This is a genomic window from Pseudomonas sp. GW821-FHT09A09, from assembly GCF_059418405.1.
In genome coordinates, this window is sequence record NZ_JBWKPU010000001.1 from 235,763 (window position 1) to 326,290 (window position 90,528).

General features: G+C 61.3%; 80 protein-coding genes, 1 tRNA gene and 2 pseudogenes. 46 read left to right on the forward strand and 37 right to left on the reverse strand.

Translation table 11 applies throughout. From position 1 onward, the window contains the following. Positions 1-37: 37 nt before the first annotated feature. Positions 38-958: an alpha/beta hydrolase family protein gene (locus tag AC07OV_RS01050; protein WP_495091301.1), complete on the reverse strand. Its 921-nt coding sequence runs from the start codon at positions 956-958 to the stop codon at positions 38-40. Positions 959-1,130: 172 nt separating this feature from the next. Here AC07OV_RS01050 and AC07OV_RS01055 point away from each other — a divergent pair, with 172 nt between their 5' ends. Together AC07OV_RS01055 and AC07OV_RS01060 are read left to right on the forward strand one after the other, a co-directional pair. Further along, positions 1,131-2,096: an arsenic resistance protein gene (locus tag AC07OV_RS01055; RefSeq protein WP_495091302.1), complete on the forward strand. Its 966-nt coding sequence runs from the start codon at positions 1,131-1,133 to the stop codon at positions 2,094-2,096. Between the two features lie 87 nt (positions 2,097-2,183). After that, positions 2,184-3,791, forward strand: a complete 1,608-nt coding sequence (locus AC07OV_RS01060) for an ArnT family glycosyltransferase (RefSeq protein ID WP_495091303.1) — start codon at positions 2,184-2,186, stop codon at positions 3,789-3,791. Between the two features lie 108 nt (positions 3,792-3,899). Here AC07OV_RS01060 and AC07OV_RS01065 read toward each other — a convergent pair whose 3' ends face one another. From AC07OV_RS01065 to AC07OV_RS01095, 7 genes are all read right to left on the reverse strand, one after another. Further along, on the reverse strand, positions 3,900-4,220 hold the full coding sequence (locus AC07OV_RS01065; RefSeq protein ID WP_494996154.1) for a hypothetical protein: 321 nt from the start codon (positions 4,218-4,220) through the stop codon (positions 3,900-3,902). A 92-nt stretch (positions 4,221-4,312) separates the two neighbouring features. Continuing rightward, positions 4,313-4,612: a hypothetical protein gene (locus AC07OV_RS01070; RefSeq protein ID WP_494996155.1), complete on the reverse strand. Its 300-nt coding sequence runs from the start codon at positions 4,610-4,612 to the stop codon at positions 4,313-4,315. Positions 4,613-4,664: 52 nt separating this feature from the next. Further along, positions 4,665-5,126, reverse strand: a complete 462-nt coding sequence (locus AC07OV_RS01075; RefSeq protein WP_494996156.1) for a DUF4234 domain-containing protein — start codon at positions 5,124-5,126, stop codon at positions 4,665-4,667. Positions 5,127-5,456: 330 nt separating this feature from the next. After that, positions 5,457-5,532, reverse strand: a tRNA-Phe gene (locus AC07OV_RS01080). 103 nt (positions 5,533-5,635) lie between these two features. Beyond that, positions 5,636-5,908: an oxidative damage protection protein gene (locus AC07OV_RS01085; RefSeq protein ID WP_176997294.1), complete on the reverse strand. Its 273-nt coding sequence runs from the start codon at positions 5,906-5,908 to the stop codon at positions 5,636-5,638. Further along, positions 5,905-6,972, reverse strand: a complete 1,068-nt coding sequence (gene mutY / locus AC07OV_RS01090) for an A/G-specific adenine glycosylase (RefSeq protein WP_495091304.1) — start codon at positions 6,970-6,972, stop codon at positions 5,905-5,907. Before mutY ends, AC07OV_RS01085 begins: the two co-directional genes overlap by 4 nt. Continuing rightward, on the reverse strand, positions 6,969-9,179 hold the full coding sequence (locus AC07OV_RS01095; protein WP_494996158.1) for an AsmA family protein: 2,211 nt from the start codon (positions 9,177-9,179) through the stop codon (positions 6,969-6,971). The genes mutY and AC07OV_RS01095 overlap by 4 nt, the downstream gene beginning before the upstream one ends. Before the next feature lie 326 nt (positions 9,180-9,505). On the opposite strand from AC07OV_RS01095, the gene AC07OV_RS01100 reads away from it, so the two are divergent. From AC07OV_RS01100 to AC07OV_RS01130, 7 genes are all read left to right on the forward strand, one after another. Beyond that, entirely contained in the window at positions 9,506-11,167 is a 1,662-nt protein-coding gene (locus AC07OV_RS01100) for an OFA family MFS transporter (RefSeq protein ID WP_176997291.1), read from the forward strand. Between the two features lie 248 nt (positions 11,168-11,415). Next, positions 11,416-12,009: an imidazoleglycerol-phosphate dehydratase HisB gene (gene hisB, locus AC07OV_RS01105; protein WP_017849940.1), complete on the forward strand. Its 594-nt coding sequence runs from the start codon at positions 11,416-11,418 to the stop codon at positions 12,007-12,009. Beyond that, positions 12,009-12,647 (forward strand): imidazole glycerol phosphate synthase subunit HisH, encoded by a 639-nt coding sequence (gene hisH / locus AC07OV_RS01110; RefSeq protein ID WP_494996160.1) that lies wholly within the window; start codon positions 12,009-12,011, stop codon positions 12,645-12,647. Before hisB ends, hisH begins: the two co-directional genes overlap by 1 nt. Continuing rightward, the gene (locus tag AC07OV_RS01115) at positions 12,648-12,905 is read left to right on the forward strand and encodes a DUF2164 domain-containing protein (RefSeq protein ID WP_176997289.1); all 258 of its coding nucleotides are present in this window, start codon (positions 12,648-12,650) and stop codon (positions 12,903-12,905) included. Positions 12,906-12,944: 39 nt separating this feature from the next. Then, positions 12,945-13,682 (forward strand): 1-(5-phosphoribosyl)-5-[(5-phosphoribosylamino)methylideneamino]imidazole-4-carboxamide isomerase, encoded by a 738-nt coding sequence (gene hisA / locus AC07OV_RS01120; protein WP_008435688.1) that lies wholly within the window; start codon positions 12,945-12,947, stop codon positions 13,680-13,682. Positions 13,683-13,691: 9 nt separating this feature from the next. Next, positions 13,692-14,462, forward strand: a complete 771-nt coding sequence (hisF, locus tag AC07OV_RS01125; RefSeq protein WP_016972251.1) for an imidazole glycerol phosphate synthase subunit HisF — start codon at positions 13,692-13,694, stop codon at positions 14,460-14,462. A gap of 66 nt (positions 14,463-14,528) precedes the next feature. Continuing rightward, positions 14,529-15,284 carry a substrate-binding periplasmic protein gene (locus AC07OV_RS01130; RefSeq protein ID WP_494996162.1) on the forward strand — a complete coding sequence of 252 codons (756 nt, stop codon included), beginning with the start codon at positions 14,529-14,531 and terminating at the stop codon, positions 15,282-15,284. Here the strand turns inward: AC07OV_RS01130 and AC07OV_RS01135 are convergent. The 5 genes from AC07OV_RS01135 to gpmI form a co-directional block, all read right to left on the reverse strand. Further along, the gene (locus AC07OV_RS01135; RefSeq protein ID WP_494996163.1) at positions 15,237-16,529 is read right to left on the reverse strand and encodes a Vps62-related protein; all 1,293 of its coding nucleotides are present in this window, start codon (positions 16,527-16,529) and stop codon (positions 15,237-15,239) included. The genes AC07OV_RS01130 and AC07OV_RS01135 overlap by 48 nt on opposite strands. Before the next feature lie 63 nt (positions 16,530-16,592). Then, the gene (locus AC07OV_RS01140) at positions 16,593-17,378 is read right to left on the reverse strand and encodes a divergent polysaccharide deacetylase family protein (protein WP_176997286.1); all 786 of its coding nucleotides are present in this window, start codon (positions 17,376-17,378) and stop codon (positions 16,593-16,595) included. A 1-nt stretch (position 17,379) separates the two neighbouring features. Beyond that, positions 17,380-18,696: a S41 family peptidase gene (locus AC07OV_RS01145; RefSeq protein ID WP_178918546.1), complete on the reverse strand. Its 1,317-nt coding sequence runs from the start codon at positions 18,694-18,696 to the stop codon at positions 17,380-17,382. Positions 18,697-18,726: 30 nt separating this feature from the next. Continuing rightward, positions 18,727-20,022, reverse strand: a complete 1,296-nt coding sequence (locus AC07OV_RS01150) for a murein hydrolase activator EnvC family protein (RefSeq protein ID WP_495091305.1) — start codon at positions 20,020-20,022, stop codon at positions 18,727-18,729. Between the two features lie 223 nt (positions 20,023-20,245). Continuing rightward, positions 20,246-21,772, reverse strand: a complete 1,527-nt coding sequence (gpmI, locus tag AC07OV_RS01155; RefSeq protein WP_176997283.1) for a 2,3-bisphosphoglycerate-independent phosphoglycerate mutase — start codon at positions 21,770-21,772, stop codon at positions 20,246-20,248. A 151-nt stretch (positions 21,773-21,923) separates the two neighbouring features. Here gpmI and AC07OV_RS01160 point away from each other — a divergent pair, with 151 nt between their 5' ends. The 3 genes from AC07OV_RS01160 to secB are packed head-to-tail and all read left to right on the forward strand — an operon-like array spanning position 21,924 to position 23,115. Next, positions 21,924-22,337: a rhodanese-like domain-containing protein gene (locus tag AC07OV_RS01160; protein WP_176997282.1), complete on the forward strand. Its 414-nt coding sequence runs from the start codon at positions 21,924-21,926 to the stop codon at positions 22,335-22,337. A gap of 1 nt (position 22,338) precedes the next feature. Beyond that, positions 22,339-22,593 carry a glutaredoxin 3 gene (gene grxC / locus AC07OV_RS01165; protein WP_033896917.1) on the forward strand — a complete coding sequence of 85 codons (255 nt, stop codon included), beginning with the start codon at positions 22,339-22,341 and terminating at the stop codon, positions 22,591-22,593. A gap of 42 nt (positions 22,594-22,635) precedes the next feature. Continuing rightward, positions 22,636-23,115 (forward strand): protein-export chaperone SecB, encoded by a 480-nt coding sequence (gene secB, locus AC07OV_RS01170; protein WP_012721755.1) that lies wholly within the window; start codon positions 22,636-22,638, stop codon positions 23,113-23,115. Between the two features lie 144 nt (positions 23,116-23,259). On the opposite strand, the gene AC07OV_RS01175 is transcribed toward secB, so the two are convergent. Beyond that, positions 23,260-23,715 (reverse strand): tRNA (cytidine(34)-2'-O)-methyltransferase, encoded by a 456-nt coding sequence (locus AC07OV_RS01175; protein WP_176997281.1) that lies wholly within the window; start codon positions 23,713-23,715, stop codon positions 23,260-23,262. Between AC07OV_RS01175 and AC07OV_RS01180 the strand changes: the two genes are divergently transcribed. Continuing rightward, positions 23,714-24,154 carry a hypothetical protein gene (locus AC07OV_RS01180; RefSeq protein ID WP_495091306.1) on the forward strand — a complete coding sequence of 147 codons (441 nt, stop codon included), beginning with the start codon at positions 23,714-23,716 and terminating at the stop codon, positions 24,152-24,154. The two genes, AC07OV_RS01175 and AC07OV_RS01180, sit on opposite strands and share 2 nt — an antisense overlap. A 624-nt stretch (positions 24,155-24,778) precedes the next feature. On the opposite strand, the gene ntrC is transcribed toward AC07OV_RS01180, so the two are convergent. From ntrC to glnA, 4 genes are all read right to left on the reverse strand, one after another. After that, positions 24,779-26,215 (reverse strand): nitrogen regulation protein NR(I), encoded by a 1,437-nt coding sequence (gene ntrC, locus AC07OV_RS01185; protein ID WP_176997279.1) that lies wholly within the window; start codon positions 26,213-26,215, stop codon positions 24,779-24,781. Further along, the gene (glnL, locus tag AC07OV_RS01190) at positions 26,212-27,297 is read right to left on the reverse strand and encodes a nitrogen regulation protein NR(II) (RefSeq protein WP_016979130.1); all 1,086 of its coding nucleotides are present in this window, start codon (positions 27,295-27,297) and stop codon (positions 26,212-26,214) included. The genes ntrC and glnL overlap by 4 nt, the downstream gene beginning before the upstream one ends. A 426-nt stretch (positions 27,298-27,723) precedes the next feature. Next, positions 27,724-28,260, reverse strand: coding sequence for a chorismate mutase (locus AC07OV_RS01195; protein WP_494996165.1), 537 nt, complete (start codon positions 28,258-28,260; stop codon positions 27,724-27,726). A gap of 120 nt (positions 28,261-28,380) precedes the next feature. Further along, on the reverse strand, positions 28,381-29,787 hold the full coding sequence (glnA, locus tag AC07OV_RS01200; RefSeq protein ID WP_024072899.1) for a glutamate--ammonia ligase: 1,407 nt from the start codon (positions 29,785-29,787) through the stop codon (positions 28,381-28,383). A gap of 334 nt (positions 29,788-30,121) precedes the next feature. Between glnA and thiI the strand changes: the two genes are divergently transcribed. Further along, complete coding sequence (thiI, locus tag AC07OV_RS01205; RefSeq protein WP_176997277.1) at positions 30,122-31,576, forward strand: tRNA uracil 4-sulfurtransferase ThiI; 1,455 nt, start codon at positions 30,122-30,124, stop codon at positions 31,574-31,576. A 139-nt stretch (positions 31,577-31,715) separates the two neighbouring features. Further along, positions 31,716-33,536, forward strand: a complete 1,821-nt coding sequence (typA, locus tag AC07OV_RS01210) for a translational GTPase TypA (RefSeq protein WP_176997276.1) — start codon at positions 31,716-31,718, stop codon at positions 33,534-33,536. A 186-nt stretch (positions 33,537-33,722) separates the two neighbouring features. Here the strand turns inward: typA and AC07OV_RS01215 are convergent, their stop codons facing one another. After that, on the reverse strand, positions 33,723-34,157 hold the full coding sequence (locus tag AC07OV_RS01215; protein ID WP_176997275.1) for a YkgJ family cysteine cluster protein: 435 nt from the start codon (positions 34,155-34,157) through the stop codon (positions 33,723-33,725). Positions 34,158-34,392: 235 nt separating this feature from the next. On the opposite strand from AC07OV_RS01215, the gene AC07OV_RS01220 reads away from it, so the two are divergent. The 6 genes from AC07OV_RS01220 to AC07OV_RS01245 all read left to right on the forward strand — a co-directional run bounded on the left by AC07OV_RS01220 (position 34,393) and on the right by AC07OV_RS01245 (position 44,020). After that, a complete protein-coding gene (locus tag AC07OV_RS01220; RefSeq protein WP_495091307.1) occupies positions 34,393-36,843 on the forward strand; it encodes a glycogen/starch/alpha-glucan phosphorylase in 2,451 nt (816 codons plus the stop codon). Positions 36,844-36,997: 154 nt separating this feature from the next. Continuing rightward, positions 36,998-40,528 carry a DUF2339 domain-containing protein gene (locus AC07OV_RS01225; protein WP_495091308.1) on the forward strand — a complete coding sequence of 1,177 codons (3,531 nt, stop codon included), beginning with the start codon at positions 36,998-37,000 and terminating at the stop codon, positions 40,526-40,528. Then, positions 40,528-41,883 (forward strand): DUF3999 domain-containing protein, encoded by a 1,356-nt coding sequence (locus AC07OV_RS01230; RefSeq protein ID WP_495091309.1) that lies wholly within the window; start codon positions 40,528-40,530, stop codon positions 41,881-41,883. The genes AC07OV_RS01225 and AC07OV_RS01230 overlap by 1 nt, the downstream gene beginning before the upstream one ends. A gap of 95 nt (positions 41,884-41,978) precedes the next feature. Next, on the forward strand, positions 41,979-42,989 hold the full coding sequence (locus AC07OV_RS01235; RefSeq protein WP_060754592.1) for a class 1 fructose-bisphosphatase: 1,011 nt from the start codon (positions 41,979-41,981) through the stop codon (positions 42,987-42,989). A gap of 176 nt (positions 42,990-43,165) precedes the next feature. After that, a complete protein-coding gene (locus tag AC07OV_RS01240; RefSeq protein WP_176997271.1) occupies positions 43,166-43,420 on the forward strand; it encodes a hypothetical protein in 255 nt (84 codons plus the stop codon). Between the two features lie 30 nt (positions 43,421-43,450). Beyond that, a complete protein-coding gene (locus tag AC07OV_RS01245) occupies positions 43,451-44,020 on the forward strand; it encodes a lipocalin family protein (RefSeq protein WP_017734862.1) in 570 nt (189 codons plus the stop codon). A gap of 130 nt (positions 44,021-44,150) precedes the next feature. Here the strand turns inward: AC07OV_RS01245 and AC07OV_RS01250 are convergent, their stop codons facing one another. Next, on the reverse strand, positions 44,151-45,515 hold the full coding sequence (locus tag AC07OV_RS01250; protein WP_495091310.1) for a formimidoylglutamate deiminase: 1,365 nt from the start codon (positions 45,513-45,515) through the stop codon (positions 44,151-44,153). A 147-nt stretch (positions 45,516-45,662) separates the two neighbouring features. On the opposite strand from AC07OV_RS01250, the gene hutC reads away from it, so the two are divergent. The 22 genes and pseudogenes from hutC to AC07OV_RS01360 all read left to right on the forward strand — a co-directional run bounded on the left by hutC (position 45,663) and on the right by AC07OV_RS01360 (position 72,395). Next, positions 45,663-46,373, forward strand: coding sequence for a histidine utilization transcriptional repressor HutC (gene hutC, locus AC07OV_RS01255; RefSeq protein ID WP_256349867.1), 711 nt, complete (start codon positions 45,663-45,665; stop codon positions 46,371-46,373). Next, the gene (locus tag AC07OV_RS01260) at positions 46,370-46,930 is read left to right on the forward strand and encodes a HutD/Ves family protein (protein WP_176997268.1); all 561 of its coding nucleotides are present in this window, start codon (positions 46,370-46,372) and stop codon (positions 46,928-46,930) included. Before hutC ends, AC07OV_RS01260 begins: the two co-directional genes overlap by 4 nt. A gap of 386 nt (positions 46,931-47,316) precedes the next feature. Further along, positions 47,317-48,990 carry a urocanate hydratase gene (gene hutU / locus AC07OV_RS01265; protein ID WP_338573667.1) on the forward strand — a complete coding sequence of 558 codons (1,674 nt, stop codon included), beginning with the start codon at positions 47,317-47,319 and terminating at the stop codon, positions 48,988-48,990. A 151-nt stretch (positions 48,991-49,141) separates the two neighbouring features. Then, complete coding sequence (locus AC07OV_RS01270; protein WP_494996169.1) at positions 49,142-50,590, forward strand: purine-cytosine permease family protein; 1,449 nt, start codon at positions 49,142-49,144, stop codon at positions 50,588-50,590. A gap of 69 nt (positions 50,591-50,659) precedes the next feature. Beyond that, positions 50,660-51,625, forward strand: a complete 966-nt coding sequence (locus tag AC07OV_RS01275) for an ABC transporter substrate-binding protein (RefSeq protein ID WP_178918559.1) — start codon at positions 50,660-50,662, stop codon at positions 51,623-51,625. Between the two features lie 72 nt (positions 51,626-51,697). Continuing rightward, positions 51,698-52,549 carry an ABC transporter permease gene (locus tag AC07OV_RS01280; RefSeq protein WP_178918560.1) on the forward strand — a complete coding sequence of 284 codons (852 nt, stop codon included), beginning with the start codon at positions 51,698-51,700 and terminating at the stop codon, positions 52,547-52,549. After that, positions 52,546-53,370 carry a quaternary amine ABC transporter ATP-binding protein gene (locus AC07OV_RS01285; protein WP_050572407.1) on the forward strand — a complete coding sequence of 275 codons (825 nt, stop codon included), beginning with the start codon at positions 52,546-52,548 and terminating at the stop codon, positions 53,368-53,370. Before AC07OV_RS01280 ends, AC07OV_RS01285 begins: the two co-directional genes overlap by 4 nt. Before the next feature lie 116 nt (positions 53,371-53,486). Further along, the gene (gene hutH / locus AC07OV_RS01290; RefSeq protein WP_495091311.1) at positions 53,487-55,010 is read left to right on the forward strand and encodes a histidine ammonia-lyase; all 1,524 of its coding nucleotides are present in this window, start codon (positions 53,487-53,489) and stop codon (positions 55,008-55,010) included. Between the two features lie 115 nt (positions 55,011-55,125). Then, on the forward strand, positions 55,126-56,664 hold the full coding sequence (gene hutH / locus AC07OV_RS01295) for a histidine ammonia-lyase (protein ID WP_494996171.1): 1,539 nt from the start codon (positions 55,126-55,128) through the stop codon (positions 56,662-56,664). A 142-nt stretch (positions 56,665-56,806) separates the two neighbouring features. Further along, positions 56,807-58,216, forward strand: coding sequence for an amino acid permease (locus AC07OV_RS01300; RefSeq protein ID WP_495091312.1), 1,410 nt, complete (start codon positions 56,807-56,809; stop codon positions 58,214-58,216). Between the two features lie 15 nt (positions 58,217-58,231). Beyond that, complete coding sequence (gene hutI / locus AC07OV_RS01305; RefSeq protein WP_495091313.1) at positions 58,232-59,437, forward strand: imidazolonepropionase; 1,206 nt, start codon at positions 58,232-58,234, stop codon at positions 59,435-59,437. Positions 59,438-59,449: 12 nt separating this feature from the next. Further along, the gene (gene hutG / locus AC07OV_RS01310; protein ID WP_494996173.1) at positions 59,450-60,250 is read left to right on the forward strand and encodes an N-formylglutamate deformylase; all 801 of its coding nucleotides are present in this window, start codon (positions 59,450-59,452) and stop codon (positions 60,248-60,250) included. Positions 60,251-60,478: 228 nt separating this feature from the next. Further along, positions 60,479-61,414, forward strand: a complete 936-nt coding sequence (locus AC07OV_RS01315) for a choline ABC transporter substrate-binding protein (RefSeq protein ID WP_495091314.1) — start codon at positions 60,479-60,481, stop codon at positions 61,412-61,414. Positions 61,415-61,551: 137 nt separating this feature from the next. Continuing rightward, on the forward strand, positions 61,552-62,487 hold the full coding sequence (locus AC07OV_RS01320; protein WP_495091315.1) for an alpha/beta hydrolase: 936 nt from the start codon (positions 61,552-61,554) through the stop codon (positions 62,485-62,487). 103 nt (positions 62,488-62,590) lie between these two features. Next, the gene (gene pip, locus AC07OV_RS01325; protein ID WP_176997256.1) at positions 62,591-63,562 is read left to right on the forward strand and encodes a prolyl aminopeptidase; all 972 of its coding nucleotides are present in this window, start codon (positions 62,591-62,593) and stop codon (positions 63,560-63,562) included. Continuing rightward, positions 63,559-63,996, forward strand: coding sequence for a D-aminoacyl-tRNA deacylase (dtd, locus tag AC07OV_RS01330; RefSeq protein WP_078740275.1), 438 nt, complete (start codon positions 63,559-63,561; stop codon positions 63,994-63,996). Before pip ends, dtd begins: the two co-directional genes overlap by 4 nt. A gap of 324 nt (positions 63,997-64,320) precedes the next feature. After that, entirely contained in the window at positions 64,321-66,009 is a 1,689-nt protein-coding gene (locus AC07OV_RS01335) for a glucan biosynthesis protein G (protein ID WP_218172715.1), read from the forward strand. Next, positions 66,002-68,574, forward strand: a pseudogene (gene mdoH / locus AC07OV_RS01340) (glucans biosynthesis glucosyltransferase MdoH); the annotation flags it as partial. The gene AC07OV_RS01335 and the pseudogene mdoH, both read left to right, overlap by 8 nt. A gap of 184 nt (positions 68,575-68,758) precedes the next feature. After that, positions 68,759-69,559, forward strand: coding sequence for a transporter substrate-binding domain-containing protein (locus tag AC07OV_RS01345; protein WP_494996176.1), 801 nt, complete (start codon positions 68,759-68,761; stop codon positions 69,557-69,559). A 219-nt stretch (positions 69,560-69,778) separates the two neighbouring features. Next, entirely contained in the window at positions 69,779-70,576 is a 798-nt protein-coding gene (locus tag AC07OV_RS01350) for a transporter substrate-binding domain-containing protein (RefSeq protein WP_060767882.1), read from the forward strand. Positions 70,577-70,708: 132 nt separating this feature from the next. Continuing rightward, positions 70,709-71,668: an amino acid ABC transporter permease gene (locus tag AC07OV_RS01355; RefSeq protein WP_494996177.1), complete on the forward strand. Its 960-nt coding sequence runs from the start codon at positions 70,709-70,711 to the stop codon at positions 71,666-71,668. After that, positions 71,661-72,395, forward strand: a complete 735-nt coding sequence (locus AC07OV_RS01360; protein WP_038844774.1) for an amino acid ABC transporter ATP-binding protein — start codon at positions 71,661-71,663, stop codon at positions 72,393-72,395. Before AC07OV_RS01355 ends, AC07OV_RS01360 begins: the two co-directional genes overlap by 8 nt. A 3-nt stretch (positions 72,396-72,398) precedes the next feature. Here AC07OV_RS01360 and AC07OV_RS01365 read toward each other — a convergent pair whose 3' ends face one another. From AC07OV_RS01365 to ubiE, 12 genes and pseudogenes are all read right to left on the reverse strand, one after another. After that, entirely contained in the window at positions 72,399-74,306 is a 1,908-nt protein-coding gene (locus AC07OV_RS01365) for a methyl-accepting chemotaxis protein (RefSeq protein ID WP_176997250.1), read from the reverse strand. Positions 74,307-74,453: 147 nt separating this feature from the next. Continuing rightward, positions 74,454-75,326, reverse strand: a complete 873-nt coding sequence (locus AC07OV_RS01370; RefSeq protein ID WP_495091322.1) for a methyl-accepting chemotaxis protein — start codon at positions 75,324-75,326, stop codon at positions 74,454-74,456. Next, positions 75,312-76,370: pseudogene (locus AC07OV_RS01375) on the reverse strand (methyl-accepting chemotaxis protein); the annotation flags it as partial. The gene AC07OV_RS01370 and the pseudogene AC07OV_RS01375, both read right to left, overlap by 15 nt. Before the next feature lie 201 nt (positions 76,371-76,571). Further along, positions 76,572-77,279 carry a 16S rRNA (uracil(1498)-N(3))-methyltransferase gene (locus AC07OV_RS01380; protein ID WP_176997248.1) on the reverse strand — a complete coding sequence of 236 codons (708 nt, stop codon included), beginning with the start codon at positions 77,277-77,279 and terminating at the stop codon, positions 76,572-76,574. Next, positions 77,276-78,067 carry a twin-arginine translocase subunit TatC gene (gene tatC / locus AC07OV_RS01385; protein ID WP_176997247.1) on the reverse strand — a complete coding sequence of 264 codons (792 nt, stop codon included), beginning with the start codon at positions 78,065-78,067 and terminating at the stop codon, positions 77,276-77,278. Before tatC ends, AC07OV_RS01380 begins: the two co-directional genes overlap by 4 nt. Then, positions 78,064-78,495: a Sec-independent protein translocase protein TatB gene (gene tatB, locus AC07OV_RS01390; RefSeq protein WP_494996179.1), complete on the reverse strand. Its 432-nt coding sequence runs from the start codon at positions 78,493-78,495 to the stop codon at positions 78,064-78,066. Before tatB ends, tatC begins: the two co-directional genes overlap by 4 nt. Before the next feature lie 10 nt (positions 78,496-78,505). Then, positions 78,506-78,784 (reverse strand): twin-arginine translocase TatA/TatE family subunit, encoded by a 279-nt coding sequence (locus AC07OV_RS01395; RefSeq protein WP_065875744.1) that lies wholly within the window; start codon positions 78,782-78,784, stop codon positions 78,506-78,508. A 25-nt stretch (positions 78,785-78,809) separates the two neighbouring features. Continuing rightward, the gene (locus AC07OV_RS01400; protein ID WP_003209299.1) at positions 78,810-79,142 is read right to left on the reverse strand and encodes a phosphoribosyl-ATP diphosphatase; all 333 of its coding nucleotides are present in this window, start codon (positions 79,140-79,142) and stop codon (positions 78,810-78,812) included. A gap of 2 nt (positions 79,143-79,144) precedes the next feature. Further along, positions 79,145-79,537: a phosphoribosyl-AMP cyclohydrolase gene (hisI, locus tag AC07OV_RS01405; protein ID WP_494996180.1), complete on the reverse strand. Its 393-nt coding sequence runs from the start codon at positions 79,535-79,537 to the stop codon at positions 79,145-79,147. Positions 79,538-79,578: 41 nt separating this feature from the next. Beyond that, positions 79,579-81,183, reverse strand: a complete 1,605-nt coding sequence (gene ubiB / locus AC07OV_RS01410) for a ubiquinone biosynthesis regulatory protein kinase UbiB (protein WP_494996181.1) — start codon at positions 81,181-81,183, stop codon at positions 79,579-79,581. Further along, the gene (locus AC07OV_RS01415; RefSeq protein WP_494996182.1) at positions 81,180-81,803 is read right to left on the reverse strand and encodes a ubiquinone biosynthesis accessory factor UbiJ; all 624 of its coding nucleotides are present in this window, start codon (positions 81,801-81,803) and stop codon (positions 81,180-81,182) included. The genes ubiB and AC07OV_RS01415 overlap by 4 nt, the downstream gene beginning before the upstream one ends. Further along, positions 81,803-82,573: a bifunctional demethylmenaquinone methyltransferase/2-methoxy-6-polyprenyl-1,4-benzoquinol methylase UbiE gene (ubiE, locus tag AC07OV_RS01420; protein ID WP_003171186.1), complete on the reverse strand. Its 771-nt coding sequence runs from the start codon at positions 82,571-82,573 to the stop codon at positions 81,803-81,805. Before ubiE ends, AC07OV_RS01415 begins: the two co-directional genes overlap by 1 nt. A 145-nt stretch (positions 82,574-82,718) precedes the next feature. Between ubiE and AC07OV_RS01425 the strand changes: the two genes are divergently transcribed. The 3 genes from AC07OV_RS01425 to AC07OV_RS01435 all read left to right on the forward strand — a co-directional run bounded on the left by AC07OV_RS01425 (position 82,719) and on the right by AC07OV_RS01435 (position 84,524). Continuing rightward, the gene (locus AC07OV_RS01425) at positions 82,719-82,994 is read left to right on the forward strand and encodes a polyhydroxyalkanoic acid system family protein (RefSeq protein WP_495091316.1); all 276 of its coding nucleotides are present in this window, start codon (positions 82,719-82,721) and stop codon (positions 82,992-82,994) included. A 105-nt stretch (positions 82,995-83,099) separates the two neighbouring features. Continuing rightward, positions 83,100-83,522: a phasin family protein gene (locus AC07OV_RS01430; protein WP_494996183.1), complete on the forward strand. Its 423-nt coding sequence runs from the start codon at positions 83,100-83,102 to the stop codon at positions 83,520-83,522. A 12-nt stretch (positions 83,523-83,534) separates the two neighbouring features. Next, positions 83,535-84,524, forward strand: coding sequence for a phasin family protein (locus AC07OV_RS01435; RefSeq protein WP_494996184.1), 990 nt, complete (start codon positions 83,535-83,537; stop codon positions 84,522-84,524). 188 nt (positions 84,525-84,712) lie between these two features. Here the strand turns inward: AC07OV_RS01435 and AC07OV_RS01440 are convergent, their stop codons facing one another. The 5 genes from AC07OV_RS01440 to AC07OV_RS01460 all read right to left on the reverse strand — a co-directional run bounded on the left by AC07OV_RS01440 (position 84,713) and on the right by AC07OV_RS01460 (position 90,449). After that, positions 84,713-85,333 (reverse strand): TetR/AcrR family transcriptional regulator, encoded by a 621-nt coding sequence (locus tag AC07OV_RS01440; protein WP_176997239.1) that lies wholly within the window; start codon positions 85,331-85,333, stop codon positions 84,713-84,715. A gap of 27 nt (positions 85,334-85,360) precedes the next feature. Beyond that, on the reverse strand, positions 85,361-87,043 hold the full coding sequence (gene phaC / locus AC07OV_RS01445) for a class II poly(R)-hydroxyalkanoic acid synthase (protein WP_494996185.1): 1,683 nt from the start codon (positions 87,041-87,043) through the stop codon (positions 85,361-85,363). 89 nt (positions 87,044-87,132) lie between these two features. Continuing rightward, complete coding sequence (gene phaZ / locus AC07OV_RS01450) at positions 87,133-87,978, reverse strand: poly(3-hydroxyalkanoate) depolymerase (protein WP_025858688.1); 846 nt, start codon at positions 87,976-87,978, stop codon at positions 87,133-87,135. Positions 87,979-88,143: 165 nt separating this feature from the next. After that, complete coding sequence (phaC, locus tag AC07OV_RS01455) at positions 88,144-89,823, reverse strand: class II poly(R)-hydroxyalkanoic acid synthase (protein ID WP_176997237.1); 1,680 nt, start codon at positions 89,821-89,823, stop codon at positions 88,144-88,146. 248 nt (positions 89,824-90,071) lie between these two features. Next, entirely contained in the window at positions 90,072-90,449 is a 378-nt protein-coding gene (locus tag AC07OV_RS01460; protein ID WP_495091317.1) for a gamma-butyrobetaine hydroxylase family protein, read from the reverse strand. Between the last annotated feature and the right edge of the window lie 79 nt (positions 90,450-90,528).

Genomic DNA, 90,528 nt, shown 5'->3' on the forward strand with positions numbered 1-90,528 from the left:
GTATTGAAGCGCAGGTTGGCCTAAATCCCAAGGGCTTCTAGATGCGTTCCGTCACCCGGCGCCCGGGCGTGCCGTGCGCCAGCTCACCCTGTTGCAACCACGCCAGTGCGATCGGCCACAAACGGTCCTGATACTGGCTGCGGAAAAACGCGAAATGCCCGACCTCTTTTTCGCCAATGTCCTGCGGGGCGATGCGCAGGTGAGTTCGTTCGCTGTTCTTGAAATACCCCAGCAAGCGGTCGACAGCCGCCACCGTTCCGAATGGGTCGTCGGTGATGCTGATCGCCAGTACCTGTGCCTTCACCCGGGCGAAGGGCAGGTCGCCCAAGGCACGCCCGCTGGGCCGCGTTTCATAGGTGGGCGTTGGCGTGCTCCAGTCCCGTACCACGCCGGCTGGTGTGTCTTCCAGCCAGCCCATGCGCTTGCCGGGAAAGTAGCCGCACACGGCTGTCACCAGTGGCATCACCACATGCCACTTGCCGAACATTTTCCAGCGCCCGCTCGCCTGGTAGTCGCGCCAGTAGGCGAACTGCGCGCCCACTGTCACGATCCGCCGAATCACCGCCCCCGAGGCGCCCAGCCCCGCGGCGCACCCGCCAAAGCTGTGAGCGACCACATCAATCGGCTGCCCGGGAAACTCCCGCTTCGCGCGCTGAAGCATCGCCTCGAAATCCAGCACGCCCCAATCCGACCATGACGCCTTGAACCGCCGCAGCGAGCCGGCCCGTGATTCGCCGATGCCACGGTAGTCGAACGTGATGACGTCAAAGCCGTTGGCAAATAGGTAGTCCGCGAAGCGTGAGTAGTGGCGGCAACGCACGGAGGTGGCGGCGTTGATGATCACGACGGGGCGCGTCATGTCTGTGCGGACATGGCGCCATGTGAAACCACCAAGGAGGTGACCATCGGCAGCGGGCTCGCGAAATGTTTCGGGGGCAGGTTGGGCTGGCAGATTCATAGGGCGGCTCGGTATGTACGCTTTCGATGTGGGTTTGAAGGCCCGCGCGCTTTTTATCAGTTCCCGAAATTAGCAAATTTGGCGGAGTCTTTGCGCAAAAAAATGGACGTTGCTCGACCTCGACCTGTTGGATGCTTAGGCTGATGTTCTTTCGATCCAGCAGAGTCAGCCAATGACCCGCGACACCCTCGAGCGCAATCAGATCCCCGTCTACTTCGCCACCGTCTTCCTGGCCGTCCTGTTCGGCCTGCTTGTCCCTTCTGTGGCCCATGGTCTCGGCATGCTGGCCACGCCGGCTATCGCCCTGTTGATGTACGCCATGTTCCTGCAGATCCCCTTTCTCGATTTGCGCGAAGGGTTGAGTAACAAGCGCTTCATATCCGCCCTGTTGCTGGCCAACTTCATTCTTGTGCCGTTGCTGGTCTGGGTACTGACCCGTGGGCTCGTGGAGCGCCCGGCGCTGCTGGTCGGGGCTTTGCTGGTGTTGCTCACGCCGTGTATCGACTACGTGGTGGTGTTCACCCATATCGGCAAGGGCGATTCGCGATTGATGTTGGCGGCGACGCCGGTGCTGTTGCTGCTGCAACTGCTGCTGTTGCCGGTGTACCTGGGTTTCATGCTGGGGGCGGAATCGGAGGTGGTGGTGGCGGTCGGGCCATTTGTCGAGGCGTTTCTGCTGCTCATTGTGGTGCCCATGGTGTTGGCGGTGCTGACCACGTCCCTGGCGCGGCGATCCAGGGTTATCAATGCGTGGAACGACGCCTGGGCCTGGCTGCCGGTACCGGCCATGGCGTTTGTGTTGTTTGTGGTGATTGGCTCGCAGATCACCTCGGTGGTGCGGGATATCGCCCTGTTGTTGCCAGTGGTCCCGGTGTACATCGGTTTCTTGCTGCTGGCGCCGTTGATGGGGGTGCTGGCTTCGCGACTGTTTGCACTGCCTGCGACGACGGCGCGGGCGGTGACGTTCAGCGCGTCCACTCGCAACTCGCTGGTGGTGTTGCCGCTGGCGTTGGCCTTGCCCGAGGACGTGCGTGGGGTGGCCGCAACGGTGGTGATCCTGCAAACCCTCGTTGAGCTGGTGGGAGAGCTACTCTACATCCGGTTGATTCCGATGCTCGTGTGGCCCGCAGGTCGGTAAACCCGCAATTGTTCGGGTTTGTTCAGGCGTTATTCAGGGTTGCCATCGGCAACATGCGTCAGCGCACCCAACCTGAAAGGACAGCCGATGGACCACCGCAACCGCTTTCGCCTGGAGTCTCTGGGCATTTTCCTGATTGCTTTGTTGCTGTTTACCCTGGGCATCTGGGACCAGCAGCCCCAAGGGTTTGACGGGCGCTGGGCGCTGTTCCTGCAGGAAATGTTTCGCCATGGCGCGAGCCTTTTCCCCACCACCTACGGCCAGCCCTACGCGGACTATCCCGGCGCCGCGACCTTCTTCAGCTTTGTATTTGCCCGCCTGTTTGGCGCACCTAACCACTTGGCGAACGTGCTGCCCACGGCACTCGCTTCGGCGGGCGTGGTTGCTCTGATCTATCGCTTGCTGGCGCCGTCCGGTCGCCCTTGGGCGCTGCTCACCGTCTTGTTGACGTTGCTCACGACTCAACTGCTCGAAAAATCGCGCTCGGTGTGTCTGGATCAGATGGTCGCGCTGCTGTGTGTGGGCAGTTTCTACCTGCTGCACAGTGGTGAGCGCCTGGGTTCGCGCTTGAGGCAGTTGGCGGTGTTCCCGCTGTTTGTCCTGGCGTTTGCGATTCGCGGGCCGTTGGGGTTGATCGAGGTTTGCGGCGTGGTGTGTGTGTACTGGGCGTTGGGCAAGCCCGGGGAGCGGGTCAAGCAGGTGTTGATCCACGGGGTCGTCGGTTTGGCTTTGCTCGCGGCGTGTTGGTGGGCCTTGATGAAGCTGGCGCGCATCAGTGGCGGCGATGCCTTTGCCGATGCCGTGTACAAGATGCAGGTAGGAGGGCGCCTGGATGAAATTGGCGAGCCGTTCTACTTCTACTTCCAACTGAGCCTGTATCGCTATTTCCCGGTAGTGCCGCTGGCGTTGGCCACGTTGATTGCGCTGCGTCATCGTTGGCCTGAGCGGTGGGCAAATAATGATCTGCAACTGATGCTGCGCCTCGGCGCTTGCGGCCTGATGATTCTGCTCGGGCTGTCGGTGCCGCACTTCAAGCGCGCCTACTACATCCTGCCGATGGTCCCGATGTTTGCCGCTGTCGCCGCCTATGGGCTGCTCCAGGCGCAAGGCTGGTTGATTGGCGTGCGCCGATGCTATGAATGGCTTGTCGCCGCGCTACCGGCGTTGTGCGTGGTTGTGGTGTTTATCTGCCGTCATGGGTGGCAGAAGCATGGTTACTGGCCTGACGTTTCGTTGCCGCTGCTGATTGGGGTGTTGGTGGTCCTGCAAGTCGCGGCGTTGATTGCGTGGCGGCAGGTAGGCCGGTTGGTGTGGCTCAGCCTGATCGCACTGGCGGCGCAATGGTTGTTGTTGGTGACAGTGGTAGAGCCGTCCAAGGACCTGCAATTCGATACGCGACAGTTTGTCGGCCAGGTCGAAGCGCTTCGCGTATCGACACCCGGGCCGTTGGTGTTTGTCGACTTGGGTCGAGACACCTGGGCGGTGCGCTACATGATGAACCTGGATCACGATGAGCAGCCGCTGTTTGTCGGGCGTACTGAGCTTGAGAAGCTGGCGACGCTGCCTCGGCCATCGTGGGTCATTGTGTCGCGCAAGGAGGCCGCACTGTTGAGCGGGACGCCAATGGAGCAGCAGGCGCCGAACTTCGAGGGCCGGCTCAATGACAATCCGCTGATGGTGTTCTTACTCAAGTAGGCGCGTGGCATTGAGCGGTGTTGATCATCGCGGTTTGAAATTTCGGCCAACAAAAAAGCCTGTGATAAACAGGCTTTTTTGTTGGCGCGTGCGCCGCTCGGCTATGGATCAGGCCGCTGGGAGCACGGGGATCTGCATGCCGATTTTCGCCGAGGCGAAGTTGAAATCGCCACTGCCAATGGATTGTGCCTGGAAGCCTTGGCCAATCAGATCCTTGATGTAGAACGTGTTGTAGAGGAAGGCAAACACGATATTGCTCAGCCCCATCGTGAACATTGCAATCACGAACTGAATCAGGCCGTATTTCAGGTCGCCGCGAAACAGTGCCGGGAAACAACCGAAAAAGAAGGTTGTCCACGAAAAACCTACAGGAGCTTCTTTCATAGCGCCTGTGTTCGGGTTTTTGAAAATAATTGATGTGTATGCCATTTTTTCTCTCCATGTGCCCAAACGGGTAAGTGATACGTCGGGCCGCGTATCCCTGGGTGTTGTGAAACAATTGGTGTGGGGTTGCGCAGGTGTCAGTCGGCGATTTCCCAAATTAAATTGTCTTCGTCGACCATGACATCCACGCTCAAGGTCTCGTGACCGTCCGGGCCATCGACCTCAACCAAACCGCGATATTTGTTTTTGCCCCTGCTGATCAAGGTCAGGTCTTTGATCTTGTTTTCACCGGGTGACGTGTCCTTGTCCCACGTCTCCTGCATGCTCTCCTTCACCTCTTGGGCCAGCTCTTCATTGGCTGCGTGAGCAGTGCCAAGGCAAAACAGCGATGCGAGCAGTGTCAATGCCATTGTGAGGTGTGGGGGTGTGCGCTTCATCTCGGGCTCCTTGAGACGGCGTGCCGGGCGCAGACCCGCGCCCTGTGAAGTCTTAAGCCTGTTGGGTGTGGCCGCGCAGAATATTTTGCTTTCTCTGTTCTTCCGGCAGGTCGTTGATGCAGTAGTTGATGTAGAAAATATTCAGGAAGAAGGTGTAGAGCGCGTTCATCCGCAGGTCGATTTTATGTTCGCTGAGGGCGTATTCAGACAGTGCGTTTTTAGCCTTGAATGCCCACACGATGTACATCACGTTGGAGGCGATGAGCAGAATCAACGCAATAGCACTCAGCAACACGTTATCCGTTCCGGAGAGCGCACCACCCATGCCAAGACACACCGCGAGCCAGATGATGTAGGTGTTGTCGACTACCCGGGTTTTTGTGGTTTCGCTAAGAATCAGATTGCTTTTGTACAACCAGAGAAGTAGGTAGAGGCCCGCCGTGGCTACTGACAGCAAGACCATGTTGAGGGTCTTGGTGTCGATTTTGTCTTTCAATTCGTTGATGGTGGACATAACTCTTCCGTGTTTATGGCGTCGAGAGGCTTCGAAGTGGGTTCGCGAAGGGCTGCAGCTTTTTGAAGGGAGGGGGGAGGCATGAAAATGTCTAAACCCGTCGTTTTGCCTTCGCGAATAATATGCAGTGGCTGACGGTTACAGGAGGGGATGCATCCGCATAGTGTGACTCGCCGGCCTTGGCATATTTTGAATCATATCACGACGCCACTATTCGGCGGCATAGGTTGTGCCATTGAATGGCAGCAAATCGCAGGCAACAAAAAACCCGCACTAGGCGGGTTTTCTGTGTGCTTTCACGTGATGTTTACACCACCTGAAAGCTGAAGGTGGTGCCCAGAGACGGAATCGAACCGCCGACACGGGGATTTTCAATCCCCTGCTCTACCGACTGAGCTATCTGGGCAACGGGGCGCATTAAACGGGTTTTTCAGGGGGTCGTCAAGCAAGTTTTCGAAAAATATTTAATTATTACCGTCGCTTACGTGCTGACCCCGGTTTTTGATCAATTATTGAGCAGGTGGAACGTAGCCATCGGCCTTGGCGTAATCTTCGCCGGAAAAGAACTTGTCCATCTCGCCTGCCAGATATTTACGATCTTCGGCATTCATCATGTTCAGGCGTTTTTCGTTGATCAGCAGGGTCTGGTGTTTCAGCCAGTCGGCCCACGCCTGGGCGGAGACGTGATCGAACACATCCTGGCCCTTGGCGCCCGGATACGGAGGGCGTTCCAGGCCTGGCAATTCTTCTTTGTACTTGCGGCACATTACGGTGCGGGTCATGACGACTCTCCTGCATTCAATACATCGGCCGCGCGCTTCAGCAGTTTTTTCACCGGGGCGGCAAGGCCCAGGCGCGGCGGGGTGGCGAGGTTATACCAGAGCCAGTCGGCCTCGGCCACGTGATGGGCGCTTTCCTCCACCCGCACCAGCCAGGGCTCGATGGCCAGCTGGAAGTGGCTGAAGGTGTGGATGAGCCCCGGCAGTTCCTGTTGCGTGCCCAGTTCCAGCGCGTGCTGGTGGGCGAGGTGTTCCAGGTCTTGCAGGTCATCCAGCTCCGGTAAACTCCACAGGCCGCCCCACAGGCCGGTGGACGGGCGACGGTAAAGCAGGATCGCGCCCTCGGCATTGGCCAGCATCGGCATCAGTGTGCGTTTTTGCGGGATGGTCTTGCGCGGCTTGGGGATCGGGTAGCGCGTCTCCAGGCCGAGCATGTGGGCTTCGCAGCCTTTTTCCAGCGGGCACAGCAGGCAGCTGGGCTTGCTGCGGGTGCAGAGAGTGGCGCCCATGTCCATCATCGCCTGGGTGTAGGCGTTGACGCGATCATGGGGCGTGAAGCGCTCTGCGGTGGCCCACAGCTGCTTGGCCACCTTCGGCTCGCCTGGGTAACCCTCCTGCGCCGTAAAGCGCGCCAGCACGCGCTTGACGTTGCCGTCGAGGATCGGCGCCCGCAGGCCCATGCTCAGGCTGGCGATCGCGCCTGCCGTGGACAGGCCGATGCCAGGCAGCTCGGTAAGCTTCTCGACGTTCTTGGGAAACTCGCCGCCGTACTCGGCCACCACGATCTTGGCGGTCTTCTGCAGGTTGCGCGCCCGGGTGTAGTAACCCAGGCCGGTCCACAGGTGCAGCACTTCATCTTCCGGCGCGGCAGCCAGGGCTTCGACCGTCGGCAGCGAGGCCATGAAACGGTCGAAGTAATTGAGCACGGTGCTCACCTGGGTCTGTTGCAGCATGATCTCCGAGACCCACACCCGGTAGGGCGTGATGCCCTGTTGCCAGGGCAGGTCATGGCGACCGTGGCGGTCGTACCAGTCCAGCACCGCCGTTGAAAACTGCTCGTTTCTCATCGCTTGAACAGGCCCTTCAAAGCGTCTTTAAGTTGCGGGTTGACCTTGTCGAGCTTCTCTTCCAGCTTGTCGCTGAGCTTGTTGCCCGCGGCCTTGATGGCGACCTGCGTCAAGCCGTCCTTGTCCAGTCGGCAAGCCTTGGCGCCCAGTTCCAGCGGGCCGCGGCAGCGCAGCGGCACTTCGATGTTCTGGAAGTTGGAGCCTACCTGGCAAGCCGGGTCTGGCACGTCGCGCTGGTCGCCTTCGACGATGATGCCAACGCGGTAGTCCATGCCCAGCACGCGCAGGTCGACGTCGCCGTTGCCGTTGACAGTCAGGCCAGGGATGCGGACTTTCAGGTCCGGGTTGTTGGCCACGCCATTGCGGAACGTCAGGTTGCCGCGCAATTCCTGGAACGGGGTGTCCTTGCCTTGCGGCGTGGTGCTCAATGTCTTGCGGTTGAGCAGGGCGATGCCCGTGCACAGTTGCTGTTCAAGGTTGGCGTTGAGCAGCACGCCGTTGTTGATCACAAAGCTTGCCGTACCGTTGAGGCTGTCGATCAGTGCCTTCTGGCTGTTGCCACGGCCGGTCAGGTTGCTGTCGAGGGTGATCTGGCCCTTCACCGGCGGGTTCTGCCCTTGGGCCTGCAGGATGCGTTCAACCGGCACTTGCTTGATATGGCTTTGCAGCGCGAGTACCGGAATGTCCTGGCGTACATCGAGCGAACCGTTGGCCTGGAAGGTGCCGTTATAGAGCCCGCCACTGAGGGTGTCGAGCTTGAGCTGACCATCGATGCCGGAGGCTTTCAGTGCGGCGTTCTGGATCGGCAGTTTGCTCAGGGTCAGCTGGCCGAAGGACAAATCGGCGTTCACATCCAGGGTGCGCAAGCGTGTCAGGGGCAGCAGCTTGTCAGTGCTCCAGGCGCCTTTGGTCGGTGCGTCTGGCAACGGTGTGGTGCCACCGGCCGCCATGGCGCCGGCTTCACTGTTCTGCACTTCGGCCTGGCGTGCGGCGCTGGCGCCCTTGGCGGACTCGGACTTGGCCGGCAGGTAGTTGTCGGCGTTGAAGGTGTCGCCCTTGAGTTGCACGCGCAGGGACTGCTTGGCGAAATCATCCACAGCGACGCGGCCGGTGAAGGTGCTGCCATCGAGCTTAAGGTTCAAGTCTTCCAGGGCCACGCTGGTGGGCGTGCCCTTGAGGCGGCTGACCAGTTCGACTTTGCTCAGGCTGCCTTCGGCCATGGCCGGTAGCGGGTGGCCGATGCTGTCGAGGAACTTGGCCAGGTCGAACTGGGCAATGGACAGGGCGCCACTCACTTGCGGGGTTTTGTTCAGGTCATTGACCTTCACTTCGCCCAAGGCGCGCAGCTGGTTGGCCGACAGCTTGAGGTTGGTCCATTCGGCAATGTTGGCCGCCAGGTCTACCAGCAACTGGCCCTGGGTGGAGAAGGTCACAGTCTTGCCTTGCAGAGGCTCGCCGGTGGCTTCGCCGCTGAGCTTCATGTCTTCGAACTGGTAGCGCTTGAGGGCTCGCTGGATGCGCAAGTTGCCGTTCAGCTCGGTCTTGACGCGCATCAGCGGCTGGTTGGTGCCCAGGAAGGCGGTGAGCTTCAGCGGGATGCTGGCGCCTTCGTGTACGGCGCCGGCGCTCAACTGGATGCTTTCGGCGCTGTATTGCTTGCCGGTCTGCTCATCGTTGTATTCAACGCGGGCGTTGTTGATGGTCAGGCTGTCGATGTCCAGGCGGATCGGCTTCGGCGGTTTCTCCGGCTCGGCTTCGGCAGGTTTCTCAGCAGGCGTGGGCGCGCCGGCGGTGGTCTCGGTCACGTTCTTGCCGATGTCTTCCCAGTTGCCGTGGCCTTGCTTGTCGCGGCTCAGGCGCAGGTTCAGGCCCTCTACGCGGACGTCGCTCATCTGCACTTCGCGGCGCAACAGCGGCAGCACGCGCACGGACAGGCCGAGCATCTGCAGGTCGGCGAACGGTTGGGTCGGGTTGGTCATGGTCGCCACGCTGGCTTCATGCAACTCCAGGCCCAGCCAGGGGAACAGGCTCCAGCCGATATCGCCATTGAGCGTCAGCTCGATGTGGGCCTTGTCGCGGGCAATCTGGCGAATCTCGTCTTTGTAGTCGTTGGGATCGAAGAGGTGGGTCAGGGCAAAGCCCAGGGCCACAATGATCAGCAACAGCCCGAGAAGTACCAGACCCAGGATTTTGCCGAACGCTTTCATGGGCGAGTCCTTGTATGTCGAATTCAAAATTTAGCCGCAGAGTATAACGCCCGACGGCTCACGTCAGTGCCCGGATCGTTACATTGTATCCAGCGCCCGGGGAACGGGATTCTGGCGTCAAACAAAACAGATTTCCCGAAAAAGGTGATATCAGTTTGGTTTTTCTGTCATCCACTGGTGCTAATCTGCGCAGGTTCGTCTGTCGTCTGCGACATAGCGTCGCGTTTAAAAGGAGCTTTACTCAACAACAACGGCCAACGCTTTGCGTGCAAGGTCGAGGGAGAGAGCGCCTGACGGACACATACTAATAACTGGGGGAAACACCAATGAGCACTAGCACTGCGGCAGGCCATACTGCCGCACAGCCTGCGTTCCTGTCCAAGGAGCGCATCATCGCCAAGCCGGGCTTCAACCGCTGGCTGGTTCCACCGGCCGCCCTGGCCATTCACCTGTGCATCGGCATGGCCTATGGCTTCTCGGTGTTCTGGCTGCCGCTGTCCAAGGCACTGGGCATTACTGCGCCGGTCGCCTGTGCGCCGGACATGAGCTTCATCGCGCAAGTCTTCTCGTCCCAATGCGACTGGCCCATCTCCATGCTGGGCTGGATCTACACCCTGTTCTTCATCTTCCTGGGCTGCTCGGCAGCGATCTGGGGCGGCTGGCTGGAACATGCCGGGCCACGCAAGGCGGGCGTTGTATCGGCGCTGTGCTGGTGTGGCGGCCTGTTGATCTCGGCGCTGGGTATCTACACCCACCAGATCTGGCTGATGTGGATCGGCTCCGGCGTCATTGGCGGTATCGGTCTGGGCCTGGGCTACATTTCGCCGGTGTCGACCCTGATCAAGTGGTTCCCGGACAAGCGCGGCATGGCCACTGGCATGGCGATCATGGGCTTCGGCGGCGGTGCGATGGTCGGTGCTCCCCTGGCGGCAGCGCTGATGGGCCACTTCGCAACGCCAACCAGCGTCGGCGTTTGGCAGAGCTTTCTGGTGATGGCTGCGATCTACTTCGTGTTCATGATCGGTGGCGCGTTGTCCTACCGTGTTCCGCCGACTGGCTGGAAGCCTGAGGGCTGGACCGCTCCGGCGAAAAAAGCCAGCAACGCGATGATCACCCACCGCCACGTCCACGTGAACGTGGCCTGGAAAACCCCGCAGTTCCGCCTGGTATGGCTGGTGCTGTGCCTGAACGTTTCCGCCGGTATCGGTATCCTCGGCATGGCCTCGCCCCTGCTGCAGGAAGTGTTCGGCGGCAAGCTGCTGGGCGTGGATGTGCCGTTCGGCCAGCTGGACGCCGGTCAACTGGCGTCCATCGCGGCGATCGCGGCGGGCTTCACCGGTCTGTTGAGCCTGTTCAACATCGGTGGCCGGTTCTTCTGGGCGTCGTTCTCCGACTACCTGGGCCGTAAAAACACCTATTTCGTGTTCTTCGCCCTGGGCTTTGCCCTGTACGCGCTGATCCCGAACCTGGGGCACCTGGGCAACGTGGCGCTGTTCGTGGCGGCGTTCTGCATCATCCTGTCGATGTACGGCGGTGGTTTTGCGACCGTTCCGGCTTACCTGGCCGACCTGTTCGGCACCCAGATGGTGGGCGCGATCCACGGCCGCCTGCTGACGGCCTGGGCTGCTGCGGGCGTACTGGGCCCGGTGCTGGTGAACTACCTGCGTGAATATCAACTGAGCATCGGCGTTGAACGCGCCGCCGCCTACGACATCACCCTGTACATCCTGGCAGGCCTGCTGGTGCTGGGCTTCCTCTGCAACCTGCTGGTTCGCCCAGTGGCCGACAAGTACTTCATGACCGACGCCGAACTGGCCGCCGAACAGGCGCTGGGCCACGACAAAGGCGCGGATGCCACTACCTCCCTGGAGTGGAAAGCCGCATCCGGCAGCGTGCCATTGGCCATTGCGGCCTGGCTGGTGGTAGGTATCCCGTTGGCGTGGGGCGTGTGGGTCACCCTGCAGAAAACCGCCGTACTGTTCCACTGATGTAAACCCCTGTAGGAGCCGGCTTGCCGGCGATGCATTCGCGAGATTGTCATTGACCTCACGGACGCCATCGCCGGCAAGCCGGCTCCTACGGGGTCAGGTTGTACCTGTTGGGGGTTGTACGCACATGTCTATCCCCGACATTCCTCGCTTCAACTCGTCAGTCTTATCCCCTTCGATGTTTCTGTTTGGCGCCCGCGCCCCTATAATGGCTGCCTTTTTCGCCCAATGATTTTGCGGAGCTGGTGATGGCCGAACGTAAGGCGTCCGTCGAGCGCGACACTCTGGAAACCCAGATCAAAGCCTCGATCAACCTGGATGGCACCGGAAAGGCCCGATTTGATATCGGTGTACCTTTTCTTGAGCACATGCTGGACCAGATCGCCCGTCACGGGCTGATCGACCTGGATATCGTCAGCAAGGGCGACCTGCACATCGACGACCACCACACGGTGGAAGACGTGGGCATCACCCTCGGCCAGGCGTTTGCCAAGGCTATCGGCGACAAGAAAGGCATCCGCCGTTACGGCCACGCCTATGTCCCGCTGGACGAAGCGCTGTCGCGTGTGGTCATCGACTTCTCCGGCCGCCCAGGCCTGCAGATGCACGTGCCCTACACCCGCGCCACCGTGGGCGGCTTCGACGTCGACCTGTTCCAGGAATTCTTCCAGGGTTTCGTCAACCACGCACTCGTCAGCCTGCACATCGACAACCTGCGCGGCACCAACACCCACCACCAGATCGAAACCGTGTTCAAGGCTTTCGGCCGCGCGCTGCGCATGGCTGTGGAGCTGGATGAGCGCATGGCCGGGCAAATGCCTTCGACCAAGGGCGTCCTGTAATGCAGACGGTCGCGGTTATCGATTACGGCATGGGTAACCTGCACTCGGTGGCCAAGGCCCTCGAGCACGTAGGTGCCGGCAAGGTGCTGATCACCAGCGATGCCAACGTGATTCGCGAAGCCGACCGGGTGGTATTCCCCGGCGTTGGCGCGATTCGCGATTGCATGGCCGAGATCCGCCGCCTGGGCTTTGACAGCCTGGTGCGCGAAGTCAGCCAGGACCGTCCGTTCCTCGGCATCTGCGTGGGCATGCAAGCCTTGCTCGATCGCAGTGAAGAGAACGACGGCGTCGACTGCATCGGCCTGTTCCCGGGCCAGGTGAAGTTCTTCGGCAAGGACCTGCACGAAGACGGCGCCCACCTGAAAGTCCCACACATGGGCTGGAACGAAGTCAGCCAGACAGTGGATCACCCGCTGTGGCACGACATTCCAGACCTGGCGCGTTTCTACTTCGTGCACAGCTACTACATCGCCGCCGGTAACCCGCGCCAGGTAGTGGGTGGCGGGCATTACGGCGTCGATTTTGCCGCCGCACTGGCCGAAGGTTCGCGCTTTGCCGTGCAGTTCCACCCGGAGAAGAGCCATACCCATGGCCTGCAATTGCTGCAGAACTTCGCGGCTTGGGACGGTCGCTGGTAGATGGCCAGGAAGCCGAAGCTGCCGATCCTGAACCTCACGCCCGAACAGGAGCGTGAGGCTACGCAGAAGATCAAGCGCTTCATGGAAGACCGCTTCGAGCTCAGCCTGGGCTCGTTCGAGGTCGCCGAGATTCTTGAGCTGTTTACCACCGAAGTTGCGCCGCACTATTACAACAGGGCGATTTTCGACACGCAGACGCTCCTTAAAGAAAGGTTCGAAAGCATCGAAAGCGACCTGTGGTCGCTTGAGAAACCCTGATTTCCCAAGCATTGCTGAATATCGAATAAGGTTTGCCAGATGCTGATTATCCCCGCTATCGATCTCAAGGACGGCGCTTGTGTACGCCTGCGCCAAGGCCGCATGGAAGATTCCACCGTGTTCTCCGATGACCCGGTGAGCATGGCTGCCAAATGGGTAGAAGGGGGCTGCCGTCGCCTGCATCTGGTGGACTTGAACGGCGCCTTCGAAGGCCAGCCAGTCAATGGCGAAGTGGTCACCGCTATCGCCAAGCGCTACCCGAACCTGCCGATCCAGATCGGCGGCGGTATCCGCTCCCTGGAAACCATCGAACACTACGTCAAGGCGGGCGTGAGCTACGTGATCATCGGCACCAAGGCGGTCAAAGACCCGGCCTTCGTCGCCGAAGCCTGCCGCGCGTTTCCGGGCAAGGTCATCGTTGGCCTGGACGCCAAGGACGGTTTTGTCGCCACCGACGGCTGGGCTGAGATCAGCACCGTGCAGGTGATCGACCTGGCCAAGCAGTTCGAAGCCGATGGCGTCTCGGCCATCGTTTATACCGACATCGCCAAAGACGGCATGATGCAGGGCTGCAACGTACCGTTCACCGCTGCCCTGGCGGCCGCGACCAGGATTCCGGTGATCGCTTCCGGTGGTATTCACAACTTGGGTGACATCAAGTCGCTGCTGGACGCCAAGGCGCCCGGCATCATCGGCGCCATCACCGGCCGCGCGATCTACGAAGGCACCCTGGACGTCGCCGAAGCCCAGGCTTACTGCGACGCCTACAACGGCTGAGGACTGACCATGGCGCTGGCCAAACGCATCATCCCTTGCCTGGACGTCGACAACGGTCGCGTGGTCAAGGGCGTCAAGTTCGAGAATATCCGCGATGCCGGTGACCCGGTGGAAATCGCCCGTCGCTACGATGAGCAAGGTGCCGACGAGATTACCTTTCTCGACATCACCGCCAGCGTCGACGGTCGCGACACCACGCTGCATACCGTGGAGCGCATGGCCAGCCAGGTCTTCATTCCGCTGACCGTGGGCGGTGGCGTGCGCACCGTGCAAGACATCCGCAACCTGCTCAATGCCGGCGCGGACAAGGTCTCGATCAACACGGCGGCAGTATTCAACCCGGAGTTTGTCGGCGAAGCCGCGCAGCACTTCGGCTCCCAATGCATCGTCGTTGCCATTGACGCCAAGAAGGTTTCCGGCCCGGGCGAAACCCCGCGCTGGGAGATCTTCACCCACGGCGGTCGCAAGCCGACCGGCCTGGACGCGGTGGAGTGGGCGATGAAGATGGAAGGTTTGGGCGCCGGTGAAATCCTGCTGACCAGCATGGACCAGGACGGCATGAAAAACGGCTTCGACCTGGGCGTGACCCGCGCCATCAGCGACGCGCTGGGCATCCCGGTGATCGCCTCCGGTGGCGTCGGCAACCTGCAGCACCTGGCCGACGGCGTGACCGAAGGCCATGCCAGCGCCGTACTGGCTGCGAGCATTTTCCACTTTGGCGAATACACCGTGCCCGAGGCCAAGGCCTACATGGCGGCACGCGGTATCGTCGTTCGCTAAACGCTGCTGGACACCATGGCAGGCGCGGGGCACTCTCTGCGCTTGCCATGGATTTCGGTAACCTTCATGTTCAAACACCTGCTGCTTGCCCTCGCCAGTACCTCCCTGCTTTTGGCGGGTTCAGCCCATGCCGAAGAACCGTCTGACGCCGCCCTGGTGTTGCTGACGGAAAACTTCCCGCCTTACAACATGGCGAAAAACGGCAAGAACTTCGCCAAGGAAGAGAACATCGAAGGCATCGCCGTGGACATCGTGCGCGAGACCTTCAAGCGCGCCGGCGTTTCCTACAACCTCACCCTGCGCTTCCCTTGGGAGCGAATCTATAAGCTCGCCTTGGAAAAACCGGGTTACGGCGTGTTCGTGATGGCCCGCCTGCCGGACCGTGAAGCCCTGTTCAAATGGGTCGGCCCCATTGGCCCGGACGATTGGGTGATGTTGGCCAAGGCCGACAGCAAGATCCAGCTGGCGGACCTGGAGCACGCCCGCCGCTACAAGATTGGCGCCTATAAAGGTGACGCTATCGCCGAGACCCTGGAAAAGCAGGGCCTCAACCCGATCGTCGCACTGCGCGACCAGGACAACGCGCAAAAGCTGGTGGACGGTCAGATCGACCTGTGGGCTACCGGTGATCCGGCAGGCCGTTACCTGGCCCGTCAGGTTGGGGTGACCGAACTGAAAACCGTGTTGCGTTTCAACAGTGCCCAGTTGTACCTCGCGCTGAACAAAGACGTGCCGGATGACCTGGTCGCGAAGCTGCAGGCGGCGCTCGATCAGTTACGGGGCGAGGGGGTTGTCGATCAGATCATGGCCCGTTACCTCTAGCTCCGGCACTGCCTGAGGCATCTCAATCGGTGGCGTTACCTCTTCGGGCATTGGCTCAACGTTGGAGGATTCGCTCATGTACACATGGTCGCCATTGGTGTAGCTGACGGTGCCTGATACCTGGCTGCCATCCTGACGCAGCAAGCGATACTCACTGTGCAGAAGGTAAGCCGCAACGGCTTTTTTCGGCGGCACGTACGTGATGATTTCCAGTGGCGCTGCATGGCTCCAGCCTTTTGCCGAGCGCAGTGTATGGGTGAACTCTCGACCCAGATGCGCCGAAAAACTCAATTCAAAGACATGCTCGCCAGCAGGCCATTCCTTGCCAAGTTCCACGCTGGTGTTGGCTGCCAATGCTTTTACATTCCCACCCAGCTCACCTTTGGTGGCTGTCCACATGAACGGCTGGCTGGTTGCATCGGTGTTATGCCCAAACCCTGCGAGCAAGTGCCGATCGATACGCTCCAGCCGATAACTCGGCGACGACTCGAGCTGTTCAATCGCGGTCAGCTCCGGGTCTTTTACGCAGAACCACGGCAGTTCGCACACTTGAGGCGCGTAGGTGCTTTCTTCCTGCGCAGGGCTTTCATGCCCGAGGAGCGCGGGCGGCGGTGGTAAGTCGCTGAGCTGCGCAGTGAGCGCCAGGCGCAGCGAATAGGCGGCAAGGCCCGTCTTGGCATAACTGTCTGTGCCGATGAATGTACCCGGCGCCAGGTAGAGTTCGCCGGTGGGGGCGTCAGGAAGGGCGGTCGACCAGAGGCTCAAGTCGTTGGTGGAACCGCTGCCTTTGTCGTTCCAGATCAGATCGCCTGCTTGAGCCGCTATCACCAGGTCTTCCCTGATACAACGCACGGCGTGACGTGAAGGCTTGTCGTAATCGACCCCGAACACCAGCCCCATCGCCACGTAGCCTTCGGGCGGCAGTGGGCGCCAGATGGACGCATTGTTTCGCGCACCGGTTCCCTCGTCATGCCATACCAGTTGGTAATCGACTGGCGGACGCAGGGCGGTGCCGTCGGTTTTGTTGGCATCGCTGACCAGCGCGACGACTTTGTTCTGATTGATATTGCGGTAATGACCGACCGCAACATCCCCCAGGGAGAAGAACGAGCTCAGCGCGTCGGATGTTGCGCTGGGCCGCCAAAGGCTGACGGCATTGTGCGCATTCGACCCTTTGTCATTCCACAGGGGCAGAAACTCGCTGGTGAAGCTGATGAGCAGGTCGTTGAATTGCAGAGGCTTCATGGAGGGCTCTCCAGTTGATTGAAGCCTCAACTATCGAGCAGGGCGGGTGTCGCCGAGTGGTATCTATCTACGCGCCGGAAGGTAGGTGCCGTTTTTTCCATGTGCCGCCATCGCCTGGTTGCTGCGCACGCTGATCATTAACTTGATGTCGATCCAGTCAACGCCCTGGTCCTTGAGTTTGGGCAGCTCACGCTCCAGCACTGCGAGGGTCTGGGGGTAGGGATGGCCGATCATGACGGCTGAACCCTGTTTGTGGGCCAGCTTGATAGCCGTCTGCAGTTGCGTGGTGATCGCTGCTTCCGTGCGTTCGTCATCCAGGAACACGTCCCGTGAGACGTGCGCCAGGCCAATTTTCTGGGCCTCGGCGGCCGCGACGGTCTGCGCGCTGGTACGGCTGTCGACAAAGAACTTGTTGCGCCGTTGCAGCTCGGCCATCAACCACGCCATCGCCTCGGGTTGCGCAGTCATGCGGCTGCCCATGTGGTTGTTGATGCCAGCGGTGTAGGGCACTGCCTTGAACGCGGCGTCCAGGCGTTTGCCAAGCTCTTCGATGGGCAGGTCGGGGTGCCAGGCGAACGGGCCGGTAGCCGGGTCCATGGGCATGTGCAGGATCACGATCTTGCCGGCCTTGTGCGCTTCGCGGGCAAATTCGGCGGCGTGGGGTGTGTCGGGCATGATCGCCGTGGTCACCGGCCCAGGCAGGGCCAGCACGCGCCGATCCCGGGGCAGGTTCTGCCCCAGGTCGTCGATGATCAGGGTGAGGTAGGCTTTGTGAGGCTCGCCGGCCGGGGTCGCATGGGCGACTCCGGCCAGGCTGCACAGCACAGCGATGATCAGGGCAAAACGCATATCAACGGCTGCGGGTGATGCTCAAGCCCTTGAGCAGGCTCAGCGCCTGGGCCAGTTGGTAGTCATCGTCCTGCGGCATCGGCTTGGCTTTGGTACCGCTGCCGGTCGGCTGGTCGGCGCCGCCGTTGCCATTGCCCAAGTGGCCTTGCAGGTCGGCTTCTTTGTAGAACTCGCTGTCGGCCTCGTTGGTGATCTTGGCCTTGCGCACTTCGATGTCCGGGACGATGCCCTGGGCCTGGATCGAGCGACCGTTCGGCGTGTAGTACAGCGCTGTGGTGATCTTCAGCGCGCGATCGTTGTTCAGCGGCAACACGGTTTGTACCGAGCCTTTACCGAAGCTGGTGGTGCCCATCAATACGCCGCGTTTCTGGTCTTGCAGGGCGCCGGCAACGATTTCCGAAGCCGAGGCGCTGCCGCCGTTGATCAGCACGGCCAGTGGCACGCCTTCACTGAGGTCATTGCCGGTGGCCGAGAAGCGCAGCTCGGAATTGGCGATACGGCCCTTGGTGTACACGATCAGGCCTTTGGTGATGAAGTGGTCGACCACTTCCACCGCGGCCTGCAGCACGCCGCCTGGGTTGTTACGCAGGTCGAGCACGATGCCGTTGAGCTTCTTGCCGTTGTCCTTGCGCAGCTTGGCCAGGGCCTTGGCCACTTCGTCGCCGGTCTTGACCTGGAACTGGGTGATGCGGATGTAGCCGTAGCCCGACTCCAGCAGCTGGCTCTTCACGCTCTTGACCGTGATGGTTGCGCGGGCAAGGGTCACGTCAAACGGGTTGCCGCCGTCGCGAACCAGGGTCAGGGTGATTTTCTGGCCGATCTTGCCGCGCATCTTGTCGACGGCTTCGGTCATGGTCTGGCCACGGGTCGGCTGGCCGTTGATCTTGACGATGAAGTCGCCGGCCTGGATGCCCGCCTTGGACGCCGGGGTGTCATCGATCGGCGAGACGACTTTGATGTTGCCGTCTTCGGAGCCCACTTCAATGCCCAGGCCACCGAATTCGCCGCTGGTGCTTTCCTGCAACTCGGCGAAGTCTTCAGGCCCCAGGTAGGCGGAGTGCGGGTCAAGGTTGCTGAGCATGCCCTTGATGGCGTTTTCCAGCAGGGTCTTGTCATCTACAGGGTCGACATAGGCTGCCTTGATCCGGTCCATGACCTCGGCGAAGGTGCGCAACTCGTCCAGCGGCAGCGGCGCCTTGGTGGTCGCAGCCGTGGCGGCAGGCGCAGCCGGTGCGGCCTGGTCGGCGAAAGCCAGAGGCGCGCCGATCACGAGGGCGATCGTCAGGGCCAGCGAAGTGAGGCGGGACAAATGCAGCATGTCGAACGAACTCCTAATGTAGATGCGGCCCTATCCTTGGGAACGGCACCATTGTGCAGGATCGCTCGGGCGACCCTGCTGACGAATAGCGAAGTACAGCGCCGGGGTGTCCTGGCCACCACTGTTACCCACAGTGGAGATGGATTCACCGGCTTTTACAACATCACCTGCCGACTTGAGTAAAGTCTGATTGTGGCCGTAAAGGCTCAAATAGCCATTACCGTGGTCAAGAATCACCAACAAACCGGCCCCGCGCAGCCAATCGGCAAACACCACGCGCCCACCGTGCACCGCATGAACCTGGCTGCCGGCAGCGGCGCTGATCATCACGCCGTCCCACTTGGCTCGGGTGTCATCGCCACGGGTTTCACCAAAGCGTGCCAGTAATCGACCATCAACTGGCCATGGAAGTTTGCCGCGAGCTGAAGCAAAAGGGCCGCCGAAGGACTCGCCGCTGCTTGAAACCAGCGGGCCGGGCGCTGCATGTGCCGGTTTGCGGGGCGCCGGGGCGTCCGAGTTGGCTGCCAGCTCGGCCTCACGCTGGCGCTTTTTTTCGGCTTCCTGCTGGGCGATCAGCGCTTTTTGCCGCGCTTCTTCGGCCTCGCGTGCCTGGCGAGCCAGGGTTTCTTCGATGGTCTTGAGCACTTTGGCCAGGTCGGCCTGGTCTTGCTCGCGAGCCTGCAGCTTGGCGTCGCGGGCTTTTACGTCGTCGTTGAGCTTGGCCAGGGCCAGCTGGCGTTCCTTGCGCACTTTGTCGAGCTGATCGCGCTGGGTGTCGAGGGCGGTTTTCTGATCCAGCAGTTGCGACTGCTGGTCAGCGATTTCCTGCTCGACGTTGGCCAGTTGGCGCAGGGTTTCGTTAAAACCCTTCAATTGCGCCAGGCGTGCCTGGCTCAGGTAGTCGTAATAGGTGAGGGTACGGGCGAATTTTTCCGGGTTCTGCTGGTTGAGCAGCAGCTTGAGGTATTCCTGGCGGCCGCTCTGGTACGCTGCACGGGCCTGGATTGCGATCAGGCGTTGCTGTTCAACGCGTGCGCTCTGGAGTTTTTTTTTCTCAGCGTCGAGTCGCTCCAGTTCCGACTCGCTCTTCTTTAGTTCTTTTTGTAGCTCCTGGACCTGCTTCTCCAGCTTGCCCATCTCGGTTTCCGTGCCGCGCAGGTCTTTTTGTACCCCGGATTTCTCTTCCTGGAGTTTGCCGAGCAGCTTTTTCAGCTCGGTAATGTCCTGACGCGTAGCGTCCAACTGTTGTTGGGTTTGTGCGCGCTCGTCGGCAAACGCCGGTTGGAGCAGGCAGACAAGAGAGAGGGTAATCAAGGCGCGAAGCATAAAGGCGGGCGACACCAGGGAAAAGGACGGCCTAGTATGCCCGCCAAGCGCGGCAAAAAAAATGCCCAATTCGGGCTGGGCCGCAAGATAGGTGCCGAACGGCGCTCATCCTCTGTAGGCGCTGGCTTGCCAGCGATGCGGACACCTCGGTGTTTCAGTGGTACCGAGTTGACGCTATCGCAGGCAAGCCAGCTCCCACAGAGGCTCGCGGCGCTTGTGAGGGTTAAACCAGGATCGAAGTCCCCGTCATCTCGGCCGGCTTCTCCAGGCCCATCAGCTTCAGCATGGTCGGCGCCACATCTGCCAGCACGCCGCCTTCGCGCACTTTCAAATCACGTTTGCCGACATAGATGAACGGTACTGGCTCGGTGGTGTGAGCCGTGTGGGCCTGGCCGGTGGATTCGTCGGACATCTGCTCGCAGTTGCCGTGGTCGGCGGTGATCAGCGCTTCGCCGCCGACTTTTTCCAGGGCATCGACGATACGGCCGACGCACGTGTCCAGGCATTCTACGGCCTTGACCGCAGCTTCAAGGTTGCCGCTATGGCCCACCATGTCGCCGTTGGCGTAGTTGACCACAATCACGTCATAACGCTGGTTGTCGATGGCGTCGACGATCTTGTCAGTCACTTCCGGCGCGCTCATTTCCGGCTGCAGGTCGTAGGTGGCGACTTTTGGCGACGGGATCAGGATGCGCTCTTCGCCCGGGAACGGTTCTTCGCGCCCGCCGGAGAAGAAAAAGGTCACGTGGGCGTATTTCTCGGTTTCGGCGATGCGCAGCTGGGTCTTGCCGTTTTTCGCCAGGTAGTCGCCCAGTACGTTTTCCAGACTGCCCGGGGCAAACGCCGACGGGGCCGGGATGTTGGCGGCGTATTGGGTGAGCATCACGAACTCGACTTTCGGCTGGCGCGAGCGCTCGAAGTCCTTGAAACCGTCATCGACAAACACATGGCTCAGCTCGCGGGCGCGGTCGGCGCGGAAGTTCATGAACACCACGGCGTCGCCATCTTCGACCTTTACCGGCTCGCCGATGGTGGTGGCTTTGACGAACTCATCGCTCTCGCCACGGGCGTAGGCAGCTTCCAGGCCTTGCTGGGCGGTGGCGGCGTTGAATTCGGCCTGGCCATTGACGATCAGGTTGTAGGCCTGGGACACGCGGTCCCAGCGGTTGTCGCGGTCCATAGCGAAGTAGCGGCCGACCAGGCTGGCGATGCGGCCTTTGCCCAGCGCGGCGAACGTGGCGTCCAGCAGTTCGATGGACGATTGCGCGCTTTTTGGCGGCGTGTCGCGACCGTCGAGGAAGGCGTGCAGGTAGATCTTGTCGGCGCCGCGCTTGAAGGCCAGTTCGGCCATGGCGACCAGGTGGTCCTGGTGGCTGTGAACGCCGCCGTCGGACAGCAGGCCCATGAAGTGCACGGCCTTGCCCGCTGCAACTGCTTTATCCACCGCCGCGCAGATGGTCGGGTTCTCGAAGAACTCGCCGTCGCGGATCGCTTTGGTCACGCGGGTGAAGTCTTGGTATACCACTCGTCCGGCGCCGAGGTTCATGTGGCCGACTTCCGAGTTGCCCATCTGGCCGTCCGGCAGGCCCACGTCCATGCCGGAACCGGAGATCAAACCGTTGGGTACGGTGGCGGTCAGGCGGTCCAGTACCGGCTTGTTGGCCGAGTACACGGCGTTGTCGTGGTGGCTTTCACTGTGTCCAAAGCCATCGAGAATTATCAGGACCAAAGGTTTAGGCGTAGTAGTCATAGATCCTCTCGCGGCGGTAATAAAGGAAGACAATTGAAAAGGGAGTGGCAGTTTAAAGCGAAGTTCCGACGACGTCACCGCTTTACGGGGGTTGGCCCCCCCTGACGGCTGTGTATACTTACCGCCATTTTAACGCCCTGGAACCTCCTTGATGGTTGATCACCTGATTGCATTTGCCACTGCCCACTACCTGCTCGTGGGTGCCTTCGTCATCCTGCTGGCGCTGCTGATCGCTCATGAATTGAGCCGCGGTGGCCGCAGCCTGAGCACGGCGGAGCTGACCGCGCTGGTCAACAAGGATGAGGCCGTTGTCGTGGATATCCGTCCGGCCAAGGAATTCGCCACCGGCCATATCGTCGGTGCCCTGAACATTCCACAGGACAAGCTGATCGCGCGCCTGGCCGAGCTTGAAAAGCACAAGGCCAAGACCATCATCCTGGTCGATGCCCAAGGCCAGCACGCCGGCACCCACGCCCGCGAAATGCTCAAGACCGGTTTCACCGCCGCCAAACTGTCTGGTGGTATCAGCAGCTGGCGCGCCGATAACCTGCCGCTGGTGAAGTGATATGAGCCAGGTTGTCGTGTATTCCAGCGATTGGTGCCCTTACTGCATGCGGGCCAAGGCCCTGCTTGAGAAAAAGGGCGTTGCCTTCGAAGAGATCAAGGTCGATGGCAAACCCCAGGTGCGTGCCGAAATGGCCCAGAAGGCGGGGCGCACGTCCGTGCCGCAGATCTGGATTGGCGCCAGGCACATCGGTGGTTGCGACGACCTGTTCGCCCTGGAGCGAGCCGGTAAACTCGATGCGCTGCTGCTCGTCTGACTCCTAAACCCTAAAAGACCCCAAGATCAAGAAGGATCTGCGATGACTGACCAACAGAACACCGAAGCAGCAGAAGCTCAAGGCCCACAGTTTTCGCTGCAGCGGATCTACGTGCGTGACCTGTCGTTCGAAGCGCCGAAAAGCCCGGCGATCTTCCGTCAGGAATGGACCCCAAGCGTTGCGCTGGACCTGAACACCCGTCAGAAAGCCCTGGAAGGTGACTTCCATGAAGTCGTGCTGACCCTGTCGGTGACCGTCAAGAACGGCGAAGAAGTGGCCTTCATCGCTGAAGTGCAACAGGCTGGTATCTTCCTGATCCAGGGCCTGGACGAAGCGTCCATGAGCCACACCCTGGGCGCGTTCTGCCCGAACATCCTGTTCCCGTATGCCCGTGAGACCCTGGACAGCCTGGTCACCCGCGGCTCGTTCCCTGCGCTGATGCTGGCTCCGGTGAACTTCGATGCCCTGTACGCTCAAGAGCTGCAGCGCATGCAACAGGAAGGTTCGTCGACGGTTCAGTAAGCCGACGATGTAAAAAAGCGCCATAACCGGCGCTTTTTTTATGCCCTGTAGGAGCCGGCTTGCCGGCGATGAGGCCCTTGAAGTCGATGCACTATTCAAGGTCGCCATCGCCGGCAAGCCGGCTCCTACAAAGGGTGATGTGTGTTATTTGAAGCCCAGTTGGCGCCAGCCCTCGTAGACGGCAACCGCCACGGTGTTGGACAGGTTCAGGCTGCGGCAGCCCTCGCGCATCGGCAAGCGCAGGCGATGGCCGTCGGGCAGGGCGTCCAGTACCTCGGCCGGCAGGCCACGGCTTTCAGGCCCGAAGAGGAAGGCGTCGCCTTCGGCAAAGCTGACATCATGGAACGGCTGCGAGCCCTTGGTGGTGAACGCGAACAGCCGTGGCTGCCCCAGGCTTTCCAGGCAACTGGCCAGGTCGGCATGGCGCTGGAGGGTGGCGTACTCGTGGTAGTCCAGCCCGGCGCGGCGCAGGCGCTTGTCGTCCATGTCGAAGCCCAGGGGCTCGATCAAATGCAGGTGGCAGCCACTGTTGGCGCACAGCCTGATAACGTTGCCGGTGTTCGGCGGAATTTCTGGTTGAAAAAGGATGACGTGAAACATGCACGGCTCCGAAGGTAAAGATGCGCTGCATTCTACCCCTGAAGACGATCCAAGACCGAAGCTATTGCCGCGGGTGATGGGCTCTTTGGCGATTGTGGGGCTGATGATCGGCTTGATGATCGGCCGCCTGACCACGCCCGACCCCGTCGAACTGCAGCAGGTGGAGACGGCGGCGGATGGCGTGGTGGTGTGGTTCAACAGCGAACCCAAGCTGCACGGCGAGCCTATCGACGGCACCGTGGCCTTGCTGTTCGACGCCCAGGGCAAGGCGGCCAGCGGGCAACTCAAGGTCAATGACAAGGATGTGAACTGGCGCGTGCGCAAGACCGATGGCGGCCTGCTGCTGAACTTGGTGGCGGCCCGGCCGTTGCGTGGAGAGTGGAGGGGGGAGAAGGTCGATGGCCGCTGGCGGCTGGAGATCCATCTCCAGGAGCAATAAAAGAGGGAATCCCCGGCCTGCCTGTACCAAGGTTCCCGAAACGGGCTGGGGCTATGGGCGCTGTGCCACATAAGCCCCGGGTGTAAAGAAGGGAGTTCCCGGCCTGCCTGTACCAGGGCTCCCAAAACGGGGTGAAGCCTTCAAGGCTTCGGTGTTAAAGAGGGAATCCACGGCCTGCCTGTACCGAGGTTCCCCAAAGCGGTGTGGAGCGCGACGCGGTTCGCATCAAGCACCCCGGGTGTAAAGAGGGGATTCTCGGCCTGCCTGTACCAAGGTCCCCGAAACTGGGTTGTACAAGGGTTATTGCAGGGCGCGTGCCAGAGTGGCCGAGTTGTGCCAAAAAATTTCTACAGAAAGCGCAAAGCCCCGGAATACGGGGCTTTGGTGTTTTTGGTCTTTGGATTCTTTTCAGCAAGGCTGAAGTTTCAGGCATTGGATCCGTGCCCGATGCTAGTTCATGGTGCATTGAAGCGGTGCACGGTATTCGGTCCAACACAAAACAACTGTGGGAGCTGGCTTGCCTGCGATGGCGGTATTTCAGTCGACATATTCGGTGACTGACACACCGCCATCGCGGGCAAGCCCGGCTCCCACATTAGATTTTCAGCGATTCAGAAATGGGGTTCAGGCTTCATCGCCCTCGTCATCGTCACCACCATCAACCTTCATCCCCAACTCCTTGATCTTGCGCGTCAAGGTGTTGCGACCCCAGCCCAGCAGCACGGCGGCGTCGCGGCGGCGACCTGCGGTGTGCTTGAGCGCGGTTTCGATCATGATCCGCTCGAACGCCGGCACGGCGCTGTCCAGCAGGTTCGACTGGCCGCGTGCCAGGGCCTGGTCGGCCCATTGGCGCAGGGCCTGCTCCCAGTTGGTCACCGGTGCCGAATCCTGCGGCAGGCTCAGCAGCTCGGGCGGCAGGTCACTGATGTGCACTTCGCGCCCGGACGCCATCACCGTGATCCAGCGGCAAGTGTTCTCCAGCTGGCGCACGTTGCCCGGCCATGGCAGGTTCTTCAGGTACTCCTCGGTCTCGCTTTTCAGCAGCTTCGGCTCCACGGCCAGCTCCTGGGCGGCGCGGCTGAGGAAGTGGCGGGCGAGGGTCGGGATGTCTTCGCGACGGTCCGACATGCGCGGAATATGGATGCGGATCACGTTGAGGCGGTGGAACAAGTCCTCACGGAACTTGCCGGCGTGCACCAGGGTTTCCAGGTTCTGGTGGGTCGCGGCGATGATGCGCACGTCCACCTTGACCGGCGTGTGCCCGCCGACGCGATAGAACTCGCCGTCGGCCAGTACACGCAGCAGGCGCGTCTGGGTGTCGGCAGGCATGTCGCCGATTTCGTCGAGGAACAAGGTGCCGCCATCGGCCTGTTCAAAACGGCCGCGACGCAGGTTGGCCGCGCCGGTGAAGGCGCCTTTTTCATGGCCGAACAGCTCGGACTCCATCAAGTCCTTGGGAATGGCCGCCATGTTCAGCGCGATGAACGGCGAGGCCGCACGTGGGCTGTGGCGGTGCAGGGCGTGGGCCACCAGTTCTTTACCGGTGCCCGACTCGCCGTTGATCAGCACGGTGATGTTGGAGTGGCTCAAACGCCCAATGGCGCGAAACACTTCCTGCATCGCCGGCGCTTCACCGATGATTTCCGGGGTGCGGGTCAGGGTGGGTGGGGCTTCCTGGCTCTGCTGTTCCTGGGCGTGCTGGTTGGCGCGCTTGACCAGCGCCACCGCCTCGTCCACGTCGAACGGCTTGGGCAGGTATTCAAAGGCGCCGCCCTGGTAGGACGCGACAGCGCTGTCCAGGTCCGAGTGCGCGGTCATGATGATCACCGGCAGGCGCGGGTGCTGCTCGCGAATGCGGGCCAGCAAGTCCAGGCCACTGGCGCCGGGCATGCGGATATCCGAGATGATCACATCCGGCTGCTGACGGGCCAGGCGGCTCATCACCCCATCGGCGCTGTCGAAGCTCTGGGTGGTCATGCCTTCCTGTTGCAAGGCTTTCTCGAGGACCCAGCGGATAGAACGGTCGTCATCGACGATCCAGACAGTTTCACTACGGCTCATGTCGATGGGGCTCCTTGTTCCAGAGGCAGAAAGATCGAGAAAGTGGTGTGGCCAGGATGGCTCTCACATTCGATCAGACCCTGGTGCTGGCTGATGATGTTCTGGGTAATGGCCAGGCCCAGCCCGGTGCCATCCGGGCGGCCGCTGACCATGGGAAAGAAGATGGTTTCCTGAAGTTCCGCAGGAATGCCCGGGCCGTTGTCGATGATCTCGACCTTGGTCACCAGGCGATGGCGCACATGGCCGATGGTGAACTGGCGCAGGGCGCGGGTGCGCAGGCTGATGCGGCCCAGGCGCAGCTCGTTCTGGCTGCTGATGGCCTGCATGGCGTTGCGCACGATGTTGAGCACCGCCTGGATCATCTGTTCGCGGTCGATCAAGACGTCGGGAATGCTCGGGTCATAGTCGCGCACCAAGGTGATGCAGCCCTGGCTTTCGGCCTCGACCAATTGGCAGACGCGCTCCAGCACCTCGTGCACGTTGGTCATCGCCAGCGACGGCAACTTGTTGGAACCGAGCATGCGGTCCACCAGGTTACGCAGGCGGTCGGCTTCTTCGATGATGACGTTGGTGTAGTCCTTGAGATTCTCGTCGGGCAGCTCGCGGGCCAGCAATTGCGCCGCGCCGCGAATCCCGCCCAGGGGGTTCTTGATCTCATGGGCCAGGCCGCGCACCAGCATCTTGCTGGTTTCCTGCTTGGACAGCTGGGCTTCTTCCTTGGTGATACGCAGCAGGCGGTCGCGGGGGTGTACCTCAAGCAGCAGCAGGGTCGCGCCGTTGCTCAGGATCGGGGTCACGGCGTAGTCGACGGTCAGGGTCTGGCCGGTGAGCGCCGTGAGCATCGCCTCACGCTTGGTAAAGGGGTGTGCCTGCTCCACTGCCTGGCGCAACGAGCTCAGGGCTTCGGCCGACTCGGTGAACAATTCGCTGATGAACTGCCCATGGCTGCGCTGGCCGCTGATGGCCAGGAGCATCTCCGCCGCCGGGTTCATGTACTCCAGACGCAAATCGTCATTGAGCAGGATGGTCGCGGTGGTCAGGTTATCGAGTAGCAAACGGTGCAGTGCATCGCTGATGGTCATCAGGACCTCTTTTGGAGCAAGGCGCGGGCTTCGGGCACACGCTGATACAAGGAAAATGCAAAAACCAAACCAAGGCTCCGAAAAGAAGCGCGAAACCCCTGAAATGGGGGTTTTAGGCGCGAAACTGTGGCGTTCTGCCAGCTTGCTCGGGAAGTTTCGAACCAAAATGGGCTGAGTCGATGGGAAGGGTGCAGCCTATCGCACCAATATAGTGCGGTTTTGTGAAGGTTGTTCAGGAAGTGAAGGTTGGCGATGAGTTGACCGCGAGACTGGGTAAGTGTGGGAGCTGGGGGGGGGGGGGGGGGGGGGGGGGGGGGGGGGGGGGGGGGGGGGGAGGGCGTAGGNNNNGCCTGCGATAGCGGTCTTGAATGTACCGACGCTATCGCAGGCAAGCCAGCTCCCACATTTTGATGGGGTTTGCAGGTTCTAGCCTTTGTGGATGCACAGCTCGGCAGTGGCGCGGATCATCGCCAGTTGTTGCATCGGCTCGTTCAGCGGCTCGTGGACGGCCTGTGCCAACCACTGCGGGCACTGAGGGTCGGTGCGTTGCGGGGTGAAGTCCGCCAGTTGCTGGAGCAGGCGTTTCTGCAATTCGTCGAGGCGGGGGCGAATCTGCTTCACCAGGTCCGGGCGTGGGTCGTCGGGCGCCTTGCCCTGGAACTGCCAGTCGGACAGCAGGGTGTATTGCACCAGTTTGTTGGCCTCGATCTGTGCCGAGAAAAACTGCTCGGCGGCGGCAGGGCTCAGTTTGTAGCCCGGCGCTTGGGCGGCAACGCTGGCGATCACCTCTTGTTCGCGCGTCTTGTCCTCCACGGGCTTGTGGCTGTCCCATTTGCTCAGGGCGACCTGTTCGGCGATCTGCAGGCGTTCGGCAATGCTGTTGAGCAGGGGTTCCAGCGTAGGCGGCGCAGCCTGGGCACTGGCGCTCGCGAATAACAGGGCAACTAAGAGTCGACGTTTCAACGGTGATCTCCTGATGGGAGGGCGCCAGCCCTCTTTTATAGGGTTCAAAATGCCTGGGCAAAAAAAAGACCTCCCGAAGGAGGCCTTTCTTGTCACGCTACGTCAAGTAGCGCTACTGGATTAGCAGCTGTAGTACAGCTCGTATTCCAGTGGGTGTACGAAGGTGCGTACTTTGATTTCTTCTTCGCTTTTCAGCTCGATGTAGGCATCGATGAAGTCGTCGCTGAATACGCCGCCTTTGGTCAGGAACGCACGGCCCTTGTCCAGCTCTTCCAGGGCTTCTTTCAGGCTGCCGCACACTTGTGGGATCTCTTTGGCCTCTTCAGGCGGCAGGTCGTACAAGTTTTTGTCGGCGGCATCGCCAGGGTGGATCTTGTTCTGGATACCGTCCAGGCCCGCCATTACCAGGGCAGCGAAGGCCAGGTATGGGTTGGCTGCTGGATCCGGGAAGCGGGCTTCGATACGGCGAGCGCGAGGGCTGGACACGTAAGGAATACGGATCGAGGCGGAACGGTTGCGAGCCGAGTAGGCCAGCATTACCGGAGCTTCGAAACCTGGGACCAGACGCTTGTAGGAGTTGGTCGACGGGTTGGTGAAGCCGTTCAGGGCCTTACCGTGCTTGATGATACCGCCGATGAAGTACAGGGCAGTGTCGGACAGGCCGGCATAACCTTCGCCAGCGAAGGTGTTCTTGCCTTCTTTAGCGATGGACAGGTGAACGTGCATACCCGAACCGTTATCGCCGTACAGAGGCTTAGGCATGAAGGTAGCGGTACGGCCGTAGGCATCAGCCACGTTGTGTACGCAGTACTTCAGGGTCTGAACTTCGTCAGCCTTGGCAACCAGGGTGTTGAACTTCACGCCGATTTCGTTCTGGCCGGCAGTCGCCACTTCGTGGTGGTGAACTTCAATGACCAGGCCCATTTCTTCCATGGCGTTGCACATGGAGGTACGGATTTCGTGGTCGTGGTCGAACGGCGGAACTGGGAAGTAGCCACCTTTGATACCTGGACGGTGGCCTTTGTTGCCGCCTTCCACGTCCTGGTCGGACATCCACGAACCTTGCTCGGAGAAGATCTTGAACATGGAACCGGAGATGTCGGACTTGAACTTGACCGAATCAAAGATGAAGAATTCTGGCTCTGGGCCTACGAATACGGTGTCGCCAATACCGGTCGACTTCAGGTATTCCTCGGCACGCTTGGCGATCGCACGTGGGTCGCGGTCGTAGCCTTGCATGGTCGAAGGCTCGATCACGTCGCAGACGATGATCAGGGTTGGGTCTTCGGTGAACGGGTCGAGAACGGCAGTGCTGTCGTCCGGCATCAGGATCATGTCGGAAGCTTCAATGCCTTTCCAGCCAGCGATGGAGGAACCGTCGAACATTTTGCCTTCTTCGAAGAAAGCATCATCCAGCGCGTCGCGAGCCGGCATGGTCACGTGGTGCTGAGTACCTTTGGTGTCCGTGAAGCGCAGATCAATCCATTTAACGTCATGATCTTTGATGAGTTGAACCGACTTCGACATGGTGTCCTCCGGGTGGCTTCGGGCTGGGGTAGTGGAGTTAGCCCTTAGAATGTGGGTGATGCCGGCGCGGATACTCCGCCAAGGCAACCTGCCTCACAAGAGAGCAAATTGCATGCCAGTGCGCCAACATGGCCTTTTTGCCTCAAAATGGCCCCTATAACGGTGCAATCCGCTGAAACGGAAAAAATAACGCACTGCAATGTAGCGTTAATTCTCGTAAATGACCCGTTTTGGTGCGCGAAGCGTGTTGTGCATATTAACTGGTTAAACCTTGAGCGATTTCCGCTATAATCCGCGCCCCCCTTTTTCAGCAGGCCCGGCGCGCGCTGTTTCCATGAAATTAATCGTTAAAGTCTTCCCCGAGATCACCATCAAGAGCCGACCGGTACGGACGCGTTTCATCCGTCAATTGGCCAAGAACATCCGTGCCGTGCTCCGAGACCTGGACCCGGCTGTGGTGGTGAACGGCGTGTGGGACAACCTCGAGCTGGAAACCCGCATCACCGACGCCAAAGCCTTGAAGGACATGACCGAGCGCCTGAGCTGCATGCCGGGCATCGCGCATTTCCTGCAGGTGGATGAGTACCCGCTGGGCGACTTCGACGACATCACCGAGAAGTGCAAGCAGCACTACGGCGATTCGCTGACCGGCAAGATCTTTTCGGTGCGCTGCAAGCGTGCCGGCAAGCACCCGTTCAGCTCCATGGACGTCGAGAAATACGTCGGCAGCAAGCTGCGTCGCGAGTGCGGCGCGGCAGGAATCTCGCTGAAAACACCGGAAATCGAAGTCCGTATCGAAATTCGCGACCAACGGTTGTTTGTGATCCACAGCCAGCACAACAGCATCGGCGGCTACCCGCTGGGCGCCCTGGAACAGACCCTGGTCCTCATGTCCGGCGGTTTCGATTCCACGGTGGCGGCCTACCAGATCATGCGCCGTGGCCTGATGAGCCACTTCTGCTTCTTTAATCTGGGCGGGCGTGCACACGAATTGGGCGTGATGGAAGTTGCGCACTTTATCTGGAAGAAATACGGCAGCTCCCAACGCGTGCTATTTGTGAGCGTACCGTTCGAGGAAGTGCTGGGAGAAATTCTCGGTAAAGTCGATAACGGTCATATGGGCGTAGTATTGAAGCGTATGATGTTGCGCGCTGCGTCGAGCATTGCCGACCGCCTGCACATTGATGCGCTGGTGACCGGTGAAGCGATCTCCCAGGTGTCCAGCCAGACGCTGCCCAACCTGTCGATCATCGATTGCGTCACCGAGAAGCTGGTATTGCGCCCGCTGATCGCCAGCCACAAGCAGGACATCATCGACCTGGCAGAAGAAATCGGCACCGCCGACTTTGCCAAGCACATGCCTGAGTACTGCGGGGTCATTTCGGTGAACCCCAAGACCCATGCCAAGCGTTACCGCGTGGAGCATGAAGAGAAAGAGTTCGACATGGCGATCCTGGAGCGTGCGCTCGAGAACGCCAAGCTGGTCCCGATCGATCGCGTGATCGACGAGTTGGGCCAGGATGTGAAGATCGAAGAAGTCAGCGAAGCCCTGGCCGGCCAGATCGTCATCGACATCCGTCACCCGGATGCCGCTGAAGATGAGCCACTGGAAATCGCTGGCATCGACGTGCAAACGCTGCCGTTCTACGCACTGAACGCGCGTTTCAAGGAACTGGATAACAGCCGTCAGTACCTGCTGTATTGCGACAAAGGCGTGATGAGTCGCCTGCATGCCCACCATTTGCTCAGTGAGGGGCATGCCAATGTGCGCGTTTATCGACCGAGCTAAGAGCCCGGGGCTGTTTGCCTGTGGCCTGCGTCACCGGCCCCCCGACTCTGCCGTCAAGCTGTAACGGCAAGGCCTGACTCTACTGTTAATCGCTGCCACGACCTGTCAGCACACCGAATCCTCTGATCGAGATACACAAGTGATCGAAAATCTACGTAACATCGCCATCATTGCTCACGTTGACCATGGTAAAACCACCCTGGTAGACAAACTCCTGCGTCAATCCGGCACCCTGGAGCGCAACGAGCTCAACGACGAGCGCGTGATGGACTCCAACGACCAGGAAAAAGAGCGCGGTATTACCATCCTGGCAAAAAACACCGCCATCAACTGGAACGGCTACCACATCAACATCGTGGACACCCCGGGCCACGCCGACTTCGGCGGCGAAGTAGAACGCGTAATGTCGATGGTTGACTCCGTTCTGCTGCTGGTTGATGCCCAGGACGGCCCTATGCCGCAAACCCGTTTTGTGACCAAGAAGGCGTTCGAAGCCGGCCTGCGTCCGATCGTGTGCATCAACAAGGTTGACCGTCCAGGCGCGCGTCCGGACTGGGTTCTGGACCAGATCTTCGACCTGTTCGACAACCTGGGTGCCACCGAAGAACAGCTGGACTTCAAAGTCGTCTACGCCTCGGCCCTGAACGGTATTGCCGGTCTGGACCACACCGACATGGCTGAAGACATGACCCCGCTGTACCAGTCGATCGTCGACAACGTACCAGCACCGGCTGTTGACCGTGACGGCGCGTTCCAGATGCAGATCTCCGCTCTGGACTACAACAGCTTCCTGGGTGTTATCGGCGTTGGCCGTATCGCTCGTGGTCGCGTCAAGCCGAACACCCCGGTTGTCGCTATCGGCGCCGACGGCAAGAAGCGCAACGGTCGTATCCTGAAGCTGATGGGTCACCACGGTCTGCACCGTGTAGACGTTGAAGAAGCCGCTGCCGGCGACATCGTGTGCATCAGCGGTATGGACTCGCTGTTCATCTCCGACACCCTGTGCCACCCGGACACCGTCGAGGCGATGAAGCCTCTGACCGTTGACGAGCCAACCGTTTCCATGACCTTCCAGGTAAACGACTCGCCTTTCTGCGGTAAAGAAGGCAAGTTCGTGACCTCCCGTAACATCAAGGAGCGTCTGGACAAAGAGCTGCTGTACAACGTTGCTCTGCGCGTTGAAGAAGGCGACTCGGCTGACAAGTTCAAGGTTTCCGGCCGTGGTGAGCTGCACCTCTCGGTACTGATCGAAACCATGCGTCGCGAAGGCTTCGAAATGGGCGTTGGTCGTCCGGAAGTGATCATCCGTCAGGTTGACGGCGTGAAGCAGGAACCGTTCGAAAACGTCACCATCGACACCCCGGAAGAATCCCAGGGCAAGGTGATGGAAGAAATGGGTCTGCGTAAAGGCGACCTGACCAACATGGTGCCGGATGGCAAAGGCCGTGTACGTCTGGAATACAACATCCCTGCTCGTGGTCTGATCGGTTTCCGTAACCAGTTCCTGACCCTGACCAACGGTGCTGGCATCCTGACCTCGATCTTCGATCGCTACGACACCATGAAGTCCGGCGACATGTCCGGCCGTCAGAACGGTGTTCTGGTATCGGTAGAAACCGGCAAGGCACTGACCTACTCCCTGGAAACCCTCCAGGCGCGTGGCAAGCTGTTCGTTGAACACGGTCAAGAAATCTACAACGGCCAGATCGTTGGTCTGAACAGCCGTGACAACGACATGGGCGTCAACCCAACCAAAGGCAAGAAGCTCGACAACATGCGTGCTTCGGGTAAAGACGAAACCATCGCCCTGGTTCCACCTGTTCGCTTCACCCTGGAACAGGCTCTGGAATTCATCCAGGACGACGAGCTGTGCGAAGTGACACCTAAGTCGATCCGCCTGCGTAAGAAGATCCTGGACGAAGGCGAGCGTACCCGCGCTGCCAAGAAAGCCAAGAACTGAGTTAACTCAGGCTGAATGAAAAACGCCCCCGGTCGAAAGGCCGGGGGCGTTTTTTTATGCCTGTGATGAGTGTGTTGTTTGTACCGGCCTCATCGCGGGCAAGCCCGCTCCCACAGGGGAATGCATTCCAAGTGTGGGAGCTGGCTTGCCTGCGATGGGGGCCGCACAGTCGCCAAAGACGTTGGATCAGAATTTATCGAGTGTGCGCAAATTGGTCTCGCGCACCACTTCTTTCGGCTTGTACGCGCAATACCCCGGGCGTGGCCCGATTTTCGGGTGGTTGCGGCACGTGTCCGGGCGCTTGTCATAAATAGTGCAGAAGCGCGTCTTACGATCCAGGTACAGGCAATCGTTGTTGCTCATGCGCTGCAGGGTAAAGATCTCGGACTTGGAATTGAAACGCTCGACGATGCCTTCCTTCTGCAAACGCTTGGCGATGTTCTTCGGCGGGTCGCCACGCTCGAACTCATCGACGATGCCAATGCGGATCAGGTCTTTGATCTTCACTTCCACCGGCAGCGTGCAGCAGCTGGACACGCAGCCCCCACACATGTGGGCGGAGTATTTCTGCCAAGTCTCGAGACGGTCGAGTTCCGCGGCGGCGATCAGTTGAGGCTTCATCAGGGTTCCAAGGTGGGGCGTTATCCGGGCGCGCGATCATACCGGGATTGGTGGTTTTTTGAACAATATTTTGCGGATTTCCGCTGCAAGGCGGCGCGAACGGTGATCGGGCACGAGCCCTGCATCTAAAACCCCAAAGGTAAATGCGTTAAAAAAGTGCCGAACCAGAGCGTCTACCGTCTGTCAGACCGACTAGGCTCTAGCCACTCCTTCTATCTCGCCCGAGGTCGCACCGATGTCTCAGGAACCGCTTGCACGAGAAGCAGAGGTAGCCGCATTTCGCGATGCCGTCTTGACCAAACTCACCTACGCGGTGGGCAAGGACCCGGATCACGCCTTCGACCACGACTGGTTCGAAGCCATTGCCCTGGCCGCGCGCGACCAGATGGTCGATCACTGGATGGACCACACGCGGCGCATCTACCGCAAAGGCCAGAAGCGGGTTTACTACCTTTCTCTGGAATTCCTCATCGGCCGCTTGCTCTACGACAGCCTGAGCAACCTTGGCGTGCTGGAGATTGCGCGCGAAGCGCTGTCGGAGCTTGGCGTCGACCTGGAGCGCATTCGCCTGCTGGAGCCCGATGCGGCGCTCGGCAACGGTGGCCTGGGTCGCCTGGCAGCGTGTTTCATGGAAAGCATGTCGACCTTGGGCGTCGCCGGCCACGGTTATGGCATCCGCTATGAACACGGCCTGTTCCGTCAGGCGATTGTCGATGGTTGGCAACAGGAGCAGACCGAACACTGGCTGGACTTCGGCAACCCCTGGGAATTCGAACGCCCTGAAGTGGTGTACCCGATCGGCTTTGGTGGCAGTGTTGAAACCCTGGATGACGGCACCGGCAAGATGATTCAGCGGTGGACGCCGAACGAAACGGTGCGCGCCATTGCCTATGACACGCCGGTCGTCGGCTGGCGCGGCGCCAGCGTCAACACCTTGCGCCTGTGGCGTGCCCGTGCCGTGGAAGACCTGCACCTGGAGCGCTTCAACGCCGGTGACCACCTGGGCGCCGTCGCCGAAGTGGCCCGTGCCGAAAGCATCTCCCGGGTGCTTTACCCGGCCGACAGCACCGAAGCAGGGCAGGAACTGCGCCTGCGCCAGGAGTACTTCTTCGTCGCCGCCTCCCTGCAAGACCTGCTGCGCCGCCACAAAAATATGCACGGTTCGGTGCTGAGCCTGGGCGAGCACGCCGCGATCCAGCTCAACGACACCCACCCGTCCATTGCCGTGGCCGAGTTGATGCGCCAGCTGGTCGACTTGCACGACATCCCGTGGGAGGCCGCGTGGGATGTCACCGTTGAAACCCTGTCGTACACCAACCACACGCTGCTGCCCGAAGCCCTGGAAACCTGGCCGGTCGGCTTGATGGAGCGCATGTTGCCCCGGCACATGCAGATCATTTACCTGATCAACGCCCAGCACATCGACTCGCTGCGCGCCAAGGGCATCCACGACTTTGACGTGCTGCGCGCCGTGTCGCTGATCGAAGAAGACAACGGCCGTCGCGTGCGCATGGGCAACCTGGCGTTTCTTGGCTCCCATAGCGTCAACGGCGTATCTGGGTTGCACACCCAGTTGATGCGCAGCACGGTGTTCTCCGAACTGCACAAGCTGTACCCGGAGCGCATCAACAACAAAACCAACGGCATCACCTTCCGCCGTTGGCTGTACCAGGCCAACCCCAAGCTCACCGACATGCTGGTGGAAGCGTTGGGCCCGGATATCCTCGACAAACCCGAGCAGCGCCTGGTGGAGCTGGAACCGTTCGCCGAAAAGCAGGCGTTCCGCAAAGCCTTCGCCGAGCAGCGCCTGCACAGCAAGCGTGCCCTGGCAGACATTATCCACGAGCGTTTGGGCATTTCCGTCAACCCGGCGGCGATGTTCGACGTGCAGGTCAAGCGTATCCACGAGTACAAACGCCAACTGCTCAACCTGTTGCACACCGTGGCGCTGTACCAGGCGATCCGCGCCGAGCCTGGCACCGACTGGGTGCCACGGGTGAAGATTTTTGCCGGCAAGGCTGCGGCCAGTTATCACCAGGCCAAGTTGATCATCAAGCTGACCAACGACATCGCCCGCACCGTCAACAACGACCCGACCGTGCGCGGGTTGCTCAAGGTGGTGTTCCTGCCCAACTACAACGTCAGCCTGGCGGAAAGCATCATCCCTGCCGCCGACTTGTCGGAGCAGATCTCCACCGCAGGCTTTGAGGCCTCGGGCACCAGCAACATGAAGTTCGGCCTCAACGGCGCGCTGACCATCGGCACCATGGACGGCGCCAACGTGGAGATGCACGAGCGCGTCGGTGCCGAGCACATGTTCATCTTCGGCCTGAGCGCCCAGCAGGTGGAGGCGCGCAAACATGCCGGCGAGTTCAACGCCGGGCCGGACATCGCCGCCTCCCATCGCCTCAATGATGTGCTGCAGGCGATTCGGGGTGGAGTGTTCTCGCCGGATGATCCGGGCCGCTACGTGGGCTTGATCGACGGGCTGATCGACTACGACCGCTTCCTGGTGTGTGCCGACTTCGATTCTTATTGGGACGCCCAGGCACGGGTCGAGGCGCATTGGCACGACTCCAAAGCCTGGTGGCGTTCGGCGGTGTTGAATACGGCGCGGATGGGCTGGTTCAGCTCGGACCGCACGATCCGCGAATACGCAACCGAGATCTGGAAAGCCCTCGACTAACCACCGAGTCCCCCTGTGGGAGCGGGCTTGCCCGCGATAGCGCAGTGTCAGTTTGCAGATTTGTCGACTGGCACACCGCAATCGCGGGCAAGCCCGCTCCCACATTGGTCTTGCGTCGATATACTAGGCCTCGGTTTGCTTAGGGATATCGACCATGCAATGGATTTTCATGCTGATTGGCCTGGCACTCGGCTGGACACTCGATGAGTCGTTCACCGATGCCGGTTTTGGTGCGCTGCTGGGGTTGGGGATCGGCCAGGCGATTCGCCTGTCGATGCTGTCGTCCCAGGCAGACCAGCAGGCACGTCAGTTGGAAACCACGCAGAAGGCGCTGATCGCATTGGGCGAACGCCTGCGGCAACTGGAAGTGCCTGCCCCGGCGAGCAGTATTGCTGCCGAGCCCGTCGCCCCTGAACCCGAACCCCAACCCACCCCTGTCGCCGAGGCGCCCGAGCTTGTATGGGAATTGCCGGCCGAACTGGCACCCGTCGCGATGGCGGCCGAGCCCAGCCAACCGCTGCCGGATGACGTCTGGGCACCCGCTCCCGCCCCACGTCCCGCTGAGCCCGTGACCCCCCGTGGCCCCAACCTGATCGAACGCGCCATCAGCGGTGCTCGCAATTGGCTGTTCGGTGGCAACACCGTGCTGCGGGTTGGCGTGGTGCTGTTGTTCCTCGGCCTGGCCTTCCTGCTGCGCTACGCCACCGAAGGCATGGTGGTGCCGATCGAGTTGCGCTATGCCGGTGTTGCCGCAGCTGCCGTTGGCCTGCTGGGCCTGGGCTGGTGGCTGCGCCTGCGCAACAGCAATTACGGGTTGATGCTGCAAGGCACCGGGATCGCGGTGCTGTACCTGACGGTGTTTGCCGCGATGCGCTTGCACCCGCTCATCGACCCGGGCGCCGCGCTGGGCCTACTGGTGGCGGTGACGGTGTTCTCGGCGATCCTGGCGATTACCCAGGACGCGCTGGGCCTGGCCTGCGCGGCGGCGCTGGGCGGGTTTGCGGCGCCAATCCTCACCTCTACCGGCGCCGGCAACCATGTGGCGCTGTTCAGCTATTTCGCGTTGCTCAATGCCGGCATCCTGGCCATCGCCTGGTTCAAGGCCTGGCGCCTGCTCAACCTGATCGGCTTTGTCGGCACCTTCGGCATCGGCTTCGCGTGGGGTATGCGTTCCTACACGCCGGAACTGTTGTGGAGCACCGAACCGTTCCTGATCCTGTTTTTCCTGATGTACCTGGCCATCGGCCTGCTGTTCGCCCGGCGTAAGTTGCTGGAGATGAGCGATGCCCCCGAGGACGACAGCCGTGGCGCCGTGCTGCGCTGGTCGGCGGCCAAGGGTGACTATGTGGACGGCAGCCTGTTGTTTGGCCCGCCGCTGGTGGGCTTTGGCTTGCAGTTTGCGCTGGTGCAGCACCTGGAATTCGCGGCGGCGTTCAGTGCCCTCGGCCTGGGCATTATCTACATGGCCCTGGCTCGCATGCTCAGTGGCGGGCGCGCCTTGCTGCTGGCGGAGACCTGCCTGGCTCTGGGCGTGATCTTCGCCAGCCTGGCGATTCCCCTGGGCCTGGATGCGCGCTGGACCGCTGCAGCGTGGGCCGTGGAAGGCGCCGGGATTCTCTGGCTGGGTGTGCGCCAGCAACGGCCGTTGGCACGGGCCTTCGGCTTGCTGCTGCAACTGGGCTCTGCTGTCGCCTTCCTCAGCGAGTTGCGCATGGGTGAGCACAGCCTGCTCGACGGCGCGCCGTTGGGCACGTTGCTGCTGGGCGCGGCGCTGCTGTTCAGTTTTGATCAACTGCGCAAAGCCTCTACCGAGCAGGCGTCGGGGTGGGAGCGCAAAGGCTTGCCGGTGCTGGCGAGCCTGGGCTTGGGTTTCCTTTACCTGCTGGCGCCGTTGCTGTTGCAAACCCAAGGCACGGCCATCAGTTGGGCGCTCGCCGGCCTGGTGACATTGTTTGTCGGCCTGCGCATCGGCTCGCGCACCTTCCTGTTCACCGCGTTTGCCGTGCAGTTGCTGGGCGGCGCGTTGTTCCTGTTGCGCTTGCAGGGTGGCGATGGCGCTGCTGTGTTCAGCGCGGGTTGGGGCGGTTTGCTGACGGCATCGCTGATCGGCCTGGCCTTGGTCGGCGGCATGCTGCTGGCGGCGCGTAACGACATGGTACGCGGCGATGTGCGCTTGCTGCGCGGGCTGTCGGTGGTGCTGCTGGCGGGGCTGGTGCTGATCAACCTCGCGGTGCTGTTCGTGCTGCCGTGGGAAAGCGCCAGCGGTGTGTGGGCGGCCAGTGGGTTGTTGATCATCTGGCTGAGCCTGTACCTGCAACAGCGCGTAAGCTTTGTGTTCGGCTTGCTGCTGCAAGTGGTCGGCGGTGCTTCGTTCCTGCTTTCGGTGCCGCAACTGCTGGGGCCGCTGACGAGCGAAGGATTGCGCCCGCTGGCCCACAGCGGTTTCTGGACGCCGATGGTGCTGGGCCTGGCGGCGCTCGTGGGGGCCTGGCGCCTGCAACGCGAACCCCATGCGCCGGTGTTTGACGTACTGAAACTGCAACGGCTGTCTGACTTGCTGCTGGTGTGGGGCGCGGGCTGGTGGACACTGGCGCTGACCGGCGAAGTGCTGCGGTTTGTCCCGCTGGAACTGCAAGGCGCGTTCTTGCTGGGCATCGCCGCGATCAGCGTGGCGATCTGGGCAGTGCTGGCCGAGCGTCTGCGCTGGGCGTCGCTGGGCATGCTGTGCACGTTGCTGATGCCGGCTGCCGGCGTGGTGTTGCTGGTGTCTGCCCATGCCTACTATCACCCGGCTGCGCAGTTCGGCTGGCTGGCTTGGTTCGCCGTATTTGTGGTGCATTTCATTTCGCTGCGGCGCCTGGCGGCCATCGTGCCAGGCAAGGTGCTGAGCGTGGCCCATGTGGTGGGCTGCTGGATGCTCATCGGCGTGCTGGCGCTGGAGCTGCGTTACGGTCTGCTGTCTCTGTCGGCCGAATACAACGCCTGGCGCTGGTTGGGTTGGGCAATTTTGCCAAGCCTGTACCTGGTACTGGCGGCCGCACCACGCAGTTGGCCGTGGCCGGTGTCGGCCTACCCGCATGAATACCGTGTGCTGGCGGCATTGCCGCTGGCGGTGCTGATGCTCGGCTGGTTCTGGCTGGCAAACACCTTCAGCGATGGCGTGGCCAAGCCGCTGCCCTATGTGCCGTTGCTCAACCCGCTGGACCTGGGCCTGCTGTTTGCGCTGTTGGGTGTGTACCTGTGGTCACGCAGCGTGGCGCCGCAACGCGGGCCGAGGGTGGAGCTGATCGCCCAAGGCGTTGCCGGTATTTCGTTGTTTGCGTTCTTTACGGCCCTGGTGATGCGCACCGCTCATCATTGGGGTGATGTGCCGTTCCAGCTGGATGCGTTGCTCGAATCCATGCTGGTGCAGGCCGGCCTGTCGATCGTGTGGACCCTGATCGCCCTCGGCCTGATGATCGGCGGCCACCTGCGTCATCGTCGCGAGGTGTGGCTGATCGGCGCGGCCTTGATTGCGCTGGTGGTGGCCAAGCTGTTCTTTGTCGAGCTGAGCAACCGGGGCGGCCTGGCGCGGATTGTGTCGTTTATCGGCGTGGGCGGGTTGCTGCTGGTGGTGGGCTACTTTGCGCCGCTGCCTCCTAAACGTGTCGAACCTGTGATTGAAACCGAAGGAGCGTCTTCTTGATGGGCAAGTTGAGTCTGGGCGGGTTGGCGGTATGGATGGTGTGCGCGGCGGCGGTTGCCCAGGAAGGGCCGGCCGATTTCACCACGCACGTGCCGCTGGCGGTGAGCGGCAATAGCCCCTGGTATCGCCTGGAGCTGCCGCTGGCGGTGCAGTTGAGCGCACGCCAGGCCGATCTCAGCGATGTGCGGGTGTTCAACGCGGCGGGCGAGGCCCAGGCGTATGCGTTGTCCCGTCAATCGTCACAGCACACCGAAAGCCGCACGGTGACCGACGTGAAGTGGTTCCCGCTGTACGCCGCCGATACCCAACAGGCGTTGCCGGGCGTGGTGATGAAGGCCACCACCGAAGGCACCCTGGTGGAGATCAAGCCGGCCACCGAGCCCAAGCCCGGCAAGCAGGTGCTGCGCGGCTGGGTGTTGGACGCCAGTGCGATCAAGGCGCCGTTGCAGCAAATGAGCCTGGATTGGAGCCGGGAGCAGGACGGGTTTCAGCGTTTCAGCATCGAAGCCAGCGACGACTTGCAGCACTGGGCGTCGTGGGGCGACGGCCAGGTGGCGCGCCTGTCGTTTGCCGACGAACGGGTCGAGCAGCATGACGTCAGTTTGCCGGGACAGTCGGCGCGTTATCTGCGATTGGTCTGGCAGGGGCAGACTGCGCCGGTGCTGACGTCGGCCAAGCTGACCAGCGCCACCCGCAGCAGCCTGCCAATGCCATTGGTGTGGTCGCAGCCGTTGTCGGGCACGCGGCTCAAGGCCGGGGAGTACAGTTGGCAGCTGCCGACGGGGCTGAATGTCGAGCGCCTGCGCATCGAGTTGAAACAGCCCAACACGCTGGCGCCGGTGACACTGGCGGGGCGGCGCGACGCCAATCAAGCCTGGCAGCCCCTGAGCAATGGCCTGCTGTATCGCCTTACCCAGAATGGCCAGGAGGTGGTGCAGGATGAGTTGCCGTTGCCGGGCCAGGCTGTGACCGAGCTCAAGTTGCAGGTGGACGAGCGCGGCGGCGGCCTGGGCGTCGACGCACCGGCCGTGCGATTTGCCGTGCGCTCCACGCAGTTGGTGTTCCTGGCGCGGGGTGAGCCGCCGTTCACCCTGGCGCTGGGCAATGGCGCCGTGAAGGCGGCGAACCTGCCGCTATCGACCCTGATTCCCGACTACAGCGCCGAGCGCCTGAAGACCCTGGGGCAGGCCAAGACCGTGGGCGATGGGGTGGTCAGTGCGCCGGTCGCGGCGGTGTCGCCCGCAGTCGGTGCCGACTGGAAGAAGCTGGGCCTGTGGGCTGTACTTCTGCTCGGCGTGGCGGCGCTGGGAGGCATGGCCTACAGTCTGTTGCGCAAGCCCGTGGCCAAACCGTGAACTCTATTGGTGTTAAATCCTCTGATGAGAGGAAATAAGCCCCGACTCGCGTTAAACTGCGCGGGTTTTTAGCCCCCCATTCTCCGGAGCCTTACATGTCCCGCGTTACCTTGAGTCGCTATTTGATTGAGCAGACCCGCAGCAACAACACGCCTGCCGATCTGCGCTTCCTTATCGAAGTGGTGGCGCGTGCTTGCAAGGAAATCAGCCACGCCGTGTCCAAAGGCGCACTGGGTGGTGTCCTGGGCAGCATGGGCACTGAAAACGTGCAGGGCGAAGTGCAGAAGAAGTTGGACGTGCTGTCCAACGAGATCCTGCTCGAAGCCAACGAATGGGGCGGTCACCTGGCCGGCATGGCGTCCGAAGAAATGGACAACGCCTACCAGATCCCGGGTAAATACCCGAAAGGCGCCTACCTGTTGGTATTCGACCCACTGGACGGCTCGTCCAACATCGACATCAACGCACCGGTCGGCACCATCTTCTCGGTACTGCGCTGCCCGAATGAATACCTGAGCCAGAACGAAGCCCTGAACGAAAAGGCCTTCCTGCAGCCAGGCACCGAGCAGGTCGCTGCCGGCTACGCGATCTACGGCCCGCAGACCATGCTGGTGCTAACCCTGGGCGACGGCGTCAAAGGCTTCACCCTGGACCGTGAAATGGGCAGCTTCGTGCTGACCCACGAAGACATCTCCATTCCTGCTTCCACCCAGGAATTTGCCATCAACATGTCCAACCAGCGCCACTGGGAAGCCCCGGTACAGCGCTACGTGAACGAGTTGATGGAAGGCGAGGAAGGCCCGTTGAAGAAGAACTTCAACATGCGCTGGGTCGCTGCGATGGTGGCCGACGTGCACCGTATCCTGACCCGTGGTGGCCTGTTCATGTACCCACGTGACAGCCGCGAGCCATCCAAGCCGGGCAAGCTGCGCTTGATGTATGAAGCCAACCCGATGTCCTTCCTGGTTGAGCAAGCGGGCGGCGCGTCCACCGACGGCCACCAGCGTATCCTCGACATCCAGCCTGAAGGCCTGCACCAGCGTGTGGCGGTGTTCCTGGGTTCGAAGGAAGAAGTTGAGCGCGTGACCGCTTACCACAAGCAGTAAGTGGCGGCGACCGGTCATCCGCGTTGTTGTGAGCCGGATCACCCTTGAAGAAGCCCCGAAACGTTTCAGCGTTTCGGGGCTTTTTTTGTTTTTGCTCATCGGGAACCAGACACCCCTTTTCCCTTCTAAGCTTCTGGCAGATACCCACGCTGCTTCGTCTCTCCAGGAGTTATCCCATGTCGTTACGCCGTCTCGCCCTGCTGACTTTTTGCGTGCTATTGGCCGCTTGCAGCAAGGTCAACCAGGAAAATTACGCGAAGCTGTCGGCTGGCATGGCCAAGGCTGAGGTGGAGTCGTTGCTGGGCAAGCCTGCCGATTGTTCCGGCGCACTGGGCATGTCCAGCTGCACGTGGGGCGATAAAAACAGCTTTATCAGCGTGCAATACGCCGGTGACAAAGTTCTGATGTTTTCCGGGCAAGGCCTGAAGTAAACCGGGGCGCGAGCCTGCGGGAGAAAAAGAATGATGCGTTTTGTTTTATACCTTTGTGCCAGCCTGTTTTTGGCGGGCTGCGCCAGCCATTCTGGCGACGATCTGCAACCCAAGACAGCGAGCAACGTCAACCTCAAGCGTTACCAGGGCACCTGGTATGAGTTGGCTCGATTGCCGATGTACTTCCAGCGCAACTGCGCCCAGTCCGAAGCCCGTTACACGCTGTTGCCCGATGGCGACATGTCGGTGTTCAACCGCTGCCTGACGACCGAATGGAAGTGGGAAGAAGCCAAAGGCACGGCCACGCCGCAAGTACCGGGCAAGACCGACAAGCTCTGGGTGGAATTCAACAACTGGTTCACGTCGTTGCTGCCGGGCGTCGCCAAGGGCGATTATTGGGTGCTGTACGTCAGTGATGACTACAAGACCGCGATTGTGGGCAGCCCGAGCCGGCGCTATATGTGGATCCTGTCGCGCACGCCAACTGTGAATGCCGACACCCGCGAGGACCTGCTGAGCAGGGCTCGACAGCAGGGGTACGACACCACACGTTTGATCTGGCGCACGTCGGATAAGCAGATGGCCAAGACCTCGCAATAAACCTGAATCAACGCCGATCAAAAAATGTGGGAGCTGGCTTGCCTGCGATAGCATCACCGCGGTGTAACTGATACACCGCGGTGCCTGTATCGCAGGCAAGCCAGCTCCCACATTTGTTATGTGTCGCCAGTTAACCGAGCAAATCCTTCAAAACCTGGGTAAACGCCCGGCTGCTGTCTTCTTCGCCCGCATGCCGCCCATCGCGCACCACCCACTTGCCGTTCACCAGCACATCCCGCACCTGCCGGTCGCCCCCGGCGAACAACCAGCGATTGAGAATCCCGTCCTCTGTCGCCGTCGCCAGATACGGATCACTGCCGTCCAGCACAATCCAATCCGCACGTTTACCCACTTCCAGGCGACCAATCGGTTGCCCCAATGCTTGGGCGCCACCGTCCAGCGCAGCATCAAACAGCGTGCGGCCGACCATCGGCTGATCACTGCGATACAACCGGTTGCGCCGCTGATCGCGCAGGCGCTGGCCGTATTCCAGCCACCGCAATTCTTCCACCACGCTCAGCGAGACATGGCTGTCGGAACCGATGCCCATGCGCCCGCCCTGGGCGAGGAAATCCACGGCCGGGAAAATGCCGTCACCCAGGTTGGCCTCAGTCGTCAGGCACAAACCGGCAATCGCACGGCTCTTGGCCATGCGCGTCACTTCTTCGGTATCGGCGTGGGTGGCGTGCACCAGGCACCAACGCTCATCGACCTCGACGTTGTCATACAGCCATTGCAGAGGTCGCTTGCCGCTCCAGGCCAGGCAGTCGTCGACTTCCTTCTGCTGTTCGGCGATGTGGATATGCACCGGGCAGGCTTTGTCGCTGGCCGCCAGTACTTCGCTGATCTGCTGGGGCGTGACGGCGCGCAGGGAGTGAAAGCATAGGCCCAACTGCTGCGCCGGTTGTGCGGCGAGGATAGGCTTCAAGCGGGCCTGCAGGTCCAGGTAATGTTCGGTGCTGTTGATAAAGCGTCGCTGGCCTTCATTCGGCGCCTGACCCCCAAACCCGGAATGTGTATAAAGCACTGGCAACAACGTCAGGCCAATCCCGCTGCTGGCTGCCGCCAGGCTGATCTGGCGCGACAGCTCGGTGCGGTCGGCGTACGGCTGGCCGCTGACGTCATGGTGCACGTAGTGGAATTCGGCGACCGAGGTGTAGCCGGCCTTGAGCATCTCGATGTATAGCTGGCGTGCGATGACCTGCAATTGCTCCGGGCTGATCTTGCCGACCATCCGGTACATCAGGTCGCGCCAGGTCCAGAAACTGTCATTCGGGTTGCCGGCCACTTCGGCCAAACCGGCCATGGCGCGCTGGAATGCATGGGAGTGCAAGTTCGGCATGCCCGCCAGCAACGGGCCTCTCAGCCGTTCGGCGCCCTCTGCACTGGCATTGGCCTCAACCTTAGTCAGCAGGCCATCGGCGCTGATTTCAAGACGTACATCATTGGCCCATCCATTAGGCAGCAGCGCGCGTTCGGCAAAGAAAGCGGACATGATCAAGGCACCCCGGTCGTGTGTTTATTTGTATATACATATACAGACGTTTGCCTGCTCGGTAAACTCCGGCAATCTATGCATCTTTTCCCCCTGCAAGGATTCCCTGTGCCGACTCCGCCCGCCAACTCTTCGCTGGCTGCCCACATGGACGAAAGTCCGGCGCCCTTGTATGCCCGCGTCAAACAGATGATCAGCCAGCAGATTCTCACCGGCAACTGGCCGCCGCATTACCGCGTGCCGTCCGAGAGCGAGCTGGTCAGTGAACTGGGCTTCAGCCGCATGACCATCAACCGTGCCCTGCGCGAGCTCACCGCCGAAGGGTTGCTGGTGCGCATGCAAGGCGTCGGCACATTCGTCGCCGAGCCCAAGAGCCAGTCAGCGCTGTTTGAAGTGCACAACATTGCCGATGAGATCGCCTCCCGCGGTCATCGGCACACCTGCCAGGTCATCCATCTGGGCGAAGAGGCTGCGGGCTCCGAGCGCGCCGTTGCCTTGGAGATGCGTGAAGGCGGGCGCGTATTCCACTCGCTGATCGTGCACTTCGAAAACGATATTCCCGTGCAAATCGAAGACCGTTTCGTCAACGCCCTGGTGGCACCGGAATACCTGCAGCAGGATTTCACCCAGCAAACCCCTTACGCCTATTTGAACCAGGTGGCGCCGCTCACCGAAGGCGAGCACGTGGTTGAAGCGATCCTCGCCGACGCCGCCGAGTGCAAGCTGCTGCAGATCGAGCCGAGTGAGCCCTGCCTGTTGATCCGCCGACGCACCTGGTCGGGCCGCCAGCCGGTGACCGCCGCGCGTTTGATCCACCCCGGTTCCCGTCATAGCCTGGAAGGACGTTTCAGTAAATGAGTGCAGTGAAAGTCTGGCGCGCCACCGATTACGTGCGCATGCCGTGGAAAAACGGCGGTGGCAGCACCGAAGAAATCACCCGTGATGCAGGCGCAGGTCTCGATGGCTTTGGCTGGCGCCTGTCGATTGCCGACATTGGCGAGTCGGGCGGGTTCTCGACCTTCGCTGGTTACCAGCGCGTGATCACCGTGATCCAGGGTGCAGGCATGGTGTTGACGGTCGACGGTGAGGAGCAGCGCGGTTTGTTACCGCTGCAACCGTTCGCGTTCAAAGGTGACAGCCAAGTGTCTTGCCGCCTGATCACCGGGCCGATTCGCGACTTCAACCTGATCTATTCGCCCCAGCGTTACCACGCGCGGTTGCAGTGGGTGGACGGCGTGCAGCAATTCTTCACGACCGCGCAGACCGTGCTGGTGTTCAGTGTGGCGGATGAAGTGAAGGTGCTGGACCACAAGCTCGGTCACCACGACTGCCTGCAAGTGGACGGTAACACCGGCCTACTGGATATCTCCGTAGCCGGCCGCAGCTGCATCATCGAACTGACCCCACGCGATTAACCCTGTAGGAGCCGGCTTGCCGGCGATAGCGGTCTATCTGAAACACCGTCATCGCCGGCAAGCCGGCTCCTACAGTGGTTTTGTGGTGTAGATAAAATCTGTTTCCAACCCTCGCACCAATTTGTTACCGAATGCCCCAGCGTGGCGCAAAACCACGCCGACACGCCAAACCTCTCTCGCTGTAAAAACCCTCCGTAAGAAATTTCATCAAGCCCCGAAGCCTTAATTTCCAAGGCTCGCGCGCGCTTTCCAAAAAAATCTCGACAACCCGCTCGCCAAGTTGGCCGCTTGATTGCATATGCTTGTATGTACAAGTAAAGATGTGTGCGTAAGACTCTCCTTCGCACCATCCATGTTCGCGCATCGATCGCCGAGGAGTTCTTGTTGTGACCAAGCCTACAAAATACCGTGACGTCGAAATCCGTGCCGCCCACGGTAACAAGCTCACCGCCAAAAGCTGGCTGACTGAAGCGCCGCTGCGCATGCTGATGAACAACCTCGACCCGCAAGTGGCCGAGAACCCGAAAGAATTGGTGGTGTACGGCGGTATCGGCCGTGCGGCGCGCAACTGGGAGTGCTACGACCAGATCGTCGAGAGCCTCACTAACCTGAACGACGACGAAACCCTGCTGGTGCAATCCGGCAAGCCGGTTGGCGTGTTCAAGACCCACAGCAACGCTCCGCGTGTACTGATCGCCAACTCCAACCTGGTACCGCACTGGGCCAGCTGGGAACACTTCAACGAACTGGATGCCAAGGGCCTGGCCATGTACGGCCAGATGACGGCCGGCAGCTGGATCTACATCGGCAGCCAAGGCATCGTCCAGGGCACCTACGAAACCTTCGTCGAAGCCGGCCGCCAACACTACAACAGCGACCTGACCGGCCGCTGGGTCCTTACCGCCGGCCTCGGCGGCATGGGCGGCGCCCAGCCTCTGGCCGCTACTTTGGCTGGCGCCTGCTCGCTGAACATTGAATGCCAGCAGGTCAGCATCGACTTCCGCCTGAACAGCCGTTATGTCGACGAACAAGCCACCGACCTCGACGACGCCCTGGCCCGTATCGCCAAATACACCAAGGAAGGCAAGGCCATCTCCATCGCCCTGTTGGGTAACGCGGCGGAAATCCTGCCGGAACTGGTCAAGCGTGGCGTGCGCCCGGACATGGTCACCGACCAAACCAGCGCCCACGACCCACTCAACGGCTACCTGCCAGCCGGCTGGACCTGGGACGAATACCGCGCCCGCGCCAAGACCGAGCCGGCTGCCGTGATCAAGGCCGCCAAGCAGTCGATGGCCGTGCACGTCAAAGCCATGCTGGAATTCCAGAAGCAAGGCATCCCGACCTTCGACTACGGCAACAACATCCGCCAGATGGCCCAGGAAGAAGGCGTGGAAAATGCCTTCGACTTCCCGGGTTTCGTACCGGCCTACATCCGCCCACTGTTCTGCCGAGGCATTGGCCCGTTCCGTTGGGCGGCGCTGTCGGGCGACCCGCAAGACATCTACAAGACCGACGCCAAAGTCAAAGAGCTGATCCCGGACGACGCCCACCTGCACAACTGGCTGGACATGGCGCGCGAGCGCATCAGCTTCCAGGGCCTGCCGGCGCGTATCTGCTGGGTCGGCCTGGGCCAGCGCGCCAAGCTGGGCCTGGCGTTCAACGAAATGGTACGCAGCGGCGAGCTGTCGGCGCCGGTGGTGATCGGCCGCGACCACCTCGACTCCGGCTCGGTCTCCAGCCCGAACCGTGAAACCGAAGCCATGCAGGACGGTTCCGACGCCGTGTCCGACTGGCCACTGCTCAACGCCTTGCTCAACACCGCGAGCGGCGCGACCTGGGTGTCGCTGCACCACGGTGGCGGCGTCGGCATGGGCTTCTCCCAGCACTCCGGCATGGTCATCGTCTGCGACGGTACCGACGAAGCCGCCGAGCGTATCGCCCGCGTACTGCACAACGACCCGGCCACCGGCGTGATGCGTCACGCAGACGCCGGCTACCAGATCGCGATCGACTGCGCCAAAGAACAGGGCCTCAACCTCCCGATGATCAAAGGCTGACCCTTGTAGGAGCCGGCTTGTGTGGGAGCTGGCTTGCCTGCGATGGCATCACCTCGGTTTGACTGACAGACCGAGTCGCCTGCATCGCAGGCAAGCCTGCTCCCACAGAACAGCAATGCACACAAAAACAATCCATCAGAGGTTGAACAACATGGCTGCAAATGACACCACCCCGTTGATCGAAAGGCGCTCGATCGACTACATCCCGGAAGCGGAAAGACATGGTCGTCTATTGAGTCAGTTCACCCTGTGGCTGGGTGCCAACCTGCAGATCACCGCGATTGTCACCGGGGCCCTGGCCGTGGTGCTGGGCGGTGATGTGTTCTGGTCGTTGATCGGTCTGTTGATCGGCCAACTGCTGGGCGGTGGCGTGATGGCGTTGCATGCGGCACAAGGCCCGCAACTGGGCCTGCCGCAGATGATTTCCAGCCGTGTGCAGTTTGGTGTGTATGGGGCGGTGATCCCGCTGGTGCTGGTGTGCCTGATGTACATCGGCTTCTCGGCCAGCGGCTCGTTGCTGGCGGGGCAGGCGGTGGCGCAGTTGCTGCACGTGGAAGACTGGGTCGGCATCGTGCTGTTTGCCGGGCTGATCATGGTGTTCACCATTTTCGGCTACCGCGTCATCCACGGCATTGGCCGCGTGGCCAGCGTGCTCGGCGTGATTGCGTTCGTGTACCTGTTCTACAAACTGTTGGCGGGTAACGACGTGGCTGCGTTGCTGGGCAACAAGCACTTTTCCCTGAGCAGTTTCCTGTTGGCGATTTCGTTGTCGGCGTCCTGGCAGATCGCGTTCGGCCCGTATGTGGCGGACTACTCGCGCTATTTGCCGCGCAGCACCAGCGCGTCGAAAACCTTCTGGGCCGTTGGTCTGGGTTCGGTGATCGGAGCGCAGGCGTCGATGGTGTTTGGTGTGTTCGCGGCAGCCCTGGCCGGCGCGCAATTCGCCCACCACGAAGTCTCGTTTATCGTCGGCCTGGGCGGCACCGGCATTGTCGCGGCGCTGCTGTATTTCAGCATCGCCTTCGGCAAGGTCACCGTGACCACCCTCAACGCCTACGGCAGCTTCATGTCCATCGCGACGATCATCAGCGGCTTTCGTGGCAGCCGGCACATCTCCAGTGCGGTACGCCTGCTGTACATCTTCCTGATGGTCTCGATTGCCGCCGCGCTGGCACTTTTGGGAAAAGACTCATTCCTCAAGGATTTCTCCGCGTTCATCCTGTTCCTGCTGGCGTTTTTCACGCCCTGGAGCGCGATCAACCTGGTGGACTTCTACTGCATCACCAAAGAGCGCTATGACATCCCGGCGCTGTCAGACCCCAACGGTCGCTACGGCCGCTGGAACCTGATGGGCATCAGCATCTATGTGTTCGGCGTGCTGATCCAGATGCCGTTCATTTCGACGCACTTCTACACCGGCCCCCTCGTCGCCAGCCTCGGCGACACCGATATCTCCTGGATCATCGGCTTGGTGGTGCCCGCTGCACTGTATTACTGGGCCGCCAAAAAGTGGCACAGCGCAATTCCTGAACACCTGATCCTGCCAGCAGAGCAGGGCGCTGCACCAACGACGACAAACGGGCTGGCGGTACAAGCCTGATGGGACGTGGACAGGGCAGGATGCCTACTGACTGCCGTAATCCATTTCAAGATTGGGAGCGTCACAACAATGAAGATGAATAAAACCCTGTTGGCCACTGTGTTCTCTGCGGGCGTGTTGGCCAGTGCTGGCGCCCAGGCGGCCGGCTGGTGCGAATCCGGCAAGCCGGTGAAGTTCGCCGGCCTTAACTGGGAAAGTGGCATGTTGCTCACCGACATCCTGCAAACCGTGCTGGAAAAAGGCTACGACTGCAAAACCGACAGCCTGCCGGGCAACTCCATCACCATGGAAAACGCCCTGAGCAGCAACGACATCCAGATCTTCGCCGAAGAATGGGTGGGCCGCAGTGAAGTTTGGAACAAGGCCGAGAAGGCCGGCAAAGTCGTGGGCGTCGGTGCCCCGGTGGTCGGTGCCATCGAAGGCTGGTACGTGCCGCGCTATGTGATCGAGGGCGATGCCAAGCGCAAGCTGGAACCCAAGGCGCCGGACCTGAAAAACATCGCCGACCTGGCCAAGTACGCCTCGGTGTTCAAGGACCAGGAAGAGCCGTCCAAGGGCCGTTTCTACAACTGCCCGGCCGGCTGGACCTGCGAGCTGGACAACAGCGAAATGCTGAAAAGCTATGGCTTGGAAAATTCCTACACCAACTTCCGTCCTGGCACCGGCCCGGCGCTGGATGCGGCGGTGCTGTCGAGCTACAAGCGTGGCGAGCCGATCCTGTTCTACTACTGGTCGCCGACGCCGCTGATGGGCCAGGTCGACCTGGTCAAGCTGGAAGAAAAGCCCGGCGTGGATAAAAGCGTGAGCATCAAGGTCGGCCTGTCCAAGACCTTCCACGAGCAGGCGCCAGAGCTGGTGGCCGTGCTGGAAAAGGTCAACCTGCCCATCGACCTGCTGAACCAGAACCTCGGTCGCATGGCCAAAGAGCGAATTGAATCGCCAAAACTGGCGAAAATTTTCCTCAAGGAACATCCTGAAGTCTGGCACGCATGGGTGAGCGACGACGCAGCCAAGAAAATCGACGCGGCCTTGTAGGTCAAGTGTGCCCGGCTACCCTGAGGGGCTGGCCGGGCACTTGGCCACAACCCACTGGATCGAGAGCACGATATGTTTCCTGAGAGTTTTACGTTTTCCATTGCCGACTGGGTCAACGGTTGGGTGGATTCACTGGTCACCAACTACGGCGATGTGTTCCGGCACATCTCCGACACCCTGCTGTGGGCCATCGTCAACCTGGAAGGCTTGCTGCGCGCAGCACCGTGGTGGCTGATGCTGGCCATCGTTGCCGGCGTTGCCTGGCATGCCACCCGCAAGGTGGTGACCACGGCGGTGATCGTCGGTTTGTTGTTCCTGGTGGGCGCGGTTGGCCTGTGGGACAAGCTGATGCAGACCCTGGCCTTGATGATGGTCGCCACGGTGATCTCGGTGCTGATCGGTATCCCGCTGGGCATTCTGTCGGCGCGCAGCAATCGCCTGCGTTCGGTGCTGATGCCGTTGCTCGACATCATGCAGACCATGCCGAGCTTCGTGTACCTGATCCCGGTGTTGATGCTGTTCGGCCTGGGCAAAGTCCCGGCGATCTTCGCCACGGTGATCTACGCCGCGCCGCCGCTGATTCGCCTGACCGACTTGGGCATTCGCCAGGTCGACGGCGAAGTCATGGAAGCCATCAACGCCTTCGGTGCCAACCGCTGGCAGCAACTGTTCGGCGTGCAACTGCCGCTGGCGCTGCCGAGCATCATGGCCGGTATCAACCAGACCACCATGATGGCGCTGTCGATGGTGGTGATCGCCTCGATGATCGGCGCCCGTGGCTTGGGTGAAGACGTGCTCGTTGGCATCCAGACCCTCAACGTCGGTCGCGGCCTCGAAGCCGGGCTGGCGATCGTGATTCTCGCAGTGGTCATCGACCGCATTACCCAGGCCTATGGTCGTCCACGGCATGAGGCGAGCAAATGACTACTGTCAGCAAAATTGAAGTTAAAAACGTCTTCAAGATCTTCGGCGCCCGTTCCAAGGACGCGCTGTCGCTGATCGGCCAAGGCAAGACCAAGGACCAGGTGCTGGCCGAGACCGGCTGTGTGGTCGGCGTGAACGATTTGTCCCTGAGCATCGGCACCGGTGAGATCTTCGTGATCATGGGCCTGTCGGGTTCCGGCAAATCCACCTTGGTGCGCCACTTCAACCGCCTGATCGACCCCACCAGCGGTGCGATCCTGGTGGACGGCGAAGACATCCTGCAACTGGACATGGAAGCCCTGCGCCAATTCCGTCGGCACAAGATCAGCATGGTGTTCCAGAGCTTCGGCCTGTTGCCCCACAAGAGCGTGCTCGACAACGTCGCCTACGGCTTGAAAGTGCGTGGCGAAACCAAGCAGGTCTGCGCCGAGCGCGCCCTGCACTGGATCGAAACCGTGGGCCTGAAGGGCTACGAAAACAAATACCCGCACCAGCTCTCTGGCGGCATGCGCCAGCGCGTTGGCCTGGCCCGCGCCTTAGCGGCCGACACCGACATCATCCTGATGGACGAAGCCTTCAGCGCCCTCGACCCGCTGATCCGCGCCGAGATGCAGGACCAGTTGCTCGAGCTGCAGAAGACCCTGCACAAGACCATCGTGTTCATTACCCACGACCTCGACGAGGCCGTACGCATCGGCAACCGCATTGCGATCCTCAAGGATGGCAAGCTGATCCAGGTCGGCACACCTCGGGAGATCCTGCACTCGCCGGCGGATGAGTATGTGGACCGGTTCGTACAGCGGCGGGCGGCGGTGGTCTGAAGGACGCCATCGCTGGCAAGCCAGCTCCTACATGGAGCGCGCAATCCCCCTGTAGGAGCTCGGCTTGCCGGCGATAGGGCCGGCAAAGCTGCACAAGAATTCAAGAAGGTATAAAGATGTCCCAGCCAACAAAAATCACCATCGCGGACACGCCATTGCGCTGGCAGGACGTGGTCGCCGTCGCCCGTCACGGCGCGGTCCTCGAACTCTCGGGCCAGGCCTGGGCACGCATCGACAATGCACAAGCCATCGTGCAACGCATCGTCACCAGCGGCGAACGCGCCTACGGCGTGAACACTGGCCTGGGCGCGCTGTGCAATGTGTCGCTCAAGGGCGAGCAGCTCAGCCAACTGTCGCGCAATACGCTGCTGAGCCACGCCTGCGGCGTCGGCCCGGTGCTCAGCGACGAGCAGACCCGCGCAATCATCTGCGCCGCCATCATCAACTACAGCCACGGTAAATCCGGCCTGCACCCGCAGGTGGTGCATTCGCTGCTGGCGCTGCTCAACCACGGTATCACGCCGCAAGTGCCGTCCCAGGGTTCGGTGGGTTACCTGACCCACATGGCCCATGTCGGCGTGGCCTTGCTGGGCGTCGGCAATGTGAGCTACCGAGGCAAGATTGTTCCGGCGCAAGAGGCATTAAGCGCAGAAGGGTTGCAACCGGTGGTGCTCGGCGCCAAAGACGGCTTGTGCCTGGTCAACGGTACCCCGTGCATGACCGGCCTGAGCTGCCTGGCCCTGGCCGATGCTCACCATTTGCTGCAATGGGCCGACGTGATCGGCGCCATGAGTTTCGAGGCCCAGCGCGGGCAGATCGACGCCTTCGATGAAGAAATCATTGCGCTCAAGCCACACCCTGGCATGCAGCAAGTGGGCATCAACCTGCGCGCCTTGCTCGACGGCAGCGAAGTGATCGCCAGCAGCAAAGGCATCCGCACCCAGGACGCCTTGAGCATCCGTTCGATCCCGCAGATTCACGGCGCCGCGCGTGATCAAGTGGAGCACGCCACCCGCCAGGTCGAGACCGAACTCAACAGCGCCACCGACAACCCGCTGGTGCTCGGCACGCCGGACAACTACCGCGTGGTGTCCCAGGCCAACCCCCACGGGCAGTCCGTGGCGCTGGCCGCCGACATGCTCGCCATCGCCATGGCCGAGATCGGCTCCGTGGCCGAGCGCCGCCTGGACCGCCTGATCAACCCGCACGTCAGCGGCTTGCCGGCGTTCCTGGTGAGCAACCCCGGGGTCAACTCCGGGATGATGATCGTGCAGTACGTCGCCGCCTCCCTGTGCGGGCAAAACCGCCAGCTGGCGCAACCGGCCGTGCTCGATAACTTTGTCACCTCGGGCCTGCAGGAAGATCACCTGAGCATGGGCACCAATGCCGCGCTCAAGCTGCACCAGGTGTTGGCCAACGTGACGCAGATCCTCGCCATCGAGTACTTGCTGGCGGCCCAGGCGTTCGAGTTCCTGAAGGACCAGCGTTTCGGCGCCGGCACTGACAGCGCCTGGCGCTTGCTGCGTGAAGGGGTGCCAGCGTATGAGCAGGACCGTTGGCTTGCGCCGGACATCGCCACCGCCGCCGCCTTGCTCAAGGACGCCGCGTTGCTGCAGCGCACCTTGCCGAATTTGCACTGACGTTTTTTCCAACAATAACCAGCGTGCCAAGCCGCGTGTCGCTCTAAAAGAGGGCCGCGGCGGATAACGGAAGCATCCGGAGCGACTGGTAGTTAACAACACTCTCAAAAGGAGCATGAATGTGACTGCGCTAAACCTGATTCCAGGCCAACTGAGCCTCGCCCAACTGCGGGCCATCTACCAGCAGCCGGTAACCCTCAGTCTGGATGACAGCGCCACGGCGCAGATCGACGCCAGTGTGGCCTGCGTGGAGCAGATTCTCGCCGAGAACCGCACCGCCTACGGCATCAACACCGGTTTCGGCCTGCTGGCCTCGACCCGCATCGCCAGCGAAGACCTGGAAAACCTCCAGCGTTCCCTGGTGCTGTCCCACGCCGCCGGCGTCGGTGAGCCGATCAGCGATGCGCTGGTGCGGCTGGTCATGGTGCTCAAGGTCAACAGCCTCAGCCGTGGGTTCTCCGGGATTCGCCGCCAGGTAATCGACGCGCTGATCGCGCTGATCAATGCCGAGGTGTACCCGCATATACCTCTGAAAGGTTCGGTCGGTGCCTCCGGCGACCTGGCGCCCTTGGCGCACATGTCCCTGGTGCTGCTGGGCGAAGGCAAGGCGCGCCACAAAGGCGAATGGCTGGAAGCCACCGAAGCGCTGAAAGTCGCCGGCCTCACGCCGCTGACCCTCGCCGCCAAAGAAGGCCTGGCGCTGCTCAATGGCACCCAGGTGTCCACCGCTTACGCACTGCGCGGGTTGTTCGAAGGCGAAGACCTGTTCGCTGGCGCCCTGGCGTGCGGCGCGCTCACCGTGGAAGCGGTGCTGGGTTCGCGCTCGCCGTTCGACGCACGCATTCATGCTGCGCGTGGTCAGCGTGGGCAGATCGATGCAGCGGCCGCCTATCGCGACCTGCTCGGCGACAGCAGCCAGGTGTCGCAGTCGCACCAGAACTGCGACAAGGTGCAAGACCCGTACTCCCTGCGTTGCCAGCCACAAGTCATGGGCGCGTGCCTGACCCAGTTCCGCCAGGCCGCTGAAGTGCTGGTGGTCGAAGCCAACGCCGTGTCGGATAACCCGCTGGTGTTTGCCGCCGAAGGCGACGTGATCTCCGGTGGTAACTTCCACGCCGAACCCGTGGCCATGGCCGCGGACAACATGGCCCTGGCCATCGCCGAAATCGGTTCCCTGAGCGAGCGCCGTATCTCGCTGATGATGGACAAGCACATGTCGCAACTGCCGCCGTTTTTGGTGGGCAATGGCGGGGTGAACTCCGGCTTCATGATCGCCCAGGTGACCGCCGCCGCGCTCGCCAGCGAGAACAAGGCTCTGGCCCACCCGCACAGCGTGGACAGCCTGCCGACGTCGGCCAACCAGGAAGACCACGTGTCGATGGCCCCGGCCGCAGGCAAGCGCCTGTGGGAAATGGCTGAAAACACCCGTGGCGTGTTGGCTGTCGAGTGGCTGGCCGCGTGCCAGGGCCTGGACCTGCGTGACGGCCTCAAGACCTCGGCCAAGCTTGAGAAAGCGCGCGGCATCCTGCGCGACAAAGTGGCGTTCTATGAGAAGGACCGTTTCTTCGCCCCGGACATCAACGCCGCCAGCGAACTGCTCGCCAGCCGCTGCCTGAATGAACTGGTGCCGGCCAAGCTGCTGCCAAGTTTGTAAGAGCGACACCTCCCTCTGTAGGAGCCGGCTTGCCGGCGATAGCGGTCTATCTGATACGCCGCTATCGCTGGCAAGCCAGCTCCTACAGGGATTAGGCGCAAGATTTGGATTTTCTCGGGATAAAAATAACTAGGGAAGAGAAATGCTCCAGCAAGAAAAGGGTTTGAAACGCGGGCTAAGTGCCCGACATATTCGCTTCATGGCACTCGGTTCCGCGATCGGCACCGGGCTGTTCTACGGCTCCGCCTCCGCCATCCAGATGGCCGGCCCGGCCGTGCTGCTCGCCTACCTGATCGGTGGCGCCGCGGTGTTCATGGTGATGCGCGCCCTCGGCGAGATGGCCGTGCACAACCCGGTGGCTGGCTCCTTCGGCCAGTACGCCAGCACCTACCTGGGCCCCATGGCCGGCTTCATCCTCGGCTGGACCTACGCGTTCGAGATGATCATCGTCTGCCTGGCTGACGTCACCGCGTTCGGCATCTACATGGGCTTCTGGTTTCCCGAAGTCGCGCGTTGGGTCTGGGTGCTCGGCATCGTGTTTTTGATCGGCGGCCTGAACCTGTGCAACGTCAAAGTGTTTGGCGAAATGGAGTTCTGGCTGTCGCTGCTCAAGGTCGGCGCCATCGTCGCGATGATCCTTGGCGGTTTCGGCATCATGCTGTTCGGCATCCATTCGGCAGGTGAAACCCAAGCCAGTGGCCTCAGCAACCTGTGGGCCCACGGCGGCTTCATGCCCAACGGCATCGGCGGCCTGATCGCCTCGTTCGCGGTGGTGATGTTTGCCTTTGGTGGCATCGAGATCATCGGTATCACCGCCGGCGAGGCCAAGGACCCGCAACGTGTGATCCCCAAGGCGATCAACGCCGTGCCGCTGCGCATCCTGTTGTTCTACGTGCTGACCTTGTTCGTGCTGATGGCCATCTACCCATGGCCGCAGATCGGCAGCCAGGGCAGCCCGTTCGTGCAGATCTTCAGCAACCTGGGGATTGGCTCGGCGGCGACCATCCTCAATATCGTGGTGATCTCGGCGGCCGTGTCGGCCATCAACAGCGACATCTTCGGCGCCGGCCGCATGATGTATGGCCTGGCCCAACAAGGGCAGGCACCCAAGGGGTTTGCGCAGCTGTCCAAACAGGGCGTGCCGTGGATGACCGTAGTGGTCATGGGCGCAGCGCTGCTGGGCGGCGTGGTGCTCAACTACCTGATCCCGGAAAACGTGTTCCTGCTGATCGCCTCGATTGCCACCTTCGCCACCGTGTGGGTGTGGTTGATGATCCTGTTCACCCAGGTCGCCATGCGCCGCTCCATGACAGAGGAGCAGGTCGCCGAGCTGAAATTCCCGGTGCCGTTCTGGCCCTATGCGCCGGCCGCCGCCATCGTGTTCATGCTGTTCGTGTTTGGTGTGCTGGGTTACTTCCCGGATACCCAGGCTGCCTTGCTGGTCGGCGCCGTATGGATCGTGCTGCTGGTCGTGGCCTACCTGCTGTGGGTCAAGCCTGCGGCCGGGCAAGCGGCCAAGGTCCATCACGACCCGGCTTTGTCTCATCGTTAATCTAGGGAGGCGTTGATGAAAACGCTTTGGCAACACTGCCACGTCGCAACCATGGCCCAGGGCAAGTACTCGATTATCGAGGATGCCGCCATGGTCACCGCCGGTTCGCTCATCGAGTGGATCGGCCCCCGCAGCCAAGTGCCCACGGCGGATTACGTCCAGGTGCATGACCTGCAAGGCGCGTGGGTCACCCCCGGGCTGATCGACTGCCACACCCACACGGTGTTCGGTGGCAATCGCAGTGGCGAGTTCGAGCAACGCCTCGAAGGCGTCAGCTACGCCGAGATCGCAGCCAAGGGTGGCGGCATTGCCAGCACTGTACGCGCAACCCGCGCCGCGACCGAGGATGAACTGTTTGCCAGCGCGGAGAAACGCCTGCGCAGCCTGCTGCGTGACGGCGTGACCACGGTGGAGATCAAGTCCGGCTACGGCCTGGACCTGGTCAACGAACGCAAGATGCTGCGCGTAGCCCGTCGCCTGGGTGAAGCGCTGCCGGTCAGCGTGCGTGCCACGTGCTTGGCCGCCCATGCATTGCCACCCGAGTACAAGGACCGCGCTGACGACTACATCGACCACATCTGCACCGAGATGCTGCCCGCCCTCGCGGCGGAAGGGCTGGTGGACGCGGTGGATGCGTTCTGCGAATACCTGGCGTTTTCCACCGAGCAGGTGGAGCGTGTGTTCAAGGTGGCCCAGCAGCTCGGCCTGCCGGTGAAGCTGCACGCCGAGCAACTGTCGTCGCTGCACGGCTCCAGCCTGGCGGCGCGTTACCACGCGCTGTCGGCGGATCATCTGGAGTTCATGACTGAAGAAGATGCCATCGCCATGGCCGCATCCGGCACCGTCGCGGTCCTGTTGCCGGGGGCTTTCTACTTCCTGCGCGAAACCCAATTGCCGCCGATGGACGCTCTGCGCAAGCACGCTGTGAAAATCGCCCTCGCCAGCGACCTCAACCCTGGCACCTCGCCGGCGTTGTCAGTGCGCTTGATGCTGAACATGGCCTGCACCCTGTTCCGCATGACCCCGGAAGAAGCCTTGGCCGGCGCCACCACTCATGCGGCGACCGCGCTGGGTATGGGCGATACCCATGGTTCCCTGGAAGTGGGCAAGGTGGCCGATTTTGTCGCCTGGCAGATTGATCGCCCCGCTGACCTGGCCTACTGGCTGGGTGGCGAGCTGGATAAACGCGTCGTGCGCCATGGCGTCGACGTCACTGTATGAAGGAGTGCTGCTGTGGATAAGGTTCTGACGTTCAAAAAAGGCCGCGTGCCGCTGCTGATCAGCATGCCCCACGCCGGTCTGCGCCTCACGCCTGCGGTCGAAGCCGGGTTGATCCCCGAGGCCCAAAGCCTGCCTGACACCGACTGGCACATCCCTGTGCTGTACGACTTCGCCGAAGCACTGGGCGCCAGCACCCTGGCGGCGGAGTATTCGCGCTTCGTGATCGACCTGAACCGGCCGTCGGACGACAAACCGCTCTATGCCGGTGCCACCACCGGGCTTTACCCGGCGACCCTGTTCGATGGTGTGCCATTGTTCCTTGAGGGGCAGGTACCGTCCGAAGAAGAGCGCGTGACCTACCTGCAAAAGATCTGGGGCCCGTACCACCGCACGCTGCAGGAAGAACTTGCCCGGCTCAAGGCCGAGTTCGGCTACGCCTTGCTGTTTGATGCGCACTCGATCCGCTCGGTGATCCCGCACCTGTTCGACGGCAAGTTGCCGGACTTCAACCTCGGCACCTTCAACGGTGCCGCGTGCGACCCGGAACTGGCCAGCCAGTTGGAAGGCATCTGCGCCCAGCACGCGCAGTACACCCATGTGCTCAATGGGCGTTTCAAGGGTGGGCATATCACTCGCCACTACGGCGACCCGGCGCAGGATATTCATGCGGTGCAGTTGGAGTTGTGCCAGAGCACGTATATGGAAGAGGTTGAGCCGTTCCGGTATCGGCCGGACCTGGCGGAGCCGACGCAGGTGGTGTTGAAGCAGTTGCTGGAAGGGTTGTTGGCCTGGGGGCAGAAGCGTTACGGCTGATATCGCCATCGCAGGCAAGCCAGCTCCCACATTTTTAACCCCATTCTCATGTTGAAACTCGGTCAAATGTGGGAGCTGGCTTGCCTGCGATGAGGCCCTCACGGTCGCCTCTGTGCAACTGCCGGTCGCCACAGGTCGTGTTTATCGAGATCCTGCTGGGTAAGGTTGTGGATACGGCGCACCAGACGCCACTCCCCACAATAAAAGCTGCCGAGTGAGACCTCATCCATGAAAAGACTGTTGTTGACCCTCACCTGCGCCGCGCTGATCAGCGCCAACGCCCTGGCTGCCGAGCCGGCCTCCTGCAAAAGCATCCGCATGGGCGTGGTCAGCTGGACTGACGTGATCGCCACCTCCGGCATGGCTGACGTGCTGCTCAATGGCCTGGGCTACGACAGCAAACAAACCAGCGCCGTGCAGCAGATCATCTTTGCCGGCATTCGCGACAAGCGCCTGGATATCTTCCTCGGCTACTGGAAACCGGCGATGGACAACAACATCGCGCCATTCCTGGCCGCCAAGCAGGTCAAGGTCTTCGACAAACCCAGCCTGGCCGATGCCCAGGCCACCCTGGCTGTGCCTCAGTACGTCGCCGACGCAGGCCTGAAGACCTTCGCGGACATCGCCCGCTTCAAGGACAAACTGGGCGGCAAGATCTACGGTATCGAGCCCGGCAGCGGCGCCAACACCGATATCCAGAAGATGATCGACACCAACCACTTCGGCCTCGGCGGCTTCAAGCTGGTAGCTTCCGGTGAGGCGGGCATGCTGGCAGCGGTGCAGCGTGCGGTGAACCGCAAGGAGTTCGTGGTGTTTGTTGGCTGGACCCCGCACCCGATGAACATCAACATGAAAATGACCTACCTCACCGGCAGTGAAGACGTGTTCGGCGCCGATGAAGGCCGGGCTACCGTGTCCACCGTCACCGCGCCGGATTTTGCCGAGCGTTGCCCGAACGCCAACCGTCTGCTGGAAAACCTCACCTTCACCGCCGCCCAGGAAAGCCAGCTGATGGTGCCGATCATGGAGCGCCAATCGCCGCAGGATGTGGCCAAGCAATGGTTGCGTGATCACCCTGAGGATTTGCAGCGCTGGCTGGCCGGCGTTCAAGCGTTTGATGGCGGTGATGGCGCGGCGGCGGTACGGGCCAGCCTGAAACCCTGAACCCCACACCGGACAACCTGTAGGAGCTGGCTTGCCAGCGATGGCGGTCTATCAGGCAATGATTAGTTGCCTGGCACACAGCTATCGCCGGCAAGCCGGCTCCTACATTTGACCTCAATGGTCAGGGAGACTGATGCATGGCTGAATACCTTGTTTCTTCGCAGATGCGCACCTTCATCGCCAAAACTGAATCCTTCACCAGCGACGATTCATCCCTGGCCGGCTTGCGCCAGAACTACGACCGCATGTGCCGCGCATTCACCCCGCCACGGCCAGAAGGCCTGCTCATCGAGGACTTCTGCCTCGGCGGTGTCGGCGTACGCAGCTACCAGCCCGCTGGCCCCGCGCCGGCCGAAGGCCGGCCCTGCCTCCTTTATATGCACGGCGGCGGCTGGGCCGTCGGTGGCCTGGATTCCCACGATTTCATCTGCTTCGAACTGGCCACAGCCCTGCACGTGCAGGTGATCGCCATCGATTACCGGCTGGCGCCTGAACATCCGTTTCCGGCCGCCTACGAGGATTGCCGGGCCGTGTGGCAAGCGATCCAGGCAGGGGAGGCGCCATGCCGCATTAACCTGCAGCGCCTGGCAGTGATGGGTGACAGTGCCGGCGGCAACCTGGCGGCGGCGTTGTGCCTGGGCTTGCGCGATGACGGCCAGCCGCTGCCCTGCGCCCAAGTGCTGATTTATCCAGGATTAGGCGGCTCGGCTGATTTGCCGTCGCGCCGTGATTGCAGGGATGCGCCCCTGCTCAGCAGCGCCGACACCGAGTCTTACCTGGCGCTTTACCTGCAGGGGACCGGTCAGCCCACGCCCTACGCCATGCCACTGCTGGCCAAGGATTTCGGCGGGCTGCCCAAGGCGTTGATCGCCGTGGCCCAGTTCGACCCGTTGCGCGATGACGGCATGCTGTATGCCGAGCGTTTGCAAGGGGCAGGGGGGCAGGCGGTGTTGTATCCCGGCAAGGGATTGGTCCACGGCTGCCTGCGCGCGCGCGGGCAGGTGCCGGAAGTGGATCAGCTCTACGACTACTTGTTGTATTACCTGAGGAGCGAAGGGCTGACACAGGTCTAAGTGCTCAAGGACATGCTCATTGCACAATTCGGGTTTATAGTGCCAGACGGCAAAATAATAGACGTCCCCCCAGGGATGAACCCGACACCCTACGGAGCGCGCAATGCAGACTTGGTACCCGCAGATCAAACCCTACGCCCGGCACGATCTGGCCGTCGATGACATCCACACCCTGTACGTCGATGAAAGTGGCTCCCCCGAAGGCTTGCCCGTCGTATTCATCCATGGTGGCCCTGGCTCCGGTTGCGACGCCAACAGCCGCTGCTATTTCGACCCGAACCTTTACCACATCGTCACCTTTGACCAGCGTGGCTGCGGGCGCTCCACCCCCCGCGCCAACCTGGAAAACAACACCACCTGGGACCTGGTCGCCGACATGGAGCGCATCCGCGAGCACCTGGGCATCGACAAATGGGTACTGTTTGGCGGTTCCTGGGGCTCGACCCTGGCCCTGGCCTACGCGCAAACCCACCCGGAGCGTGTACTCGGCCTGATCGTGCGCGGCATTTTCCTCGCCCGGCCCCAAGACATTGAGTGGTTCTACCAGACCGGTGCCAGCCGCATGTTCCCGGACTACTGGCAGGACTACCTGGCGCCGATCCCGCAGGATGAGCGGCACGACCTGCTCGGCGCCTACCACAAGCGCCTGATCGGCAACGACCAGATCGCCCAGATGCACGCGGCCAAGGCGTGGTCGACCTGGGAAGGTCGCATGCTGGGCCTGTGCCCGAACCAGGCGCAGGTGGAGCGTTTTGCCGAGCCCCAGCGTGCGCTGTCCATCGCACGCATCGAGTGCCACTACTTCACCAACAATTCCTTCCTGGAGCCGAACCAGCTGATTCGCGACATGCACAAGATCGCCCATCTGCCTGGCGTCATCATCCACGGGCGCTACGATATGATCTGCGCGCTGGATAACGCCTGGGAATTGCACCAGGCCTGGCCCAACAGTGAGCTGCAGGTGATCCGCGAGGCCGGCCATGCCGCGTCCGAGCCGGGCATCACCGATGCGCTGGTGCGCGCCACCGGCGAAATGGCACGGCGCCTGCTTGATCTGCCGCCAGAAGAAGCATGAAGGGTTTGTTACAAAGGGTGCGCGGCGCCCGGGTCGAAGTCGCGGGCGAAGTGGTTGGGGCAATCGACCAGGGTTTACTGGTGCTGGTGGCCGTGGAGCCGAGCGATACACCCGAGAGCGCCGACAAACTTCTGCACAAGCTGCTTAACTATCGGGTGTTCAGCGATGACGAGGGCAAGATGAACCTGTCCTTGAAGGACATCGGCGGCGGTTTGCTGCTGGTGTCGCAGTTCACCCTGGCGGCGGATACCAAGAGCGGGCTACGGCCGAGCTTCTCCACGGCGGCCCCTCCGGCCCTGGGAGCAGCGCTTTTTGATCACCTGCTGTTACAAGCGCAACAATTGCATGGCAAGGTGGCGTCGGGGCGTTTTGGCGCTGATATGCAGGTGCATTTGGTCAATGATGGCCCTGTGACCTTCCTCTTGCAGACGTGAATGTATTAAAAACGACTTTTAATGCCTAAAAACGCAGGGTTTCGCTACAAATACTTCGTTGTCCCTGATGCGTTGTTTCGCGGGCTACTAGATAATCGCGCGCTACGGGGATCAGCGTTGTTTGGTCCATTTTTGACTTAGGTAGAGACTTGTCCGACAACCAATGGGGAATCATTTTGCCCCAGGGGAGTCGGAACAATGCTCGCCAACCTGGCATATAGATAGCTGGCCGTTGGTTTTTTGATCTGTTTTCGGCGAGGGTTGCTCGTGATTGTTAGTCCCTGTAATGCACCAAAATTGTCTGCCAAACGGTTACGAAACGCACTGGTGACGGGCTCCGCCCTGTTTTGCCTGTTCGGCGCGGGTCAACTGTGGGCATTCAGTCTGGACGATGTGTCGGCCAAGGCAAAAGAGCTGGCCGGGCAGAAATACGAAGCTCCGCGCAGCAATCTGCCGAACGAATTCCGCGAAATGAAATTCGCTGACTACCAGAAGATTCGTTTCCGCAACGAAAAAGCCGAGTGGGCCGATCAGAACACGCCGTTCAAGCTGTCCTTCTATCACCAGGGCATGCACTTCGACACGCCGGTGAAGATCAACGAAGTCACTGCCGACAGCGTCCAGGAAATCAAGTACGACCCGACTCGTTTCGATTTCGGCGACGTGAAGTTCGACCCTAAAGCCACCGAGCAGCTGGGTTACGCGGGCTTCCGTGTGCTGTACCCGATCAACAAGGCCGACAAGCAAGACGAAATCATGACCATGCTCGGCGCCAGCTACTTCCGCGTCGTGGGCAAGGGCCAATCCTATGGCCTGTCCGCCCGTGGCATGGCGATCGACACTGCATTGCCGTCCGGCGAAGAATTCCCGCGTTTCACCGAGTTCTGGATCGAACGTCCGAAACCGGGTGAGAAACAGCTGGTGATCTTCGCCCTGCTGGATTCGCCACGGGCCACCGGCGCTTATCGCCTGACCCTGCGCCCTGGCACTGACACCATCGTCGACGTCAAATCCCAGATGTACCTGCGCGACAAGGTCAGCAAGCTGGGCGTTGCCCCGTTGACCAGCATGTACCTGTTCGGCGCGAACCAGCCGTCCAAGGTCCTCAACTACCGTCGCGAGCTGCATGACTCCAGCGGCCTGTCGATCCATGCCGGCAACGGCGAGTGGATCTGGCGCCCACTGAACAACCCTAAACACCTGTCGGTCAGCAACTTCAGCGTTGAAAACCCGCGTGGTTTCGGCCTGCTGCAACGTGGCCGCGACTTCAGCCACTATGAAGACCTGGACGACAACTACGACAAGCGCCCAAGCGCCTGGATCGAGCCTGAGGGCGACTGGGGCAAAGGCACCGTCAACCTGGTAGAGATTCCGACCGCCGACGAAACCAACGACAACATCGTTGCGTTCTGGAGCCCGGCCGAGTTGCCGGAAGTCGGCAAGCCGCTGGATGTCAGCTATCGCCTGCACTGGACCATGGACGAAAAATCGCTGCACCCGGCCGACAGCGCCTGGGTCAAGCAGACCCTGCGTTCCACCGGTGACGTGAAACAATCCAACCTGATCCGCCAGCCTGACGGCAGCGTGGCCTACCTGGTGGACTTCGAGGGCCCGTCCCTCAAGGCCTTGCCATCGGACGCCCCGGTGCGCAGCCAGGTCAGCGTGGGTGAAAACGCCGAAGTCGTTGAAAACAGCGTGCGCTACAACGAGCACACCAAAGGCTGGCGCCTGACCCTGCGCATGAAGATCAAGGACGCCGGCAAGCCGACCGAGATGCGTGCGGCCCTGGTCCAGGACATCGTGAAGCCGGAACCTGAGAAGGTGTCGACCCAAGTGCTCAAGGCCGACAAGGTCCTGGCCAAGCAACACGAGAAACAGGCCAAGAAAGACGCCAAAGATGCAAAAGACAAGGAAGCCAAGCAGCCAGAAGCTGCCCCAGCCACACCGGAGCCGGAAAAGACCGAACAAGTCCTGACCGAGACCTGGAGCTATCAGTTGCCTGCCGATGAGTAATTCTCAAGCCACGCCAGAGACGCTGTCCGAGTACCTGGCGCACCTCCCGATGACCGCTGAGCAGCGCGCCGAACTGGCGGGCTGCACGTCCTTCAGCGAGTTGCATGAACGCCTGTCGTCGTCGACGTTCGACGCCCCGATCGATGCCGCCCAGGCCTCGGTCGGCCGTCGGTTGACCCTCAACACCGCCGAAGAGCTGCAAGACGCTGAAATGCTTGCGCTCGACGCCGGTGGCCGGGTGTGCCTGAAGGCCACGCCGCCGATCCGTCGGACCAAGGTGGTGCCCGAGCCGTGGCGCACCAATATCCTGGTGCGTGGCTGGCGCCGGCTGACCGGTCGTACCAACCCGCCCAAACCGCCGAAAGACGAGCGCGTGCTGCCTGCTGCACGCTGGCGCACCGTGGGTTCGATCCGTCGCTACATCCTGCTGATCCTGATGCTCGGCCAGACCATCGTGGCCGGCTGGTACATGAAAGGCATCATGCCGTACCAGGGCTGGTCGCTGGTCGACTTCGACGAAATTCGCAACCAGACCCTGCTGCAAACCGCCACCCAGGTGCTGCCTTACGCCCTGCAAACCAGCATTCTGATCATGTTCGGGATTCTGTTCTGCTGGGTGTCGGCCGGTTTCTGGACCGCGCTGATGGGCTTCCTGGAACTGCTGACCGGTCACGATAAATACCGCATCTCCGGTAAAAGTGCCGGTGACGAGCCGATTCCGAAAGACGCCCGTACCGCGTTGGTGATGCCGATCTGCAACGAAGACGTGCCCCGGGTATTCGCCGGTTTGCGTGCAACCTTCGAATCGGTGGTCGCCACAGGCGACCTGGACCGCTTCGACTTCTTCGTGCTCAGTGACAGTAACGACGCCGATATCTGTATCGCCGAACAGCAAGCCTGGCTCGACGTGTGCCGCGAAGCCGGTGGCTTCGGCAAGATTTTCTATCGCCGCCGTCGCCGCCGTGTGAAGCGCAAGAGCGGCAACCTCGACGACTTCTGCCGTCGTTGGGGCGGTGAATACAAGTACATGGTGGTGCTCGACGCCGACAGCGTGATGAGCGGCGAATGCCTCACCAGCCTGGTGCGCCTGATGGAAGCCACGCCGGATGCCGGGATTATCCAGACCGCGCCGCGTGCGTCGGGCATGGACACCCTGTATGCGCGCATGCAGCAGTTTGCCACCCGTGTGTATGGCCCACTGTTCACCGCCGGCCTGCACTTCTGGCAACTGGGTGAATCCCATTACTGGGGTCACAACGCAATCATCCGCATGAAGCCGTTCATCGAGCACTGCGCCCTGGCGCCATTGCCGGGCAAGGGTGCGTTTGCCGGTGCGATCCTTTCCCACGACTTCGTTGAAGCCGCGCTGATGCGCCGTGCTGGCTGGGGCGTGTGGATTGCCTACGACCTGCCGGGCAGCTACGAAGAACTGCCGCCGAACCTGCTGGACGAACTCAAGCGTGACCGTCGCTGGTGCCACGGCAACTTGATGAACTTCCGCCTGTTCCTGGTAAAAGGCATGCACCCGGTACACCGTGCGGTGTTCCTGACCGGCGTGATGTCCTACCTGTCGGCACCGTTGTGGTTCTTCTTCCTGGTGTTGTCCACCGCGCTGCTGGCGGTGAACACCTTGATGGAGCCGCAGTACTTCATGGCGCCGCGCCAGTTGTACCCGCTGTGGCCACAATGGCACCCGGACAAGGCAGTGGCGCTGTTCTCCACCACCATCGTGCTGCTGTTCCTGCCCAAGTTGCTGAGCATCATCCTGATCTGGGCCAAGGGCGCCAAAGAGTTCGGCGGCAAGTTCAAGGTCACCCTGTCGATGCTGCTGGAGATGCTGTTCTCCATGCTGCTGGCGCCGGTGCGAATGATCTTCCACACCCGTTTCGTACTCGCCGCGTTCCTCGGCTGGGCCGCCACCTGGAACTCGCCGCAGCGTGACGACGACTCCACCCCGTGGGGCGAGGCGGTCAAGCGCCACGGGCCGCAAACCGTGCTGGGCTTCCTCTGGGCGCTGCTGGTGGTGTGGTTGAACCCGAGCTTCCTGTGGTGGCTGATCCCGATCGTCGGTTCGCTGATGCTGTCGATCCCGGTGTCGGTGATTTCCAGCCGGGTCAAGCTGGGCCTCAAGTCCCGCGACGAGAGCCTGTTCCTGATTCCTGAGGAATACAACCCGCCGCAAGCCTTGCTGTCGACCGAGAAGTACACCCACGAGAACCGTTGGCATGCGCTCAATGACGGTTTCATTCGTTCGGTGGTCGACCCGCAGCAGAACGCCCTGGCCTGTGCCTTGGCGACTTCGCGTCACCGCGAGGCGGAGCCGATCGAGTACCTGCGTCAGGAGCGTGTTCGCCACGCGTTGAAAGTCGGCCCGGCCGGCCTCAACAACGGTGAACGCCTGGCCTTGCTCAGCGATCCGGTCGCCTTGGCCCGACTTCACGAGCAGGTCTGGAGCGAAGGGCATGCCGAGTGGCTGGGTGCATGGCGCCAGTCGATCAAGGCTGATCCGCACGCGCCGTTGCTGCCGTTGCAACCGCAGTCGTCCCAGGCCCAACCGGCCTGATTCAGACGCCCCCGAGGTTCTTCTCGGGGGCGCCTCGAACGCTGGTCCTACAGCGTTTTCCGCCGCTTCCTTTCGGCACTAACTCCTTGTTATTTCGAAACAAAAGTCCAAGGTGCTGGGCGTATTGCTGTGCCTGTGGCTGGGTTAGGATCGCCCCCGAAATTTGATTCGGTGACAGGGGGATTCATGATCAACAGGTATTGTTCGGCATGGCTGATCGGCGCTATTGCGCTGATTCAGGTTAGCCTGGGGCAGGCAGGCGCCATCGATGATGCCGTTCGGCGCGGTGTGCTGAAAGTCGGTACCTCACCTACCTACATGCCTTTCGAAATGACCGATAAACACGGGCAGATCGTGGGTTTCGAGATCGACTTGCTCCAGGCCATGAGCCAGGCGCTGGGCGTAGAGCTTGAGTTGGTGGCCGTACCTTATGGCGACCTGCTGCCGGGGTTGGCGGCGAAGAAGTTCGACCTGATCGGCAGCGGCATGACCGTTACCCAGGAGCGCAACCTGAAGCTGAACTTCAGCGACTCCTTTATCGTGGTGGGCCAGACTGTGCTGCTGCACCCCAGCCTTGCCGGCCGGGTCGGCAGCGTGGAAGACCTGGATGAAGCCGGTTATCGCATCGCTGTCAGCGAAGGCACCACGGGGGAGCTGGCAGCACGACGATTCCTGGGGGCCGCACAAGTGACCCGTTTTGCGAACCCGCAAGACGGGGTCAGGCAGGTGGTGGAGGGCAAAGCCGATGCTTTTATCCACGATGCTCCCTACAACCTGATCGCGCTGGCCAGGCCGGAAAACAGTACGCTGCTGTCCCTTGAACAGCCCTTTACTTTCGAGCCGCTGGCCTTTGGTTTGAAAAAAGGCGATTACGACAGCGTCAACTGGATCAACCATTTCCTCAATCAGATCGCCCAGGATGGGACCTACGATCGGTTGCACGACAAGTGGTTCAGGGACACCGACTGGATGGTGGAAATCGACTGAAGTCATAACTACTTACACATCAATTGCTTGCCTGCGTGACTCGCCGACGTGTCTACACCTGCGCTGTGCTGCACCGTTGTGGGGCTTTTCCGACATACGCGGATAACAAATACCTGTGAAACCTTTGTGACGGGCATCGAGTGGGTTAGGATCGCACCCCGAAATGGTGCAGCCCTTTTTATGCGCCGACCTTACAAGAATCGTTCAGGGGACTTGATGATGAAAAAGTATCTTTCGATGCTGATGCTCGGCGTCACCGCACTGGTTGCCGCCACTGCGGCCCAGGCCGGCGCCATCGATGATGCGGTCAAGCGCGGCACGCTGAAAGTGGGCATGGACCCGACCTACATGCCGTTCGAAATGACAGACAAGCGCGGTGAAATCATCGGCTTCGAAGTCGACATCCTCAAGGCCATGGCCAAGTCCATGGGCGTCAAGCTGGAGCTGGTGTCCACCGGTTACGACGGGATCATCCCGGCCTTCTTGACCGGCAAGTTCGACATGATCGGCAGCGGCATGACCCTGACCCAGGAACGCAACCTGCGCCTGAACTTCAGCGAACCCTTCATCGTGGTGGGCCAGACCCTGCTGATCCGCAAGGACCTGGAAGGCACCATCAAGTCCTACAAAGACCTGAACGACGAGAAATACCGCCTCACCTCCAAGCTGGGTACCACCGGTGAAATGGTCGCCAAGAAGCTGATCTCCAAGGCCAAGTACCACGGCTACGACAACGAACAGGAAGGCGTGCTGGACGTGGTCAACGGCAAGGCGGACGCCTTTGTGTATGACGCGCCTTACAACGTGGTTGCCGAGAAGAAAGTCGGTAATGGCAAGCTGGTGTTCCTTGAAGAACCCTTCACCTTCGAACCCCTGGCGTTCGGCCTGAAAAAAGGCGATTACGACAGCATCAACTTCATCAACAACTTCCTGCACCAGATCCGTAACGACGGCACCTACGATCGCATCCATGACAAGTGGTTCAAGAGCTCCGAGTGGCTCAAGGACATGGAATAAAGGCTTTAGACCGAGTTGCCTGTATCGCAGGCAAGCCAGCTCCCACAGTTGACGGTGTTCACACATCACAATGTGGGAGCGGGCTTGCCCGCGATGGCGGCCTCACAGGCAACACACATCCCGGAACGTGAAATGAAACAGAAAAAAGCCCAATGGCCCTGGCACCTGCTCACCGTGGTCGTGCTGGTCGGCCTGGCTGGCGCCTTGTACTACGCCACCTCGTTGATGTCCTACGAGTGGCGCTGGAACCGCGTACCGCAGTACTTCGCCTACCAGGCTGAAACGTCCCAACGCGCTGCCGACATCTCCACGGTGGTCGAGTTGGTACGCAAAGGCGACGTCGCCGAAGTCACCCTGCGCAACGACGCGGGCGCCGAGCAGAAGCTGACCGTTGCCGACAACAGCCTGCAAGTGGCTCGCGGCGATGACGTGGCCGAAGGCGATGTCGTCGGCGTGACCCGGCAGTGGGCGTTGGGGCCGTTGATGTGGGGCTTGTGGACCACGCTGTGGTTGTCGGTGGTGTCCGGCATTCTGGGCCTGGTGATCGGCTTGGCGACCGGCCTGTGCCGCTTGTCCAGCAACCCAACGTTGCGCGATCTGTCGACGATCTACGTCGAACTGGTGCGGGGTACGCCGCTGCTGGTGCAGATCTTCATTTTCTATTTCTTTATCGGCACGGTGCTCAACCTGTCCCGGGAGTTTGCCGGCATCGCGGCGCTGTCGCTGTTCACCGGTGCCTATGTGGCGGAAATCGTCCGGGCCGGCGTGCAGTCCATCACCCGTGGCCAGAACGAAGCCGCCCGTTCCCTGGGCCTGAGTGCCAGCCAGTCGATGCGCCATGTGGTGTTGCCGCAAGCCTTTAAGCGCGTGCTGCCACCCTTGGCCGGGCAGTTCATTAGCCTGGTGAAAGACACTTCGCTGGTGTCGGTGATCGCGATTACCGAACTGCTCAAGAGTGGCCGCGAAGTGATCACCACCTCGTTTTCGCCGTTTGAAATCCTGTTCTGTGTGGCAGGCCTGTACCTGCTGATCAACCTGCCGCTGTCGAAAATGGCCAGCCGGCTTGAGCGGAGGCTCGCGCAAAGTGATTGAAGTCCGCGATCTGGTAAAAGTCTTCGACACCCGTGGGCAGGTGGTGCGCGCGGTGGACAACGTGACCACCCAGGTGGCCAAGGGCGAAGTGCTGGTGGTGATCGGCCCGTCGGGTTCCGGCAAGTCCACCTTCCTGCGCTGCCTCAATGGCCTGGAAGAATTCGACTCGGGCTCGGTGAGCATCGACGGCCTGCAACTGGCCGACCCGAAGACCGATGTGAATGCCTACCGCCGCGAAGTCGGCATGGTGTTCCAGCATTTCAACCTGTTCCCCCACATGACCGTGCTGGAAAACCTGTGCCTGGCGCAAAAGGTCGTGCGCAAGCGCAGCAAGAAAGAACGCGAAGCCAAGGCGCTGGCCCTGCTGGAAAAGGTCGGTATCGCGCAAAAGGCCAACGAATTTCCGTCGCGCCTCTCCGGCGGTCAGCAACAACGGGTGGCAATTGCCCGGGCCCTGGCGATGGACCCCAAGGTGATGCTGTTTGACGAACCCACCTCGGCGCTGGACCCGGAAATGGTCGGTGAAGTCCTGGACGTGATGAAGACCCTGGCCCTGGAGGGCATGACCATGGTCTGCGTCACCCACGAAATGGGCTTCGCCCGCGAAGTGGCTGACCGGGTGCTGTTCTTCGATCACGGCAAGCTGCTCGAGGACGCCGCCCCGGCCGAGTTTTTCGACGCGCCGAAAGACCCACGCGCCCAGGCATTTTTGCGCCAGGTGTTGTGATCTTCAGAGCCTGAACTTGCCGACCAGGGTCTGCAGGTCCAGGCTCAATTTTGTCAGCTGAGCACTGGCTGTCGCGGTTTCCTCACTGGCGGCGGCTGCCTGTTCCGACACGTGCTTGACCTTCAATACGCTGCGATTGATCTCCTCTGCCACCAGGCTTTGCTCTTCGGCGGCAGCGGCGATCTGCGGGTTCATGTCCTGGATGACCGACACCGTGCGGGCGATGGCTGCCAGTGCCTCCCCTGCATCACGGGTCAGGCCTACACTGTTGTCAGTCAGGCTGCGGCTGCTGCTGATCATGTCGGCGACTTGCTGGGTGCCGGCGTGCAGGCTTTGGATCAACCCTTCGATTTCTTCGGCGGATTCCTGGGTGCGTTGGGCCAGGCTGCGCACTTCGTCGGCGACCACGGCAAACCCTTCGCCGGCCCGACCTGCACGCGCTGCTTCGATGGCTGCATTCAAGGCCAACAGGTTGGTCTGCTGGGACACGGACTTGATCACGTCCAGCACGCTGCCGATCTTCTGGCTTTCCTGCTGCAACGCGAGCATTGCCTGGCTCGAGCGCGTCATTTCGCTGGCTAACTGGCCGATTTGCTCTATGGCCAGGGTCACCACCTTATCGCCGGTGCTGGCTAGTTGGTCAGCCTCGGTTGCCGCCGCCGACGCCTGTTCGGCATGCCGGGCGACTTCCTGAGCAGTGGCGAGCATTTCGTTCATCGCCGTGGCGACCTGATCGGTTTCATCTCTCTGGTGGCTGATGCCGGCACGCGCCTGCTCGGCCGCCGTCGACAACTGCGTGGCAGCACTGGCGACTTGCTGGGCACTGCCACCTATGCCACTGATCAGGTTGCGCAGGTTCTGGGTCATCTGGGCGATGCTTTGCTGCAGTTGGCCCAGTTCGTCACGGCGTTCGACCCGGGTGGTGTGGCTCAGATCGCCATTGGCGATGCGGTTGGCAGTGGCGAGGGTTTTTCGTAGCGGTACTACGATTTGCCGGGCGATCCACCACGCGGCAACGCTACCCAGCACCAAGGCCGCGAGGGTGATGCCTACCAGCAGCGTACGTTTCCGGCGTGCTTCATCGTCACCCTTGAGCACTTGGTCCTGGCTCAATTGCTCGCTTTGCTCAAGCAGTCTGTTGAGTTGTTGCTCGAAGCGGTTTTGCACTGTTTCGGTGTTCAGCTGGGCGTCCTTGAGTGCCGTAAGTTGAGTGCGATACGCCGCCAGGTCCTCCTTGAGCACGCTGGAGTCGACGGGAAGCGCGGTCACCGCAGCCAGCGCCGTTTCGAGTGCATCGAGTGTCTGGCTGATGCTCTGTGCGTAGGCTTGCAACGAGTCGGCGGACCAGGCCGGGCGTTGAGTGCGGTTCTCGGCCTGGCTGATGGCTTGACGCAGGTTCTCGATGGCCTCCAAGGCGTTCTGGTCGTGTTGGTCAGGCAATTCGCTGGCCAGTTGGGCCAGTGTGTCGCCCGCCTGGAGCGCGGTTTTTTGCACCGGGGTACGCGTGCTCTCCCGGTGTTCGATCAAGGGTGGCAATTGTGCCAGCGCCGCTTTGAATGCATTCACCAGTTGGGTTGCTTGTTGCGCACGCGACAGGTCGTCCGGGTCTTTCAATCGGCTGGAGAGGTAGGCCAGTTGCTGCTCGATCTCTTCGATCTGGGTGCTCATCTTGCCCAGGCTGGCCGTGTCAGTGAGGGTGCGATACACAATGCGATCAGCTCGCATGGCCTGCGCTACAACGGTCAGCTTGCCCAGCACCGTCAGGTTGCCTGAGCGGTCCAGCGCAGCGCTCAACGCCTGCCAACCGGTGACCGCAATGATAAGGCTGAGGATCAGCACCTGGCCAAAGCCCAGGGCCAGTTTGAGCGTGACACTGGCATTGCCCAGCAGGCGGGTCAGCCGACGAAACATGGGGAGCCTCCGAATCAGAGAAAGCGTTCAGTGCTGACGCTAATTCGATTCAAAGGCGAGCGGGGAAATGGCGGGATGATAAGCGTGTAGGAGATTTCACAAGTTGCTGGCACACGGCGACCGGAGGCGGTCGCCGCGTACAGTGGATCAGACGCGAAAACGCCCGACCAGGGTTTGCAGGTAGATGCCCAGGCGCGCCAGCTCGGCGCTCGATGCCGCGGTTTCCTCGCTGGCCGACGAGGTTTGCTCAGACACATCACGCACATTCAGCACGCTGCGGTTGATCTCTTCGGCCACCGCGCTTTGTTGCTCGGCAGCCGTAGCAATCTGCGAGTTCATCGCCTGGATGGTCGAGACCGTGCGGGTGATATTGCCCAGCGCATCGCCGGCACGACGGGTCAGCTCGACGCTGCTGTCAGTGAGACCACGGCTGTTGTCCATGATCGTCGCGACCTGCTGGGTGCCGTTTTGCAGGCCGACGATCAGCTCTTCGATCTCTTCGGTGGACTTTTGGGTGCGCTGTGCCAGGCTGCGCACTTCATCAGCCACCACGGCGAAGCCACGCCCGGCCTCACCGGCACGTGCCGCTTCAATCGCCGCATTGAGGGCCAGCAGGTTGGTTTGCTGGGCCACCGACTTGATCACGTCGAGCACGCTGCCGATCTTGTCGCTTTCACGCTTTAGATGACCCATGGCCTCGGTGGAGTTGCCCACCTCGGTGGCCAGGCGTTCGATCTGGGCGATGGCTTCGCCGACCACCTTGTCGCCTTCACGGGCCTGCTGGTCGGCGGCCACGGCAGCTTCGGAGGCTTCCTCGGCGTTACGCGCCACTTCTTGCACGGTAGCGGCCATTTCGTTCATGGCGGTGGCCACCTGGTCGGTCTCGACCTTCTGGCTGTTGACCCCGGCGCTGGTCTGTTCCGTCACGGCCGACAGTTGCTCGGCGGCGCTGGCGATCTGAGTGACACCGTCGCTGATGCCGCCGATCAACTCGCGCAGGCCCACAGTCATGCTCTGCATGGCGCGTTGCAGCTGGCCCAGTTCGTCCTGGCGCAGCGAGTCGAGGTTGTGGCTCAGGTCGCCGGAGGCGACGCGCTCGGCGACCTTGAGGGTCTGGTTCAGCGGGATGACGATCTGGCGGGTGATGGCCCAGGCGGCGACCAGGCCGAAGATCAGCGCCAGAGCGGTCGCCAACAGCAAGAGATTCTTGGCCTGCGCAGCATCGGTATCACGCACCACGGTTTGAGAGACGGTGAGTTTGTCGCTGTTGCCCAACAGGATATCGCCCTGGGCGGTCATGATGACCAGGGCGGCTGCACTGGCGGTTTGAGAGTCACGGTATTGGCTGACGGCGGCACGGTAGGCCTGCAACGACACGCTGGCCTCCTGCAGGTTGGCCTGGTACTGCTCTGGCAGTTGGCCTTGCAGCTCGGTGATTTTCTTCAGGGCGTTGTCGATGGCGTCGAGTGCGGGCTGTTCGGCGTCGGTCTTGCCGCTGTAGGTGTAGCCGCGCACCTGGAAGCGCGATTGCTGGATCAGCTTGCTCAGGTCGACCACGCTATTGAACTGGGTGACGCTGTCGCCTTGCAGCAGGGCTTTTTCAATTTCGTTGATCTTGGCCACGGCGTTGTCGGCGGTGTCGCCGAGCTTGCTGCGCGCCCCTTCACGCTTGAGGCCGGCCTGCACCATGGCGCCGAAGGCTTTTTTGTATTGGTTGAGGGCGTCCAGTTGCTGTTCGACCAGGGCCTTGTCGTCGGGTTGCTCGATCAGGGTTTCGGCGGTTTTCAGGCCGCTGTCCAGCTTGGCGATCAGGTCGTTGACGGCGCCCGTGCCTTGTTCGCCACGACGGGTCTCGAAGTCCAGGCGCGCCAGGCGCAGGTCCTTGGTCAGGCCGTTGAGGCTGGAGATAAAGCCCAGCTTATCGCCGCGACTGGTCACATCGCCCAGGCCGGTCCAGCCGGTGAAGGTGATCAACAGCGTCAGGATCAACACCAAGCCAAAGCCAATGGCCAGCTTTCGATTGACGCTCACATTCCCCAGTTTTTCGGCTAACCAACGATACATGCTGCGATCTCCTTTGGAACAAGGCTTGGACTTATTCAAAGGTTATCGGCTGCGCAGGAAGATTCTGTAGCGACACTGATCCCCTGTGGGAGCGGGCTTGCCCGCGATGGCATCAACCGGGTTTGCCTGAGATACCGAGGTGTCTGCATCGCAGGCAAGCCAGCTCCCACACAAGCCGGCTCCTACAGGGGGTTGAAGTGGTTAGAAGAGGCGGGCGAGCAGGGCGGTGACGGCGGTTTCGACGCGCAGGATGCGTGCGCCAAGCTGTACCGGCTGCAGGCCGGCCTTGGCCAGCAGGTCGACTTCGTAGGGGATCCAGCCGCCTTCCGGGCCGATGGCCAGGGTGACCGGCTCGTCCAGCCCACGCGGGCACGCCGGGTAATCGCCCGGATGGCCGATCAGCCCCAGGGTGCCTTCGGCCATGGCCGGCAGGCGGTCCTCGACGAACGGCTTGAAACGCTTTTCGATGATGATTTCGGGCAGCACCGTGTCGCGCGCCTGTTCCAGGCCGAGGATCAGCTGCTCGCGAATCGCCTCAGGCTCCAGGAACGGGGTCTGCCAGAAACTCTTTTCGACCCGATAGCTGTTGAGCAGCACCACTTTCGGCACGCCCATGGCGGCTACGGTTTGCAGCACCCGACGCAGCATCTTCGGGCGCGGCAAGGCCAGCAGCAGGGTCAAAGGCAGTTTGGCGGGCGGCGGTTGGTCGAAGCTCACGTGCAGTTCGGCTTCGCCGGCGTCCAGGCGCAGCAACTGGGCGTTGCCCATCAACCCGCCAATACGGCCGACGCGCAGGCTGTCACCGACGGCCGCACGGTGGACGTCCTGCATGTGCACCAGGCGCCGGTCACGCAGCACCACACGGTCGGCCGCAATGAAGTCGGCCTCTTCCAGTAACAGCAGGTTCACGGCTGGGTCGCTGGCGGCTGGTCGTCGTCGGCGGGCTGGTCATCCGGGTGATCGCCACGCTTGCTGATCAGGCTGCCGAACAGAATGCCGATCTCGAACAACATCCACATCGGCACGGCCAGCAACGTCTGCGAGAAGATGTCCGGCGGCGTGAGGATCATGCCGACCACGAAGCAGCCGATGATCACGTACGGGCGGATCTTCTTCAGGTACTTGACGTCGACCACGCCGATCCACACCAGCAGCACCACGGCCACCGGGATTTCGAAGGCCACGCCAAAGGCGAAGAACAGCGTCATCACGAAGTCGAGGTAGCTGGTGATGTCGGTCATCATCTCCACGCCGGCCGGGGTGGCCGCGGCGAAGAACTTGAAGATCAGCGGGAACACCAGGAAATAGGCGAACGCCATGCCGGTGTAGAACAGCAGGATGCTCGACACCAGCAGCGGCACCGCGATGCGCTTCTCATGCTTGTACAGGCCCGGCGCGATAAAGCCCCAGATCTGGTGCAGGATCACCGGGATCGCCAGGAACAGCGAGACCATCATCGTCAGCTTCAACGGCGTGAGGAACGGCGAGGACACGTCGGTGGCGATCATCGTCGCGCCGGCCGGCAGGTACTGGCGCAAAGGCGTAGAGACGAAGGTGTAGATCTGCTGGGTAAAGGCGAACAGCCCGGCAAAGATGATGAAGATCGCCGCTACGCAGCGCAGCAGGCGGGTACGCAGCTCGGTGAGGTGCGAAACCAGCGGCATGTGCTGGTCGTTTTCCGGTTTATCAGCGCTCATGGGGCTCGCGGCGGCAATGTAGGGTCATGGGGAGCGGGCGACGCAACGGGCGCCGGCGCAGGCTCTGTGGGGCTGTGGACGGCCGGTGCCGGGGCGGGTTCCGCCACGGGTGGCACCTGGGCCACGGGCGGCGGCGCGATGCTCTGCTCGGCCACAGGTTCGGCCGGCTTGGCAGGCTCCTGCACCGGGGAGAGGATCTTGCGCGCTTCCTGCTCCAACGAAAGGATGTGCTCGTTGTGCAGTTGGCGACGAATCTCGTCGGCGCCGATTTCCCGTTCAACTTCCTGTTTGATGGCGTTGAAACTGCGTTTCAGGCGCCCGATCCACAGGCCGGCCGTGCGCGCGGCACCGGGCAGGCGTTCCGGCCCCAGTACCAGCAGGGCAACAAGGCCGACGAGGAGCAGTTCAGAGAAGCTGATACCAAACATTAGTCAGTGCTCACGAGTCTTTGCGGGTCGGCTCTTCGACTTTCTCAGCCTGCACGTCGAAGGTACGACGCTCGGTGATCGGCTGGGTGGCCTGCGGGTGCACAGGCTGGGCTGGCGGCACAGGGTTGGCCACCGGGTCGGCCGGCTTTTCGTCATCGTTCATGGCTTTACGGAAGCCCTTGATCGATTCGCCCACGTCAGTGCCCAGGTTCTTGAGTTTCTTGGTGCCGAACACCAGTACCACTACCACCAGAATGACGATCCAGTGTTTCCAGTCAAAAATGCCCATGCTGCAATTCCTCTGTAAAAGTTATTCAGGCGGACGGGCGCGAGGCCTTTTCGGCATGCCCGGACAAGCCGAAGCGACGGTCCAGTTCATCCAGCACAGCCTGCGGATGCTGCCCCAGTTGGGCGAGCATGACCAGGCTGTGGAACCACAAATCAGCGGTTTCGTAGATCACATCGCTGCAGTCGCCGCTGATTTGCGCGTCCTTGGCGGCGATGATGGTCTCGACGGATTCTTCGCCGAGTTTTTCCAGGATCTTGTTCAAGCCCTTGTGGTAAAGGCTGGCGACATAGGAGCTGTCGGCGTCCGCGCCTTTGCGGTCTTCCAGCACCTGGGCCACGCGGTTCAGGGTATCGCTCATGTTCAGTGTCCTGCCGAGTAAATGGCGTGCGGGTCTTTGAGCACCGGCTCTACAACCTTCCATTCGCCGTTTTCGAACACGCGATAGAAGCAGCTGTGACGGCCAGTGTGGCAAGCGATGTCGCCGATCTGCTCGACCATCAGGATCACCACGTCGGCATCGCAGTCCAGGCGCATCTCGTGCAGGGTCTGCACGTGCCCGGACTCTTCGCCCTTGCGCCACAGTTTGCCACGCGAGCGTGACCAGTAGATGGCGCGTTGCTCGGCGGCGGTGAGGCTCAGGGCCTCGCGGTTCATCCAGGCCATCATCAGCACGCGCCCGGTCTTGTAGTCCTGGGCAATGGCCGGCACCAGGCCGTCACTGTCCCACTTGATCTCGTCCAGCCAGTCTTTCATGTTCGGCTCCGGCAATTTGCGACAGTGTATAACCGGATTGGCTATCGACGCACGATCAGATAAACACCCACGGCGACCATGATGCCGGCCGGCCAGTGGCCCAACTCATTCAACGGCCCGCCGAGGGCGAGTATCACGCCGCCGACCAGGTGCGCGGCGCCCAGCAAGCGCAGGAACCAGTCGTCCTTGCGCTTCTTCCAGGGCGGTGCCGGGTCCTTGGCGTGGGGCTGGGACATGCGCTCCAGCAGGTCGCGGGTCATGTTGGCCAGGTGCGGCAGTTGTTCCATCTGGCTGTGCAGGTTGCCCAGCACGGTTTTCGGGCTCATGCGCTCGCGCATCCAGCGTTCCAGGAACGGCTGGGCGGTGTTCCACAGGTCGAGGTCCGGGTACAGCTGGCGGCCCAGGCCTTCGATATTCAGCAGGGTTTTTTGCAGCAGTACCAGCTGCGGCTGCACTTCCATGTTGAAGCGCCGCGCGGTCTGGAACAGGCGCATCAGCACCTGGCCAAAGGAAATATCTTTTAACGGTTTTTCAAAAATCGGCTCGCACACGGTACGGATCGCCGCTTCGAATTCGTTGAGCTTGGTTTCGGCCGGCACCCAACCCGAATCGATGTGCAACTGCGCCACGCGGCGGTAATCGCGCTTGAAGAAGGCGAACAGGTTGCGGGCCAGGTAGTCCTGGTCTTCCGGGGTCAGGCTGCCGACGATGCCGCAGTCGATCGCAATGTACTGCGGGCTCCACGGGTTCACGGTGCTGACGAAGATGTTGCCCGGGTGCATGTCGGCGTGGAAGAAACTGTCGCGGAACACCTGGGTGAAGAAGATCTCCACGCCGCGCTCGGCAAGCATCTTCATGTCGGTGCGCTGGTCCGCCAGGGTGGCGAGGTCGGTGACCTGCACGCCGTAGATGCGCTCCATCACCAGCACTTTGGGGCGGCACCAGTCCCAATACACCTGGGGCACGTACAGCAGCGGCGAACCTTCGAAGTTGCGCTTGAGCTGGCTGGCGTTGGCGGCTTCGCGCAGCAGGTCGAGTTCGTCGTAGATGGTTTTTTCGTAGTCGGCGACCACGTCCACCGGGTGCAGCAAGCGCGCATCGGCGCTGAAGCGCTCAGCGGCGCGGGCGAGGATGAATAGCCACGCCAGGTCCTGGCCGATGATCGGCTTGAGGCCCGGGCGGATCACCTTCACCACCACTTCTTCGCCGGTCTTCAACTGGGCGGCGTGGACCTGCGCCACGGAGGCCGAGGCCAGCGGGTCGACATCGAAGCGGCTGAAGACGTCGCTGATCTTCTTGCCCAGTTGCTCTTCGATCAACTTCATCGACTGCTGGGAATCGAATGGCGGCACGCGGTCCTGCAACAGCATCAGCTCGTCGGCGATGTCTTCGGGCAACAGGTCGCGGCGGGTCGAGAGGATCTGCCCGAACTTGATGAAGATCGGCCCCAGGTCCTGCAACGCCAGGCGCAGGCGCGCACCCCGGCTGAGCTCCAGCGGCTTGCGCGGGAACCAGCGCCACGGCAGCACATAGCGCACCGCCAGCAGAAACCACGGCAGGGGCAGGGCGAACAGCAGGTCATCGAGGCGGTAGCGGATTACGACGCGCTGGATACGAAACAGACGGCGGACGGCGAGCAGCTTCATGCGTTATCGCTTGGATCAAGGGAACGGCTCAGGCGCTCGAAGCGGGCCTCGAGGCGTTCCAGGTCGATTTTGGCCTTGTCGAGTTCACGAAAGCGCGCTTGCGCTTCCCGTTCTCCGACCAGGGTGCGCGATTCTTCGCTCAGGTATTCGGCGAGGTTCTGGTTGAGGCTGGCGAACCCCTGCTGGTACCAGCGCGTGCGGCTGCGCAGGTGCCCGCTGATCAACTGGGTGGCCACGGGGCCAATCCAGCGCGACAGTTCGTATTCCCAGTCCAGTTCCAGGTCTTGCAGCACGGCGGCCAGGTCCATCAGCACCGAACTGTCACCTTCGAGCTCCACCTCGGCGCTGTGCAGGATGGCGGTCTTGTTGCGGCTCAGGGCCAGGTGCAACAGGCTCGATGCCGGCGCACGCAGGGTGCAGTCGGCGTCGGCAGCCCAGTCGCTGGCGAGCAGCAGGCCTTCATCGCTGGGCAGGATAAACAGCTGCAAGGCGGGGCTGCGACAGTCGACAGCAATGATCTTGCCGTTCAAGTGCGCGAGCCGCGCCAGGGCGGTGCTGTCCAGGCGCAGCACACGGTTGATACCGTGCTCTGTGCTTGCGAGAAGGCCTGCGAACAGCATCAGGGCTTGATGCCGCGGTGCAGGGCGACGATGCCCGAGGTCATGTTGTGGTAGGTCACGCGGTCGAAGCCGGCTTCTACCATCATCGACTTCAGGGTTTCCTGGTCGGGGTGCATGCGGATCGATTCGGCCAGGTAGCGGTAGCTCTCGGCGTCATTGGTGATCAGCTTGCCCATCAGCGGCATGAAGGCGAAGGAGTAGGTGTCGTAGACCTTGGACATCAGCGCGTTGGTTGGCTTGGAGAACTCCAGCACCAAGAGGCGGCCACCGGGCTTGAGCACGCGCAGCATGGAGCGGATCGCGTCTTCCTTGTGGGTCACGTTGCGCAGGCCGAAGGCAATGGTCACGCAGTCGAAATGGTTGTCCGGGAACGGCAGCTTCTCAGCGTCGGCCTGGACGAACTCGATATTGCCGGCCACGCCTTTATCCAGCAGGCGGTCGCGACCGACCTTGAGCATCGAGCCGTTGATGTCCGCCAGCACGACCTGACCCGTCGGGCCAACCAGCTTGGAAAACTTGGCGGCCAGGTCGCCTGTGCCGCCGGCGATGTCCAGCACACGGTTGCCGGTGCGCACGCCCGACAGCTCGATGGTGAAACGCTTCCACAGGCGGTGCATGCCGCCCGATAGCACGTCGTTCATCAGGTCGTACTTGGCGGCTACGGAGTGGAACACCTCAGCGACTTTTTCCGCTTTCTGGCTTTCCGGAACGTTCTTGAAGCCGAAGTGAGTGGTGGGTTCGGCATCGCTGCCTTTGCGCTGATCAGTCATATCGCTGTCACCAAAAGAGAATGCGGGACATGATAATCCCCGCGACCTGCTTTGTCTTGGCAAGGCTGAAGGTAAGATAGGCGGTCACCGAGACCTTTTGCCGCATGGAAGGTATCCATACCGTTATAATAGAGGAGTCATTGCAATGGCCCGTATTACCGTTGAGCGTGCACATTCCCTGGGTAAAGAAGGCGCGCGGGCAAAAGCCGACAAGTTGGCGAGCAAACTCAGGGAGCAATATGGCCTGGAGTCCACGTGGTCTGGCGATACCTTGAACCTCAAGCGTTCAGGCGTTAAAGGCACCGTGTCGGTGGCCGAGGATTCCCTGCGTATTGATGTGGAGCTGGGGCTGTTGATGTCGGCCATGAGTGGCACTATCAAGTCCGAAATCGAGAAAGCCCTGGATAAGGCACTGGCCTGATCCGGATCTACTTAGGGTGCCGATTCTAATTTTTCTGCCTACTTTGTGCCCAAGCCCTCAACTCCTGCGGGCCGTTCCTCAACCCTTTTCTGCGTGAGGTGTGCCATGGCCAAAGTTATTTTGAAGAAAAAAATCGACGTTCAGTCCACCGCCCTGAGTGACGTTAAAAGCTATGCCCGCAAGATCTGGCTGGCAGGGCTTGGCGCCTATGCCAAGGTCGGCAGCGAAGGCAGCGAGTACTTCAAAGAGCTGGTCAAGAAAGGTCAACATGTTGAAAGTAAAGGCAAAAAAGTTGTAGTTGAACAACTTGATGCCGCCAACAGTCAGATTGACCAAGTAAAGAGTAATGTCTCCAGCGTCAAAGGCCTGGTTGAAGTTCAACTGGATAAAGTTGAAAAAGCTTTTGACATACGCGTTGCAAGTGCCTTGAATCGGATCGGCATTGCGTCTAAACATGACGTGGAGACACTCTCTGCTAAGCTCGAAGAGCTGACGACATTGCTAGAACGTGTCGCGCGTAAACACTAAGGAGACATCGGGATGGCTGTTAAAAAGACTACTCAGAAAGAAGGCAGCTCGTGGGTCGGGGAAGTTGAAAAATATTCCCGTAAGATCTGGCTTGCTGGTTTAGGCGTGTACTCGAAGGCTAGCATTGGTGAAGGCAAAAAACTCTTCGAGTCTTTGGTCAAGGACGGTGAGAAAGCCGAGAAGTTGACCAAAAGCACAGTGGGTAAAACAGTTGAAGCGGCCAAGGCAACTGCCGGTTCCGCCAAGTCGGGTATTTCTGACACCTGGGGCAAGTTGGAAGAAACTTTCGACAAGCGCCTCAACAGTGCGATTTCGAGACTGGGCGTACCCAGTAAGGCAGAGCTGAAGGCACTGCACAGCAAGGTCGACACGTTGACCAAGCAAATCGAAAAACTCACCGGCGCCAAAGTGGCCCCTGTGAAAACCGCTGCCGCCAAACCTGCTGCCAAACCGGCCGCTAAAACCGCAGCGGCCAAGCCTGCAGCGAAACCTGCAGCCAAGCCTCTGGTAAAAGCTGCTGCCAAACCGGCTGCAAAACCTGCGGCCAAGGCACCCGCCAAAGCCGCCGCTAAACCAGCTGCCAAGCCTGCGGCTAAAACAGCAGCGGCAAAACCGGCTGCCAAGCCTGCCGCTAAACCAGTGGCCGCTAAAGCCGCTGCCAAACCGGCTGCTAAACCTGCCGCCAAGGCCGCCGCAAAACCAGCCGCCAAGCCAGCGGCTAAAACCGCAGCCGCTAAACCTGCTGCCAAGCCCGCTGCTGCGAAACCTGCAGCCAAACCGGCTGCTGCTAAACCTGCGGCCGCCAAGCCTGCGGCAAAACCAGCCGCCGCGAAGAAGCCTGCGGTAGCGAAAAAACCAGCAGCGGCCAAGCCTGTTGTTGCGGCCAAGCCAGCCACTCCGGCACCTGCCGCTTCAACAGCCAACTCGGTGTCCGCACCGACCCACGCTGCGACCACCCCGACTGCAACGCCGGTAACCCCGACGCCCTCCAGTCAGTCCTGATTTTCTCAGGGCACAAAAAACGCCCGGCCTGTAAAGGTCGGGCGTTTTTTTATGGAAGTCTCACCTATATCGCACTTCCAATGTGGGAGCGGGCTTGCCCGCGATGACGGAGTTTCAGTCACATAGATATTGGCTGATCTATTGCTATCGCGGGCAAGTCGAATCGTCGCACCGCCGCTCCCACAGTTTTAATCGATTTCATCCAGATATTTCAGGGCAAACTTCTCGGTCGCCAGCCGCGCCGGCAGCAGCAAGTGCGGCGCCACCAGCATCACGATCTGGTAGACCACCACCCGTATCTCTCCTTCACGGTCGAGAATCCGCTGGTAGTCCAGCGAAAACAGCAGGGTCAATGTGATTTGCTCCACCAGTTGCCCCAGTGCCTGGGTGCCACTGACCAGTTGCCCCGAGGTCTTCAACCGTGCCAACAGCGACGCCAGCGTACGCTTGAGTGCCGTGAGCAGGTGGCGAATGCCTTTGGCCAGCTTCGGCAGGCGCCCGGCCAGGTTCGACAGGTCCTGGAACAGAAACCGGTAATGGGCCATGCGCTCGACAATCAGGTGCAGGAACAGCCAGTAATCCTCGGCCTCCAGCTGCGCGTCAGCGGGCGGATCGAGCAGGGGCGCCAGCTCGCATTGAAAGCGCTCGAACAGCCCGAGCACCAAAGGCTCCTTGCCATGGAAGTGGTAGTAGAGGTTGCCGGGGCTGATCCCCATTTCATTGGCCACCTCCATGGTCGACACGTTCGGCTCGCCCTTCTGGTTGAACAACTGCAGGGCACATTCAAGGATACGGTCGCGGGTCTTCATCCAGTCTTCTTAATGTGATCGTTGAGTTCAGCGCACGCGCACATAGGTGCCCGGCGCTGCTTCCATCGGTGGGTAGTTCTGGTTGCCCAGGGCGGTGAGGGTTTCGCGCTGCACGCCGGAGCGCTGTTGCACCCATTCCAGCCACTGCGGCCACCAACTGCCTTCGACGTGGCTGGCGTCGTAGTACCAGGCGCGCGGGTCGCTGCTCAGCTTGGGGTTCTCGACGTAGTTGGCCTTGGGGTTGCCCGGCGGGTTGAGGATGCTCTGGATATGCCCGCTGTTGGACAGCACGAAGCGCCGCTCGCCCCCCAGCAACTGGGTGGAGCGATACACCGCGTCCCACGGCGTGATGTGGTCGTTGATCCCGGCCACGCTGAAGCTGTCCACCGTGACCTTCTGCAAGTCGATAGGCGTGCCGCACACCTCCAGGCCACCGGGATGGCTCAGCGGGTTGTGCTTGAAGAAATCCAGCAGGTCGCCGTGCAATGCGGCGGGCAAGCGTGTGTTGTCGTTGTTCCAGTACAGGATGTCGAAGGCCGGGGGTTCCTTGCCCAGCAGGTAGTTGTTGATCCAGTAGTTCCAGATCAGGTCATTGGGGCGCATCCAGGCGAACACCTTGGCCATGTCGCGGCCGTCCAGCACGCCCTGTTGGTAGGAGCGGCGTTTGGCCGCCTCCAGGGTTTGCTCGTCGGCAAACAGCGTGGCGGGGCTGTCGATCTGGCTGTCGAGCAGGCTTACCAGGTAGCTGGCGCTGGAGATGCGCCGCAACTGGCGCTTGGCTTGCAGGTGGCCTTGCAGGGCGGCGATGGTCAGGCCACCGGCACAGGCGCCCATCAGGTTGACCTCCCGCGCGCCGGTGATGGCCCGGCAGACGTTGAGGGCTTCTTCCAGCGCCGCAACGTAAGTGGAGAGCCCCCATTCGCGATGGCGCACGTCCGGGTTGCGCCAGCTGACCATGAAGGTCTGCAGGCCGTTCTTGAGGGCGTACTGCACGAAGCTGTTGGCGGGGCTGAGGTCGAAAATGTAGTACTTGTTGATTTGCGGCGGCACCACCAGCAGCGGCTTGGCGTACTGCTTTTCGCTCATGGGCTTGTACTGGATCAGCTCCAGCAGCTCGTTGCGAAACACCACCGAGCCCGGGGTGGTGGCAACCGTCTTGCCCACTTCGAACGCGTGCTTGCTCACTTGGCGCGGCAGGCCATTGTTGTGCAGCAGGTCTTCGAACAGGTTGGTGACACCGCGCACCACGCTGTTGCCCCCGGAGTTGAGCAGCTCCTTGACGGCCAGCGGGTTGAGCAGGGTGTTGGAAGGGGAGACGGCGTCGTTGAGCAGGGAGAAGGCAAAGTGTGCGCGGGCCCGGTCATCGGCGCTCAGCGAGCTGTCGTCGATCCAGTGGCGCGTCTGCTTTTGCCAGCTCAGGTAGGCTTGCAGGCTGCGCCGATAGAGCGGGTTGAGCTTCCAGGTCGGGTCGCTGAAGCGGCTGTCATTGGGGTTGGGCTCATGCACGGTTTCACCCAGCAGCACGCGACCGAGTTGGCCGCTCAGCGCCCAGGCATGACGAGCGGTATGCACCGGGTTGCGCAAGCCGTGGGCGGCAACACTGCGCAGCGTCGACAGCAAGTCCCGACCGCGCAGGCCGGTGATCGCGTTTTGCGCATTGATGAACACGGCAGGGGTGGGCGCCGGGTTCGTCACGGGTCTTTCTCGCATGAGCCAACACTCCTTCGTCAAGCCATCAAACAGGCACGCCAATTCAGAACCATAGTCGGTTCCTGGCAAGTTGCGCGGCGGTGTGGTCCTTACACCGCAGGTCGCGGATGAATCACCGCGCGCAGGCGCTCCTCCTCGAGAAATTTCATGATGATCGGCGCCACCGCTTCGGCCCGGGTGATCAAGAACAGGTGGCCATCGTCGATGATGTGCAACTGTGCGTTGGGAATGCGCCAGGCCAGCATGCGCATGTTGATCAGCGGGATCAGCGGGTCGTCATCCCCCGCCAGCACCAGGGTGGGTTGGCGGATCTTGTGCAGCCAGTGGATGCTGGTCCAGCCCAGCCCGGCAAACAGTTGCCAGTAGTAACCCAGCTTGCCCGCCGAGCGCACTTTGCTGGCGTGTTCGGCGGCCAGTTTCGAATCGCGGCGGAACGAGCCGCCGTAGATCATCGGGGCGATGCGCACCACGTGGGACGGCTGGATGTAACGGCGTGGGCTGGCCATCAGCCACAGCACCTTGGGTTTGCCCGGCACCATCACCGCACCCGCCGCCGTGGCGGCGAGGATCAGCTTCTTGCAACGCTCCGGGTAGTCGTAGGCGAACTGCTGCGCCAACGCGCCGCCCCAGGACACGCCCACCGCGTTCACCTGGCCATAGTCCAGGTAGTCGAGCATGCGTGCCGTGAGCTTGGCCAGGCCGGGAAAGCGATAGGGGCGGTTGGGCGTGGATGAGCCGCCCACGCCGGGCACATCGAAGGCGATCACTTCCAGGTCCGGGTCCAGGGCCTGGACAAACGGAAACACCAGCTCAAGGTTGGCGCCGATGCCGTTGAAGATCAGCAAAGGCGTCAAGTGAGGCTTGCCCGGGCGCACCGCCGTGCGGATGGTCTGGCCATCCAGGTCGATGGTACGAAAGATGAACGGTTGCGGCATGCTCAAGCCCTGTCAGGTGGTGCAAAGATCCAATGGACGATGCGGTCCATGTGGGAGCTGGCTTGCCTGCGATGGCATTCTTCCTGCCAGCCCATCAACAACTGGCCCACCGCTATCGCAGGCAAGCCAGCTCCCACAGGGGCTGCATTTCAACCAAACATCTGCTTATCGTTCGTGTACATAAGTACCCGGCGCTGCTTCAGCTGCGGCGTAGGTTTTATTTCCTAGCGAAGTCGGCGCCTTCTTCAACTTGCCTGCCCGATCCGCCTGCCACGCCTGCCAGTGCAACCACCAGGAATCGGTGTGCTTGGTAGCGTTCTCCTGCCATTCCAGTGCACTGCACGCCAGGCCATCACTGGTCTGGTAGCGCGCTTTGGGGTTGCCCGGAGGGTTGAGAATGCTCTGGATATGCCCGCTGCTCGACAGCACGAACTCCACCTTGCCACCAAACAACTGCGCCGACTTGTAGCAAGACTGCCACGGCGTGATGTGGTCGTTGGTGCCGGCCAGTGAGTAGATATCGGCGGTGACCTGCTTGAGGTCGATGGGCGTGCCGCACACTTCCAGGGCATTGGCGCGTACCAGCGGGTTGTTCTTGAACAGTTCGATCAGGTCGCCGTGGAACGCGGCCGGCAAACGTGTGGTGTCATTGTTCCAGAACAGGATGTCGAACACCGGCGGTTCGTTGCCCAGCAGGTAGTTATTGACCCAGTAGTTCCAGATCAGGTCGTTGGGGCGCATCCACGCGAACACCTTGGCCATGTCGCGACCCTCCAGCACGCCGGCCTGGTAGGAGTGGCGCTTGGCGGCCTCAAGGGTCTGCTCGTCGACGAACAGCGCCACCTGGGTGTCCAGGGTGGTGTCCAGCACGCTGACCATCAGGGTCAGGGCATTGACCTTCTTCTCCCCCAGCGCGGCGTAGTGGCCGAGCAAGGCGGTGCAGGTGATGCCGCCCGAGCAGGCGCCGAGCATGTTGATGTCTTTGCTGCCGGTGATCGCCGTGACCACATCCACCGCTTCCTTGAGCGCCTCGATGTAGGTCGACAGGCCCCATTCGCGCTGGGCCTTGGTCGGGTTGCGCCAGCTCACGATAAAGGTCTGCTGGCCATTGCGCAGGCAGAAGCGCGCCAGGCTCTTGTCCGGGCTCAGGTCGAATACATAGAACTTGTTGATCTGCGGCGGCACCACCAGCAGGGGGCGCTCGTGCACCTGTTCGGTGATCGGCTTGTACTGGATCAGCTCCAGCACATCGTTGCGAAACACCACGGCGCCTTCGGTGGTGCCCAGGGTCTTGCCCACTTCAAAGGCGCCCATGTTGACCTGGCTCGGCATGCCGCCGTTGTGCACCAGGTCCTTGGCCAGGTGGGAGAGGCCATCGAGCAGGCTCTTGCCACCGGTTTCAAAGAAGCGTTTGACCGCCGCCGGGTTGGCCGCGCTGTTGGTAGGGGCCATGGCTTCGGTCATCAGGTTGATCACGAAGTGACCACGGCTGATGTCCTGTTCCGACAGGTTGCTGTCGCCGATCCAGTCGTGCAGCTCCTTGCGCCACGCCAGGTAGGTTTGCAAATAACGTTTGTAGAGCGGGTTCTGGCTCCAGGCCGGGTCATGGAAGCGACGGTCGTCGTGTTCCGGCACCAGCTGGGACTTGCCGAACATCACGTTCTTCAATTCGACGCCAAAGTGGGCGACGTGCTTGACGCTGTGCAACGGTTGTTTGATGGCTTGGGTCAGCACCATCTTCGCCGAGGCGAGCAAATCCTTTTTCCGTAACGCGATGATCGGGTTCAGCCCCAGGGTGTTTTCCGAGGCCTGGCGTTTCAAGTCATCGTTGTTCTTGTTACTCATCTACGACGCTCCATTGTCCGAAAGACGAGTACCGGGTACCGCTGTGCACCAGGTTTCGATACACAACACAAGCCAGGTACGCGACTCGGGTGACCGTTGATACCGCATCGTCAAATGCAGGGAACTTGCCAGTTCCATTGGTTACCCGAGTTTAATTTTTTTCGCAAGCGGGCCAGTCATTGGCCGCGCGACAGGGCATTCAAGCAGATGAAATTAGAAAATGCTCTCTAAAGAGCAAGAGGCGTGTGCTAGAGCATCAGCCGCACGACCGACTCGCTCGGGTCGCGGGGTTTTCCAGCCGCTTTGAGTTCGGCCAGGTAATCGGCCCACAGCGCGTCCTGACGCACGGCCAGTTGGTAGAGGTAGTCCCAGGTGAACAGCCCGCTGTCATGCCCGTCGTCGAAGGTCAATTTCAGTGCGTACTGACCGGCCGGTTCTATTTTGGTCAAGCGCACGTTGAGCTTGCCGAATTGCAGGATGGGTTTGCCGTGACCCTGGACCTCGGCGGAAGGCGAGTGGGTGCGCAGCAGTTCGGCGGAGAGTTGGTACACCTCGTCGGGCCCGTAGGTGAGGCCGAGGGTGTTGGAGGTTTTATGCAGGTTTACGGCAGTGGGGAATTTGGTCATAGGAGATGATCCTGAAGAAACCGGCTCAAAAATGTGGGAGCTGGCTTGCCTGCGATAGCGATGGTGAATTCACCATCGC

Coding starts and splice junctions, on each gene's coding strand:
- AC07OV_RS01050 (WP_495091301.1), bottom strand. CDS start 958: ATGAATCTGCCAGCCCAACCTGCCCCCGAAACATTTCGCGAGCCCGCT.
- AC07OV_RS01055 (WP_495091302.1), top strand. CDS start 1,131: ATGACCCGCGACACCCTCGAGCGCAATCAGATCCCCGTCTACTTCGCC.
- AC07OV_RS01060 (WP_495091303.1), top strand. CDS start 2,184: ATGGACCACCGCAACCGCTTTCGCCTGGAGTCTCTGGGCATTTTCCTG.
- AC07OV_RS01065 (WP_494996154.1), bottom strand. CDS start 4,220: ATGGCATACACATCAATTATTTTCAAAAACCCGAACACAGGCGCTATG.
- AC07OV_RS01070 (WP_494996155.1), bottom strand. CDS start 4,612: ATGAAGCGCACACCCCCACACCTCACAATGGCATTGACACTGCTCGCA.
- AC07OV_RS01075 (WP_494996156.1), bottom strand. CDS start 5,126: ATGTCCACCATCAACGAATTGAAAGACAAAATCGACACCAAGACCCTC.
- AC07OV_RS01085 (WP_176997294.1), bottom strand. CDS start 5,908: ATGACCCGCACCGTAATGTGCCGCAAGTACAAAGAAGAATTGCCAGGC.
- mutY (WP_495091304.1), bottom strand. CDS start 6,972: ATGAGAAACGAGCAGTTTTCAACGGCGGTGCTGGACTGGTACGACCGC.
- AC07OV_RS01095 (WP_494996158.1), bottom strand. CDS start 9,179: ATGAAAGCGTTCGGCAAAATCCTGGGTCTGGTACTTCTCGGGCTGTTG.
- AC07OV_RS01100 (WP_176997291.1), top strand. CDS start 9,506: ATGAGCACTAGCACTGCGGCAGGCCATACTGCCGCACAGCCTGCGTTC.
- hisB (WP_017849940.1), top strand. CDS start 11,416: ATGGCCGAACGTAAGGCGTCCGTCGAGCGCGACACTCTGGAAACCCAG.
- hisH (WP_494996160.1), top strand. CDS start 12,009: ATGCAGACGGTCGCGGTTATCGATTACGGCATGGGTAACCTGCACTCG.
- AC07OV_RS01115 (WP_176997289.1), top strand. CDS start 12,648: ATGGCCAGGAAGCCGAAGCTGCCGATCCTGAACCTCACGCCCGAACAG.
- hisA (WP_008435688.1), top strand. CDS start 12,945: ATGCTGATTATCCCCGCTATCGATCTCAAGGACGGCGCTTGTGTACGC.
- hisF (WP_016972251.1), top strand. CDS start 13,692: ATGGCGCTGGCCAAACGCATCATCCCTTGCCTGGACGTCGACAACGGT.
- AC07OV_RS01130 (WP_494996162.1), top strand. CDS start 14,529: ATGTTCAAACACCTGCTGCTTGCCCTCGCCAGTACCTCCCTGCTTTTG.
- AC07OV_RS01135 (WP_494996163.1), bottom strand. CDS start 16,529: ATGAAGCCTCTGCAATTCAACGACCTGCTCATCAGCTTCACCAGCGAG.
- AC07OV_RS01140 (WP_176997286.1), bottom strand. CDS start 17,378: ATGCGTTTTGCCCTGATCATCGCTGTGCTGTGCAGCCTGGCCGGAGTC.
- AC07OV_RS01145 (WP_178918546.1), bottom strand. CDS start 18,696: ATGCTGCATTTGTCCCGCCTCACTTCGCTGGCCCTGACGATCGCCCTC.
- AC07OV_RS01150 (WP_495091305.1), bottom strand. CDS start 20,022: ATGCTTCGCGCCTTGATTACCCTCTCTCTTGTCTGCCTGCTCCAACCG.
- gpmI (WP_176997283.1), bottom strand. CDS start 21,772: ATGACTACTACGCCTAAACCTTTGGTCCTGATAATTCTCGATGGCTTT.
- AC07OV_RS01160 (WP_176997282.1), top strand. CDS start 21,924: ATGGTTGATCACCTGATTGCATTTGCCACTGCCCACTACCTGCTCGTG.
- grxC (WP_033896917.1), top strand. CDS start 22,339: ATGAGCCAGGTTGTCGTGTATTCCAGCGATTGGTGCCCTTACTGCATG.
- secB (WP_012721755.1), top strand. CDS start 22,636: ATGACTGACCAACAGAACACCGAAGCAGCAGAAGCTCAAGGCCCACAG.
- AC07OV_RS01180 (WP_495091306.1), top strand. CDS start 23,714: ATGCACGGCTCCGAAGGTAAAGATGCGCTGCATTCTACCCCTGAAGAC.
- AC07OV_RS01175 (WP_176997281.1), bottom strand. CDS start 23,715: ATGTTTCACGTCATCCTTTTTCAACCAGAAATTCCGCCGAACACCGGC.
- ntrC (WP_176997279.1), bottom strand. CDS start 26,215: ATGAGCCGTAGTGAAACTGTCTGGATCGTCGATGACGACCGTTCTATC.
- glnL (WP_016979130.1), bottom strand. CDS start 27,297: ATGACCATCAGCGATGCACTGCACCGTTTGCTACTCGATAACCTGACC.
- glnA (WP_024072899.1), bottom strand. CDS start 29,787: ATGTCGAAGTCGGTTCAACTCATCAAAGATCATGACGTTAAATGGATT.
- thiI (WP_176997277.1), top strand. CDS start 30,122: ATGAAATTAATCGTTAAAGTCTTCCCCGAGATCACCATCAAGAGCCGA.
- AC07OV_RS01215 (WP_176997275.1), bottom strand. CDS start 34,157: ATGAAGCCTCAACTGATCGCCGCCGCGGAACTCGACCGTCTCGAGACT.
- AC07OV_RS01220 (WP_495091307.1), top strand. CDS start 34,393: ATGTCTCAGGAACCGCTTGCACGAGAAGCAGAGGTAGCCGCATTTCGC.
- AC07OV_RS01225 (WP_495091308.1), top strand. CDS start 36,998: ATGCAATGGATTTTCATGCTGATTGGCCTGGCACTCGGCTGGACACTC.
- AC07OV_RS01230 (WP_495091309.1), top strand. CDS start 40,528: ATGGGCAAGTTGAGTCTGGGCGGGTTGGCGGTATGGATGGTGTGCGCG.
- AC07OV_RS01235 (WP_060754592.1), top strand. CDS start 41,979: ATGTCCCGCGTTACCTTGAGTCGCTATTTGATTGAGCAGACCCGCAGC.
- AC07OV_RS01240 (WP_176997271.1), top strand. CDS start 43,166: ATGTCGTTACGCCGTCTCGCCCTGCTGACTTTTTGCGTGCTATTGGCC.
- AC07OV_RS01245 (WP_017734862.1), top strand. CDS start 43,451: ATGATGCGTTTTGTTTTATACCTTTGTGCCAGCCTGTTTTTGGCGGGC.
- AC07OV_RS01250 (WP_495091310.1), bottom strand. CDS start 45,515: ATGTCCGCTTTCTTTGCCGAACGCGCGCTGCTGCCTAATGGATGGGCC.
- hutC (WP_256349867.1), top strand. CDS start 45,663: ATGGACGAAAGTCCGGCGCCCTTGTATGCCCGCGTCAAACAGATGATC.
- AC07OV_RS01260 (WP_176997268.1), top strand. CDS start 46,370: ATGAGTGCAGTGAAAGTCTGGCGCGCCACCGATTACGTGCGCATGCCG.
- AC07OV_RS01270 (WP_494996169.1), top strand. CDS start 49,142: ATGGCTGCAAATGACACCACCCCGTTGATCGAAAGGCGCTCGATCGAC.
- AC07OV_RS01275 (WP_178918559.1), top strand. CDS start 50,660: ATGAAGATGAATAAAACCCTGTTGGCCACTGTGTTCTCTGCGGGCGTG.
- AC07OV_RS01280 (WP_178918560.1), top strand. CDS start 51,698: ATGTTTCCTGAGAGTTTTACGTTTTCCATTGCCGACTGGGTCAACGGT.
- AC07OV_RS01285 (WP_050572407.1), top strand. CDS start 52,546: ATGACTACTGTCAGCAAAATTGAAGTTAAAAACGTCTTCAAGATCTTC.
- hutH (WP_495091311.1), top strand. CDS start 53,487: ATGTCCCAGCCAACAAAAATCACCATCGCGGACACGCCATTGCGCTGG.
- hutH (WP_494996171.1), top strand. CDS start 55,126: ATGAATGTGACTGCGCTAAACCTGATTCCAGGCCAACTGAGCCTCGCC.
- AC07OV_RS01300 (WP_495091312.1), top strand. CDS start 56,807: ATGCTCCAGCAAGAAAAGGGTTTGAAACGCGGGCTAAGTGCCCGACAT.
- hutI (WP_495091313.1), top strand. CDS start 58,232: ATGAAAACGCTTTGGCAACACTGCCACGTCGCAACCATGGCCCAGGGC.
- AC07OV_RS01315 (WP_495091314.1), top strand. CDS start 60,479: ATGAAAAGACTGTTGTTGACCCTCACCTGCGCCGCGCTGATCAGCGCC.
- AC07OV_RS01320 (WP_495091315.1), top strand. CDS start 61,552: ATGGCTGAATACCTTGTTTCTTCGCAGATGCGCACCTTCATCGCCAAA.
- pip (WP_176997256.1), top strand. CDS start 62,591: ATGCAGACTTGGTACCCGCAGATCAAACCCTACGCCCGGCACGATCTG.
- dtd (WP_078740275.1), top strand. CDS start 63,559: ATGAAGGGTTTGTTACAAAGGGTGCGCGGCGCCCGGGTCGAAGTCGCG.
- AC07OV_RS01345 (WP_494996176.1), top strand. CDS start 68,759: ATGATCAACAGGTATTGTTCGGCATGGCTGATCGGCGCTATTGCGCTG.
- AC07OV_RS01350 (WP_060767882.1), top strand. CDS start 69,779: ATGAAAAAGTATCTTTCGATGCTGATGCTCGGCGTCACCGCACTGGTT.
- AC07OV_RS01355 (WP_494996177.1), top strand. CDS start 70,709: ATGAAACAGAAAAAAGCCCAATGGCCCTGGCACCTGCTCACCGTGGTC.
- AC07OV_RS01365 (WP_176997250.1), bottom strand. CDS start 74,306: ATGTTTCGTCGGCTGACCCGCCTGCTGGGCAATGCCAGTGTCACGCTC.
- AC07OV_RS01370 (WP_495091322.1), bottom strand. CDS start 75,326: ATGCAGAGCATGACTGTGGGCCTGCGCGAGTTGATCGGCGGCATCAGC.
- tatC (WP_176997247.1), bottom strand. CDS start 78,067: ATGAGCGCTGATAAACCGGAAAACGACCAGCACATGCCGCTGGTTTCG.
- tatB (WP_494996179.1), bottom strand. CDS start 78,495: ATGTTTGGTATCAGCTTCTCTGAACTGCTCCTCGTCGGCCTTGTTGCC.
- AC07OV_RS01395 (WP_065875744.1), bottom strand. CDS start 78,784: ATGGGCATTTTTGACTGGAAACACTGGATCGTCATTCTGGTGGTAGTG.
- AC07OV_RS01400 (WP_003209299.1), bottom strand. CDS start 79,142: ATGAGCGATACCCTGAACCGCGTGGCCCAGGTGCTGGAAGACCGCAAA.
- hisI (WP_494996180.1), bottom strand. CDS start 79,537: ATGAAAGACTGGCTGGACGAGATCAAGTGGGACAGTGACGGCCTGGTG.
- ubiB (WP_494996181.1), bottom strand. CDS start 81,183: ATGAAGCTGCTCGCCGTCCGCCGTCTGTTTCGTATCCAGCGCGTCGTA.
- AC07OV_RS01415 (WP_494996182.1), bottom strand. CDS start 81,803: ATGCTGTTCGCAGGCCTTCTCGCAAGCACAGAGCACGGTATCAACCGT.
- ubiE (WP_003171186.1), bottom strand. CDS start 82,573: ATGACTGATCAGCGCAAAGGCAGCGATGCCGAACCCACCACTCACTTC.
- AC07OV_RS01425 (WP_495091316.1), top strand. CDS start 82,719: ATGGCCCGTATTACCGTTGAGCGTGCACATTCCCTGGGTAAAGAAGGC.
- AC07OV_RS01430 (WP_494996183.1), top strand. CDS start 83,100: ATGGCCAAAGTTATTTTGAAGAAAAAAATCGACGTTCAGTCCACCGCC.
- AC07OV_RS01435 (WP_494996184.1), top strand. CDS start 83,535: ATGGCTGTTAAAAAGACTACTCAGAAAGAAGGCAGCTCGTGGGTCGGG.
- AC07OV_RS01440 (WP_176997239.1), bottom strand. CDS start 85,333: ATGAAGACCCGCGACCGTATCCTTGAATGTGCCCTGCAGTTGTTCAAC.
- phaC (WP_494996185.1), bottom strand. CDS start 87,043: ATGCGAGAAAGACCCGTGACGAACCCGGCGCCCACCCCTGCCGTGTTC.
- phaZ (WP_025858688.1), bottom strand. CDS start 87,978: ATGCCGCAACCGTTCATCTTTCGTACCATCGACCTGGATGGCCAGACC.
- phaC (WP_176997237.1), bottom strand. CDS start 89,823: ATGAGTAACAAGAACAACGATGACTTGAAACGCCAGGCCTCGGAAAAC.
- AC07OV_RS01460 (WP_495091317.1), bottom strand. CDS start 90,449: ATGACCAAATTCCCCACTGCCGTAAACCTGCATAAAACCTCCAACACC.